We start from the raw sequence: 109897 nt of genomic DNA on the forward strand, positions 1-109897 counted from the left end.
GGCTTGACCAATGTTTCGCGTTCTTCGGGAGTCAGCAGCGTGAGCAGGGCTTCGTCGAGTTTGAGCGCAGAGCGCGAGGGCGCTTCGGGCAGCAATTTCAGGCGTGGAATGCCCAACGGCCACGGCGCGCTGTCGGCGCTGTCGGCAATGGCCAGTAGCGCGTGGTCGCCGTCGAGAAAACAGATGTGCAGCCGCGGTTGGCGCGGTTGCGGCTTGTCGGTGAGCAGGCCGGCCTTGCGCAGTGCAGGGCGCAAGGCGTTGCCGAAGCTGCGCGCCAGGCCCGCCAGTGGCTTGCCGGCGTCCGAATCCGGGTGTTCCACCCACAGATCGCCGAAACGTTGCTGTCCTTCCAACGCGGCCAGCATCGGGGTGATGCGGTCCTTGGGGTCGATACCTTTCAGTTCGGCAATCACCACCAGCTTCTGCCGCGCGAAGATCAATTCGCGCCAATGCAGTTTGGCGGCAAGTTGCGCGGCCTCGTCGCAGACGAAGAGCACATAGCCATCGTTGCGCTGGGTGCGCGCGTAGCCGGCGATGCCGATGAATGCGGCGCGTGCGCTCAGTTCTGCAGCCAGCTCAGGCTCGAAGCCCTGGCGGCAGTAACATAGCAGGCCGCTCATCGCGGCACCCGCAGCGCGCCGGCGGTGCACGCGACATCAATAATGATCACCGCCGCCCTCGCCATAGTTGCGCAGCACCGCACAGGCCTGATCGCGCTGCACATCGCGCACCACCTCGATGCCGCGGCGTGTCAGTTCGCCCACCCAGTCGGCTGGCAGCGGGCCTTCGTCGAACTGCGTCAGCGCCATCACGTCTTCGGCGCGCGCGCCGATCAGCAGGCGGTCGATGCCGGCCCACACGGTGGCGCCATAGCATTGGCAGCACGGCTGCGCGGAGGTGGCCAGCGTCACCGGCGACAGCACGTCGTTCAAGCGCGGTGTCTGCAGGCGCTGCTGCGCGAGCATGTAGGCCATGTTTTCGGCATGCGCCAGCGAGGTGGTCTGCGGCACCACGCGGTTCACTGCGGCGGCGATGATGCGGTGATCCGGGCCGAACACGACTGCCCCGAACGGGCCGCCGCTGCGTTCCTGCACGTTCATCCGCGACAGTTCGATCGCCAGCGCCACCTTATCCTCATCGCGGGGATAGGCGCGGCTGTCGTCGACATGCGCGTGGATCCAGTCGGGCAGCGTGAGGTGGACTTGCGCGTAAAGCATCAGTGAACCGTTTCTGTAGGGGGAGTGGCGGGGCGCAGTGTATCGGCCTGCGCGTCCTTTGCGGCGCATTGCCCGGCCACGCACTGGCAGGCGCTGATTTCGCGGAAGCCGCACACGCTCATCATGCCGCTGGCCTGGCACTGCGCCAGCACGCCTTTGGGGTCGGTGGCGCTGTTGACGTTGACGCAGCCAGGAAACGCGCCGCAACAGTTGCCGACGTTCTTCACCGTGCAATCGGCATCGGTGCGGCAGGTGGTGGTGACGGTGACCGGCTTGGAGGGTGCCGGGCTGCTGGCTGGCGCGGCGCTGCTGGCCGGTGGCGGGGTGGCCACATCGGTCGGTGGTGCGGCCACGCAGCCGATTGCGGCAAGACACGACAGCAACACCACGCTGCGCAGGCACCAGGAGGGAAGACGGGACATGCGGCTGCTCCGATCAGACCATATGAGCTGCCATGGTAAGCCCAGGCCGCGTGCAGCGTGGGCACGGTGGAAGGACCTGTGCCGACAAGCGGCAGGCAGCGTGCACGCAGGCCTGTGGGTGCCAGTGGCGGCGCAGTGCCCGCATGGCGCTTGTTGGCGCTCAGCGCTTGACCATCAGCGATGCGCGATCAACGCCGCCGCTGCCTCAACGATGTCTGCGCAGCGCCGAGGCGCAGCGACTGGCCAGGCTCAGTTGCTGCATGCCGTCGGCGCGAAGATCGGTGGGTGGCTCGTCCAGGGGCGGCTCTGCAACCATGGCACACAGCGCCTCGGCCGGCGTTGCCGTCTGGGATGGGAATGGGGGTTGCTGCGAGCAGGCGACCAGGCCGATGGACAGCGAAAGCACGGCGCTGCGCAGTGCGCGCCGGCGTGGCGGTGAATGGCGGCGGAAAAGGCACATGGCGGTGTTCCTGCGGGACGCAGCCTGCACGGTAGTGGCGCATGCGCATCAGCTGGCGGCGTCATTTCGCTTCCGCATGCAGTGCTGCGCACCACAGCACGCCGACCAGCAGGCAGGCGATCGCCGCCAGCTCCAACGGAGTGGGTAGGCGCATTTCCCAGGCGAAGCCGTACAACAGCGCGAACACCGTTTCGAACACGATCATCTGCCCGACAAGGGTCAGCGGCAGCACACGGCTGGCGCGATTCCACAACGCATTGCCGATCACCGAGGCCAGGATGCCCAGCAACAGCGACACGCCCCAGAAGCCGGCCCAGTCGAGCGGTGCATGCGCTGCGCTGCCGATCAGGGCTGCCGGCGCCAGCAACAACGCCAAGGCGCCGGTGACCACGCCGGTGAGCAGCGACCAGTCGCCGCCGGACAGATCCGGGCGCCGTCGCAGCCAGCGCGCATTGGCGATCGAATAGGCCGACCACGACGCCAGCGCACCCACCGCGCACAGCAGGCCGGCGATACGGGTGAGGCGGTCGCTCGCCTGCTGGCCGGAGTCGTCCTGCACGGTGTCCAGCGCCACCAAGGCCACGCCGATCACGCACAGCACGCAGGGCGCCGCCAGACGGCGCAATTGCACCGCGCCTGCGGTACGCGTGCCGATCACGGTGACCACGACCGGCAACAGCCCGATGATCAATGCGGTGGCCGCACTGCCCGCCCACTGCACGGCGCTGCCGAGCAGCACGTAATAAATCAGATTGCCCATCAGGCTCAGGCGCACCAGCGCCCACCACTCGGCGCGACCCAGCCGGGCAGCGGTCTGCCGCGCGCGTGGCGCCAGCACCAACGCCGCCACCGCGCCATACGAGAGGTAGCGCGCCACTGCCAATTGCAGCGGCGTAAATGCGGCCAGCAATTGCGGCGCCAGAAACACCAGCCCCCACAGCGCACCCGCACCGATCCCGCAGGCGATACCCACCATCAAGCGTTCACGCATCGTGCTGTTCCTCAGGGCATGCATTGCAGCCTGCCGTGCGGCAGCCGGTGGATCAAGGCGAGCGCTGCAGAAATTTGAAACGCGGCCAGGGCGTGCTGCAGCTCGCTGCACTTGCGTGACCCGCAGGCGGGGTGCTGCGGGTCGCAGGATGCGTTGAGCAGGCACCCTCTGAACACCTGCGGGGGTGCAAGCAAGCCTTGCATCTCGCTTGATCGCAGCGGTGTCCGGTGCAGGAAATCAAGCCCTTGCGCGAGATGCGACGGTGCATCGGTTGTCGATGGTCAGCGCACGAAAGCGTTGTTCAGCGCTTGCCTGATCAGGTGATCCCATCGCCGCGCACGCGTGACCAGCGCTGTCGTGCTGGCCGGTTGGATCAACTGCGTGGCGAGTCGTTGCTCTGCGTTGGCGCCGAGGCCGGGGGAGGCACTTTACGAGGCGCGGCAGCTGCATTTCCAGGCAGTCCGCTCACCACCGGCCTCAGTCGCAGCGACGCCCTTTTGCAGGGGCGTCGCTGTGTTTTGCCGCGGTTACTTGGCCCAGGTGTCGCGTAGGGTCACGCTGCGATTGAACACCGGTGTGGCCGCGTTATGGTCGCGGCGGTCGGCAACGAAGTAGCCGGTGCGCTCGAACTGAAATGCCTGCTCGGGCGCTGCCAATGCCACACTCGGCTCCACATAGCCGCGCACGCTGCGCTTGGACTCGGGGTTGAGGTAGTCGCGGTAGGTCTTGCCTTCGGATTCGTCGTCGGGCTTTTCCACCGAAAACAGGCGGTCGTACAGACGGATTTCCGCTTCCACCGCATGCACGGCGCTGACCCAATGGATGGTGCCCTTGACCTTGCGGTTGGCGCCCTCCATGCCTGGGCGCGACTCCGGGTCCAGCCAGCCGCGCAGTTCGACGATCTCGCCCGCGTCGTTCTTGATCACCTCATCCACCCGCGCAATGCCCGCGCCGCGCAGGCGGATCTCGCCGCCCGGCACCAGACGCTTCCAGCCCTTGGGCGGAACCTCGGCAAAATCCTCGCGCTCGATCCACAGCTCGCGTGCGAACGGCACTTCACGCGTGCCGAAGCTCTCGTCCTTGGGGTGATTGGAAAACTGCAGCGTCTCGGTGTGGCCTTCCGGCAGATTGGTCAGTACCAGCCTGAGCGGCTCGATCACGGCCATGCGGCGCGCCGCGGCTGCGTCCAGATCCTCGCGCAGGCACCCTTCCAGCACCGAGAAATCGATCAGCGAGTTCTGCTTGCTGATGCCCACGCGGTCCACGAACAACCGCATCGCCGCCGGCGTGTAGCCGCGACGGCGCAAGCCCTGCAGCGTGTACATGCGCGGGTCGTCCCAACCGTCCACCAGCTGTTCTTCGACCAGCGCGGTGAGCTTGCGCTTGCTCATCACCGTGTAGTTGATGTTGAGGCGCGAGAATTCGATCTGACGTGGCTTGGCGGCTTCGCGCGGCAGGCCCTTGTCCAGCAGCGGCTGCAGCAGTTCCGGGTGACCGGCCAGGCCCACCTTGTCCACGCACCAGTCGTACAGCGGGCGATGGTCTTCGAATTCCAGCGTGCACAGCGAGTGGGTGATGCCTTCCACTGCATCGCCCAGCGAATGCGCGAAGTCGTACATCGGGTAGATCGGCCACGCGTTGCCGGTGTTCTGATGCTCCACATGCTTGATGCGGTACAGCGCCGGGTCGCGCAGGTTGATGTTGCCGCTGGCCATGTCGATCTTGGCACGCAGCGTGCGCGCGCCATCGGGGAATTCGCCGGCACGCATGCGGCCGAACAGGTCCAGGTTTTCCTCGACGCTGCGCTCGCGGAATGGCGAGTTACGGCCGGGCTCGGTCAGCGTGCCGCGGTACTCGCGCACCTGTTCTGCGGAGAGATCGCAGACGAAGGCGTGGCCGTCGCGGATCAGCTTCTGTGCGGCCAGGTAATACACCTCGAAATAGTCCGAGGCGTGGCGCAACTGCGCCCATTCGTAGCCCAGCCAGCGCACATCGTCCTGGATGGCCACCACGAACTCGGGGTCTTCCTTGGCCGGGTTGGTGTCGTCCAGGCGCAGGTTGCACAGCCCGCCGAACTCGGCCGCCAGCCCGAAGTCCAGGCAGATCGCCTTGGCGTGGCCGATGTGCAGGTAGCCGTTGGGCTCGGGCGGGAAGCGGGTGCGGATGACCGTGTGCTTGCCGCTGGCCAGATCCTCGCGGACGATCTGGCGGATGAAGTCTTTCTTCTCCGCCGGGGCGGTGGCGTCGGTGGCTAGGGTCTGGGACATGCGCGCATCAGCAATAGGTAAACCGCAAGTTTAGGCGGTGGCACCGGTTAGGGGTAGGCGGCGGGGCAGCGGGGCGGCCTCTGGCCGGCAGTTTGGCTGGGGTTGGCCAGCCTGCTCGCTCCCCTGCAGGCGGTGCCGGTCATGCGTGGCGCTGCCGTGGCCGGGCTGTCACGCTGCAACCGACGGGCATGCAGGTGGTTCACATGCCTGGCAACCAGCACGCACTTCCCGCCGCCGGTGCGCAGCAAGCGTGGGGCGTGGCTGCAGCCACGCGACCCCAGGCATCGTTCGCGCCGGCCCTGTAGCAAGCGCCGCCTTGCTCGCTGCTTGCTGCTTGCGGCAGGGCAAGACTCCTCACGCGCGGCCGGACACGGCTGGCGGGCATCGGTCGCGACGCGTACGCTGCGCCGACCCCGTTGGAGCGCCCCATCCATGCCACTGCCCCGCCTGGTGATCGGCGACAAGACCCTGTCTTCCTGGTCGTTGCGGCCTTGGCTGCTGTTGCGGCACTTCCAGGTGCCGTTCGAGGAAGTCGCACTGCCGCTCAATACGCCGGAATTCCAGAGCCGCATCGCCGGGTATTCGCCGACCCGCCAGGTGCCGGTGCTGTGGGACGACGCCCTGCATGTATGGGATTCGCTGGCGATCTGCGAGTACATAAACGAGCGTTGGCTGGACGGCCGGGGCTGGCCGGCCGAACTGGCGGTACGCGCGCAGGCGCGCGCTGCCGCAGCGGAAATGCACTCCGGCTTTGCGGCGCTGCGCAGCCAGCTGCCGATGAATCTGGCCCGCCCGCCCGCCCCCGCACAGTGGGACGCGGCCGCCGAACGCGATATCACCCGCATCCAGGCGCTGTGGGCCAGCCTGCGCGCCGAACATGGCCATGCCGGGCAGTTCCTGTGCGGCGACTTCGGCATTGTCGATGCGATGTTCGCACCGGTGGCGCTGCGCTTTGCCAGCTACGGCGTGCCGCTGTTCGAAGCCGCCGGCGATTACCTGGCGGCACTGGATGCACTGCCGGCACTGCGCGAGTGGAAACAGGGCGCCGAGCGCGAACGCCTGGAGCGCGGCTGACATGCAGATCGCGTATCGCGCCAGCCACATCATGGACGCGCATCTGGCCAAGCACGCACTGGAAGATGCCGGCATCACCGCATTCGTGTTCGGCGAGTCGCTATTGGGCGGTGCCGGCGAATTGCCGGCCTTCGGCGTGCTGCAAGTCTGCGTGGCCGACATGCATCTGAGCCAGGCCCAGGCAGTGCTGGCGGAAATCGGTTTGTGCGGACACGTCACGCGCGCGGTGTGAGATTGTTGAATTGCTGCGTGGTCATGTGGCCAGCCGGTCTAGATCAAAAGTTTAGTTGGACGGCGCCGCCGCACCAGGTAGTTGGCTGGTGCGGAGTCGGCCGAGTGCGCGATGCCGTCACCGCTGGAGGGGCACGCCGTTAACCCGTCCATGGGGGCTTGTTGGCGGCACCCATGCCGCCAACGGTCGCGCTATCGGTGAGGGCACCGCGCCAGACCGTTGGCGGGTGGTTTGTTGAAGAGCGAAGCCACAGCGTCACCAGTTTGCTGATCGCTTGTTGAAACCTGTGCACACCGACTAACTCGACTGGTCCTTGCCCGCCCACCGTCGCGGGACCTTGAGCGGCATGGATGCCGCGCCAGAGCTACATGGACGTACTTGCAGCGTGTCCTGCGATGGTGGGCGGGCAAGGGCCCTGCAGCGTAGCCACACATCACCCGCTTGCGCCTTGTGTCATGAAGGTGGGCGAGTAAAAGCCTTCAGCTCGCACAGCATCCACCCTCCAACTCAACTCTGCTGACGCCACCCCGGTGGCGCTGCCTCCGGGGCAGCCAGCGCGCGCAGGCGTTTGAACAAAACGGTGGTTTCGGCCACGTTCCAGACCCGCAAGGCGACTTCGAAGGTGTCCAGCGGTTTGGTCAAAAAATCCTTTGCCCCCAGGCCCAATGCACGGTGGCGCGCGCTGCGGCTGGGGTCGGCGGTGAGCACGATCACCGGCAGAAAGTGGCCGGGATCGGACAGCCGCGCCAGCTGCTCCAGCAGCGCATAACCGTCCAGTTCCGGCATCTTCAGATCCAGCAGGATCAGGTCCGGCGCGAATGCCGACACCAGCCCCATGACCCGCAGCGGATCGGTGGTGGCGATCACTTGCTGAAAGCCTTCGCGTTGCAGCAAGTCTTCCAGCAGCCGCACATTGGCCGGCTCGTCGTCGACGATGAGGATGCGGGAGCCGAGGATTTCATCGCGTGTCATGCCAGCAACCTGTCGATCACAGAGAAAAATTCCGCCACATCGAGCGGCTTGGTCAGGTAGGCGCGCACGCCTTGATTCCCCACCCGCGCCAGCGTGGCGGTCGTGGCATCGGCACTGATCACCACCACCGGGATGGCCGCCATTGCCGGCTGCGCCTGCAGTTCGCGCAGCAGCTCTTCGCCGTTGCCATCGCTCAGATGCAGATCCAGCAGGATCAGATCCGGCGCGCCCTGCTTCAACAGCTCACGTGCCTGCGCCAGGCTGGCGGCTTCGAGCAGTTGCCATTGCGGGCGACGTTCGGTGAGCGTGCGGATCAAGGCCTGGTTGGACGGGTTGTCTTCGATGCTCAACAGCCGGCACACGCCGCTGCCCGCGTTGCTCGGCGGCAACAGGCTGCGTGCCGGTTCGCTATGCTGATGCTCGCCTTGCGGCAATGAAATCCAGAAGCGCGCGCCATCGCGGCTGCTGTCCACGCCGATGCGCCCGCCCATTGCCTCGATCAAGCGCTTGCTCAACGCCAGCCCCAGGCCGGTGCCTTCCACTGCCGAGCGCTCGGCGCCCAGTCGCTCGAACGGCGTGAACAAACGCTCGATCTGCGCCGGCGTCAGCCCCGCGCCCTGGTCGGCAACGGTGATGCGCACCTGCTCGCCATCAACCTGTGTACTCACCTGCACCTGCCCGCCGGTGCGATTGAACTTGACCGCATTCGACAACAAATTGAGCAGCACCTGACGCAGCCGCTGCGCATCGGCGCGCACCGTCCACGGCCCGTCGATGGACGAAGGTTGCAGCGCGATGCCGTGCTTGTCCGCATCCGGTGCGATCAGGCCCAGCGCCTCGTGCACGGCGGCGCGCACCGAGATCGGCTCCGGGCTCAGATCCAGCTGATCGGCTTCGATCCGCGCGATGTCCAGCAGCTCGGTGATCAACCCGAGCAAATGCCGGCCAGCACCCAGGATGTGCTGCAGATGGCGGCGATGACCGGGCTCGGGCAGGTCCATTTCCAGCACCTGCGCATAGCCCAGGATGGCATTGAGCGGGGTCCGCAGTTCGTGGCTACTGCGCGAAAGGAATTCGGTCTTTGCGCGGTTGGCGGTCTCCGCCTCGCGCCGCGCCAACTGCGCTTCGGCTGCACGTGCGGCCAGCAGCTCGCTGGCCTGTGCCAATCGCTGACCGACCTGGCCCAACTCATCGCCGGCGCGCGGCTGCGCTGCCAGCGGCAAGCCTTCGCCCAGGCGGTCGGCGTTGGCGGCCAGCGTACGCAGGCGCCCCGACAATGCAGAGGCGAACCATGCCACCGCAAATACCGCGCCCAGGCCGCCCAGCATCGCTGCACTCAAGGTGATGATGAGGTTGCGTTGACGCAGCCCTTGCGCCTTGGCGGTACGCACCTGCAGTTGCGCGGTTTCGTAATTGCGCAGCTCGCGCAGCTCCGCACGCAGGATGTCGAGCTTGTATTTACCATCCCAGAGCTGGCGGATCTCTTCCTCGCGGCTCAGATCCGGTGCCAGCAACCGACGCCAACCCTGCATTTTTTCGGCAAAAAGTGGCTTGATGCGCGCAAACCGCCGGGCCTGGCCCGGGTCGGTAATGCGTTGCGACAGACGCTCGGCCACACGCTGCAGGCGCGGCTCGGCATCGCGATACGGGGTAAGGAATTCATCGCGCCGCACCAGCCGATATCCGCGCACACCGGCTGCAGTTTCGGCCAGCAGCGCATGCGCTTCGTACAGGTCGCTCAGCACTTCCAGGGTCTGCCGCACGTCGTTTTCGGCGGCGATGTTCTGCCGCTCCACGCTGTAGATCGCCATCAATGCGACGGCCAGCAACAGCAACGGCAAAGTGACGACCGCCAGGCTTTTGCGGGTAATCGGCCAATCGTTCCAACGCACTGCCAATGCATTCATAGCGCAAGTCCGGATTGAACCGCGTACACCGCGGCCTGGGTGCGATCTTTTACCTCAAGTTTCTGCAGGATTCGCTCCACATGCACTTTCACCGTGCCGGGAGAAATCCCCAGTTCAGCTGCGAGGGTCGCGTTAGTGAGTCCGCGCGGGAGCAACGACAACACCTGCTTTTCGCGTTTGCTCAGCGCGCCGAGGCGATCGTCCTGCACCGGTTTGCGCCGCCGCGTGGTGAGCGGCTTGGCCGGTTCGGCCACCATCGCCGGCAGCAGCAGCGCGAATGCCTGCAGCGCCTGCACATCGTCGTTGCCGGGTGCCGGGCGGCCCTCGTTCCAGGCTACGCAGACCATGCCGTGGGTGGTCCCCAGCGCATGGATCGGCACCCTGGCTTCGCGGATGTCGGACGGGCGCGGCGGCATCAGCCACGCCGCTTCGTGGCCGTCACCGGCGGCGCTGGCTCCGGGCGGCAGTGCGCGGCCGCGGCTGGCCAACACCTGCGTGCGCGGGCCGCGTTGCGCCAGCACCGCGCCGTGCTCCAGGCCAAGCAGCGCCAGCACCCGCCCCAGCACGGCGTCGCAGGCCTGTTCGGGGCTGTGCGCCTGGCGCAGCACCACAGCGGCCTCCCACAGCGCCTGCCAACGCGCGCTATCTGAGGCTTCGCGGCGTAAGGTCAGGCGCCAATCGCCAGCGTTGGTGGGGTTTTCCATGATTTCGCTTTAGGCCGATCAGCATATTTGAGTATATGCCATTCGGCAGAATTTTTGGGGCTGCCTGATTTCGATACTGAGCTTGCCCGATGAGGCACCCCCATCAACCACACGGAGATTCCCAATGCGTCGCACTCTCTTCTCTCTGGTTCTGGCTCTGGCTGCCACCCCGGCGCTGGCTGGCGGCGTGATGCATTACACCGACAAGGCCAAGCTGCCGGCCGGCGGCGAGGAGCGCGAAGTCGCCGCGCTGTTCGATACCTGGAACGCCGCACTGGCCACTGGCAACCCCGACAAGGTGGCCGATCTGTATGCACCGGACGGCGTGCTGCTGCCGACGGTCTCCAACGAAGTGCGCGCCTCGCGCGAGCAGATCGAAAAGTACTTCGAGATGTTCCTGACCAAGAAGCCGCAGGGCGTGATCAATTACCGCACCGTGCGTGTGCTCGATGACGACAGTGCAGTGGATGCCGGCGTCTATACCTTCACCCTGACCGATAAAGAGGGCAAGAAGAGCAACGTGCAGGCGCGCTACACCTTCGTGTACGAAAAGCGCGACGGCAAGTGGTTGATCATCAACCACCACAGCTCGGCGATGCCGGAAGTGGATACGCGCTCGGCGGTTGCCAAGACCAAGTAAGTGATGTCCAGCGACCGTGCGCCGGCCGTGCAGGCTTGAAAGCCGCCGCGGCCGGCGCCATCCAGCAGGCAATCCTCACGATTGCGGAGTTGCACCATGCTGGGAATCGGCGCCTTCAAACAACGCATGCCACGTCCAGGCGACGCACTGCCGGGCCGCGAGCAAGCGCTGCCGTTACACAACACGCACCTGGTCAACGGCCATCCGTTGCGCGGGGAGTTCACCGGCCTGGCCCAGGTGCACTTCGGGCTTGGCTGCTTCTGGGGCGCAGAACGCAAGTTCTGGAACGTGCCAGGGGTGTACACCACGGCGGTGGGTTACGCCGGCGGTCAGACGCCGAATGCGACCTACCCGGAAGTGTGTTCCGGGCAGACCGGCCACACCGAGGCGGTGCTGGTGGTGTTCGACGAGCAGGCCGTGTCGTTGACGCAGTTGCTGCGCACCTTCTGGGAAAGCCACGACCCGACCCAGGGCATGCAGCAGGGTAACGATGTGGGCACGCAATACCGCTCGGCGATTTACTGCACCACGCAGGCGCAGTACGACGCCGCGCTTGCCAGCCGCGATGCGTACCAGCAGCAACTGGATGCCGCCGGGTATGGCGCAATCACCACGGAGATCCGTTTCCCGGCGCCCACGTTCTACTACGCCGAAGACGATCACCAGCAATATCTCGCCAAGCATCCCAATGGCTATTGCGGGCTTGGCGGCACGGGAGTGAGCTGCCCGATCGGGCTGGATGCCTGACGGAAAGGCGGGCCGGATTGAAACGCTGTCATCCACATGATCGTGGCAGCGTGCCGATGGCCAACAGTGACCGGCAGCGTTATCACGATCAGGCAGCGCATGGGAGTGCATGCCAGGCAACTTGAATGGCTGCGTCGGAGACGACGTGGCCATCTTTTTTTGGATGGTGTCCACACGACAGGTTGGCGGTGGCGCCGTGTGTGCGCACGGCGAATCGGCTTGGCGAAGCTGTGCTGCAATCAGTGTTGATGAGTGCTGCGGCGAGCGATGCAGAAAGCTGACGCACTCGCCGCAGCGACTCGGTGGCGAATCACTGCTGGCGAATCACTGCGGCCAACGGTGCGCAAACCTAGTTCAGGGCATCAGCACGGCGCGTCGGTGCCGAGCACCAGCTGTGCGCGCCTGAGTCCGTTGGATCAGACGAATTCGCCGGCAAACATGCCGCGCAACTGTGCCAACGTGTCGGTGCGATCCGGATGCAGCAGCCGCATGCAAGCCAGGGCGAAACCCACCGGGCTGGTGCCGGGGGCGGTGATGACGCCATCGGCGCTGACGACTTTTTCATGACGGTAGTGCGCAGCGCCTGCATATGGCACGACATGTTCCTGCAGAAACGCCAGCGCGTTGCTGGTGTGCGCGCGCTCATCGAGCAGGCCTGCGTACGCGAAGGCAAGGGTGGCGCCGCAGATTGCCGCGACCGGGCGCTGCTGCTGCACGCGCTCGACCAGCAGGCCGCTCAGGCCGGGAATCTCACCGGCTTGCCAGCGTTCGCTGCCGGGCAAAATCCACAGATCAGCCTCAAGTGGCGCCAGATCGCACAGCGCAAATTCCGGCGTGATGCGCAGGCCGCCGAGGGACTGTACCGGCTGCCCGTCGATGCTGGCGATGGCGACCTGGTCGCCGAACCACTCGCGCGCCGCCGGCAGCACCACGCCGATATCCCAGTCGGCTACGCCGTCGACCATCACCACTGCAATGTTTGCCATTGTCCGTTACGCCAGTTGAGCGAATCCGGATTCTAGGCAGTGCGCGCGTGGCGGGTGTAAGCGGCGTGTGGAGAGGGGTGGCGGGGCGTGCTGGTCGGCCATGTGTGGCGCATTACGCAGCGGGGCAGGGCGTGTGCGGTGCCCGAGCGCCCGAGCTTGCAGCGATCGTGGTAATGCCGATACCGGGCGTTAGGCCTGCACGAAAGATGGCAGGCGGTCGGCGATGCGGGGCGCCATGGTATCGCGTCCATCGCTGGTGCCTCGCTGGCAGGCAATGGCGCTGCCACCTCCACAAACGACAACGCCCGCAGCCATCGGGCTGCAGGCGTCGGTGTCGCAGAAGCAACCTGCCGCGATCAGCCGGCGAGCTTGTCGGCGATGGTCTTGCGCAGTGCGTGCAAGTCCTTGGCGAAGGTGTCGATGCCGCTGGCCAGTTTCTCGGTAGCCATCGCATCGGCGGCCAGGCCAGAGGCGAAGCTGTCGCTGTCGATCGGAGTGATCTGGGCGTTGTCGGCCTTGGCCGGCGAGAGCTTGCGCGGCAGTTCGCCGTACTCGGCGTCGAGTTTTTCCAGCAGATCCGGCGAGATGGTCAGGCGGTCGCAACCGGCCAATGCTTCGATCTGCGCGGTGGAGCGGAACGAGGCGCCCATCACCACCGTGGACGAGCCGCGCTGCTTGAACGCGTTGTAGACGGTGCGCACGAACACCACGCCCGGGTCTTCATCGATGCTGGCGGGGGTCTGCCCCTGGGCCACGTAGTAATCCAGGATGCGGCCCACGAACGGCGAGATCAGGAACACGCCGGCCTCGGCGCAGGCCAGCGCTTGCGAGCGGTTGAAGATCAAGGTGAGGTTGCAATCGATGCCATCCAGCTGCAGCTGACGGGCGGCTTCGATGCCTTCCCAGGTCGCTGCGATCTTGATCAGGATCTTGTCCTTGGAGACGCCGCGCTCGGCGTACATCGCAACGAACTTGCGCGCCTTGGCGATGGTGGCCTGGGTGTCGTGCGCCAGATCGGCGTCGACCTCGGTGGAGACGCGGCCGGGCACCAGTTCGGACAACTTGACGCCCACGCCGACGGTGAGGCGGTCGGCCACTTCGTTGACGGTGGTGGTGCGATCGTCGCCGCCGTGCGCGCGGCCCCAGGCCAGTTCGCGCTCGAGCAGATCGGAATAGACCGGCAGGTCCAGCGCTTTTTTGACCAGGGTGGGATTGGTGGTGCAGTCGACTGGCTGCAGGCGCTTGATGGCGTCGTAGTCGCCGGTATCGGCAACGACAACGGACAGTTCACGCAGCTGGGCGAGCTTGGAGGGGGATGCGGTCATGCGGGTTCTCTCGAATCGTGGAACGGGTCGGGGGATAAGACGCAGCGCGCTACGTTAGCGCGCTCAGCGCTGGAAGTCGCTCGCGACTGCGGGTTGGTCGTACACGGCCGTCACACGCAGGCGCAGGTCGCGCCCGTCAGGCGTGCGCCAATCGATGCTCTGACCAACCGACAGGCCGAGCAGCGCGCTGCCGACCGGCGCAAGCACCGAGATGCGGCCTTGCTGTACATCGGCCTCATGCGGATACACAAGGGTGAGCGTATGCCGTTCGCCATGCAGCTGGTCTTCGCATTCGATGCGCGCGTGCATGGTGACGACATCGCCGGGAATCTGGTCGGGCGGCAGCACGCAGGCGCGGCCCAGTTCATCGCTCAGCGCAGTGGCGGCGGGATGCTTGTTGAAGGTCGGCGAATCGAGCAATGACTCAAGCCGGGCAAGGTCGTGGCTGGATACCAGAATGGATGGCGGCAAGCCGCTGTGGTGTTGCGAAGTCATGGCAGTCTCCTGACGAATATGGCTTGCCAACGCGGCAAGCGGCACTGAGGAGATGAGGGCGCCGGCGCTCGATCGCAATGCGTGGCCGTGCCGAGATCGCAGGCCACTGCCGAGTGCGCCACGGCAGGCGTGATGGATTCCAAGTGCGGGAGTAAGCGCTGGGGATGGCACAGCCGCAGAAACAGGCCACAACAGGTACTTTTAGAGCAGCGAACAAACCATTGCGCTCAGCGGCATTGCGTTCAGCGGCGGCCTTGCTATGGCGTCGGATCTCAGCAGGTGTACTGCACGCAGCCAGACAAAAGCGGCGCTCGCGCGCCGCTCAAGGCCAAACCTACAAACGCGACTCAAAGCGACCGCAGCCGCGACATGCTCTTCCGATTCCCGATTCCCGATTCCCGATTCCCGATTCCCGATTCCCGATTCCCGATTCCCGGCCTCAGGCCGCAACCGCCTTCGGTCCTGTCGCAGGCTGATCCAGCGTAAACAAGCTGTCCGGCAATTCCTTGAACAATTGCGACAGTTGCTCCAGGAACGCCGTCATCGCCGAGCTACGACGCCAGGCCATCGCGATACGGCGGCTGGGCTGCTTGTCTTCGCGGAAGCGGATCAAGCGGATGTTCTCCGAACGCGCAACCGGCGGCTTGACCGCAAGCAGTGGCAACAAGGTGACGCCGACATTGGCGGCCACCATCTGGCGCAGCGTTTCCAGGCTGGTCGCCTGAAATTCGGATTTTTCCAGCGCACCGGCCAGATGACAGACATCCAGTGCCTGCTCGCGCAGGCAGTGGCCGTCTTCCAGCAGCAGCAAACGCTGCTCGGACAGATCGTCCAGCGTCATGCTGTCGTGGCGCGAGAGCGGGTGGCCTTCCGGTACCGCCAGCACGAAGGGCTCTTCAAACAGAAATTCGGCATGCAGTTGGTCGTCCTGCAATGGCAGCGCCAGCAGTGCGGCATCCAGGCGGCCTTCGCGCAGCTGGTGCACCAGCTGGTCGCTCTTCTCTTCGATCAGCAGCAGTTCCAGACGCGGGAAGCGTTCGCGGATGCGTGGCACCACATGCGGCAACAGATATGGTGCCAGGGTAGGGAAGATGCCTAAACGCACGGTGCCGGCTTCCGGGTCCTGGCTGCGGCGTGCAGCTTCCTTCATCTGTTCCACTTCGGCCACGATGCTGCGCGCACGCACGGCAGCTTCGCGGCCGGCCGGGGTCAGCATGACCTTGCGCGGCGCCCGTTCCACCAGCGACACGCCGAGCTCGTCTTCGAGTTTCTTGATCTGTGTGGATAGCGTTGGCTGACTGACAAAACACGCCGTCGCAGCACGGCCGAAGTGCTTGTGGTCGGCCAGGGCTACCAGATATTTCAGGTCACGCAGATTCATATGCAGCAGCCTTCATTGCGGTGACGGGGAACTTGCTGGAGCGTGGTGCGAGCTTAGCGCCCGGGCTGGCCGGGCGCTTGCAAAGCGCTGGCTTATGCGGCCTGTGCCACGGCCTCGGCACTGGCCGGTGCGCTGGAACGGATCAGGTGATCGAAGGCGCTCAGGGCTGCCTTGGAACCTTCGCCCATCGCGATCACGATCTGCTTGTACGGCACGGTGGTGGCGTCGCCTGCGGCGAACACGCCCGCTACATCGGTCTGGCCACGGTCGTCGACGATGATCTCGCCGCGCGGCGACAACGCCACCGTGCCACGCAGGAACTCGGTGTTGGGCAGCAGGCCGATCTGCACGAACACACCTTCCAGGTCGACGTGCTGGATGTCGCCGCCGGTGCGGTCCTTGTAGACCAGGCCGGTGACCTTCTGCCCGTCGCCGAGCACTTCGGTGGTCTGCGCGCTGGTGATGATGCGCACGTTGTGCAGGCTGCGCAGCTTGCGCTGCAGCACTTCGTCGGCGCGCAGCTTGTCGTCGAATTCCACCAGCGTGACATGCGCCACGATGCCGGCCAGGTCGATCGCCGCTTCCACGCCCGAGTTGCCGCCGCCGATCACCGCCACGCGCTTGCCCTTGAACAGCGGGCCGTCGCAATGCGGGCAATAGGCCACGCCCTTGTTCTTGTACTGGTCTTCGCCGGGCACGTTCATCTGCCTCCAGCGCGCACCGGTGGACAGGATCACGGTCTTGCTCTTGAGCGAGGCGCCATTGGCCAGCTTGATTTCGATCAGGCCATCGGCACCGGCCGGGATCAGCTGCTCGGCACGCTGCAGGTTCATGATGTCCACATCGTACTGGCGCACGTGCTGTTCGAGCGCCGCAGCCATCTTCGGGCCTTCGGTTTCCGGCACGGAGATGAAGTTTTCGATCGACATGGTGTCCAGCACCTGCCCACCGAAACGTTCGGCGGCCACACCGGTGCGGATGCCCTTGCGTGCGGCATAGACCGCCGCTGCCGAACCGGCCGGGCCACCGCCTACCACCAGCACGTCGAAGGCGTCTTTGGCGGCGATTTTTGCGGCATCGCGCTTGGCGGCGTTGGTGTCGAGCTTGGCGACAATCTGCTCCAGCGTCATGCGGCCCTGGTCGAACAGCTCACCATTCAAGTACACGGTGGGCACCGACATGATCTGGCGGGTTTCCACTTCGTCCTGGAACCAGGCGCCGTCGATGGCGACATGCTTGATGCGCGGGTTGAGCACGGCAGCCAGGTTCAGCGCCTGCACCACGTCCGGGCAGTTCTGGCACGACAGCGAGAAGTAGGTTTCGAACTGGTAGTCGCCATCCAGGTGCTGCACCTGCTCGATCAGCTCGGCAGTGGCCTTGGACGGGTGGCCGCCGACCTGCAGCAGTGCCAGCACCAGCGAGGTGAACTCGTGGCCCATCGGCAGGCCGGCAAAGCGCAGCGAGATGTCCTGGCCGGGCGAGGTCAGCGCGAACGAGGGCTTGCGCTGGTTGTCGTCGCGGTGGATGTCCAGGCTGATCTTGTCCGAGAGCAGCACCAGATCTTCGAGCAGGTCGAGCATTTCGCGCGAGCCGGTGCTGTCGTCGATCGAAGCATGGATCTGGATCGGGCGCGTCACCCGTTCCAGGTAGGCGGTCAGCTGGGTCTTGAGATTGGCATCCAACATGGAAAACTCCTGGGAATGGGCAAGGGGAGGGCGTGGCGTGGCTGCCTTGGGGCAGGTCGCCGGGGAGGAAGGGAGTGAACCGCAGCCGGCGCGAGGTCGGGGTGCGTGCTGGCGATGGCTGGCGGGCAGCCCGGCACCGGCTCCGGTTCACCCCCGGCCCGTGCGGGCCGGAGATGCTCCGACCTGGCGACAGGTCGGAGGTGACAGCCAGCTTAGATCTTGCCGACCAGGTCCAGCGACGGAGCCAGGGTCTTGGCGCCTTCCTTCCACTTGGCCGGGCAGACCTGGCCAGGGTTGTTGGCCACGAACTGCGCGGCAGTGAGCTTGCGCAGCGTCTCGGTGACGTCGCGGGCGATCGAGTTGTCGTGGATTTCCAGGGTCTTGATCACGCCTTCCGGATTGATGATGAAGGTGCCGCGCAGGGCCAGGCCTTCTTCTTCAATGTGCACGCCGAAGGCGCGGGTCAGCTTGTGGGTCGGGTCGCCGATCAGCGGGAATTGCGCCTTGCCCACGGCCGGCGAGGTTTCGTGCCACACCTTGTGCGAGAAGTGCGTGTCGGTGGTGACGATGTACACCTCGGCGCCAGCCTTCTGGAACGCGGCATAGTTGTCGGCGGCGTCTTCCACTTCGGTCGGGCAATTGAAGGTGAAGGCGGCCGGCATGAAGATCAGTACCGACCACTTGCCCTTCAGGCTGGCCTCGGTGACTTCGATGAAGTTGCCGTTGTGGTACGCATTCGCCTTGAACGGCTGGACCTGGGTGTTGATGAGAGACATTGAGTTTCCTCGTGCAATGAAAGGGGGGCGGGGGATGGAACAGTCGCCATGGTAGGCAGGATCGATAGATTCCTCAAATCGATTGATGGAATTGTATAGATAGGCTTAGGCTATCAATTTTGTAGACGATGTCTAGCGCAACCGCGGCAACGTCATCGCCGATAATGGTCAGCCGATGTTGCGCAGGAGTGAACAGTCCGTATGTCCGACGATCTCGCCGCCATTCCCGCCGATCAGTTGCTGCGGCGGGCCACCGAGCGGATCGAGCGCTGCGATGCGGAGCCACTGCTGCTGCATGCATTGGGGCGCGATCGCGCCTGGTTGTTCATGCACGGGCGCGATCCGCTGCCTCTATCGGTGGCGCAGGCGTTCGAGTCTCTGGTTCAGCGGCGCGAGGCGGGCGAGCCGGTGGCCTATCTGACCGGCTCGCGCGGCTTCTGGACGCTGGATCTGGCGGTTTCGCCGGCCACGCTGATCCCGCGTGCCGACACCGAGCTGCTGGTCGAGCTTGCTCTGGAACGCTTCGACAGCGTGCCGGGCCGTCGCGCCGCCGATCTGGGCACCGGCAGCGGCGCGATTGCGCTGGCCATCGCCAGCGAACGCCGGCAGGCGCAGGTGATCGCCACCGATGCCAGCGCCGCGGCGCTGGCGATGGCCCAACGCAATGCCCACAGCCATGGGTTAGGCAATGTCGACTGTCGGCTGGGTAGCTGGTTCGCGCCGTTGGCCGCCGAGGCGTTCGACCTGATCGTCAGCAACCCGCCGTATATCGCTGCGCACGACCCGCATCTGCACCAGGGCGATCTGCGCTACGAACCGGCCAGCGCACTGGCATCGGGCAGCGACGGGCTGGACGATATCCGCCTGATCGTGGCCGATGCGCCTGCGCATCTGCTGCCGGGCGGCTGGCTGCTGCTGGAGCACGGCTGGGACCAGGGCGTCGCCGTGGCCGAACTGCTGGCTGCGCGCGGTTTCGCCGCAGTGGCCACGCATCAGGATCTGGAGCAGCGCGACCGGGTGACGTTGGGTTGCTGGTCGCCAGCTGCGGGCCAGCGCGGCTGACACAACGTAGCGCGTGGTTGTCCCGGTAAACGGACCCCGGGCTCCGCGCTGGAGTACGCGCGTTCGCTCTGCCGATGACACTGACTGATCGCGCGCCCTGGCGCCAAGCGCAAAAGCTTCGTTGCTTCCAATCTTCGCCCATGCCTCTGCAGCTGCGCTTTCGATCGCAAAGGGGCGCCTGGGTGCGTGCGCCGGCTGCCGATACACTAGCGGTTTCCCGCAGGACCGACGCATGCGCACGCTCTATCCCGAGATCACGCCCTACGAGCAGGGCAGCCTGAAGGTCGACGACCGCCACACGCTGTATTTCGAGCAGTGCGGCAATCCGCAGGGTAAGCCGGTGGTGATGTTGCATGGCGGCCCGGGCGGCGGCTGCAACGACAAGATGCGGCGCTTCCACGACCCGGCCAAGTACCGCATCGTGCTGTTCGATCAGCGCGGTTCCGGCCGCTCCACGCCGCATGCCGATCTTGTCGACAACACCACCTGGGATCTGGTGGCCGATATCGAGCGTCTGCGCACGCATCTGGGCATCGACCGTTGGCAGGTGTTTGGCGGCAGCTGGGGCTCCACGCTGGCGCTGGCGTATGCGCAGACCCATCCGCAACAGGTCACCGAGCTGGTGCTGCGCGGCATTTTTTTACTGCGTCGCTTCGAGCTGGAATGGTTCTATCAGCAAGGCGCCAGCCGGTTGTTCCCGGATGCGTGGGAGCATTACGTCAACGCGATTCCGCCGGTGGAACGCGCCGATCTGATGTCCGCCTTCCATCGTCGTCTGACCAGCGATGACGAAGCCACGCGTCTGGCCGCAGCTAAGGCCTGGAGCGTGTGGGAAGGCGCCACCAGCTTTTTGCATGTGGACGACGACTTCGTCACCGGGCACGAGGACGCGCATTTCGCATTGGCGTTCGCGCGCATCGAGAACCACTATTTCGTCAACGGCGGTTTCTTCGAAGTGGAAGACCAGCTGCTGCGCGACGCGCACCGCATTGCCGATATCCCCGGGGTGATCGTGCACGGCCGCTACGACGTGGTGTGCCCGCTGCAAAGCGCCTGGGACCTGCACAAGGTGTGGCCGAAGGCGCAGTTGCAGATCAGCCCGGCCTCCGGGCATTCGGCATTCGAGCCGGAAAATGTCGATGTGCTGGTGCGTGCGACCGATGGGTTTGCCTGAGCGATCGCGTCAGGCGCAGCAGGGTCATGCGCGTGCATGACCCGGAGGAACGCGCTTGCGCGCGATGAGGCATTACCGCTAAAGCCTCGTCACCCGTAAGAGCGCGCTGGCGCGCGATGGAGCGTTACCGAGAACGCCCCATCGCGCGCCAGCGCGCTCCTTGTATCTACGGTGATTGCCGGTTTCAGTGCGGCAGCAGTGCCCGGGCCAGCGGCGGCAAAATGCGCGCCAGTCGCGCTGCCCAGGTGTGTTGTCCGGCCGCATCGGCAATCAGGTCCTGGCGGATTTCCAGTTCCACATGCAGCAGGCCGCGGCCTTCGCCATACACCGGAATCGCGTAGTCGCTGGTATCGCTGACCGCGTACGGCTGGTTGTCGCCCACCACCAGATCCGGCTCGCTGCGCAGGGCCTGCAGTAACCGGTGCGCCAGCCGCGTATCGCGGTTGTACAGCACGCCTGCATGCCAGGGACGTGCATGGCCGGCCATGGTTGGGGTGAAGCTGTGCATCGACACCAGCAAGGTCGGTTGCCTGCGCTGCGCACGTACATCCAGCTCTGCCGCGATGCGCGCGTGGTACGGCGCGAAGATCGCCTCGATGCGCTGCCGCCGCGCGTCGGCAGACAGTTGCAGGTTGCCGGGAATCGCTGTGCCGTCGCTCACCTCCGGCATCAGGGTGGCGGAATCATGCGGGCGGTTGCAGTCGACCACTAGCCGCGAATAGGTCTGCGCGATGGCAATGGCGTCCAGCGCATCGGCTAACAGCCGGGTGAGCTGCGCAATGCCGATATCCCAGCCGATATGGCGGTCCAGCTCAACCTGCGGCAGGCCCAGGTTGGCCAGCCGTGCCGGCACGCGTTGACCGGCATGGTCGGCGATCAACAGCCATGGCGAGGCCGCCTGCGCGTTGTGCACCGTGAACGGTGCCGGATCTTCGGGGCCAAGCAAGGGGGCGACGACAGCGTCAGCCACGCGGGGTGCCATCCAGTGCGTGATCGACCAGGTACAGGCCGGCCCACAGCTTGGGGTCCATCTGATAGCCCTCTGCCATCTTCTGCACCAGCCAGGCGCCGACCTGCGCGCGCGGGATCTCGTGCACGGTGATGTCTTCGCTGGCATCGCCGCCGCCTTCGCCGACCTTGCGCAGGCCGGTGGCGCGCACGAAGGCGATCTTCTCGCTGCTGGCACCGGCCGAGGTGGGGCCGATCATCAGCACTTCGGCATGCTCGGCGGTCCAGCCGGTTTCTTCTTCCAGTTCGCGGATGGCCGACAGCTCGATCGACTCGTCCGCATGCACATCGCCCACCAGCCCGGCCGGCATTTCGATGGTGCGCGCCTGCAGCGGGACGCGGAACTGTTCGACGAACAACATCGCATCGTCCGGTGTCACCGCCACGATGATCGCGGCCAGGCCGCCGGCATGCACACGCTCGGAATATTCCCAGGTGCCACGCACGACCATGCGCTGATACTTGCCTTCGTAGACCACGGTGGGCGGGGTGTCGTGTCGGTTCATGGGTAGGTGCCTTGAGACAGGGAAGCGGGAGGTGGTGGCAGCGCGGCGCCGTCGCACACGGCCAGCAGGCGCCGGCGTGTGAGTGGCCCGAAGCGCAGGCTGTCGCACAAGCCGATCAGCATGTCCGCATCTGCCTGCACGCGCGTGAAGCCGGCGTCGGTCAAGCCCAGCGGTGCATCCAGTGCGATGGTGGTGAGCTGGCGCCACAGCAGCGCATGGTCGCGTTGTTCGCGCAGCCGCACGGCCATTTGCGCGGCGCCGCGCAAGCGCAGGAACGGGATCTCGTCGATGCGTTCCAGCAGCGCATCCAGGCTGCCGAAATGCGCCAGCAGTACGGCCGCCGATTTGGCACCGATGCCGGTGATGCCGGGAATGTTGTCGATCGCATCGCCGCACAGCGCCAGGTAGTCAGCGATCTGATGCGCATGTACGCCGTGGCGGGCCTTCACGCCATCCATGCCCCAGCGCAGGTTGCGCGCGTAATCCCACTGTTCGTCGTGTTCGAGCAGCAGCTGCGACAGGTCCTTGTCGGCCGACACGATGACCCCGCGCAAGCCTTGCGCGCGCACGCTGTGCAAGGCGCTGCCTATGAGATCGTCGGCCTCGTACTCGCGGTGGGCCAGCACGCTCAGGCCCAGCGCTGCGCAGAGCGCCTTGCAATGCGCAAACTGGCGCCGCAGCGCATCCGGCGCCGGCTCGCGGTTGCCCTTGTAAGCGGGGTAGATCGCATGCCGGAAACAGCTATCCAGGGCTTCGTCGAAGGCAATGGTGATGTGCTGCGGGCGCTCGCGTTCCAGCAGGTCCAGCAGAAACCGCGCAAAGCCGTGCACCGCGTTGGTCGGCCAGCCTTGCGCGTCCTGAAACTCGTCCGGGATGGAATGCCAGGCACGGAACACGTACAGGCTGGCATCGATCAGATACAGCGGCTCCGGGCGCGGACCGCCCGGCAATGCCGCGGCAATGGCGCCCGGCAGCGTGCTCACGGAGTCCAGTCGCGCAGCAACGCACGCGGGTCCGGGCGCTCGCGTTCGGGCACCTGCATGCGCGGCGTGCCGATATGGATGAAGCCGGCGATGCGCTCGTTTTCTTCCAGGCCCAGATAGCCGGTGACGGCCGGGTCGTAGGCCATCCATGCGCTCAACCACTGCGCACCGAAGCCATGCGCCTGCGCTGCCTGCAGCAATGCAAAGCACACGCAGCCGGCGGTCAGCAGTTGCTCCTGCACGGGCACCTTGTGCTCCGGGCGTAGCGAGGCGATCACCACGATCGCCACCGGCGCGTCGCTGAAGCGTCCACGTTCCTTGGCAATGGCCGCCGGCGATGCCAGCGGGTCGGCGGCCTGGGTGCGTTCGGCGAGGAAATCTCCCAACGCCTGGCGTGCATCGCCGCTGATACGCAGAAAGCGGAACGGCACCAGCTTGCCGTGGTCGGGCACGCGCACCGCCGAGGTGAGCATGCGCAACAGGGTGTCTTCATCCGGGCCGGGCTCGCCGAGCTGTTTGGAGGGGACCGAGCGGCGCGCGTCCAGCGCCTGGAGCGAATACGGTGCGTGCATAATTTGCGGTTCTGGGCAACGAATGCGCCGATTATAGACGGGCCCTTCCCAACGCCGGCCGCATGATGGCCGGCCCCGCGATGCCTGCAGTTGTGGCCTCGCCCCTTCCTGCCCGCTCTTTCAGCGTTGTCCGATGACCCAGTTCGTTGCCACCGAAGCGCTGCCCGGCCGCAACCCGGACCTGCTCGATCAGGTCCGCGAAGTGGTGCTGGTGCCGCTGGCCGATGCCTTCATCGGTGTGCAGGACACGCTGGCCGAGGCGTTGTTCCGGCTGGCGGCCGATGCCGGCGCGGCGCAGAACGCTTTCATGGAAGCGATCCAGGCCTTGCGCCAGCAGCGCGAGCCGATCACCGCGCGCTTTCGCGGGCATCTGGCCAAGGCGTGGCAGGGGCTGGAATCCGCGCGCCCGCTGTCGGCCGAGCGCACCCTGGCACGCGGTGCGGCCGGGCTGACCCTGTTGCCCGAACAGGATCTTGAAGTGCGCCTGGCGGTGCGCAATCTGGCCGGCGCCCTGCAGCATCAATGGCGGCCGGAGCTGATGCGGCTCAACCGATATCTGGGTTTCATCGCCGGTGGGCTGCGCATCGACGGCGACAGCAATCCGTTCGGGCCGGAGCATCTGGGCGTGGCGCTGTACGAGGCGTTCCAGGGCGTGATCCTGGCCCCCAACGTGCATCTGGCGGTGATCAAGGTCTGCGAGCAGCAGCTGATGGCGCGTGCGGGGCAGCGCTATGGCGAGCTGGAACAGGCGCTGGCCCGGGTCGCACGGCTGCGCGAGCTGCCACAGGCACGCCAGCGTCAACGCGGCATTCCGTGCCAGGACGACGCCGCAAGCGACCACAGCACCGAGGCGCCGGACTGGATCGCGCGCTTCTTCGCCGACTGGTCGGGCGGGCAGGGGGCATTGGCGGGCGTGCAGGTCATCGGCCTGCATCTGCGCAGCGACCGCGAGGTGCTGCCGGCCGGCCTGCAAACGCAGCCTGCTCGGCCAGTTGCGGGTGCCGATGGCCAAGCTGGCGATGCTCGACGGCTATCTGTTCGTGCGCGACGGCCATCCGGCGCGGCGCCTGCTCAACCTGCTGGTCGACGCCTGCGACGGTAACGGCGGCGAAATCGCTGCCGAATAGGTCCTGCTGGCCCAGGTCGCGGCAGCTGTGGACACCGTGGTGCGCGAGTTCGATGAGCAACGTTCAGTATTTTTGGCGCTGGAATCCGAGTTTGGCGCCAGCTATGAGCAGTACCGGCGCCGGGTCGAGATTGCCGAGCGGCGTGCCAACGAATTGCAGCGCGCCGAAGAACGCCGCGAGCGTGCGCGCGGCATCGAGCGCAGGCGCTGTCCGAGCGCTTGGCGCGCGGGCCGTTGCCGCCGGTGGTGGAACACTTCCTGAGCCGCGTCTGGCACCCCTGCGTCCAGCAGGCCGCGTTGCGCGGACGGCGCCGGCCCGACGTTGGATGCAGTGTTGGCGCTCGGCGATGCAGTGCTGCTGCAATGCACTCCCGCGTGCAGCGATAGCGCGCATCACCGCAGATTTTTTCCGGGTCATGGCGATTGGCACCAGCCCGGATTTCATCGACCGCCAGGGCCGCGTGCAGCCGGCAAACTGTCGTGGATCAGCCCGATCTCCGGGCGTTTGATGTTCGTCAACCGGCGCGGCGGGCGGTTGTGCATTTCCTCGCCGGACGGACTCGCGATGATGGTCTGGCTGGACCGGCTGCGCCTGCATCGCGACGACGACGCTTTTTGCAGCGCGATGCAGGGTGTGGTGGCCGGTCTGGACGCGCCCGCCAAGCTGAAGGCTTAACCCCTGCAGGCCGATAATGCCGTCTGGCAAGCTCCACCGCGGCGTTGCGAGCTAGGATGGCCGCTTGAACGCAAACCCTGGGCGGTCACGAGTAAAGTGAGTATTGCGTCACACTTAACAAACGAGCGAACCGCCTACCATGCGAAGGCGGAATTTGGGGCCGCGTCTGTTTTTTCTCGTTCGAAAATTTTCACGCCTGCAGAGGCGGGGAGCCTTTGCGCATGACTTTTCAGCCCAGTCCGTCGGGACACCCGGGCCGTGACCAACGCTTGCTCGAACAGGCGTACGACGCGTTCGTGCCCGCGCTCGCGCAGGTATTCGCTGCTGCAGTTGCGCATTTCGACGATGTGCTGTTCGACCGTGCCGAATCCGCAGGCGCGTCGCAGTTGCTGTTTCTCGATGGCATGCGCGAATTGCGCCGCAAGCGCGAAGACGTCGCCAGCCAATTCCGCCAACAGCTGGACGACGGCTGGCAGGCGCTGTTGCTTGGGACACCGTTGTCGGCCGAGGTGGTGCTGGCCGGCGACATGGGCACCGGCCCGCTGAGTCTGGTGCCCGAGCACGTGCTCGAATCGCGGTTGGCGGTGCGCAACCTTGCCACCGTGCTGCTGCGCGACTTCAAGCAGGTGCTGGCGCGTGTCGACCGCCGCCTGGGCTGGGTTGCCGGCGGCCTTGAGTTGGTGGCCGACACCAACCCGATCGGCCCGGAACATCTGGGCGTGGCGATCCACGAAGCGTTCGCCACCTGCGACCTGGCGCCGGAAGTGCGCCTGGTGCTGATCAAGCTGTGCGAGCGCGACCTGGCCGAGCCGATCGGCAAGTTGTATGCGCGTCTGGACGAAACCCTGGCCAAGGCCGGCGTGATGCCGGAAATTTCGCAGCCCAAGCGCCCGCCGCCGCGCACGCAGCCTCGTGGCGACACACCCGAAGAGCGCGCGCAGGCCGACGCCCGCGGCGGCAGTGCCGAGATGGGCGGCGACGATCAGAACGATCAATACGCGCCAGCCTGGGCCAATCGCTTCCTGGACCGCTGGGCGCACAGCCGCGGGCGCATGCAGGCCGCCGCGCAACGCGGCCATGCCGATGGAGGTGGCGGCATGGAAGGCGAGGCCGATCATCCGGGCGGTAGCCAGGGCATGCTGCTGGATGCCCTGCATGAGTTGTTGCAGCAGACCCGTAGCGTGCGCGACAGCACGGCCTCGGCTGCGTCGGTGGCGGTGAGCCAGCAACGCCCGTTGAGCCAGCGCGAAATGATGTCGGTGCTGTCGCTGCTGCAGGCCACGCCCAGCGCAACGCTGCAAGCGGCAATCGGCGACGACGACGAGTCGCTCGCGCAACGGCTGAAGAACGAGGTGTTGTCCAGCGCCACGCGGCTGGGCGTGGACCCGGCCACCGCAAAACTCGACCCGATGGACGAAGATGCCATCGACCTGGTCGGCATGCTGTTCGATGTGATGCTGGACGAGCGCGACCTGGAAAATCGGTCGCGCGAAATGATCGGCCGTCTGGTGGTGCCGTTCGTCAAGGTGGCATTGCTGGATCGCAAGATGTTCGTGCAGAAGACCCACCCGGCGCGGCGTCTGCTCAACTCGCTGGCCGAAGCCTGCGAAGGCAACAACGGCGACAGCGCGGCCGAGCGTGTGCTGATGGGCAAGGTCGAAGAAATCGTCGACCGCCTGGTGGCCGAGTTCAACGAAAACCTGGCGATCTTCCTGACCCTGGAAGAAGAGTTCCGCGACTTCCTGTCGCAACATCGGCGCCGTGTGGAAATTGCCGAGCGCCGCGCCACCGAAACCCAGCGTGGGCAGGAAAAGCTTGAACTGGCACGCACCCGCGCGCTGGCCGAACTGGAGCAGCGCGTGCTGGCCAGCGCGCCATTGCCCAAGGCGGTGGAAGATTTCCTGCGCCAGCCGTGGCTGCACCACCTGACCATGGCGATCCTGCGCGACGGCGACGAAGGTCCCGGCACCCTCGAGGCGCTGGTGCTGGCCGATGGCGTGCTGGAAGAACTGAGTGAGGCGCGCCGCCATATTGTTGGCAAGCCGTGGCTGCAGGTCTGGCAGCCGGCGCTGCACCGCGTGTTCGCCAGCGTGGGGTTGTACGGCGACGCGGTGGTGGTGGCGATCACTGCGCTGCACGACACCCTGCTGGCGATTGCCGAAGCGCGCCCGGAACTGGAAAAAGCCCTGCCGGAATTGCCGCAGGTCAATCTGCCCCCACCGGCCGCCGAAAGCGTCAGCGTGGTGCTGGGTGCCGAAGCGGTCGCGCAGAGCATCGACAGCGCCGACGCCGAACGTTTCCGCGCGATGGATATCGGCACCTGGCTGGATTTCGTCGACAAGGACGGCAAGGTGCAGGCCGGCAAATTGTCGTGGGTCAGCCCGATTTCGCAGCGCTTGCTGTTCGTCAATCGGCGCGGCGTGCGTTTCTGCGTCGCCTCGCCGGAAGAGCTGGCGGTGATGGTGCGCCTGGGCCGGCTGCGCGAGCACATCAACGACGGCGCCTTCGACAGCGCGATGCAGGGCGTGATCGACCGGCTGGACCCGCTGCACAACAGCACGGTGCACTGATCGGAGGTCACTGCGCTGCAACGGCAGCGCGGTTGATCGATACACGCGCGCGCGCGTGTGCTGCATGCAGGGCAGCGCGATGCGCCTAAGCACGTCATCGGTGCACGATCAGCACGGTCATCGCGCCACCGCAGCAACTGGCTGCGGCGTCACCTGCGCGCCGTTACCGCGCTGCCGGGCCGATGAACTCCAATGCCCGCGTCATCACCGAGGCATGATCGACCAGGCGGTTATGGCCCAGGCCTTCGGTGCTGAACAGCTGCGCGCCCGGCCACAGGGCGGCAAAGCGCGCGCCCTCGTCCCATGGCGTTTCGCGGTCGCGGCGGTCGTGGATGACCAGTGCCGGGCGATCGAACTGCGGCAGATGCGGGCTTGCGTCCAGATCCGCAAAACGCAGGCCGGTGAGCTGGAAGAGCCAGTTTTCGAACGGTGCGAATGCGGCCGGTGCGATCCTGGAGGCGCGGAACTGACGATGCGCACTGGCACCGGGTTCGACCAGCGGCGCGATCAGCACGTAGCGCTCGGGCCGCCATGCCGGATCGTTGGAAAATACCGCCGCTGCCGCGCCGATCGAGTGCCCGATGAAGGCAGCAGGACGACCGAAACGGCTGCCGATCTGGCCCAGCACCTGCACGAAATGCGGCATGTTGCTGATCTTGCCGCTGCTCAAACCGTGCGCGGCCTGATCGAACGCCAGCACTGCATAGCCGAGCGCGCGCAGCTGCGGCACCCATGCGGCAAAGCGCAGCCCGTAACTGGACCAGCCATGCGACAGCAGCACGTACGGCTGCTGGTTCAGGTCGCCCCACTGGTACACCGCGATGTCGAATCGGTCGATGCGCAGCGTGTGGCGCTGCATGTCGCTCAAGGTCGCCGCGGTGGCGGCCGCCTGCCGCCGCCCTGCGCTGGCAGGCGTCACGAAACGGCGCGCCAGATAGCTGCCGGTCCGGCCGGGGGCCAGGTGGCTGGCGCCGGCCAGCACACTGCGAAGTATGCGTAGACGCAGTTTGGCAATGGATGCGCTCATGGGCAGGATCCTTGGAGGGGGAGGGTTACATCTTGTCGATGACAAGATTCAGCAAGTGTGCGATTGGATCTTGTCAGCGTCAAGATTGTCTGCTCCACTGAAATCCCGAAAAACGAAGCCGCCATGTCGCGTACCGATGCCCCTGCTGCCTATCACCACGGCGACCTGCCGGCCGCGTTGCGGCGTGCCGGCTGGGAACTGCTCGGCGAATCCGGCGTGCGTGGGCTGACCTTGCGCGCCTGTGCGCGGCGCGCCGGCGTCTCGCACGCGGCGCCGGCGCATCATTTCGGTTCGCTGGACGGCTTGCTGGCGGAACTGGCGGCCGACGGCTACGAACGCATGCTCGCCTGCATCCTTGCCGCCCAGCAGGAACTGGCCGACCCCTTGCTGGGCTGTGGCCTGGGCTATGTGCGGTTCGCACTCGACTACCCGCAGCAGTTCCGGCTGATGCTGGGGCTGGAGGTGGGTTCACGCAGCCTGCCGCGGCTGGTGCAGGCCAGCGACGCGGCGATGGCGAGCCTGCGCGAGACGGTGCGGACACAGTGGATGGCCCGTCACGGCCATGCCCCGGCCACGGAGGTGCTGCAGCAACGCACGCTGCTGGCCTGGAGCGCGGTGCATGGCTATGCCTCGTTGGCGATCGACCGTAAGCACATGGCGCTGTTGGCCCATGCGCCGGAGGTGGTGTTCGCGCCGCTGCTGCACGCCGTGCTCGAACCCTGAGGCACGCCGTCGCTGATCGGGCGCGGCGTGCTCTGGCGTGGCCTGCCTGACCGCTCGGCCGGTGCGCGGCTGGTGGCGGTATGCCGCTCTGCTAGCATCGCCGCCACTGGGCGCAAGACCGGAGCAACGCATGGCTGTGCAGGTGCTGGTGCTGAAAGAACGGGCCGATGGCGAACGCCGCGTGGCCGCAACGCCGGAAACGGTCAAGAAGCTGGTCGCGCTTGGCGCCAGCGTGTGGATCGAGCCGGATGCCGGCCGTGCCAGCAGCATGGGCGATGCGGCCTATCTGCAGGCCGGTGCGCAGCTGGCCGGCGCACGGACGCTTGCACAGGCCGATGTTGTGGTGTGCGTGCAGGCGCCGCCGGCCGCTGTGCTGCTGCAATGCAAACCGCACACGGTGCTGATCGGCATGCTGTCGCCGGACGCAGATCCGGCGCGTGCGCAGGCGTTTGCCGCGCGCGAATTGATCGCCTTTCCACTGGAGCGTTTGCCGCGCACCACGCGTGCGCAGTCGATGGATGTGTTGAGTTCGCAGGCCGGCATGGCCGGCTACAAGGCGGTGCTGACCGCCGCGCAACTGGCGCCGCGCTTTTTCCCGATGCTGACCACCGCTGCCGGCACCATGCGCCCGTGCAAGGTGCTGGTGATCGGCGCGGGTGTGGCCGGCCTGCAGGCGATCGCCACCGCCAGGCGGCTGGGCGCGCAGGTGGAAGGCTTCGATGTGCGCCCGGAAACGCGCGAGCAAATCGCCTCGCTGGGCGCGCGCTTTCTGGATCTGGGCGTGAGCGCTGCCGGCGAAGGCGGCTACGCGCGCCAGCTTACCGACGACGAGCGCGCCGAACAGCAGCGCCGTCTGGCCGAGCATCTCAAAGGCGTGGACGTGGTCGTCTGCACAGCGGCCGTACCGGGCCGTCCGGCGCCGAAGATCGTGACTGTGGACATGGCGCGCGGCATGCGCGCCGGCAGCGTGATTGTGGATCTGGCGGCGGAAACCGGCGGCAATTGCGCCGCCACCCGCCCGGGCGAAACCTATGATCTCGATGGCGTGATCATCGCCGGCCCGCTCAATCTGGCCAGCCAGGGCGCAGTGCATGCCAGCGAGATGTTCGCGCGCAACGTCTACGCATTTGCTGCGCTGTTGATCAACGACGGTGCGCTGTCGTTCGACTGGGACGATGAGTTGCTGGCCAAGACGCGTTGGTCGGCGACACCGGCGGCATAGCCCCGCCGAGTCCCAGGCACCTTGCGCACTGGCGTTCTGGGTAGGAGCGCCAGTGCGATGGAGCTTCATCGGGAAGGCTTCATCGCGCGCCAGCGCGCTCCTACAGCGGCCGCGCGCATGTGCTCGTGCGAGCGGGATGCATCAATGCGATGGCGTGTCGCACTTGCCGCGGCGGCACTGCCGTCAATCGTCGGTGGTCGGATGCTCGCGCAGCCAGGTGCTGCGTTCGGCCGGGCTCATTTTCTGCCAGCGTTGCTGCAGCTCACTGCGTTGTTGCTGGTTGAGCGTGCGCATGCGGTCGAACAAGGCCTTGGCTTCGCGGCGTTGCTCCGGACTCATGTTGCGGAAGCGGTCCATGCCGGCCTTGGCCTGCTTGCGCTGCTCGGGCGTCATGTCCAACCAGCGGCGGGCGTGCCGATACATGCGCGGGCGTTCTTCGGGCACGTCGTTCCAGCGCTCGCGCAGCGCATCGATCAGCACCTGCCGCTGCTGCTGGGTGAGCTTGTCCCACTCGGGCATCGGCGTGTCTGCCTCGCGCGGTCCGGGTCCTCGCGGGCCGGGGCCATCCGGCGGTGGCGTTCCCGGCGGTCCGGGGGAATGGGCCTGGGCCAGCAAGGACGCGCAGGGCGCGGCGCACAGCAGCAGGGTCAACAACAGACGGGGGGTGCGGGTCATCGTGCTCATTCCATGGCCAGGGCGGTGTCGGACCCGAGCCAGACGTAGAGGTCCGGGTTCTGGGTCAGCAGGTCGTCGGTATCGGTGGTCGCGTCGCTGCTGGCAAGCGCCTGGGTCGGCGCGGCACCCGATGGGGCGCGCTCGCTCGGGCGCAATTGCAGGCCGATGCCGATCGCAAGCAGGCCCGAGCACGCGGTCGCCAGCAACCAGTAGCCGCGCCGGCTGCGCGTGGTGGCGGCGCCATGGCGGGCCTGACGCAGGCGCGCCAAGGTCTGCGGTGCCAGGCTGGTGAGCGCGGTGGCGTGCAACTGGCGCAGCTGCGCATCGAGCTGGGCCGTGTCGTGGGAGCGGTTCACAGGAAATCCTCGAACTGTTTTTGCAACGCGTCGCGCGCACGCGACAGGTGGGTTTTGACCGAGCCTTCGGAGCAGCCCATCGCCTTGGCGGTGGTGGCGACGTCCAGGTCTTCGAGCACGCGCAGGGTGAAGGCTTCGCGCTGGCGCGCCGGCAGCCTGCGCAGGGCATCGACCAGCCGTTGGTAGGCCTGTTGATGCTGTTGTTCCTCGACCGGCCCGGCGCCGGGGTCGGCCCAGTCGATGGGGCCTTCGTCGTCGGCACGCTCGGCCGGCGCCCAGAACTTCAGGCGAAACGTGCGGCGACGCTGCAGGTCGATGATGCGGCTGCGCAGGATGCTCCAGAACAGCGGGGTCCATTCTTCGGCCGGCCGCTCACGGTAGCCCAGCAGTTTCACCATGGCGTCCTGCACGGCGTCCAGGGCATCTTCGCGGTGCCGCAGGCCGGCCTCGGCGAAACGGAACGCACGCGGGCCGATGCCGGCCAGAAAGGCGTCCAGCGAAGCCGGCGCGGTCGCGGCCGGTGCGGCAGGTTGCGGATCGAAAGGGGTTCCCACCAGCACAGCGTAGCTTCCGCGGAGACGATACGACGTCAACGGGCGAGCGCGGATTCGGTTGACAGGCGGCTGCACGCGCGTGGCCTGGGTATGATCGGCGGGCCGCACCGGCCAGTGGAGCGAAAGACGATGAGCGACGGATTCGTAGCGCTGTACATCTTCATGCTGGCGGCCATCGCCGGCCACGTGATCATCTCGCGGGTGCCGGTGATCCTGCACACGCCGCTGATGTCCGGTTCCAACTTCATCCACGGCATCGTGCTGATCGGCGCGATGGTGGTACTGGGCCATGCCGATACCACGCTGGAAAAGGCGCTGGGATTCGTCGCCGTGGCGCTGGGTGCGGGCAATGCGGCCGGCGGCTATGTGGTGACCGAGCGGATGCTGGAGATGTTCAAGTCCAGCCGTAAGCCACCGGGCGGTGATGCGCCATGAACGTTTCCACGCCCGACTTGCTGGATTGGCTGGTCAAGTCCAGCTATCTGATCGCCGCCACGCTGTTTCTGCTCGGCCTGCAGCGCATGGCCTCGCCCTTGACCGCGCGCAGCGGCATCCGCTGGGCCGGGCTGGGCATGCTGATCGCCACGGTGGCCACATTCTTCCTTCCCGAACTGCACAACGTGCCGCTGATCCTGGCGGCATTGGCGATCGGCACCGGGGTGGCGTGGTGGTCGGCCAGGAAGGTGGCCATCACCGACATGCCGCAGATGGTGGCGCTGTACAACGGCATGGGCGGTGGGTCGGCGGCGGCGGTCGGTGCGGTGGAGTTGCTGCGGTTTTCGTTCTTCGCCAACCGCGACACCGCAAACTGGAGCGCGCAGGCAATTGCGGAACTGGCGGCGCGGCGGCCGGACACCACCACGGTGGTGCTGGCGGTGATTGGCTCGGCGATCGGCGCGGTGTCGTTATCCGGCTCGATCATCGCCTGGGCCAAGCTCGACGGCCGGCTCGACCGGCGGGTGACCTTCCCCGGCCAACAGGTCTTCAACCTGCTGGTGGCAGTGGCGGTGCTGGTGTTCGGCATCTGGGCGGCAAGCAGTCTGCAGCCGCCGGCGATCATCGCCTTCTTCGTGGTGGCGCTGGCCCTGGGCGTGCTGATGACACTGCCGATCGGCGGTGCCGACATGCCGGTGGTGATTTCGCTCTACAACGCGTTGACCGGCCTGGCAGTGGCATTCGAAGGGTATGTGCTGGGCAACGAGGCGTTGATCATCGCCGGCATGATGGTCGGCGCGGCCGGGATCTTGCTGACGCGCTTGATGGCCAAGGCGATGAATCGGCCGATCAGCGGTGTGCTGTTTTCCAACTTTGGCGGCGGCGGGCAGGCGCAGGAGATCAGCGGTGCGCAGAAGCCGATCGAGGCCGGCGATGTGGCCGCGATGATGGCCTTCGCCGAGCGGGTGGTGATCGTGCCCGGTTACGGCATGGCGGTGGCGCAGGCGCAGCACAAGATCTGGGAGCTGGCGCAGCGGCTGATCGCGCGCGGGGTCAAGGTGAAGTTCGCGATCCACCCGGTCGCCGGGCGCATGCCCGGGCACATGAACGTGCTGCTGGCCGAAGCCGGCGTGCCCTATGACCTGATCGCCGACATGGACGATATCAATCCGGAATTCGCCAGCACCGATGTGTCGCTGGTGATCGGCGCCAACGACGTGGTCAATCCGGTCGCAAAGACCGATCCGGCCAGCCCGATCTACGGGATGCCGATCCTGGATATGGTCAATTCGAAGAACACGGTGGTGATCAAGCGCGGCAAGGGGACGGGGTTTGCCGGGATCGAGAATGCGCTGTTCTACGCCGACAGCACGCGCATGCTGTACGGCGATGGGGCAGAAGCGGCCGGCGCGCTGGTCAGCGAGTTGAAGGCGCTGGATGGCGGCGGGCATTGAGGGCGTGGGTCTTGTCAGCCGGGCCTCTCTTGACACTGGTTGGTGAGGACGGGTGTGTTCGGGCGCGATGACGAAATCACTGCGCCGCAGAGTTGGTTGTTTTTTTAAGAGCGAAGGCATCACGTCGCTGATTGCTTTTGGAAAGCTTTACGCACCGACCACCGTCGAGTGCGCGGTGCCCTCACCGCTCGCGGGACACGCCGTCAACCCGTCCATGGGGGACCGTTGGCGGCATCCATGCCGCCAACGGTCCCGCAATCGGTGAGGGCACCGCGCCAGACAGTTGGCTGGTGGTTTCATTGAAGAACGAAGGCAGCGCGTCGCTGCTTGCCGGTTGCTTTGTTGAAAACCATGCACACCGACCATCTCCACTGGTCCTTGCCCGCCCACCGTCGCGGGACCTTGAGCGGCATGGATGCCGCGCCAGAGCCTCCATGGATGGATCCACGGCGTGTCCTGCGATGGTGGGCGGGCGAGGGCCCTGCAGCAAACGCAACGACATCGAGGGCGCGGTGAAGACACCGCAACAGAGAGTTTGCTGGTGGTTTTACTGAAGAGCGAGGACAGCGCGCCAGGGCGTTGATTGCGGGCCTTGTTGAAAACTCTGCTTACCAACCATCTCTACGCCAAACGCGCCCCGATTCAGCGCGCTGCCCACCAGGCCACCCACAGTGCGGCGACGTAGCACAGCAGGTCGAAGCCGTTGTTGGCCAGCTGCAGCAGGGTCCAGGCCAGGCCGGTGCCCATCTTCTGTGCCGAGGTCCACGGGTCCAGGCCGAGCGGTCCGCCCAGTTGGGCCGAGGCGATCCCCCAGTTGGCGCCGACGATGATCAGCGCCGTCGTGACGACGGCGACGCCGATGCGCAGCCGGCCGGCGTGCAAGGTGCCAAGGCGCAGCATCCAGGCGATCTCCAGCGCTGCGACCACCGCCATCCAGCCTGCCTGATTGCCGAGCGCGAGTGCGATGAGCAGCCAGGCGATGAGGGCGGTGACGCATCCCAGCAGCAGGAGCGGGGGCCAGAGCCAATGGGCGGTTCTGGCGGACGCGGTGGTGGACGGCATTGGAGCTCCTGACAGTGCGCACATGATAGAACGCGGGCCGGCCTTTGCGATGCACGCCACGCCACCACGGTGCGGCGGATGGAATGCAGCGTCGTCGCTGACGGGTGCTGCGTGCGGCGGCGACGCCGTCGCGGTCGGCTAGAATGGCCGACTTGCGCGCGTCCGGCGCGGCCCCATATCCAGCCCATGTACTCCCGTAGCAGCGAACCCGTCCAGTTCGAACGCGATTGCGATGCCGTCATGGTGCCGCAGGGCGATTCGGTGACCCTGCCCGCAGGCAGTTACGGCTATATCACCCAGGCCCTGGGTGGCAGCTACACCGTCTTTGTCGAAGGCAATCTGTTCCGCATTGCCGGCAAGGATGGCGATGCGATCGGCAAGGAGGCCCCGCCGGGCCTGGAACTGCCCGACAACGCCAGCGACGAAGAGGTCGAAGCGCTGGTGTGGCAGCAGCTGCGCACCTGTTTCGACCCGGAAATTCCGTTCAATATCGTCGATCTGGGGCTGGTTTACGAGGCGGTGGTCAGCCATCGCGAAGAAGACAACCAGCGCCGGGTGGACGTCAAGATGACCCTCACCGCGCCCGGTTGCGGCATGGGCGAGATCCTGGTCGACGACGTGCGCAGCAAGGTCGAGATGATTCCGACCATCGCCGAGGCCGATGTCGAGCTGGTGTTCGACCCGCCGTGGGGCCGGCATATGATGTCCGAAGCGGCCCGTCTCGAGACCGGCATGCTCTGATCGTCACGCGCCATGTCCACGATGTGGCGCCGCGTCCTTTCGCCCGCCATACAGGAATCTCCCGGTGTCCGTGTCCTTCGCTTCCACCCGTTCTCCGTCGCCGCGCAGCGCCGACGAATTGTCCGTGATCCTGGCCGCGCCCGGTTTCGGGCTGCATTTCACCGACCACATGGTCGCCATTTCCTGGAATAACGAGCAGGGCTGGCATGACGCGCAAGTGCGCGCGTACGGCCCGCTGCAGCTGGATCCGGCGGCGTCGGTGCTGCATTACGGCCAGGAGATCTTCGAAGGCATCAAGGCCTACCGGCATGCCGATGGCTCGATCTGGACCTTCCGCCCGCAGGCCAACGGCGAGCGCCTGCAGCGTTCGGCGCGGCGCCTGGCGCTGCCGGAATTGCCGGTGGACCTGTTCGTCGAATCGCTGCGCCAGCTGGTGGCCGTGGATGGCGGCTGGGTGCCTTCGGCACCGGAAACCAGCCTGTATTTCCGCCCCTTCATGATCGCCAATGAGGCCTTTCTGGGCGTACGCGCGGCGCACAAGGCCTCGTACTACGTGATCGCCAGCCCGGCCGGCCCGTACTTCGCCAAGGGCGTGGCGCCGGTGTCGATCTGGTTGTCCACCGAGTACGCGCGTGCGGCCAAGGGCGGCACCGGTGCGGCCAAGTGCGGCGGCAACTACGCCGCTTCGCTGCTGCCGCAGCAAAAAGCCTACGCGCAGGGTTGCTCGCAGGTGCTGTTCCTGGACCCGGTGGAAGGCAAGTACATCGAAGAGCTGGGCGGCATGAACGTGTTCCTGGTCTACAAGGACGGCAGCCTGGTGACCCCGGAATTGTCCGGCAGCATCCTGGAAGGCATTACCCGCGACAGCATCCTGCAACTGGCCCGCGACCGCGGCATGCGCGTGATCGAGCGCAAGGTGGCCATCGACGAGTGGAAGCAGGGCGTGGCCTCCGGCGAGATCACCGAGGTGTTCGCTTGCGGCACCGCAGCGGTGGTCACGCCGATCGGCGAGCTCAAAGGCGACGGTTTCGCGGTAGGCGATCTGGCCGCACCGGCGGGCGAGGTCACCATGTCGCTGCGCCAGGAGCTGACCGACATCCAGTACGGACGTGTCCCGGACCGTCACGGATGGTTGGTGCGTTTGTCCTGAGTCGACATAAATCGTCAAACAAGGGCCTCCGTGTGTCAGCACGGGGGCTTTTTTTTGTGTGCGAAACAGCAAAAAGCGCATTTTTCGATCAGAAATGAGTGGAATTCAGCATGAATCAGGTGTGATTCTTGTCACATAAATGAAATTTGATTTCGGAAATTACTAATTACATATTGTCCAGTCCGGTTTATTTGAGATAGCTTCGCTGAACGGATCGATAACAGGGGCGATCCGGGACTCCGGGGCGTTCGCTATTGCGGCGGTTTCGGAACTACCGCTTCGGCGGTTCTCTTGACTGGAAGGGAATTCGATGTCCAATGCGTCGTTTCGTCCGCGCAACCGTGCGCTCTGCATCCTGGGTGCATCGGCACTCATCTCGCTGTTGCTGGCAACCCCGGCATTCGCAGGTGATGTCTACCTGGGAGGCCTGGCCACCGCGCAGACCCACCAGAAGTTCATCGTGACCTACAAGGACGGCAGCAGCGCCCTGAGCAGCCCGAGCGTGTTGAGCAGCTCCTTGCGCAACGCGGCGCGTGCGCTGCCGGCCAGGGCCGGTAAGCCGCTGGGCCTGAACAGCGTGCGCCGCCTGGCGGTGGGGCCGGAACTGATCCGGGCCGACCGCGCGCTGGACCGCGCCGAAGCCGAAATCCTGATGCGCCAGCTGGCCGCCGACCCCAACGTGCAGAGCGTGGAAGTGGACCAGATGCTGCACGCCACGCTGACCCCCAACGACACCCGCCTGTCCGAGCAGTGGGCTTTTGGCACCACCAATGCCGGCCTCAATATCCGCTCGGCGTGGGATAAATCCACCGGTGCTGGCGTGCGCGTGGCGGTCATTGACACCGGCATCGTCAGCCACCCCGACCTCAACGCCAACGTCCTGTCCGGCTACGATTTCATCAGCGACTCGGCAACCGCGCGCGATGGCAACGGGCGCGACAGCAATCCCGCCGACGAGGGCGATTGGTATGCCGCCAACGAGTGCGGCACCGGCATTCCGGCGGCGACCTCCAGCTGGCACGGGACCCACGTCGCCGGCACGGTTGCCGCAGTGACCAATAACGCCAACGGCGTGGCCGGTACTGCCTATGGCGCCGAGGTGATCCCGGTGCGCGTGCTCGGCAAGTGCGGCGGTTCGCTGTCGGATATCTCCGATGCCATCATCTGGGCTTCGGGCGGCACCGTTTCGGGAGTGCCGACGCTGTCGTCGGCGAACGCAGCCGAAGTCATCAACATGTCGCTGGGCGGCGGCGGCGCCTGTTCGTCCACCATGCAGAACGCGATCAACGGTGCGGTCTCGCGTGGCACCACGGTGGTGGTGGCGGCCGGCAACAGCGCGGCCAACGTGTCCGGCTCGTTGCCGGCCAACTGCGCCAACGTGATCGCGGTGGCGGCCACCACCTCGACCGGCGCCAAGGCCAGTTATTCCAACTTCGGCGCCGGTATCGATGTCTCCGCGCCCGGTTCGGCGATCCTGTCCACGCTCAACAGCGGTACCACCACGCCGGGCAACGCCAGCTACGCCTCGTACAACGGCACCTCGATGGCTTCGCCGCATGTGGCCGGCGTGGTTGCGCTGGTGCAGTCGGTCGCGCCGAGCGCCTTGACGCCGGCTGCGATGGAAACGCTGCTGAAGAACACCGCCCGCGCATTGCCGGGCGCCTGCTCGGGCGGTTGCGGTGCGGGCATCGTCAATGCCGATGCGGCGGTGACGGCGGCCATTGCGGGCAACAGCGGTGGCGGTGGTGGCGGGACCGGCAACACCCTGACCAACGGTACCCCGGTCACCGGTCTCGGCGCGGCCACCGGTGCGGAGCTGAATTACACCATCACCGTGCCGGCCGGCAGCGGCACGCTGACGGTGGCCACCAGCGGCGGTAGCGGCGATGCGGATCTGTACGTGCGGGCCGGCAGTGCGCCCACCGACACCGTTTACACCTGCCGTCCGTACCGCAGCGGTAATGCCGAAACCTGCAGCATCACCGCGCCGTCGGGAATCTATTACGTGCGGGTCAAGGCCTACAGCACGTTCTCCGGCGTGACCTTGAGCGCCAGCTACTAGTCGCTCAATCGTTGGCTGCGTTCCCTGGCCATGCCGCCAGGGAACGCCGTCTCCTCGCTGTAACCCCATCTGCGATGTCCCGCTTGGGTCTGCCGTTTCGGCAGGCGCAGGCGAGCTGTTGCCGCTCGGCCGGGATGGACACCGGTCAGTCGTTCGACGGGCCTGGCGCCCGTGCAGTTTCCGACCCTGATCCGCAGCGCGCGGCGAAGGCTCGGCCCTCTCGCCGCAGCTGCGGCACCTCTCCAATAAGGAATGATCGATGTCCAATGTCTCGCAACGTCGTGTGCCCACGCGCGCGCTGGTAGTCCTTGGTGTTACCGCACTGACCTGCCTGCTGGCCGTGCCGGCGTTCGCCGGTCAGGTCAATCTTTCCGGGCTGGATTCGCAGCCAACGCTGGACCGCTTCATCGTCAAATACAAGGACGGTAGCAGCCCGGCAGTGAGCCCGACCTCGATGCGCGCATCGCTCAACTCCGTTGCCGGCGCGGTGCCGGCACGCGCCGGCCGTGCGCTGGGCCTGAACCATGTGCGCCGCACGGCGCTGGGTTCGGAAGTGCTCAAGACCGACCGTAGCCTGGACCGTGCCGAAGCCGAAACGCTGATGCGCCGCATCGCCGCCGACCCCAGCGTGGACTACGTGGAAATCGACCAGATCATGTACCCGGTGCTGACCCCGAACGACACCCGTCTGTCCGAGCAATGGGGCTTCGGCACCACCGCGTCGAGCATCAACGTGCGCCCGGCCTGGGACACCGCCACCGGCACCGGCGTGGTGGTGGCAGTGATCGACACCGGCATCACCAGCCACCCGGACCTCAATGCAAACGTGCTGCCGGGTTACGACTTCATCAGCGATGCGGCGCGCGCGCGCGACAACAACGGGCGTGACAACAACCCGGCCGACCAGGGCGACTGGCGCGCGGCCAATCAGTGCGGTTCCGGCGTTACGGCCGCCAACTCCAGCTGGCACGGCACCCACGTGGCCGGCACCATCGCGGCGGTGACCAACAACAACAGCGGCGTGGCCGGTACGGCGTTCAATGCGCGCGTTGTACCGATCCGAGCCCTGGGCCTGTGCGGTGGCGCCACCTCCGATATTGCCGACGCCATTGTGTGGGCCTCCGGCGGCAGCGTGTCCGGCGTACCGGCCAACGCCAACCCGGCCGAAGTCATCAACATGTCGCTGGGCGGCAACGGCACCTGTTCGGCCACCTACCAGAACGCCATCAACGGTGCGGTGTCGCGCGGCACCACGGTGGTGGTGGCGGCCGGCAACAGCAATGTCAACGTGGCCAACTTCACCCCGGCCAGCTGCGCCAATGTCATCTCGGTGGCGTCGATCACCTCGTCCGGCGCGCGTTCGAGCTTCTCCAACTTCGGCAGCACCATCGATATCTCCGGCCCGGGCTCGGCGATCCTGTCGACCTTGAACAGCGGCACCACCACGCCGGGCAGCGCCAGCTACGCGTCCTACAACGGCACCTCGATGGCGGCACCGCACGTGGCCGGCGTGGTCGCGCTGGTGCAGTCGGTGGCCAGCCGTCCGCTGACCCCGGCGGCAGTGGAAACCCTGTTGAAGACCACCGCACGCCCATTGCCGGGCGCCTGCTCGGGCGGCTGCGGTGCCGGCATCGTCAACGCGGCCGGCGCGGTCAGCCAGACCCCGTAAGGCTGCGCTGACACACTGGATGCCGGCGCTCTTGCCGGCATCGACGTCGGGCCAACCCCGACGCAGCTGTCGGTGTCTTGAAACCTGCACTGCCCCGCTTCGGCGGGGCAGTGTGCGTCTGGGCAGCGGCAATTGCTGGACTGCGAGACAGCGCCGGCCGCGCCGGCTGAATGAAGCGCTCGCCAGCGAAGATTGGCCGCTTCAGCGTCGCCTGCGGCACGCCGATAGCCAGCCCACGTGAGGCACGGAGGTATGCATGCCCACGCATTAGGCAAAGCGCAGTGCGGTGGTGCTAGCGCGTTGCCATCCGGGTTGCCAGTTCCTTGGGGAGGGATGGATTCATGCCGTATCACTCAGCTGCCGTATTGCGCCGCGTCGCATTCGTCTGTGCGCTGTCATGCACGTTTCATGCCGCCGCTGGCGAGGTCAGCCTGCAAGGCTTGAACTCCAGCAGCGCCCATCAGCGCTTCATCGTCAGCTACAAGGACCGCGTCGGCAGCAGCCGGGCGACCGGCTTGTCTGCACCCTGGCGCGACATTGCGCGCGCGGTGCCGGAAGCGCGCGGACGCGCGTTGGGCCTGTCGGCCACGCGCCGGCTCAGTAGCGGCCCGATGTTGCTGGTGGCCGACCGCAAGCTGGACCGCGTGGATTCGGAAAGCCTGATGCGGCGCCTGGCCGCAGACCCGGCCGTCAAGCGTGTGGAAGTAGACATCCTGATGCGGCCATTGCTGGTGCCCAACGACCCGGGCGTGCCGCAGCAGTGGGCGATGGGGGCCACCGCCGCCACCCTCAATGTGCGTCCGGCCTGGGACCGCTCCACCGGCAAGGGCATCGTGGTGGCGGTGATCGACACCGGCATCACCAACCATCCGGATCTGGCCGCGAACGTGCTGCCCGGTTACGACTTCATCATCGACCCGGCCACCGCGCGCGACGGCAATGCGCGCGATGCCACCGCCACCGACCAGGGCGACTGGACCGCCGCCAACGGATGCGGGCCCAGTGCGTCGGCCTCCAATTCCAGCTGGCATGGCACGCATGTGGCCGGCATCGTTGCGGCGGTCGGCAATAACGCGGTGGGTGTGGTCGGCACCGCCTTCAACGCCAGGATCCTGCCGTTGCGGGTGTTGGGACGCTGTGGCGGCTACATGTCCGACATCGCCGATGCGATCGTCTGGGCGTCAGGCGGCAAGGTCAATGGCGTGCCAGCCAACCCGAATCCGGCCACGGTGATCAATCTCTCGCTCGGCGGCTACGGCAGTTGCTCGTCAACGCTGAGCAACGCCGTCACCGCTGCGGTGACGCGCGGCAGCGCGGTGGTCGTGGCGGCCGGCAACAGCAATATGGATGTCTCCACCAGCGTGCCGGCCAATTGCCCGAACGTGATCGCAGTGGCGGCCACCACCTCGGCCGGCGCCAAGGCCAGCTTCTCCAACTTCGGCAAGGGTGTGGATATCGCAGCGCCCGGGCAATCGATCGTGTCCACGCTCAATACCGGAACCACGGTACCGGGCAATGCCGCCTATGCGATCTACAGCGGCACCTCGATGGCGGCGCCGCATGTGGCCGGCGTGGTGGCGCTGATGCAGTCGGTGGCCTTGAATCCGCTCACCCCTGCAACGGTAAAGGCCTTGCTCAAGAGCAGCGCCCGGCCGCTGCCGGTTGCCTGCGCGCAGGGCTGCGGTGCGGGTCTGGTCAATGCCGATGGTGCGGTGGCGGCGGTGATCGCATCGACCATCTTGAGCAGGAATGTGGCACGCACGGGGCTGAGCGCAGCGCTCTCCGATTCGCTGTATTACCAGGTCAACGTGCCGGCCGGCACGCGCACGCTCAAGGTCACGCTTGCCGGTGGCAGCGGCAACGCCGATCTCTTGCTGCGGGCCGGTGCGTTACCGACCGATGCTGCATACAGCTGCCGCAGCATGCTGCCGGGCAATGGCGACAGCTGCACGCTGGCAGCGCCCGCGGCGGGCGTCTATTACGTCCGTTTGAAGGCCACGTTGGGCTTCTCTGCGGTCAGCGTGACTGCGGCGTATTGATGAGTACCGACGCGGCGTTGCTGCCGCGCCCGGAAGCGCTGACGAGCGTGGTGCCGTGGGCAGTCGTCAGTGGCTGCGCACAGCGTGGCGTGACATCGGTTGAAGGTTGAAGCCGACATCGATGTCGGGCTGAGATGTCCCGCGTAAGCAGGATGCTGAGCCAGGCAAACGCATACCCAACCGGTGCACGCGGCGGCGCGGTGACGCGTCTACTCGCACAGCGCACAGGCACGTGCGGCGAGCGCCTGTAGCAACTGGGCGCCGGGCAATTCCAGCAGCAAGCCGCGCTGCCCGGCGTTGATCCATAGCGCGGGTGCATCCAGTGCGGTGATTTCGACCAGCACCGGCGCCTGCCGTTGCTGACCGAGCGGGCTGATGCCGCCGACCTTGTAGCCGGTGCGCCGTTCGGCATCGGCCACCTCCATCATGCGTGCCGACTTGCCGACTTGCCGACTTGCCGCCGTGCGCGCCGGCGAGTTTCTTCAACGACACCCGGCGGTCGCACGGAATCACCACGCACACCGCCTTGTCGTCGACCAACGCCATCAGCGTCTTCAACACGGTGAGCGGCTGCAGCCCCAGCGCACGTGCGGCTTGCAATCCCTTCGCATCGGCATCGGCCTGATAGTCATAAGCGTGCAATACGTAGCCCATGCCGGCAGCGTCCAATGCCTTGGTGGCGCGGGTGGCCCTGCTCATCGTGTCAGATCGATTCGAAACGGTTGGCGGCCACGTTCTTGCGCACCTTTTCCGGATTCCAGATGCGGCCATTCATGGCGATGTAGACGCCAGCCGGCAGCGACTGCACTGCGCCGACCGCGCAACCGATATTGAATTCCGCGTCCGAGCCGCGGAAGCGCGCCGGGTTCAACGCACCGGTCATCACGATGGTCTTGTCGGCGATCGTCTGCAGCACCTTGCCGGTTTCCACCATCGAATCGGTGCCGTGGGTGATCAGCACGTGGCGGGTCGGCTGGGCGGCGATGGTGGCGCGGATCAGTTCGCGGTCGGCCTCGGTGATGTGCAGCGAATCCTTGCGGATGATCGGAATCACCGAAAAGCGGAAGGTCACGCCCAGTTCCTTGAGAATCTGGCCGATCTGCGGGTCGCCGATCTGGTAATCGGATTTATCGTCGAAGTAGATCTTGTCGATCGTGCCACCGGTGGTGACGATCAGAAGGTCTTCCATTGCTGCCAATCCTGTAGGGCCAACGCGGTGCAGGCCGCGCGCGGGGCCGCCATGATACTGCCCACCCAAGATGCTGGCAGCGCAGACCCTGCGGCAAGCAGCAGGGATGTCGAAAACGTGCGCTTACGCGTGGCGATCGGCGGAGCGCGCCGCGGCGCAGAGGGCCTGCGGCTGGACGGTGGCCGGTCAGCGTGCCTTGCGCTTGCCGCCGAAGCGCGCGGTCATGCCGGGGCCACCCACCAGGCCCACGACCGCCAGCGCAAGCAGCAGTTCCAGCCATGCCAGTGCGCGTGCCTGCGGCTGGCTCCAGGCGGCCATGACGCCGTGGCTGAACCAGCCCAGCGCAAACACGCCGGCCCAGAAGCGCGCACGCGCGCTGCGCACCGCCAGTACGCCGGTCAGCGCGGCCGGCAGTACGAACACGATGAGCGCGGCGAGCGGACGCGGGTCGTCGTGGAACCAGACCGCGAACAACGCCGCCAGCGCCAGCAGCGCCGCACTCAGCAGCCAGTGCATGGCGCGCACGCTCACGGGGTTGCCAGCCGCCGCGCAACATCGGCCACCCGGCGGCCCAACGCGCGCGCCAGCAGCGTTTCGTCCTCGCTGGGTTGCGGGTCGCCACCGGCGCCGGACACATGGCTGGCGCCATACGGCGTACCGCCGCTGGTGGTGTGGCTGAGCGCGGCTTCAGTGAACGGGATGCCCACGATCAGGCAGCCGTGATGCAGCAACGGCAGGTGCATGGACAACAGCGTGGATTCCTGCCCGCCATGCATCGAGGCGGTGGAGGTGAACACGCCTGCCGGTTTGCCGGCCAGGGTACCGCTGGCCCATTCGGCGCCCAGGCTGTCGAGAAAGTGCTTCATCGGTGCGGCCATGTTGCCGAAGCGGGTGGGGCTGCCCAGCACCAGGCCGCTGCAGTCGGCCAGATCGGCACGGTCCACGTAGGGCGCGCCTTCGTCCGGCACCGGCGGGGCACTGGTCTGGGTGACCGCGGCGACCGGCGGCACCGTGCGCAGCCGCGCGCTCATGCCGGGAACTTCGCCGATGCCGCGCGCGATCTGCCGCGCCAGCCGCGCCACCGAGCCGCCACGGCTGTAATACAGCACCAGAATCTCCGCCATCGCGCATCTACCGCCTGTGTGTGAGTTGCCGCAGTATCGGCCAAGCGGCCGGCTTGCTGCACGTCGCAGGTGCGACAAGGCCGCGATGACGGCGCATCGGGTACCCTTGCGCGATGTCGCGTGTGAACAAACTCCACCAATGGAAAGAACGTCTGCGCGACCGCGCGCGGACGGTGAGCTTCGGGCGCTTTCTGTGGCGCCGCTTCCTCGATGACCGGCTGTTTCAGGCGGCCGCCTCGCTGGCCTACACCACGGTATTTGCGCTGGTGCCGCTGGCCATCGTGGTGTTCGGTGTGTTGTCGGCGTTTCCGGCCTTCAACGAGTGGAAGGACGCGCTCACCGACTTCATCTTCAATAATTTCGTGCCCGGTGCCGCGCGCTCGGTGCAGAACTACCTCAACCGTTCGCTGGAAGACCTGGGCAAGTTCACCGTGGCCGGTATGGTCGCGCTGGTGGCTTCGCTGCTGATCACCCTGCACAGCATCGAACAGACCTTCAACAGCATCTGGCGGGTCGCCGCCGCGCGGCCCAAGGTGACACGATTCCTGATCTATTGGACGGTGCTGACGCTGGGCACGATGCTGGCTGCTGCCTCGATGGCGATGGCCGCCTACGTGTTCGCGCTGCCGCTGTTCCGCACAACCGAGGGCCAATGGCTGGCCGAATTCGCCTGGCGGCTGGCGCCGATGGCGGTGGAGTTCGTCTGCATCGTGCTGATCTACCGCGTGGTGCCGCAGCATGTGGTGCGGCTGCGGCATGCACTGCCGGGCGCGCTGCTGGCGGTGATCCTGATGGAAATCGTCAAGTGGGGGTTTGGCTTCTATCTGGGCAATTTCCAGACCTATCAGCGCATCTACGGCGCGCTGTCGGCATTGCCGATCCTGTTGTTGTGGATCTATCTGAGCTGGGTGTCGGTGCTGCTGGGCGCCTCGCTGGCCTCGTCGATGTCCGCGTTCCGTTACCAGCCCAAGGCAATGCGATTGCCGCCGGGCTTCGAAATCTACGGCCTGCTGCGCCTGCTGGGGCGTTTCCGGCAGGCGCGCATCCACGGCAACGGGCTGGACGAAGACCGCATTCTTGCGCTGGAGCCGATGCTCACCGACACCTTGATGCAGGAGCTACTGTGCGAACTCAAGCGCATTCGCCTGCTGCGGCGCGACGAGCGCGGCCAATGGCTGCTGGCACGCGATCTGGACGTGGTGACGCTGGCCGAGCTCTACGAAAACTGCCAGCTGCGCATACCGATCGAAGACCGCCCGTTGCCATGTCGCGACGATGCATTCGGTCAGGCCGCCGCCGCGGCGCTGGAACAGCTGCGCCAACCGTTGCGCAGCGTGCTGGCGCAACCGGTCGGCGACCTCTACACCCACCTTCCCGGAGATCCTCCATGACCGTGCGTCTTGTGCGCGGCGCCTGTGCGCTGCTGTTGCCGTTGTTGCTGCTGACCGCCTGCAAACCCGCCAGCGAGGGCACACCCTCCACCGGCACTGGCGCCGTGCCTGCCAGCGCCCCCCAGACGCCGACTGCGCCGGCCGCAGCTGCCGACCCGGCCGCAACGCCCAACAGCGCGGTGGTGCAGCAGACCGCCGAAATGCCCAAGCTCTCGCTGCCGACCGTGACCGGCGAGACCTACGACCTTGCGGCGCACCGCGGCAAATGGGTGGTGGTGAATTTCTGGGCCACCTGGTGCGCCCCGTGTCTGAAGGAAATGCCCGAGTTATCGGCGCTGCACACCATGCGCGACACCATCGAAGTGGTGGGGCTGGCCTATGAAGACATCACCAGCGCGGACATGCAGTCGTTCCTGAAGGACCACCCGGTCTCGTACCCGATCGCAATCCTCGACCCGTACCAGCCGCCACAGGACTTCGCCACCCCGCGCGGCCTGCCGATGACCTACCTGATCGGCCCGGACGGCAAGGTCGCCAAGCAATTTCTCGGCCCGGTGACTGCGCGCGATATCGAAACCGCGGTCGGCATCACCGGCAAGGCCGGCTGATGCAGGCGGCGCGCTTTCTCGTCAGCGGCGTGGTGCAGGGCGTGTGGTATCGCGCCTCCACCCGCGAACGCGCCGTTGCGCTCGGCCTGGTCGGGCATGCGCGCAATCAGGCGGACGGCAGCGTGGAAGTGGTCGCCGCCGGCAGCGAAGCAGCCCTGGACGCATTGCAGGCATGGCTGCAGCAAGGCCCGCCAGCGGCCATCGTCGCCTCCGTGACGCGCACGCCTTGCGCAGTTCCGGCGACTGAAGACTTTGTAACTGGTTGAGCGTGCGCCCCTGAAGCAGGGCAACAGAGTTGGATTGCCTCGCCGATAACCTTGTCAACGCGATCAGGCGTGCACGGGGAATGTAATGGCCGCTCCATCTCAAGATCGCAACGACGGGCACGACCTGCCCGCGCATCGCCGCAACCGCCATGTGGCGCAGCTGGCGCCGTGGCTGTATCTCGGTGTCCTGCTGGGTAGCGGCTGGCTGCTGTTTCTGCAACCGCATACCCGCGTGCTGCAGCCCGAACAGGCGGCCACCAGCTGGTTGCTGGCGTGGACCTTCGGCGGAATCGTGATCGGTGCGGTGGTGTGGAGCCTGCGGCTGGCGCGCCAGGGGCTGGCTCAGCCTTCGGCAAGCTACCCGCTGTCGGCGCGTCTGCCTGATTCGTGGACCGATGCCTATGCCGCACTGCTGCGCCCGGCCACCGCAGCGGCGGTTGTTACCCACAGACCGGACCCGGCCGGGGCCCAGCGCGGTGCAGCCTGGCATCGCTTTGGTGGCGGCATGCTCAGCGCCGAAACCTTCGACCCCAACGACGCCACCCGCGCGCCGTGGGACGGGCTGGACGCTCAGTCCTGCATCGTCCGCCTCGATGATGTGCGCCAGGCCTGGCAGAACGCCGCCGCCAACCGCACGCTGCAGCAGGAACGCCGTTACTGGCTGGACGTGGTGCTGTCGCTGCTCGACCACGGCGTGATGCGTCCGCTGCAGGACGGCTACCTGCCCGACACCGCCGCGCTGCGCACCGAACGTTTTCTGCTCGGCGCCGATGCCGGCCCGATCGTGCTGTCCGAAGTGCCGGCGTTGTTTGCACGGCGTCTGGCGCTGGCCATCGAAGCGATGCCGACCGCCCAGCGCGAAGCCGCCGGCGTGCAATGGCGCCTGCTGCAACAGCTGCACGCGCTGGTGGCCGAAGGCCGCGTGCTGGATGAGCGTTCGCAGGTGATCCAGGTGCTGGCATGGAACCCGGATGTGGACCTGGACCAGGTCGAAGTGGCCTACATCCTGGCTGCCGAATACCGCGAAGGCATGCGCGACTGGCTCCGCCGCGCCGCCCTGGTGCGCCTGCCCGACAGCGCGCTGCGTCTGGACGAAGTGCTGCTGTCCTCGTGCAGCCCGCTCGGCGCGCAGGCCGACGACGTGGACTACATGGAAGCGATGCGCCCGCTGCATCGCGGTTTCATGCAGTTGTTCAGTCAGCGCCTGAGCCAGTTGGTGCTGCAGGCCGAGCAGGCCGAACGTCAGGCCGGCCTGAATCCGTTGCCGCGTGCCACTGCGGCCAGCGACGAAGTCTCTCAGGACTGGCCGGCGTAATCGTCGATGGGTTCCAGCACGCTGTAGCGTTCCTTGTGCGGCTTGCCTGGCAAGGGTGGCAGCTGCACCATGTCGTCGGGCACCGCGGTGTCCGGCAGCCGGTGCAACAGATCGCGGATCAGGCTCAGGCGGCCACGTTTCTGGTCGTTGAAATCGACCAGCGTCCACGGTGCATCGGGCGTATGCGTCGCTTCCAGCATGCGTTCGCGGGCGGCGGTGTAATCGTCGTATTTGGCGCGTGACTGCAGGTCCACCGGCGACAGCTTCCAGCCCTTCAGCGGGTCCTCGCGGCGTTCGGCAAAGCGCTTTTCCTGCTCGGCCTGGTCCACGCACAACCAGTACTTGAACAACAGGATGCCGTCGTCGACCAGCATCTGTTCAAACTGCGGTGTCTGCTCCAGAAACGCGGTGTATTGCGCGTCGGTGCAATAGTCCATCACGCGCTCGACGCCGGCGCGGTTGTACCAACTACGGTCCATCAGCACCAATTCGCCGGCGGCCGGCAGATGCGTCACGTAACGCTGGAAATACCACTGCGTGCTTTCGCGGTCGTTGGGTTTGGGCAGCGCCACCACGCGGCACTGGCGCGGGTTGAGATGGCTGGCGATGGCCTGGATCACACCGCCCTTGCCGGCAGTATCGCGGCCTTCCACCAGCACCAGGGCACGCTGGTTGGTGTAACGCAGCCAGCGCGCCATGTCGACCAGCTCTAATTGCAGCGGCGCCAGCAACTTTTTGTAGGCCTTGCGTTTCAGGTGCGACATGCGCGTTCCCACAGCGATAGAAAACGCAGGCTATTCGCCCAGGCGTGGACGCAATGTCGCCAGATTGCAGGGCTTGGTGCGCGCATCCAGCTGCGCGCGCACGATCTTTTCCCACGCCGTGCGGCAGGCCGAGGTGGAGCCGGGCAGGCAGAACACGAAGCTGTGATTGGCAAGCCCGGCGAATGCGCGCGATTGCAGCGAGGAAGTGCCGATTTCTGCCACGCTGATCGCGCGGAACATCTCGCCGAAGCCAGGCATGACCTTGTCCAGCAGCGGGGTGATCGCCTCCGGTGTGCTGTCGCGGCCCGTAAAACCGGTGCCGCCGGTGATCAGGATGCCGTCGACCTGTGCATCGGCGATCCAGCCGGACACGATCGCGCGCATGCGGTAACGGTCGTCCGGGCACAGCGCACGTTCGTGCAGCACGTGGCCTTCGCGGGTGAGGGAATCGGCCAGGTAATCGCCGGAGCGGTCATCGGCCAGGGTGCGGCTGTCGGACACGGTCAGCACGCACAGGCGCAGGGGTATGAAATCGAGATTGGGAGGCATGCGCGCAGCCTAGCGAGCCTGGACGGCCGGGTACAGCGTTGTGGTGTGAAGTGGCATGTAGCGCCCAACTACCGGCGTGAGCCGACGCATCGCTCTGAGCCCCTCTCCCGCCGGGAGAGGGGTTGGGGCGAGGTACGGTGGCCGGGAATATTGCAGTAGTCGCACTCTCATCCGTCGCTAAGCGCCACCTTCTCCCCCCATGGAGGGGGACAATGTCCCGATGGGAGAAGGCAATAGAGCATCCGTACTTATACGTAGCTCTCGGCAACGCCTCCAGCGATACCATCTCACGCTCGCACACGGTAGCGAGGGCCAGCTCGCAACCTCCAACAACTAACCTCCGACACCAACCGCTAAACCCCCAGCCACCCACTGCGCTGCGTAATGCTACGCAGCAGCGCGGCCAGATCATCGGCAAACCCGTCCATATCGAAAACGCCACTGCGCAGGCGTTGTTCCGCCAATCGGGCGCGCACGCCACGCAAGGCCTCCGCGTCGCTGACCAACGCGATTGCTTTGGCGACAAACGCAGCGTCATCGGCAACATTCATCTCATCCAGCCCCAGATGCCGATTCAGGCTGCCAGCCACGCGCGCCGCAAACGTCTCCCCCGGCGTGGTCAATACCGGGCAGCCCGCCCATAACGCATCGGAGGCCGTGGTGTGCGCGTTGTAGGGATGCGTGTCCAGAAACAGATCCGCATGCAGATAGCGCGCCAGATACTGCGGATGCGGCAACTTGGGCATGAACACCAGGCGCTGCGGATCCACGCCCTGCGCCTGCGCCACCGCGCGCAATCGTGCATCGGCCTGGCCCGGGCCGGACAGTAGCCACAGCACGCTGTCCTGCACTTCGCGCAACACCGCCAGCATGCGCGCCATGCTGCGTGGATTGAGCTTGTAAGTGTTGTTGAAGCAGCACAGCACCATACCCTGCTCGGGCAAGCCGCACTCCGCACGCGGTGGCGGTTCGGCAACCGTGCGCGTGGTGTCAGACGGTTGAAACACGCGCGGCAGGCGCAGCACCTGTTCGCTGTAAAACGGCTCCAGCGACGGCGGCAAGGCAACTGCATCGCCCAGAACATAGTCCATCCAAGGCGCACCCGAGGTGCCCGGATACGCCAGCCAATTGAGCTGCACCGGTGCGGGCCGCAGCGCGAACACTTCCGGACGTCCGCCACCGCCCCAGCCGCGCAGATCGAACAACAGATCGATGCCCTGCTCGCGGATATGTTGTGCGGTCGCCAGGTGCCCCAGTGCGGTGACGTCGTGCAGGCGCGTCGCCTGCGCCAGGCGCTCACGGATCTCGCTGCCATCGTCATGACTGGTCGCGAACAGGTGCGCCTGCATGTCCGGCTGACGTCGCTGCAGCGCTTCGAACAAGGCCACGGTCAGCAAGCCGGTGGGGTGCGCGCCAAAGCCATTGGAAACGAAGCCGAGCCGTAGTGCGCCGCGGCTGCGTACCGTCGCCGCTGGTAGCGGGCGCACAGACGAGGCAATCGCCTGCGCACGGGTGCGGGCGCACGCCAGTTGCTCGGCCGCGCTGGCGTCTTCGCTCAGAAACGCGAACGGCTCCACTGCCGCCTCGCCCCGCGCCACGGCGGTACGGACCTGCGCAGCCAGCGATTCCAGTTCGCGCCAATCGCACAGGCGACGTCGCCAATTGAGCAATTGCGCGGTGATATAGGGCTCGTCGGGCAACAGCTGATGCGCACGCGTATAGGCGGCCGCCGCCTGCTCCGGTTGGCCGGCATCTTCCAATGCATGCCCAAGCCACAGCGCAATACCCGGATGCTGCGGCACCAGGTCCGAGGCCTGCCTCAGCAAGGTGGCGGCTTCTGCATGGCGTTGCTGCGCCCAGCGCACCCGGCCCAGCCGCGCCACCGCTTCGGGATGGCCCGGGTGCAGCACCAGCGCGCGCTGCACGGCTGCCTCGCCGGCAGCGGTTGCGCCCATGCCCAGCTCGGCATCGGCCAGCATCAACCAGGCGACGAAATCGCCGGGTTGGCGTCGTACCGCCTCGCGCAGCTGCAGCAGCTCGCGCGGGACCTGCGCATTCACGGGCTCTCGCTCAACCGTGCCAGTTCGTCGGCCTGATGCTCGTGCAGCAGCCGCGCGATCAACGCGTCCAGATCGCCTTCGATGATGTTGGGCAGGTCGTACAAGGTCAGCCCTTCGACGCGATGATCGGTGATGCGGCCTTGCGGAAAACTATAGGTGCGGATGCGCTGGCTACGATCGCCACTGCCAACCTGCAATTTGCGCGTCTGCGCTTCGGCAGCTGCGGCCTTGCTGCGCTCGGCTTCCACCAGTTGCGCTTTCAGCCGCTTCATCGCCTTGTCGCGATTGGCGTGCTGGCTGCGCTCGGTCTGGCATTCCACCACCACGCCGCTGGGCACATGGGTGATGCGGATTGCCGATTCGGTCTTGTTGACGTGCTGGCCGCCGGCGCCGGAGGAACGAAACGTATCCACTTTCAGATCGGCCGGATTGATGACGATCTCTTCCACATCATCGGCTTCTGGAATGATCGCCACCGTCGCGGCCGAGGTATGGATACGGCCCTGCGATTCGGTCGCCGGCACGCGTTGCACGCGATGGGTGCCGGATTCGAACTTCAGGCGCGAATACGCACCGCGCCCGACCACGCGCGCCACCACTTCCTTGTAGCCGCCGTGTTCGCCGGGGCTGTCGGATTCGATTTCCACTTTCCAGCCCTGGCGCTCGGCGTAGCGTGCGTACATGCGGAACAGGTCGCCGGCGAAGATCGCCGCTTCGTCGCCGCCGGTGCCGGCGCGCACTTCCAGGAACAGGTTGCACTCATCGCGCGGGTCGCGCGGTACCAGCAGCAAGGCCAGCTGCGCATCCAGCTCTTCCAGGCGCGCCTGCGCGGCAGCGATTTCCTCGTCGGCCAGCTCGCGCATTTCCGGGTCGTTGCGCATGGCTTCGGCCGCGCTCAGGTCTGCCTTGGCACGTGCTTCGTCTTCCAGTGCCACGGCCACCGGCTCCAGCTGCGACAGTTCGCGCGACAAGCTGCGGAACTTGTCGTTGTTGTTGACCACGTCGGGGTCCGAGAGCAGGTGCTGCAGTTCTTCGCGGCGCTCTGCCAGCGCTTCGAGCTTACGGCGCAGGGTCGGCGTCATCAGTCCTCACGATCGGGGTAGCTACAGGGGGATGTTGGTAACCCGGTTTTTCCGGAAACAGCCGGTCGGCTGCGTTGGTCAATTCCAGATCGTTGGTGAGCGCGGCATCGCGCAGCGCGGCGGTGGGCGGGTGCAGCAAGCGGTTGGTCAGCGCATGCGCCAGCTGCTCCAGCACTTCGTCGGCCGGTTTGCCGTTGTGCAACTGCTGGCGTGCCTTGGCCAACAGCTCGTCGCGGGTGGTGTCGCCGAAGGCGCGCAGCCGCTTGAGCGGTGCCTGGCGCGCGTTGGCCTGCAGGGTTTCCACATAGCGCGCCACCTGCAGGTCGATGATGGCTTCGGCCTGGTCGGCGGCTTCGCGTCGGCCGCGGCGGTTGTCTTCGACCGCGCGTTCCAGATCGTCCACCGTGTACAGGTAGGCATCGCTCAACTCGGCCACCGAGGCCTCGATATCGCGTGGCACCGCCAGGTCGAACAGCAGCATCGGTTTGCGTTTGCGCGCGCGCAAGGCCTGTTCCACCTGCACGCGGGTCACCAGCGGCTCGCGCGCAGCGGTGGCCGAGAACACCACATCGGCCTCGGCCAGGTGCCGTTCCAGATCGCTCAGCGGCAACGCGTAGCCGCCGTGCTGGCTGGCCAGCGTCTGTGCGTGGGCGAGGGTGCGGTTGGCGATCAACAGTCGCCGCACGCGACCTTCGCTCAGATGCTTGGCAGCCAGCTCGATGGTCTCGCCGGCGCCGATCAGCAAGACCGTGGATTCGTTGAGCCGTGCGAAGGATTCCTGCGCCAGCCGCACCGCGGTGGAGGCGACCGAGATCGGATTGGCGCCGACCCGGGTGTCGGTCCGCGCGCGCTTGGCCACCGAGAAGGTCTGCTGGAATAACCGGTCCAGCCCGCTGCCCAGCGCACCATGCGCGCGCGCCACCGCCCAGGCGTCCTTCACCTGGCCCAGAATCTGCGGCTCTCCCAGCACCATCGAATCCAGCCCGGTGGCGACGCGGAACAGGTGACGCACCGCGTCGGCATCCTGATGCTGGTACAGATAGCCACTCAGTCCTGGCGCATGCGCGTCCAGCCAGCCTGCCAGCGCCTTCGCGTCGTCGGCCATCGCATACAACTCGGTGCGGTTGCAGGTGGACAGCAGCGCGGCCTCGCTTACCTGCGGCAGCGCGCGCAACGATTCGAGCGCGCGCGGCAGCGCATCACCTGCGAACGCCGCGCGTTCGCGCAGGTCCACAGGTGCGGTCTGGTGATTCAGTCCGAGCACCCACAACGTCATTGTTCAGTTGCTTGCGATAAGCTGGCGGCCATTCAGGGCCCCATTTTACGGCCCGGTTGCCCCCGATGCCTGTACCGATTCGCATCCTGTGTGTTCTTTTGCTGGTAGCAGTCTCCGCCAGTGCCACCGCAGCACCCAAGAAAGCACCGCCCGCGCCGCCTGCCAAGGCTGCCGGCACGACCTCGCTGGAACCTGTGCTTGCTGGCGAGTTTGCCTTGCAGGCCGGGCAATTGGACGATGCCGCCCGCGCCTATCTGGACGCCGCCAAGGCCGAAGCCGGCGACGCCGGGCTGGCCGAGCGCGCGGCCCGCATCGCCATGCTGGCCAACGACGACCCGCGCGCGATCGAAGCGCTGGCGCTGTGGCGTGCGCGCGCGCCCTCGTCGATGTCCATGCGCAGTACCGAGGCCTCGCTGGCCTTGCGCCGCAACGACCTGCGCACCGCCCGCCGCGATTTGCTCGGCCTGCTCAAGGAGCCCGACCCGCGCGGCTGGCGCTTTGCGTTGATCGCCCTGGCCAACGGCGGCCGCGAGCCGGAAGCCTCGGCCGACGTGCTCGAAGGCCTGGTCAAGGCCGGCGCCATTCCCAATCAGATCGAAGTCTGGCAGGAATTCGGCCGCCTCGCGCTGCGCATGGAGCGCCCGGCGCTGGCCAAGCGCATCGTCGACGAAGTAGTGCGCCGCTTCCCCGAAGAACCGCGTGTGGCCTTGCTGCACGCCACCCAGCTGCAGCAGGAGGGTAAGAGCGACGAGGCGCTGGCGCTGCTGAAGAACGTCGAGCCGCAGGCTGTCAAAGACTCCGAGTTGCGTGGCGCGCTGGCCTTCGCCTATGACGCCATGGGCCAGACCGAGGCCGCCGCGCGCGTGCTCTCGACCGGGCCGCAGGACACCCCGACCTACGGCTTGCGTGCCTCGATGCTGGCCAAGGAAAAAGACCGCAGTGCGCTGGAAGCGCTGTACGCCGAGCTCAAGAGCAACGCCACCAAGCCCGACCCGGACCGCCGCCTGCTGCTGGGCAAGATCGCCGAGTTCCTCAAGCGTTACGACGAGGCGGTGGAGTGGTATCGCGGCGTGCCGGGTGGCCCGCAGCTCAGCGAGGCGCGGCTACGCGCCGCCAGCGCGCTGTATGAACTGGGCCGCAAGCCCGAAGCGCTTGCCGAGGCGCGGGCCTTGCAGGGCGATGCCAGTGCCGATGACGACGCCCGCCGCGACGCCTACGTGCTCGAAGCCGAGCTGCATCAGCGCGCCGAGGATGCGCCGGGCGAGCTGGATGCGTTCGAACGTGGTCTGGCGGCTTACCCGGACGACAGCGCGCTGCTGTACGCCCGCGGGCTGGCCTGGGAGCGGCGCGACGATGTGCCGCGTGCCGAAGCCGACCTGCGCAAGATCCTGGTGGCCGAACCGGAAAATGTCGCGGCCCTGAACGCGCTGGGCTACACCCTGGCCGACCGCACCACCCGCTACAAGGAGGCGCTGGCGCTGATCGACCGCGCCCGCACCGCCGACCCGGACAACCCGGCCATTGTCGACAGCTATGGCTGGGCGCTCTACCGCATGGGCCGCACCAAGGAAGCCCTGGTGCAGCTGCGTCGCGCCTGGGCCTTGGTCAAAGACCCGGAAATCGCCGCGCACGTTGGCGAGGTGTTGTGGGTCAGCGGCAAACAGGACGAGGCTCGGCGCTATTTCGACGAGGCGCGCCGCATCGATCCCGATAACCGCGCGCTGCAGCGCGCCGTGGAAAAGTTCGGGCTATGACCGGGTCGATCCGAACACTGGCCCTGAGCGGGCTGGTGCTGGTCGGGCTGTCGGCGTGCGTCAGCGTGCCGCGCGGGCAGGGCGGTGGCGCAGCGGTGGTCGAGCAGGTCTCCGACAGCGCCCGCCAGGCCGAAGCGGCGCGCCAAGAATGGCTGCAGGCGCACCGCGACTGGTCGTTCCAGGGCCGGGTGGCGATCAGCAAGGACCGCAATGGCGGCAGTGGCCGTATCGACTGGCAGCAGGACGGCCCGCGCTACCGCGTGCAACTCAGCGCCCCGGTCACCCGGCAGAGCTGGGTGCTTACCGGTGACACCACCAGCGGCGCTGGTCGGCTGGAAGGGCTGGAGGGCGGCCCGCGCAGTGGCCCCGATGCCGAGCAGGTGTTGCTGGAGGCCACCGGCTGGACCATCCCGGTCAACCAGATGCCGGACTGGGTGCGCGCGCTGCGCATAGCCGATGCCAATGCGGGTGCCGCACGGGTCGATCTGGACGCCGCCGGTCGCCCGCGCACCGTGCAGCAGGACGGCTGGACCATCGAATTCCTGGCCTGGACGCCAGCCAGCGGCGGCCAGCCCGAGCTGCCGCAGCGGATCGAAGCCCGTCAGGGCGAGGCCAAGGTGCGCCTGCTGGTCGACCAGTGGACGGTGTCGCCCTGATGGACACGCCGGGGAGCGATTGGTCGGCGTGGCCAGCGCCGGCCAAGCTCAACCTGTTTCTGCAGATCACCGGGCGCCGCGCCGATGGCTACCACCTGTTGCAGACCGTGTTCCGGCTGCTGGATTGGGGGGACACCATTCATCTTCGTGTGCGCAGCGACGGCCAGATCCGGCGCATCGGCGAGAGTTTGCCCGGTGTGGCCGAAGACGATGACCTGGTGATCCGCGCCGCGCGCCTGCTGCAATCGGCAGCCGGCACCCGGGTGGGCGCAGAGATCCGGGTCGACAAGCGCATCCCGGCCGGCGGCGGCTTCGGTGGCGGTTCCTCGGACGCGGCGACCGTGCTGGTGGCGCTCGATGCCTTGTGGGGCCTGGGTCTGGCGACCGATACCCTGGCCGAATTGGGTCTGCAGTTGGGTGCTGATGTGCCGGTGTTCGTGCGTGGCCGCAATGCCTGGGCCGAAGGGGTGGGCGAACAATTGACCCCGATCGCCCTGACGGAAGCGGCCTATCTGCTGGTCGATCCGGGTGTTCACGTGCCGACACCGGCGTTATTTCGATCACAGGAATTGACGCGGGATGCTGCGCCCGCGAAAATAGCGGACTTCGCTTCCGGTTCTCTGCTCGACAATGCGTTCGAGCCGGTTCTGCGGCGCCGCGAACCCGCTGTCGAGGCAGTGTTTCAGGCGCTTTCCAGGGTCGGTTCGGCGCGGCTGACCGGGTCGGGGAGTGGGTGTTTCGTCGAGTTCGCCACGTGCGCTGCTGCAGAGCAGGCGCTGGCGCGGTTGCCGGGCAACCTGCGGGCGTGGGTGGTGGAGGGTGCAGCGCACTCGCCGTTGCTCGACGCACTGGATGCGATGAAGTTTTGATGCAGGGGCGTCGCCAAGAGGCCCAAGGCACCAGGTTTTGATCCTGGCATTCGTAGGTTCGAATCCTACCGCCCCTGCCAGTTTGTCGAGAAAGGCAGGTCCACCTGCAAGAGTTTCAACTGCAGATCCTTCTGCAACATCTCGCGCATCCTTGCGCGGGAATTGAACGAAAAGCCCGGCATTGGTTCGGCTTTGTCCTGCTCCACCATCGACCCGCACGCTCTTTGCCGCCGCCCCGAGAGATCTCATGCAAGACCAACGTAATCTGCTGGTGTTCTCCGGCAATGCCAACAAGCCGCTTGCCCAGAGCATCTGCAAGGAACTGGGCGTTCGCATGGGCAAGGCGTTGGTCACGCGCTTTTCCGATGGCGAAGTGCAGGTCGAGATCGAAGAAAGCGTGCGCCGGCAGGAAGTGTTCGTCATCCAGCCGACCTGCGCGCCGAGCGCCGAAAACCTGATGGAGCTGCTGGTGCTGATCGACGCGCTCAAGCGCGCCAGCGCCCAGTCGGTCACCGCGGTGATCCCGTATTTCGGTTATTCGCGTCAGGATCGCCGCATGCGTTCTTCGCGCGTGCCGATCACTGCCAAGGTGGCCGCCAAGATGATCTGCGCGATGGAAGCTGACCGCGTGTTGACGGTCGACCTGCACGCCGACCAGATCCAGGGTTTCTTTGATGTGCCGGTCGACAACGTCTACGCCTCGCCGCTGCTGCTGGCCGACATCTGGCGCGCCTACGGCACCGATAACCTGATCGTGGTGTCGCCGGACGTGGGCGGCGTGGTGCGTGCACGCGCCGTCGCCAAGCGCCTGGACGATGCCGATCTGGCCATCATCGACAAGCGCCGTCCGCGCGCCAACGTCGCCACCGTGATGAACATCATCGGCGACGTGCAGGGCAAGACCTGCGTGCTGGTCGACGATCTGGTCGACACCGCCGGCACCTTGTGCGCCGCCGCCGCAGCGCTGAAGCAGCGCGGCGCGCTCAAGGTCGTGGCCTACATCACCCACCCGGTGCTGTCCGGCCCGGCGGTGGACAACATCAACAATTCGCAGCTCGACGAGCTGGTGGTCACCGACACGATTCCGTTGAACGAAGCCGCGCGCACCTGCGCCAAGATTCGTCAGCTGAGCGTGGCCGAACTGCTGGCCGAGACCATCCGCCGTATCGCCTTCGGCGAATCGGTCAGCTCGCTCTACGTCGACTGACGCCCCATTCGGTGCCCGGAGTCCCGGGCGCCGCCACACGTCTCACCTGGTCGCGGGTGAGACGCTTCATCGCCGCGAGGCGGTGTTCCAAACTAGGTAGTGAAATCCAATGGCAAAGACTCATGAAATCAAGGTCGAGCGCCGCGCTGACGAGGGGAAGGGTGCGAGCCGCCGCCTGCGTCACGCTGGCGTCATTCCGGCCATCGTGTACGGTGGCGAACTCGAGCCGGTCAGCATCCAGCTCAACCACGAGCAGATCTGGCTCGCCCAGCAGAACGAGTGGTTCTACTCGTCGATCCTGGACCTGAACCTCAATGGCGACGTGCAGCAGGTGCTGCTGCGTGACATGCAGCGCCATCCGTTCAAGCAGCTGATCATGCACATCGACTTCCAGCGCGTCAGCGCCAACGAGAAGCTCAGTGCTGCCGTGCCGCTGCACTTCATCAACGAAGCAGCCTCGCCGGCCGGTAAGTCCAGCGAAGTGGTCGTCACCCACGAACTCAACGAAGTTCAGGTGGTCTGCCTGCCGAAGGATCTGCCGGAGTTCATCGAAGTGGACCTCGGTGCACTGGAAGTGGGCAACGTGATCCACTTGTCCGAGATCAAGCTGCCGGCCGGTGTTGAAATTCCGGAGCTGAAGCTGGGTAAGGAGCACGACGTGGCAGTGGTTGCTGCCAAGCACGTGCGCATCGAGGAAGAAGACGCTGCCGGCGAAGAAGGCAGCGAAGGCGCAGAGACCAAGTAACCCGTTGGCCGATTCCTCGCATAGGCGGGGAATCGGCGACGGCCACTGGCATGTCTGCACCTCGACTGATTGTCGGGCTTGGGAATCCGGGCCCGGAACACGCGCAAACCCGGCACAACGCCGGGTTTCGTTTCGTCGATGCCCTCATCGAACGCAGTGGCGTCCGCTGGGCATTGGACAGCAAGTTGTTCGGCGAGACCGCCAGGGTCGATATCGCAGGACAGCCGGTCTGGCTGCTCAAGCCGGCCACCTTCATGAATCTCAGCGGCAAGTCGATCACCGCCGCGCTGCGGTTCTGGAAGATCGAGCCGGAACAGTTGCTCGTCGCCCACGACGAACTGGATCTGGCGCCCGGAACGGCGCGGCTCAAGTTCGACGGCGGTCACGGCGGACAGAACGGCTTGCGCGACACCATTCGCCTGCTCGGGCATGGCAAATTTCACCGTCTGCGCGTCGGCATCGGCCATCCCGGTCACAAGGACCGCGTGGTGCCCTGGGTGCTGGGACGGGCAGGGCGCGACGACGATGCAGCGATCGGTATGGCAATAGACGCTGCCATCGACGTGTTGCCGCTGGCGATGGAGGGTAATTTCAACGAAGCAATGAAGCGCCTGCACACCAGCAGGGATGCGTGATTGGGGATTGGGGATTCGTGGCCATGTGGCATGCCGAATCTCCAATCCCGAATCCCAAATCCCGGATGTGACCCATGGGTATCAAATGCGGCATCGTCGGCCTGCCCAACGTCGGCAAGTCGACCCTGTTCAATGCGCTGACCAAGGCCGGCATCGCTGCGGCCAATTTCCCGTTCTGCACCATCGAGCCGAATGTCGGCATCGTGCCGGTGCCGGATCCGCGCCTCAATCAGCTGGCTGACATCGTCAAGCCGCAGAAGCTGATTCCTACTGCGGTCGAGTTCGTCGACATCGCCGGCCTGGTCGCTGGTGCGGCGAGCGGCGAAGGCCTGGGCAACAAGTTCCTGGCGCACATCCGCGAGGTCGATGCGATCACCCATGTGGTGCGTTGCTTTGACAACGACGACGTGATCCACGTCAACAACAAGGTCGACCCGATCGCCGATATCGAAACCATCGATACCGAGCTGGCGCTGGCCGATCTGGATAGCGTGGAAAAGGCGCTCAACCGTGCCGAACGCAGCGCCAAGGGTGGCGACAAGGATGCGGCAGCGCGCAAGCCGGTGCTGGCCAAGTTGCAGGCCGCGCTGGCCGACGGCAAGGCAGGCCGTGCCGCCGGTCTGGACGAAGAGGAAAAGGCGCTGGTACGCGATCTGTTCCTGCTGACGCTCAAGCCGGTGATGTACATCGCCAACGTGCTTGAGGATGGTTTCGAAAACAACCCGCACCTGGATACGGTGCGCGCGCATGCGCTGGCCGAAGGTGCGGAAGTGGTGCCAGTGTCCGCAGCCATCGAAGAAGAGCTGTCTCAGCTCGACGACGAAGACCGCGACACCTTCCTGGCCGATCTCGGCCTGGCCGAGCCGGGCTTGAATCGCGTCATCCGTGCGGCCTACACGCTGCTGGGCCTGCAGACCTACTTCACCGCAGGCGTCAAGGAAGTACGTGCCTGGACGGTTCGGGCCGGTTCGACGGCGCCGCAGGCAGCCGCCGTCATCCATACCGATTTCGAGAAGGGCTTTATTCGCGCCGAGACGATCGGCTTCGACGACTTCATCAGGTATCGCGGCGAAGCGGGTGCCCGCGATGCCGGTCGTCTGCGCCTGGAAGGCAAGGAATACCGCGTCCAGGAAGGCGACGTGCTGCACTTCCGCTTCAACGTCTGATCGGTTGCGCGCGACCCCGATGGTCGCGCGTCTTCGGCACTGACGAGTTGCTAAAAATTTTTGTTGACACTGCATGCGTTCCACAACAAAATAACGGGCTGCTTCACCCCGAACCGAAACGCCTCACGGCACACCGGTCCGGTTGTAAAAGCTGGAGGGATACCCAAGCGGCCAACGGGGGCAGACTGTAAATCTGCTGGCTTACGCCTTCGGTGGTTCGAATCCACCTCCCTCCACCAGTTTCACGTTGTGGCGTGCAGTTCCCGGCGCGGGAGTAGTTCAACGGTAGAACCTCAGCCTTCCAAGCTGATGGTGCGGGTTCGATTCCCGTCTCCCGCTCCATTGAACGCAAATGCATGCCATAATGCAAAACTCGCTCACGTAGCTCAGTCGGTAGAGCACCTCCTTGGTAAGGAGGAGGTCGAAGGTTCGATTCCTTTCGTGAGCACCATTACTCAATCGTCTTCAACTCCAAACGATTACCGAGACACGCACCCATGGGAAAAGCCAAATATATTCGCGAAAAGCTGCACGTTAACGTCGGCACCATTGGTCACGTCGACCATGGCAAGACCACGTTGACCGCTGCGCTGACCAAGATCGGTGCCGAGCGTTTCGGTGGCGAGTTCAAGGCGTACGACGCGATCGACGCAGCGCCGGAAGAGAAGGCGCGTGGTATCACGATCTCGACCGCGCACGTTGAATATGAGTCCGCAGTTCGCCATTACGCGCACGTCGACTGCCCCGGCCACGCCGACTACGTCAAGAACATGATCACCGGTGCGGCGCAGATGGACGGCGCGATCCTGGTGTGTTCGGCTGCCGACGGTCCGATGCCGCAGACCCGTGAGCACATCCTGCTCTCGCGTCAGGTCGGTGTGCCGCACATCGTCGTGTTCCTGAACAAGGCCGACATGGTCGACGACGCCGAGCTGCTCGAGCTGGTCGAGATGGAAGTGCGTGAGCTGCTGAGCAAGTACGACTTCCCGGGCGACGACACTCCGATCATCCACGGTTCGGCCCGTCTGGCGCTGGACGGCGATCAGAGCGACATCGGTGTGCCGGCGATCCTGAAGCTGGTCGAAGCCCTGGATACCTTCATTCCGGATCCGACCCGCGACGTCGACCGTCCGTTCCTGATGCCGGTGGAAGACGTGTTCTCGATCTCGGGTCGTGGCACCGTGGTGACCGGTCGTATCGAGCGCGGCATCATCAAGGTCGGCGACGAAATCGAAATCGTCGGTATCCGCGACACGCAGAAGACCACCGTCACCGGTGTGGAAATGTTCCGCAAGTTGCTGGACCAGGGTCAGGCAGGCGATAACGCCGGTCTGCTGCTGCGCGGCACCAAGCGTGACGACGTCGAGCGTGGCCAGGTGCTGTGCAAGCCGGGTTCGATCAAGCCGCACACCGAGTTCGAAGCCGAGGTCTACGTGCTGTCCAAGGACGAGGGTGGCCGTCATACCCCGTTCTTCAAGGGCTACCGTCCGCAGTTCTACTTCCGTACCACCGACATCACTGGCGCCTGCCAGTTGCCGGAAGGCGTGGAAATGGTGATGCCGGGCGACAACGTGAAGATGGTCGTGACCCTGATCAACCCGGTCGCGATGGACGAAGGTCTGCGCTTCGCCATCCGTGAAGGTGGCCGTACCGTCGGCGCCGGCGTGGTTGCCAAGATCATCAAGTAAGACCTGCGTCCAGCCGCTTTATGGCGGCTGGATTCAAACGAATGGCGGGCCGGCTGAACCGCGGTCCGCCTTCGTTGTCTTAGGTTTGCGGTAAACGAGTACATACGCCAGTAGCTCAATTGGCAGAGCAGCGGTCTCCAAAACCGCAGGTTGGGGGTTCGAGTCCCTCCTGGCGTGCCACTCCTCTTTCCGGCCCAGCGATTCGGGTCAGATCGGTAACTAGAGCCGGATGAATAGCAAAATCGAGCCTTCCAAAAGCGCGTCTGCTGCCAGCGCTGATATTGTGAAATACGTCGTCTCCGCGCTCCTGGTGGTTGCGGGGCTATTTGTGTGGTTCTGGTTTTCTGCGCCTGAGCGCGCCACCCAGCTTGGAGCCTGGGCGCCACAGTTGCGCGCGCTGGCTGTGATCGTGGGGTTGGTGGCAGGCGCGTTTGTGTTTCTGGGCACCGGCAAAGGCCGTGAGACCCGCGAATTCATGTCCGAATCCAGGTTCGAGCTACGCAAGGTTGTCTGGCCAACGCGCCAGGAAGCCATCCGTACCACCTGGGTCGTGATTGTTGTTGTGATCATTCTGAGTTTGCTGTTGGGCGGCTTCGATTTCGTCATCCAGAAGCTCACGCAGTGGTTCCTGGCTCGTTGAGGAGAATCAAGCAGTGAAGCGTTGGTATGTCGTTCACGCCTATTCAGGCTTCGAAAAATCTGTTGCGCAGGCATTGCGCGACCGCATCGCGCGTACCGAAATGGAAGATCGCTTCGGCGACGTGTTGGTGCCGACCGAAGAGGTCATCGAAATGCGTGCCGGCCAGAAGCGTCGGTCCGAGCGCAAGTTCTTCCCCGGTTATGTGCTGGTGCAGATCGAAACGCACGAAGAAGCCGGTATTCCGCGTATCGACAATGAGAGCTGGCACCTGGTGAAGGAGACTTCCAAGGTGATGGGCTTCATTGGCGGCACCGCCGATCGTCCACTGCCCATTCGCGACGAAGAAGCCGATGCGATCCTGCAGCGTGTGCAGGATGGCGTCGAGAAACCGCGCCCGAAGGTGCTGTTCGAGCCGGGCCAGATGGTGCGTGTCACCGAAGGCCCGTTCAATGACTTCAATGGCGTCGTCGAGGAAGTCAATTACGAGAAGAGCAGGCTGCGTGTCGCCGTGCTCATCTTTGGCCGCTCTACGCCGGTCGAGCTCGAATTCGGTCAGGTCGAGAAGGGCTGACCTGGCCGGTGTCTTCTAGGCACCCGTAACAATTGCTGCTATAGTGCGCGGCTCGCTCACCTGGCGAACCGCCGGGAAACAATGGCTGCCGCATGGCGGCCATCTGCGTGTGGTCAGAAACGTGAAGCCGGGACACGTGAATCCCGGTCCGATGGGGAGCCTGCAGTTCAGGCGCTAGCACCCGGAGAGTATCGAAATGGCTAAGAAGATTACTGCTTTCATCAAGCTGCAGGTCAAGGCCGGGCAGGCCAATCCTGCGCCGCCGGTTGGCCCTGCACTGGGTCAGCGCGGTCTGAACATCATGGAATTCTGCAAGGCGTTCAACGCTGCGACGTCGAAGCTGGAGCCGGGTCTGCCGACGCCGGTGATCATCACTGCGTACTCCGACCGTACCTTTACCTTCGTCACCAAGAGCACCCCTGCAAGTGTGCTGCTCAAGAAGGCCGCAGGCGTGACCTCCGGCTCGAAGCGTCCCAACACCGACAAGGTGGGCAAGGTGACGCGCAAGCAGCTGGAAGAGATCGCCAAGGTCAAGGAAGCCGATTTGACGGCAGCCGAGCTGGAAGCGGCAGTTCGCACGATTGCGGGTTCTGCCCGCAGCATGGGTTTGACGGTGGAGGGCTAAGACATGGCACAGAGCAAGCGCGTTAAGGCCATTGCGGCCGCTGTCGTTCCGGGCAAGACCTATGCCTTCGAAGACGCAATCAAGATCCTGAAGAGCGCCACCAAGGCCAAGTTCGTCGAGTCGATCGACGTTGCCGTGCGCCTGGGCGTGGACGCCAAGAAGTCCGACCAGCAGGTGCGCGGTTCCACCGTGCTGCCGGCCGGTACCGGCAAGAGCGTGCGCGTGGCAGTGTTCGCACCGGCAGGCGCCAAGGCCGACGAGGCCCTGGCTGCTGGCGCCGAGGCAGTGGGTATGGACGACCTGGCCGAGAAGATGCAGGCCGGCGACCTGAGCTACGACGTGGTCATCGCCACCCCGGACGCCATGCGTGTCGTCGGTAAGCTGGGCACCCTGCTGGGCCCGCGTGGCTTGATGCCGAACCCGAAGGTCGGCACCGTGTCGGCCAATCCGGGCGAAGCGGTCAAGAACGCCAAGTCGGGCCAGGTGCGTTACCGCACCGACAAGGCCGGCATCATCCATTGCACCATCGGCAAGGCCAGCTTCGACGACGAAGCGCTGAAGTCGAATCTGCAGGCGCTGCTGCTGGATCTGGTCAAGGCCAAGCCGGCGACCTCGAAGGGCACCTACCTGCAGAAGGTCTCGGTCAGTTCGACCATGGGTCCGGGCGTGACGGTCGACCAGTCGAGCCTGTCGCTGAAGTAATCGAATGCGTCGGGCGTCATGCGCCTGACGTGTTTGGCAGTACAGCATTGTTTTTCCGGCCCGGGCAACCGTGTGCTGGGAGTCCGTTCCCTCCTTTGGGGTAACGGACATTTTGAAGGCGATCGCCGGCATGTCCGGCGGTAGCCGTCAAAGACCGCAGGCGCGGTCAGCGCAGATCGACGACGGGCAGGGATGCTCGCACTGGCAAGGAGTCGCCGTCGATGTAGCGGGATCGCTTAATTGGTTCGTTTCGAACCGGCCGGCGTAGATGGTGTCGCCCTTCTGGAGCTTTCTGGTTTACGCGCGTCTGGGACATCCCGGATCGAGTCCACTCCAGGTCTAGAACGGCCACCAAAGGAACATCGGTCGATGTTCCCGGCTTCCAGGAAGGAGGCTGCCCTGGACCGCAACCGGCAGGAGCCGCGAGCGGAGTAGTTTGAAGCGGGGATGAGCGATTCGGCATTTGGGATTGGCAACGGCGGCGTGATCGCTGTGACGAATCCCGAATCACCAATCCCGAATCCCAGCTTTAACGGAGGAGTGCAATGGCTCTCAATCTGTCCCAGAAGCAAGAAGTAGTCGCCGAGCTGGCAGACATCGCCGCCAAGGCCCACTCCCTGATCGCCGCCGAATACGCTGGCACCACGGTCTCCCAGATGACCGCGATGCGTAAGCAGGCCCGCGAAACCGGCGTGTTCTTGAAAGTTGTCAAGAACACCCTGGCTGCGCGCGCCGTTGAAGGTACTGATTTCGCTGTCGCTGCTGACAAGCTGGTCGGTCCTTTGCTGTATGCGTTTTCGATGGATGAGCCCGGCGCAGCCGGTCGCCTGATCAAGGAATTTGCCAAGAGCAACGACAAGCTGCAGGCCAAGGTCGTGTCCATCGGCGGGGAGCTGTTCCCGGCTGGTCACGTCGACGTGTTGGCATCGCTGCCGACCCGTGACCAGGCCCTGGCCATGCTGGCCCGCGTGCTGTCCGAACCGGCTGCCATGTTCGCCCGTGCCGTCAAGGCCGTTGGCGACAAGCAGGGTGGCGGCGACGAAGCCGCCGCGCCGGTCGCCGAGACTGCCGAAGCTTGATGTCCTAGCGTTCGCTAGAACCCCAATCCAGAAAATCATTTAAAGGTAATCACAATGTCCCTTACCAACGAACAGATCGTCGACGCCATCGCCGAGAAGTCCCTGATGGAAGTGATGGAGCTGGTCAAGGCCATCGAAGAGAAGTTCGGCGTCTCCGCCGCTGCCCCGGTCGCTGCTGCTGCAGCTGGCCCCGCTGCCGTGGTCGAAGAGCAGACCGAATTCAACGTGGTGCTGGTCAACTGTGGCGCCAACAAGGTCGGCGTCATTAAGGCCGTCCGCGCCGTGACCGGCCTGGGTCTGAAGGAAGCCAAGGATCTGACCGAAGCCGGTGGCATCCTGAAGGAAGGCGCGTCCAAGGACGAAGCCGAGAAGATCAAGAAGGAACTGACCGAAGTCGGCGCGACCGTCGAAGTCAAGTAAGCAACACCTTGCATCGCCAGCGTTTCATGGTGATGCACCAAAGGCTGGGAGCGTCAAGCTCCCGGCCTTTGGCCGTTGATGGAAAGCCGGGATTTGAGAGTCGGCATTCGGGATTCGAAGACAATCTTCGCTAATCCCCAATCTCGTCATCCTCAATCCCCGCGTCACCGAGTTGGTAGTTGGAAGTAGCGGGAGAAGGCGTGCTGGTGCCGGCAATACCAGCGACTTCCAACTGACAATTTTGTTATTTCAGGGCCGCCGCGACGTGGCCCCCGCAGCCTAGGGTGAAGACCTCATGACGTCTTATTCGTTCACCGAAAAAAAGCGTATCCGCAAGGATTTCGGTAAGCAGCGCTCGATTCTCGAAGTGCCGTTCCTGCTTGCCATCCAGGTGGATTCCTACCGCGAATTCCTGCAGGAAGACGTGGAGCCGAACAAGCGTAAGGACCTCGGTCTGCACGCGGCATTGAAGTCGGTGTTCCCGATCTCCAGCTACAGCGGCAACGCTGCGCTGGAGTACGTGGGCTACAAGCTGGGTCAGCCGGTGTTTGACGAGCGTGAATGTCGTCAGCGCGGCATGAGCTATGGCGCGCCGCTGCGCGTGACCGTGCGCCTGGTGATCTACGACCGCGAGTCGTCGACCAAGGCGATCAAGTACGTGAAGGAGCAGGAGGTCTATCTCGGCGAAATTCCGCTGATGACCGGCAACGGCACCTTCATCGTCAACGGCACCGAGCGCGTGATCGTCTCGCAGCTGCACCGCTCGCCGGGCGTGTTCTTCGACCACGACCGTGGCAAGACCCACAGCTCGGGCAAGCTGCTGTACAGCGCCCGCATCATTCCGTACCGCGGTTCCTGGCTGGACTTCGAGTTCGACCCGAAGGATGCGCTGTTCACCCGTATCGACCGTCGCCGCAAGCTGCCGGTGTCGATCCTGTTGCGTGCGCTCGGCTACAACAACGAAGAGATGTTGGCCGAGTTCTTCGAGATCAACACCTTCCACATCAACCCGGACGAAGGCGTACAGCTGGAGCTGGTGCCGGAGCGTCTGCGTGGTGAAACGCTGAACTTCGACTTGGCCGATGGCGACAAGGTCATCGTGGAAGCGGGCAAGCGCATCACTGCCCGTCACGTCAAGCAGCTGGAAGCCGCCGGCGTTGCCGCGCTGGCCGTGCCGGACGACTACCTGGTCGGCCGCATCCTGTCGCACGACGTGGTCGATGGCTCCACCGGCGAACTGCTGGCCAATGCCAACGACGAGATCAGCGAAGACCAGCTGGCCGCGTTCCGCAAGGCCGGCGTCGACGCGGTCGGCACCCTGTGGGTGAACGATCTGGATCGTGGCCCGTACCTGTCCAACACCTTGCGCATCGATCCGACCAAGACGCAGCTGGAAGCGCTGGTGGAAATCTACCGCATGATGCGTCCGGGCGAGCCGCCGACCAAGGAAGCTGCGCAGAACCTGTTCCACAACCTGTTCTTTACCTTCGAGCGCTACGACCTGTCGACGGTCGGCCGCATGAAGTTCAACCGTCGCGTCGGCCGCAAGGAAGTGCTGGGCGAGTCGGTGCTGTACGACAAGAAGTACTTTGCCGAGCGTAACGACGAAGAATCCAAGCGTCTGGTCGCCGAGCACACCGACACCTCCGACATCCTGGAAGTGATCAAGGTGCTCACCGAAATCCGCAACGGTCGCGGCGTGGTCGATGACATCGATCACCTGGGTAACCGTCGTGTGCGTTCGGTCGGCGAAATGGCCGAAAACGTGTTCCGCGTCGGCCTGGTCCGCGTCGAGCGCGCGGTCAAGGAGCGCTTGTCGATGGCCGAATCCGAAGGCCTGACCCCGCAGGAACTGATCAACGCCAAGCCGGTTGCAGCGGCGATCAAGGAATTCTTCGGCTCCTCTCAGCTGTCGCAGTTCATGGACCAGAACAACCCGCTGTCGGAAGTGACGCACAAGCGTCGCGTCTCCGCACTGGGCCCGGGCGGTCTGACCCGCGAACGCGCAGGCTTCGAAGTGCGCGACGTGCATCCGACCCACTACGGCCGCGTCTGCACCATCGAAACGCCGGAAGGTCCGAACATCGGCCTGATCAACTCGCTGGCCGTGTTCGCCCGCACCAACCAGTACGGCTTCCTCGAGACCCCGTACCGTAAGGTGCTGGACGGCAAGGTCTCCGACGACGTCGAATACCTGTCGGCGATCGAGGAAAACGAGTACGTGATCGCCCAGGCGAACGCACTGACCGACGCCAAGAACATGCTCACCGAGCAGTTCGTGCCGTGCCGGTTCCAGGGCGAGTCGCTGTTGAAGCCGCCGGCAGAAGTCCACTTCATGGACGTCTCGCCGATGCAGACCGTGTCGGTCGCCGCGGCGCTGGTGCCCTTCCTCGAGCACGATGACGCGAACCGCGCACTGATGGGCGCCAACATGCAGCGCCAGGCCGTGCCGACGCTGCGTTCGCAGAAGCCGCTGGTTGGTACCGGTATCGAGCGTGCGGTTGCGCGCGACTCGGGCGTGACCGTGAATGCGTTGCGTGGTGGCGTGATCGAGCAGATCGACGCGGCCCGCATCGTGGTCAAGGTCAACGAGGCAGAAATCGGCGGCGGCACCGATGCCGGCGTGGATATCTACAACCTGATCAAGTACACCCGCTCCAACCAGAACACCTGCATCAACCAGCGTCCGCTGGTGAACGTGGGCGACGTGATCGCGCGCGGCGACGTGCTGGCCGACGGCCCGTCCACCGACATCGGTGAACTGGCGCTGGGTCAGAACATGCTGATCGCCTTCATGCCGTGGAACGGCTACAACTTCGAAGACTCCATCCTGCTCTCCGAGCGCGTGGTGGAAGAGGATCGCTACACCACGATCCACATCGAAGAACTGACCTGCGTTGCACGCGACACCAAGCTGGGGCCGGAGGAAATTTCCGCCGACATCCCGAACGTGTCCGAGCAGGCCTTGAACCGTCTGGACGAGTCCGGCGTGGTGTACATCGGTGCGGAAGTGCGCGCCGGCGACATCATGGTCGGCAAGGTCACGCCGAAGGGCGAAAGCCAGCTGACCCCGGAAGAAAAGCTGCTGCGTGCGATCTTCGGTGAGAAGGCGTCCGACGTGAAGGACAGCTCGCTGCGCGTGCCCCCGGGCATGGACGGCACCGTCATCGACGTGCAGGTCTTCACCCGCGACGGTATCGAGAAGGACAAGCGTGCGCGTCAGATCGAAGAGTCTGAAATCAAGCGCGTCAAGAAGGACTTCGATGACCAGTTCCGCATCCTGGAAGCGGCCATCTACGCACGTCTGCGCTCGCAGATCGTGGGCAAGGTTGCCAATGGCGGTGCGAACCTGAAGAAGGGCGACAACGTCACCGACGCGTATCTGGACGGGCTGAAGAAGTCCGATTGGTTCCAGCTGCGCATGAAGGACGAAGACGCTGCCGACGCCATCGAACGCGCGCAGAAGCAGATCCAGGCGCACGAGAAGGAATTTGAAGCACGTTTTGCCGACAAGCGCGGCAAGATCACCCAGGGCGATGACCTCGCACCGGGCGTGCTGAAGATGGTCAAGGTGTTCCTGGCCGTGAAGCGCCGCATCCAGCCGGGCGACAAGATGGCAGGCCGCCACGGCAACAAGGGTGTGGTCTCCAATGTGGTGCCGGTCGAGGACATGCCGTACATGGCCACCGGCGAGCCGGTCGACATCGTGCTGAACCCGCTCGGCGTGCCGTCGCGTATGAACATCGGCCAGATTCTGGAAGTGCATCTGGGCTGGGCTGCCAAGGGCCTGGGTCGCAAGATCCAGCGCATGCTGGAAGCGCAGGCGGCGGTCAGCGAGCTGCGCAAGTTCCTGGACGACATCTACAACCACGACAACGCGATCAATGCACAGCGTGTGGATCTGTCGCAGTTCAGCGATGAGGAATTGCTCAACCTGGGCAAGAATCTGATCGACGGCGTGCCGATGGCCACCCCGGTGTTCGACGGTGCCAGCGAAGCGGAAATCAAGCGCATGCTGGAACTGGCCGAACTGCCGCAGAGCGGTCAGACCCAGTTGTACGACGGTCGTACCGGCGAAGCGTTCGATCGCAAGACCACGGTCGGCTACATGCACTACCTGAAGTTGAACCACTTGGTCGACGACAAGATGCATGCACGTTCGACCGGCCCGTACTCGCTCGTCACCCAGCAGCCGCTGGGCGGCAAGGCGCAGTTCGGTGGTCAGCGCTTCGGCGAAATGGAAGTCTGGGCGCTGGAAGCCTACGGCGCGGCCTACACCCTGCAGGAAATGCTGACGGTGAAGTCCGACGACGTGCAGGGCCGCAACCAGATGTACAAGAACATCGTCGATGGTGAGCACGAGATGGTCGCGGGCATGCCGGAATCCTTCAACGTGTTGGTGAAGGAAATCCGCTCGCTGGCGATCAACATGGAACTGGAAGAGTAAGAGCCGGGACCGGCGACAGGGGACCGGGGACCCCGGAGGGACAGGAGCCAAGCGCTCTTGATCTTCGGGGTCCCCGGTCCCGGATCCCCGGTCCCGAACAGATCTCTGCGCGTTCCATCTCAGATACGAAATTCCTCCGACCCGGAGATATCCAATGAAAGACCTGCTCAACCTCTTCAATCAACAGCGCCAGACGCTGGATTTCGACGCGATCAAGATCGCGCTGGCCTCGCCTGACCTGATCCGTTCGTGGTCCTACGGCGAAGTGAAGAAGCCCGAAACCATCAACTACCGCACCTTCAAGCCCGAGCGTGACGGCCTGTTCTGCGCCGCCATCTTCGGACCGATCAAGGATTACGAGTGCCTGTGCGGCAAGTACAAGCGCATGAAGCACCGTGGTGTGGTCTGCGAAAAGTGCGGCACCGAAGTCACCCTGGCCAAGGTGCGCCGCGAGCGCATGGGGCACATCGACCTGGCCTCGCCGGTCGCGCACATCTGGTTCCTCAAGTCGCTGCCCTCGCGCATCGGTTTGATGCTGGACATGACCCTGCGTGACATCGAGCGCGTGCTGTACTTCGAAGCCTACGTCGTCACCGAGCCGGGCCTGACCCCGCTTGAGCGCCGCCAGCTGCTGACCGAAGAGCAGTACCTCACCGCACGTCAGGAGTACAACGACGACTTCGACGCCGCCATGGGCGCCGAGGCCGTGTACGAACTGCTGCGCACGATCGACCTGCAGTCGGAAATGACCCGTCTGCGCGAGGAAATCGCCAGCACCGGTTCGGAAACCAAGCTCAAGCGACTGACCAAGCGCATCAAGCTGATCGAAGCCTTCCTGGAATCGGGTAACCGTCCGGAATGGATGGTCATGACGGTGCTTCCCGTGCTGCCGCCGGATCTGCGTCCGCTGGTGCCGCTGGATGGCGGCCGCTTCGCGACCTCGGATCTGAACGATCTGTATCGCCGCGTGATCAACCGCAACAACCGTCTGCGTCGTCTGCTGGAGCTCAATGCGCCGGACATCATCGTGCGCAACGAAAAGCGCATGCTGCAGGAATCGGTGGATGCGCTGCTGGACAACGGCCGTCGCGGCCGTGCCATCACCGGCACCAACAAGCGTCCGCTGAAGTCGCTGGCCGACATGATCAAGGGCAAGCAGGGCCGGTTCCGTCAGAACCTGCTCGGCAAGCGCGTGGACTACTCCGGCCGTTCGGTCATCACCGTCGGTCCGTACCTCAAGCTGCACCAGTGCGGCCTGCCGAAGAAGATGGCGCTGGAGCTGTTCAAGCCGTTCGTGTTCGCCAAGTTGCAGCGTCGTGGCCTGGCCACCACCATCAAGGCCGCCAAGAAGCTGGTCGAGCGCGAAGAAGCCGAAGTCTGGGACATCCTGGAAGAAGTGATCCGCGAGCATCCGGTGCTGTTGAACCGCGCACCGACCCTGCACCGTCTGGGCATCCAGGCGTTCGAGCCGGTGTTGATCGAAGGCAAGGCCATCCAGCTGCATCCGCTGGTGTGTACCGCGTTCAACGCCGACTTCGACGGTGACCAGATGGCCGTCCACGTGCCGCTCTCGCTGGAAGCCCAGCTGGAAGCGCGTGCGCTGATGATGTCCACCAACAACATCCTGTCGCCGGCCAACGGCGAGCCGATCATCGTGCCGTCGCAGGACGTCGTGTTGGGCCTGTATTACATGAGCCGCGCCCTGGAGAACAAGAAGGGCGAGGGCATGGTGTTCGCCAACACCAGCGAAGTGAAGCGCGCCTACGACAACCGCGTGGTGGAACTGCACGCCAAGGTCAAGGTCCGTATCACCCAGGTGGACGTGGACGCTGTCGATGGAAAGCGCACCAGCGGTACCTCGATCGTGGACACCACGGTCGGTCGTGCGCTGCTGAGCGAGATCCTGCCCGAAGGCCTGCCGTTCCAGCTGGCCAATACCGAGATGACCAAGAAGAACATCTCGCGTCTGATCAACTCCAGCTACCGTCTGCTGGGCTTGAAGGACACCGTCGTGTTCGCCGACAAGCTGATGTACACCGGCTATGCCTACGCTACCCGCGCAGGCGTGTCGATCGGCATCGACGACATGCTGATCCCGGACGAGAAGAAGGGCATCCTCACCGAGGCAGAAGCCGAAGTGCTGGAAATCCAGGAGCAGTACCAGTCGGGTCTGGTCACCGCCGGCGAGCGCTACAACAAGGTCGTGGACATCTGGTCGCGTACCAGCGAGCGCATCGCCAAGGCTATGATGGACACCATCGGTACCGAAAAGGTCGAGAACGCCAAGGGCGAGACCATCGACCAGAAGTCGATGAACTCGCTGTACATCATGGCCGACTCCGGTGCCCGTGGTAGCCAGGCGCAGATCCGTCAGCTGGCCGGTATGCGCGGCCTGATGGCGCGTCCGGACGGCTCGATCATCGAGACGCCCATCAAGGCGAACTTCCGCGAAGGCCTGAACGTGCAGGAGTACTTCAACTCCACCCACGGCGCGCGTAAGGGTCTGGCCGATACCGCGCTGAAGACCGCGAACTCGGGTTACCTGACCCGTCGTCTGGTCGACGTTGCGCAGGACGTGGTGATCACCGAAGTCGATTGCGGCACCACCGAAGGGTTGATCATGACCCCGATCGTGGAAGGCGGCGACGTGGTGGAGCCGTTGAAGGAGCGCGTGCTGGGCCGTGTGGTGGCCGAGGACGTGTACCTGCCGGGCAACGACGAAGAACCGATCGTCACCCGCAACACGCTGCTCGACGAAGCCTGGGTTGCCAAGCTGGAAGACGCCAGCGTGCAGTCGGTGAAGGTGCGTTCGACGATCAGCTGCGAATCCTCGTTCGGCGTGTGCGCACGCTGCTACGGTCGCGATCTTGCACGTGGTCACCAGGTCAACATCGGCGAAGCGGTTGGCGTCATCGCTGCACAGTCGATCGGTGAGCCGGGTACCCAGCTGACCATGCGTACGTTCCACATCGGTGGCGCGGCATCGCGTGCGGCTGCGATCGACAACATCACCGTCAAGACCACCGGTTCGGTGAAGTTCAACAACCTCAAGTCGGTGGCGCATGCCAGCGGCGCGTTGGTTGCGGTCTCGCGTTCGGGTGAACTGTCCGTGCTCGACGGCCATGGCCGCGAGCGCGAGCGCTACAAGCTGCCGTACGGCGCTACCATCACCGCCAAAGACGGCGATGCGGTCAAGGCCGGGCAGGGTGTGGCGAACTGGGATCCGCATAACCACCCGATCGTGTCGGAAGTGGCCGGTTTCATCCGCTTCATCGACTTCGTCGACGGCGTCACCGTCATCGAGAAGACCGACGAACTGACCGGTCTGGCCTCGCGAGAAATCACCGACCCGAAGCGTCGCGGTGCGCATGCCAAGGAACTGCGCCCGATCGTGCGCATCGTCGACGGCAAGGGCAACGACCTGACCATCCCGAATACGGATCTGCCGGCCCAGTACCTGCTGCCGCCGCGCTCCATCGTCAACCTGCAGGACGGTGCTGCCGTCGGCGTGGGCGACGTGGTGGCGAAGATTCCGCAGGAGGCGTCCAAGACCCGCGACATCACCGGTGGTCTGCCGCGCGTTGCCGACCTGTTCGAAGCGCGCAAGCCGAAGGATCCGGCGATCCTGGCCGAGCGCTCGGGCATCATCAGCTTCGGTAAGGACACCAAGGGCAAGCAGCGCCTGATCATCAAGGACACCGATGGTTCGGAACACGAAGAGCTGATCCCCAAGTACCGCCAGATCATCGTGTTCGAAGGCGAGCATGTGACCAAGGGCGAGACCGTGGTGGACGGCGAGCCGAGCCCGCAGGACATCCTGCGTCTGCTGGGTGTCGAGCCGCTGGCCGCGTATCTGGTCAAGGAAATCCAGGACGTATATCGCCTGCAGGGCGTGAAGATCAACGACAAGCATATCGAGGTGATCACCCGTCAGATGCTGCGTAAGGTCGAGATCGTCGATCAGGGCACCAGCAAGTTCCTCAACGGCGAGCAGGTCGAGCGTCAGCGCGTCATCGAGGAAAATGCCCGCCTGATCAAGCGCAACGAACTGCCTGCCAAGTACGATCCGGTGCTGCTGGGTATCACCAAGGCGTCGCTTGCCACCGAGTCGTTCATCTCGGCGGCATCGTTCCAGGAGACCACTCGCGTGTTGACCGAGGCTGCCGTGCGCGGTACCCGCGACAACCTGCGCGGTCTGAAGGAAAACGTGATCGTGGGTCGCCTGATCCCGGCCGGTACCGGTCTGGCGTACCACGCCGGACGTCGCAAATCTTCGGGTCTGACCGACTCGGAAATGGAAACGCTGTCGGGTAAGCCGACAGTCGCCGAACCGGTCGCAGCTGTGGCCGACGCTGGCGCGGACGAGGAGTAAGCGCTCCGACGGCGGTCGCAAGGCCGCCGTAAGCCAAGCGAAAGGGAGGGCAGGAGGCCCTCCGTTTTCCGGCCTTTGGATGGGTCAGCAGGTTCAGATTCCGTGAAGTTGACGGAGTTTCGTCCTGCCAGCTATACTTCTCTGTCTCGGTGGGCCGGTCACGGCCTGCCTTTGTTTTCGTGTAGGCCACCTCGGCCTCTCAATCAGAAGAATCAACTGATGACGACGATCAATCAGCTGGTCCGCAAGCCTCGGCAAGCGACCACCTACAAGAGTGCCTCCCCGGCACTGGACAAGTGTCCGCAGCGCCGTGGCGTCTGCACACGCGTCTATACCACCACCCCGAAGAAGCCGAACTCGGCCCTGCGTAAAGTCGCCAAGGTGCGTCTGACGAACCAGGAAGAGGTCATCAGCTACATCGGTGGTGAAGGCCACAACCTGCAGGAGCACTCCGTGGTCCTGATTCGCGGTGGCCGCGTCAAGGATCTTCCCGGTGTGCGTTATCACACCGTCCGTGGTTCGCTGGACGCCGCCGGCGTCGCAAAGCGCCGTCAAGGTCGTTCCAAGTACGGCGCCAAGCGCCCGAAGAGCTAAGGAAATACTCAAATGTCCCGTAAAGGTTCTACTCCGCAGCGCACCGTCCTGCCAGATCCAAAGCATGGCAGCGAAACCATTGCCCGCTTCATCAATATGGTGATGCAAAGTGGCAAGAAGTCGGTTGCTGAGAAAATTGTCTATGGCGCAATGGACGTCATTGGCGAAAAGAATCCGAATGCCGTCGAGCTGGTGCAGAAAGCACTGGACAACGTGGCCCCGGCTGTCGAAGTTAAATCGCGTCGCGTTGGTGGTGCTACCTATCAGGTGCCCGTCGAAGTGCGCTCATCCCGTCGCATGGCGCTGGCAATGCGCTGGTTGATCGATTCCGCGCGCAAGCGTGGTGAGAACACCATGCCGCGCAAGCTGGCTGCAGAACTGCTGGACGCCTCGGAAAGCCGCGGCGGCGCGATCAAGAAGCGCGAAGAGACCCACCGTATGGCGGAGGCGAACAAGGCGTTCGCACATTACCGCTGGTGACCTCGTGGGCCTTGGTAACGGGGCCCTTCAGCACCATATGAGTGCTGTTTGCGACGCATCTTGCGTCGCATCAAATCCGAAGGCCGCCGAAAGGCGGCGTTCGGCCATCCGAATTCCAAGAAATTGAGAGGCTCCCCGTGGCCCGCACCACCCCTATCGAGCGTTACCGCAACTTCGGCATCATGGCCCACATCGATGCCGGCAAGACCACCACTTCCGAGCGCATCCTGTTCTACACCGGTGTGAGTCACAAGATCGGCGAAGTCCATGACGGCGCTGCAGTGATGGACTGGATGGAGCAGGAGCAGGAGCGTGGTATCACCATCACCTCCGCTGCGACCACTGCGTTCTGGTCGGGCATGGACAAGTCCATGCAGCAGTATCGCTTCAACATCATCGACACCCCCGGGCATGTCGACTTCACCATCGAAGTGGAGCGCTCCTTGCGCGTGCTCGACGGTGCGGTGTTCGTGCTGTGTGCCGTCGGTGGCGTGCAGCCGCAGTCCGAGACCGTGTGGCGTCAGGCCAACAAGTATTCCGTGCCGCGCATGGCCTTCGTCAACAAGATGGACCGTACCGGTGCCAACTTCGACAAGGTCGTTGAGCAGCTGAAGGCCCGTCTGGGTGCGTATGCCGTGCCGATGCAGGTGCCGATCGGTGCCGAAGATGGCTTCGAGGGCGTCGTCGACCTGCTGAAGATGAAGGCGATCCATTGGGATGCCGCGTCGCAGGGCACCACCTTCGAATACCGCGATATCCCGGCCGATCTGGTCGAGATCGCGACCGAGGCGCGTTCGTTCATGGTGGAAGCGGCTGCTGAAGCCAGCGAAGACCTGATGGACAAGTACCTCAACGAAGGCGACCTGAGCGAAGAAGAGATCATCGCCGGTCTGCGCGAGCGCACCCTGAAGGTCGAAATCGTGCCGGTGTTCTGTGGCTCGGCGTTCAAGAACAAGGGTGTGCAGGCCATGCTTGACGGCGTCGTGCACCTGTTGCCGTCGCCGGCCGACCGTCCGCCGGTTGCAGGTATCGACGAAGACGAGAAGGAAGACACGCGCGCGGCGAGCGATACGGCGCCGTTCTCGGCGTTGGCGTTCAAGATCATGACCGACCCGTTCGTGGGCTCGCTGACGTTCTTCCGTGTCTATTCGGGCACGCTGAACTCCGGCGACCAGGTCTATAACCCGGTCAAGTCGAAGAAAGAGCGCGTGGGCCGCATCCTGCAGATGCATTCCAACAATCGCGAAGAGATCAAGGAAGTGCGCGCTGGTGACATCGCCGCTGCCGTGGGTCTGAAGGACGTCACCACCGGCGACACGCTGTGTGCGCAGGACAAGATCATCACCCTGGAACGCATGGTGTTCCCGGAGCCGGTGATCTCGATGGCGGTGGAGCCGAAGACCAAGTCGGACCAGGAAAAGATGGGCATGGCCCTGGGCCGTCTGGCGCAGGAAGATCCCTCGTTCCGCGTCAAGACCGACGAAGAATCCGGCCAGACCATCATCTCGGGTATGGGCGAGTTGCACCTGGACATCATCGTCGACCGCATGCGTCGCGAGTTCAATGTCGAGGCCAACGTCGGCAAGCCGCAGGTGGCCTACCGCGAAACGATCCGCAAGTCCGACGTCAAGTCCGACTACAAGCACGCCAAGCAGTCCGGTGGTAAGGGTCAGTACGGTCACGTGGTGATCGAGCTGTCGCCGATGACCGAGGAAGAGCGCAAGAGTGACAACGTCAAGGACGATTTCCTGTTCGTCAACGACATCACCGGCGGCATTATCCCGAAGGAATTCATCCCCTCGGTCGAAAAGGGTCTGCGCGAGACGATCACCAGTGGTCCGATCGCCGGCTTCCCGGTTGTGGGCGTCAAGGTCAAGCTGGTGTTCGGCTCGTACCATGACGTCGACTCCTCGGAAATGGCGTTCAAGCTGGCCGCATCGATGGCGTTCAAGCAGGGCTTCGCAAAAGCCAGCCCGGTGTTGCTGGAGCCGATCATGAAAGTCGAAATCGTCAGTCCAGAGGATTACCTGGGTGACGTGATGGGCGACGTGAGCCGCCGTCGTGGCGTGTTGCAGGGTCAGGACGACAGCCCGTCGGGCAAGATCATCAATGCGATGATTCCGCTGGGTGAGATGTTCGGTTACGCGACGTCGCTGCGCTCGATGAGCCAGGGTCGTGCGACGTTCTCGATGGAATTCGACCATTACGAAGAGGCGCCGGCCAACATCGCCGACGCCGTCACCAAGAAGGGCTGAGTTCGCTCAGCCGCTTCAAACAAAATTTTTCAATTAGAGGTTGTGATTCATGGGAAAAGCTAAATATATTCGCGAAAAGCTGCACGTTAACGTCGGCACCATTGGTCACGTCGACCATGGCAAGACCACGTTGACCGCTGCGCTGACCAAGATCGGTGCCGAGCGTTTCGGTGGCGAGTTCAAGGCGTACGACGCGATCGACGCAGCGCCGGAAGAGAAGGCGCGTGGTATCACGATCTCGACCGCGCACGTTGAATATGAGTCCGCAGTTCGCCATTACGCGCACGTCGACTGCCCCGGCCACGCCGACTACGTCAAGAACATGATCACCGGTGCGGCGCAGATGGACGGCGCGATCCTGGTGTGTTCGGCTGCCGACGGTCCGATGCCGCAGACCCGTGAGCACATCCTGCTCTCGCGTCAGGTCGGTGTGCCGCACATCGTCGTGTTCCTGAACAAGGCCGACATGGTCGACGACGCCGAGCTGCTCGAGCTGGTCGAGATGGAAGTGCGTGAGCTGCTGAGCAAGTACGACTTCCCGGGCGACGACACTCCGATCATCCACGGTTCGGCCCGTCTGGCGCTGGACGGCGATCAGAGCGACATCGGTGTGCCGGCGATCCTGAAGCTGGTCGAAGCCCTGGATACCTTCATTCCGGATCCGACCCGCGACGTCGACCGTCCGTTCCTGATGCCGGTGGAAGACGTGTTCTCGATCTCGGGTCGTGGCACCGTGGTGACCGGTCGTATCGAGCGCGGCATCATCAAGGTCGGCGACGAAATCGAAATCGTCGGTATCCGCGACACGCAGAAGACCACCGTCACCGGTGTGGAAATGTTCCGCAAGTTGCTGGACCAGGGTCAGGCAGGCGATAACGCCGGTCTGCTGCTGCGCGGCACCAAGCGTGACGACGTCGAGCGTGGCCAGGTGCTGTGCAAGCCGGGTTCGATCAAGCCGCACACCGAGTTCGAAGCCGAGGTCTACGTGCTGTCCAAGGACGAGGGTGGCCGTCATACCCCGTTCTTCAAGGGCTACCGTCCGCAGTTCTACTTCCGTACCACCGACATCACTGGCGCCTGCCAGTTGCCGGAAGGCGTGGAAATGGTGATGCCGGGCGACAACGTGAAGATGGTCGTGACCCTGATCAACCCGGTCGCGATGGACGAAGGTCTGCGCTTCGCCATCCGTGAAGGTGGCCGTACCGTCGGCGCCGGCGTGGTTGCCAAGATCATCAAGTAAGACCCGCCTGCAGTCCGGCAACCTAGGTTGCCGGCGCAGCCAAAAGGGTCGGCGCAAGCCGGCCCTTTTTTGTTAGCGGAAATGCTGCTGGCGCCTGCCGCCTTTTTTGTTCTGGCTGCTTGCGAGGACGGAAATCCCTCGCTATAATGTGCGGCTCGATGTCCCTGGGTAGGGCGCCGAGTTACAGCGAAAAGAACGGCAGGACGCCGCTCGTGTTCGCCAGACCGGGAAGGTCGCGTTGCGTGGGGCACTCAACAACTCACGTGTTGTTGACGGTGCTCTGGTTGCGCACTATACTTTTCCGTCTGGGCAGGCCGGTTTACCGGGCTGCCTCAGTTTTTGGGCGGAGGAAATGCCCTCGCTGACAGGATTGCGGCGAATTCATCAACGTCAGGAATATCGGGGCAGGTATCCCAGAGGCCTTGCCCGTCGCTCTTTTAACGAAGGAAGCTTCCGTCATGTCGGAACAAAAGATCCGGATTCGGTTGAAGGCGTTCGATCATCGTTTGATCGACCGTTCGGCCAGCGAGATCGTCGAAACGGCTAAGCGGACCGGCGCGCAAGTGCGTGGCCCGATCCCGTTGCCGACCAAGATCGAACGTTACACCATCCTCGTATCCCCGCATGCCGACAAGGATGCGCGTGACCAATACGAAACCCGCACGCACAAGCGTGTGCTCGATATCGTCGACCCGAACGACAAGACCGTGGACGCGCTGATGAAGCTCGAACTCGCGGCTGGCGTCGACGTCCAGATCAAGCTCACCTGAGGACTACGACCATGACGAAGAAATATTCGTTGGGCTTCGTGGGCCGCAAGGCTGGTATGAGCCGCGTCTTCACTGAAGACGGTCGCTCGGTACCGGTCACGCTGATCGAAGCAACTCCGAACCGCATCGCGCAGATCAAGACCGTCGAAGTTGACGGCTACAGCGCCGTGCAGATTACCGTTGGCGCGCGTCGCGCCGCACTGGTCAACAAGCCGGCCGCCGGTCACTTCGCCAAGGCGAAGGTCGAAGCGGGTCGTGGCTTGTGGGAATTCCGCGTTGAAGATGCGCAGCTCGGCGATTTCGCCGTCGGCGGCGAAATCAAGGCGGACATCTTCGAGGTCGGCCAGAAGGTCGACGTCCAGGGCGTCACCAAGGGTAAGGGTTTCCAGGGCACCATCAAGCGCTACAACTTCCGTATGGGCGATGCAACTCACGGTAACTCGCTGTCGCATCGCGCGCCGGGTTCGTTGGGTCAGCGCCAGACCCCGGGTCGCGTTTTCCCGGGCAAGAAGATGTCGGGCCACATGGGCGCCGTGCAGCAAAGCACGCAAAACCTGGAAGTGGTCAAGGTCGACGTCGAGCGTGGTCTGATTGCTATCCGCGGCGCCGTGCCTGGCGCAGCTGGTGGCGACGTGATCGTCCGTCCGGCGAGCAAGGCATAAGGAGAGATGACGATGGAACTCGTTATCACGGGTAGCAACAACAAGGTCTCGGTCTCCGATGCCGTGTTCGGTCGCGAATTCAGCGAAGATCTGGTTCACCAGGTCGTCGTCGCTTATCGCAACGCCGGTCGCGCTGGTACCAAGGCACAGAAGACGCGTTCGGAAGTTGCGGGCACGACCAAGAAGTCGAAGAAGCAGAAGGGCGGCGGCGCGCGTCATGGCGCGTTGACGGCTCCGATCTTCGTCGGCGGCGGCGTGACCTTCGCGGCCAAGCCGCGCAGCTTCGAGCAGAAAGTCAACCGCAAGATGTACCGTGCGGCCATCTGCGCGATCTTCTCTGAGCTTAACCGCCAGGGTCGCCTGATGATCGTCGATGCGTTCGACGTCGAAACCACCAAGACCCAGGGTCTGATCGAGAAGCTCAAGGGACTGGACGTGGGCAAGCGCCCGCTGATCGTCACCGAAGAAGCCTCCGAGCACCTGTATCTGTCCGCTCGCAATCTGCCGTATGTGCAGGTGCGTGATGTGCAGGGTCTGGATCCGGTCGCTCTGGTCGGGGCCGATACGGTCGTGATCACCGCCGATGCGGTCAAGAAGGTCGAGGAGTGGCTGGCATGAGCAGCAACGAAAAAATCTTCAGCGTGCTGCGTGCTCCGCGAGTCTCCGAAAAGACCGCGCGCCTGCAGGAAATCTCCAACCAGTATGTCTTCGAAGTTTCGAACGAAGCCACCAAAGCCGATGTAAAGGCCGCGGTCGAGCAGCTGTTCGACGTCAAGGTCAAGGCAGTCAACGTGGTCAACGTCAAGGGCAAGAGCAAGTCCTTCCGTAACCGTGCTGGCAGCCGTGGCAATTGGCGCAAGGCGTACGTCCGCCTGGTTGATGGTCAGTCCATCGACGTAACGGCCAAGGCCTGAGGTCCATCCCATGCCATTGATGAAGTTCAAACCCACCTCTCCCGGCCGTCGTTCCGCCGTGCGCGTGGTTACTCCCGATCTGCACAAGGGCGCACCGCATGCGGCGCTGCTCGATTCGCAGAGCAAGTCCGGTGGCCGTAACCACCATGGCCGCATCACCGTGCGTCACGTCGGTGGTGGCCACAAGCAGCACTACCGCATCATCGACTTCAAGCGCAACAAGGAAGGCATTCCGGCGCGTGTGGAGCGGATCGAATACGATCCGAACCGTACCGCTCATATCGCCCTGCTGTGCTATGTCGACGGCGAGCGCCGCTACATCATCGCCCCGAAGGGTCTGAAGGCTGGCGATCAGGTCATTGCCGGTGCCAACGCGCCGATCAAGACCGGTAACACGCTGCCGCTGCGTAACATCCCGGTCGGTACGACGGTTCACGGTATCGAGCTGAAGCCGGGTAAGGGCGCTCAGATCGCACGTGCTGCCGGTGCAGCCGTCCAGCTGGTCGCTCGCGAAGGCATCTATGCCACGCTGCGTCTGCGCTCGGGCGAAATGCGCAAGGTGCCGGTCGAATGCCGCGCCACCATCGGCGAAGTCGGCAACGACGAGCACAACCTCGAGAAGTTGGGCAAGGCCGGCGCCAAGCGTTGGCGCGGTGTTCGCCCGACCGTTCGCGGTGCGGCCATGAACCCGGTCGATCACCCGCACGGTGGTGGTGAAGCGAAGGCTGGTCAGGGTAATCCGCATCCGGTCACCCCGTGGGGTGTCCCGACCAAGGGTTACAAGACGCGCAAGAACAAGCGCACCCAGCAGTTCATCGTCCGCGATCGTAGGGGCTAATCGACCATGGCACGTTCACTCAAGAAGGGCCCGTTCGTCGATCACCACCTTGCAAAGAAGGTGGAGTCTGCTGCGGGTAGCAAGAAGCCGATCAAGACCTGGTCGCGCCGTTCGATGATCCTGCCCGAAATGGTAGGCATCACCATCGCCGTGCATAACGGCAAGAACCACATTCCGGTGCTCGTCAACGAGAATATGGTCGGCCACAAGCTCGGCGAATTTGCCGTCACCCGGACCTTCAAGGGTCACGGTGGCGACAAGAAGTCGAGCAGGTAAGGAGAGATGACGATGGAAGCGAAAGCAATCCTGCGCACCGCGCGCATCTCCCCGCAGAAGGCCCGCCTGGTCGCTGACCAGGTGCGTGGTTTGTCCGCCGAGCGTGCGGTCAATCTGCTGAAGTTCTCGGATAAAAAGGCTGCACACCTGATCAAAAAGGTTGTGGAGTCGGCGATTGCCAATGCCGAAAACAATCAGGGCGCGGATGTCGACGAGCTGAAGGTCAAGACCATCATGGTTGATGAAGGTCCGTCCCTGAAGCGTTTCATGGCGCGGGCGAAAGGCCGCGGTACCCGCATCCTCAAGCGCACCAGTCACATCACTGTGATTGTCGGCGCCGCCAAGTAAGCGGAAAGGAAAAGACCATGGGTCATAAAGTTCATCCGACTGGAATCCGTCTTGGTATCTCCAAAGACTGGAACTCCAAGTGGTACGCAAACAAGGGCGATTTCGCTGCCTATCTGGCAGCCGACCTGAAAGTGCGTGAAATGCTGCGCAAGAAGCTCGCGCAGGCAGGTGTCAGCAAGATCTTGATCGAGCGCCCTGCCAAAACCGCCCGCGTGACGATCCACACCGCCCGTCCGGGCGTGGTGATCGGCAAGCGTGGCGAGGACATCGAAAAGCTGCGTAAGGAAGTGAGCGAGCTGATGGGCGTTCCGGCGCACATCAACGTCACCGAAGTGCGCAAGCCGGAGCTGGATGCGCAGCTGGTCGCCGAGTCGATCGCGCAGCAGCTTGAGCGTCGCATCATGTTCCGCCGTGCAATGAAGCGCTCGGTCGGTAACGCGATGCGCCTGGGTGCCCTGGGCATCAAGGTCAATGTGGCTGGCCGCCTCAACGGTGCAGAAATCGCCCGTTCGGAGTGGTACCGCGAAGGCCGCGTGCCGCTGCACACGCTACGTGCCGACATTGATTACGGTTTTGCCGAAGCGTCCACGACGTACGGCATCATCGGGATCAAGGTCTGGATCTATAAGGGCGAGGTTTTCGACTTCTCCCAGGTTGGCCAGGAAAAGCAGGACGACAGCCCGCGCAACGATCGTAACGATCGCGGCGACCGTGGTGACCGCCCGTCGCGCCCGGCTCGTGAAGCGAGGTAACGGCAATGTTGCAACCCAAGCGAACCAAATATCGCAAGATGCACAAGGGCCGCAATGACGGCCTGGCATGGAGCGGAAACGCCGTCAGCTTCGGCGAATACGGCCTCAAGGCCACGGCGCACGGTCAGCTGACCGCACGCCAGATTGAAGCAGCACGTCGCACGATCAGCCGCCACGTCAAAAAGGGCGGCAAGATGTGGATCCGTGTGTTCCCCGACAAGCCGATCACCAAGAAGCCGATCGAGGTCCGCATGGGCTCCGGTAAGGGCAACGTGGAGTACTGGGTCGCGCAGATTCAGCCGGGCCGCATGATCTATGAAATCGAGGGTATTCCCGAAGAGACCGCACGTGAGGCGTTCCGCCTTGCCGCTGCAAAGCTCTCGGTGACCACCACTTTCGTGACCCGGACGGTGCGCTGATGGATATCAAACAACTCCGCGAGAAGTCGGCTGACGAACTGAAGGCCCACCTGACCGATCTGCGTAAGGAGCAGTTCTCGCTCCGTATGCAGCAGGTCACCGGCCAGCTGCCGAAGACCCACGAAACCCGCCGGGTGCGCCGCGAGATTGCTCGCGTCAAGCACCTGCTCGGCAGCACCAAGTAAGGACGGCCGCGATGAGCGACAACAACGAAAAGCAAGCGCTGCGCACGGTCGAAGGCCGTGTCGTCAGCAACAAGATGGACAAGACGGTCACCGTGTTGGTGGAGCGCCAGGTCAAGCATGCTCTGTACGGCAAGTACATCAAGCGCTCGACCAAGCTGCACGCACACGACGCCGACAATGCCTGCAACGAAGGCGACGTCGTGCGTGTGACCGAGATTGCTCCGATGTCCAAGACCAAGAACTGGCGGGTGGTGGAAATCGTCACCCGTTCGGCTGAATAAGGGAGATCTGAATCATGATCCAGATGCAGAGCTACCTCGACGTCGCCGACAATTCGGGCGCCAAGGAAGTGATGTGCATCAAGGTGCTGGGCGGCTCGAAGCGCCGCTACGCACACATTGGTGACATCATCAAGGTGACCGTCAAGGACGCCATTCCGCGTGGCAAGGTCAAGAAAGGCGAAGTCTACGACGCCGTCGTGGTGCGTACCCGCAAGGGTGTGCGCCGTCCCGACGGTTCGCTGATCCGCTTCGATGGCAACGCCGCTGTGCTGTTGAACAATAAGCAGGAGCCGATCGGGACCCGCATCTTCGGGCCGGTGACGCGCGAGCTGCGTTCCGAGAAGTTCATGAAGATCGTCTCGCTCGCTCCCGAAGTGCTGTGAGCGGAGGACATACACATGGCTAACCGTATCAAGAAGGGCGACCAGGTCGTCATCAACACCGGCAAGGACAAGGGTAAGCAGGGTGAAGTTGTGCGCGTGGACGGCGATCGCGTGATCGTTTCCAACGCCAACGTCATCAAGCGCCACACCAAGCCGAACCCGCAGGCAGGCGTTGCCGGCGGCGTGGTCGAGCGTGAAGCGTCGATCCATATCTCCAACGTCAATATCGTCAACCCGGCAACGGGCAAGGGCGAGCGCGTTGGCTTCAAGGTGCTGGAGGATGGACGCAAATTGCGTGTGTTCCGCTCCAGCGGTGAGGCGCTTGACGCCTGAGGAATGAGATCATGAACACTCGTCTCGAAAAGTTTTACAAGGAAAACGTGGTGCCGGCCCTGATGAAGGAATTCGGCTACACCAATCCGATGGAAGTGCCGAAGCTGGTCAAGGTCACGCTCAACATGGGCGTGGGCGAAGCCGCTACCAACAAGAAGATTCTGGAAAATGCGGTCGCCGACATGTCCAAGATCTCCGGTCAAAAGCCGGTGGTCACCAAGTCGCGCGTTTCGGTCGCATCCTTCAAGATTCGTGACGGTTGGCCGATCGGCTGCAAGACCACCTTGCGTCGCGCCAAGATGTACGAATTCCTGGATCGCCTGATCAACATCTCGTTGCCGCGCGTGCGCGACTTCCGTGGTGTGTCCGGTCGCTCCTTCGACGGTCGTGGCAATTTCAACATGGGTGTGAAGGAACAGATCATCTTCCCGGAAATCGATTTCGACGCTGTCGATGCGATTCGCGGTATGGATATCGCCATCACCACCACCGCCAAGACGGATGCGGAAGCGAAGGCGCTGCTGGCAGCGTTCAAGTTCCCGTTCCGTAACTGACCGTCGAGGAAATCCGAAATGGCAAAGACCTCCATGATCCACCGCGACATCAAGCGTGCAAAGTTGGCGAAGAAGTTTGCCGGCAAGCGTGATGCGCTGAAGAAGATCCTCTCCAGCCAGGATGCGTCCTACGAAGAGAAGATCGATGCATCGACCAAGTTGCAGAAGCTGCCGCGCGATTCGTCGCCGAGCCGCCACCGCAACCGTTGCGAGCTGTCCGGTCGTCCGCGCGGTGTCTACCGCAAGTTCGGTCTGGGTCGCAACATGCTGCGCAAGGCCACGATGAACGGCGACGTTCCGGGCCTGCGTAAGGCAAGCTGGTAACAGCATTCCGGCCGTTCGCGGCCGGTTCGAGCAGGTTGGTCCTGTTCAACAAGGGAGTCCGGCGCAAGTCGGGCTCTTTTGTCGTATACTTCCGCTTCTGTCTTGCCCGTACGGGCCTGGCATGGCGTCAAGGGTCCTGGCCCGTCCCCAGGAAAACACAAGATTTTCGCGAAAGCGGATATCGGTGCACTCAAAGGTACTCACATGAGCATGACTGATCCCATCGCCGACCTGCTGGTTCGCATCAAGAATGCGGCCGCGGTTGGTAAGCAGACGGTGAAATTGCCGTCGTCCAAGATCAAGGTTGCGATCGCCCAGGTCCTGAAGGACGAAGGTTATATCGCCGACCTGCGCGTTACGGCCACCGAAAACAACAAGTCGGAGCTGGAAATCGTGCTGAAGTATTTCGAAGGCCGTCCGGTCATTGAGACCCTGAAGCGTTTCTCGCGCTCGGGTCTGCGTCAGTACCGCGGCAAGACCGAGCTGCCCAAGGTCCTCGGTGGCCTGGGTATCGCCATCATCTCCACGTCGAAGGGCATCATGACCGATGCGCAGGCTCGCGAAGCCGGCGTTGGTGGTGAAGTCCTGTGCTTCGTGGCCTAAGGGAAGGAATCGAACATGTCCCGTGTAGCCAAGAAGCCTGTGTCCCTTCCGAAGGGTGTTGAGCTCAACGTCCAGCCTGAGCTGGTCAGCGTCAAGGGCCCGAAGGGCACGTTGACCCTGCCGAAGCCGGTGGGCGTGGAAATCGCCATCGACGGCGATGTTGCAACCCTGTCGGCGAACGATCCGTCGCAGCTGGCCATCACCGGCACCGTGCGCGCCATTCTGGCCAATATGGTCAAGGGCGTGTCCGAAGGCTTCGAGCGCAAGCTCGAGCTGGTCGGCGTCGGTTACCGTGCTGCCATGCAGGGCAAGGACCTGAGCCTGGCGCTCGGTTTCTCGCACCCGTTGGTGTTCGTGGCGCCGGAAGGCATCACGCTGTCGACCCCGACCCAGACCGAAATCGTGGTCCAGGGCGCCGACAAGCAGCGCGTCGGTGAAGTCGCCGCCAAGATTCGCGGTTTCCGTCCGCCGGAGCCCTATAAGGGCAAGGGTGTGAAGTACGCCGGTGAAGTCATCATTCGCAAGGAAGCCAAGAAGGCGTAAGGCAGGTTCCTCTGCGGGGAGCCCGGCCATCCATGGCCGGACTTCTTATTGCAAAAGCCTGTTTTCCTTCAGCTTCCGTAGGACACATATCATGAGCATCAACAAGAACATCGCCCGTCTGCGTCGCGCCAAGTCCACCCGTTCGCACATCCGTGAGCTGGGCGTCGCCCGTCTGTCGGTGCTGCGCACCGGTCAGCATCTGTACGCGCAGGTCTTCACTGCCGACGGCTCCAAGGTGATCGCTGCTGCGAACACCCTGCAGGCCGACGTCAAGGACGGCCTGAAGAATGGCAAGAACAGCGATGCGGCCGTCAAGGTCGGTAAGCTGATCGCCGAGCGCGCCAAGGCTGCGGGCATCGAGAAGGTCGCATTCGACCGCTCGGGCTATCGCTATCACGGCCGCATCAAGGCGCTCGCCGATGCAGCTCGCGAAGGCGGCCTGCAGTTCTAAGCACTGCTGCGGGTGTGGTCATCGACCACATCCGCGATACCGCCGGCAGGGAGATGCCGGACTGTCCCGTTCTTTTGCAACGGTGCCGGGAACACAGCGTGACTCCACAACCATAAGCGGCTTCGAGCCGTACATACTCAATCAATCAAGGAATCAAGATGGCAGAAGAACGTGCACCGCGGGGTCGTGATCGCGACCGTAACCGCGAAGAGAAAGTCGACGATGGCATGATCGAAAAGCTGGTCGCGGTCAATCGCGTCAGCAAGACGGTCAAGGGCGGTCGCCAATTCACCTTCACCGCGCTGACCGTGGTCGGCGATGGTCTGGGCAAGGTCGGTTTCGGTTATGGCAAGGCGCGAGAAGTGCCGGTCGCCATTCAGAAGTCGATGGAGCAGGCGCGCAAGAACTTGGCCACTGTCGATCTGAACAATGGCACCCTGTGGCATGCGGTCAAGTCCGGCCATGGCGCCGCACGCGTGTACATGCAGCCGGCTTCCGAAGGTACCGGCGTCATTGCCGGCGGTGCGATGCGCGCCGTGTTGGAAGCGGTTGGCGTCAAGAACGTGCTGGCCAAGGCGGTCGGTTCGCGTAACCCGATCAACCTGGTCCGTGCAACCCTGAAGGGTCTGTCGGAAGTGCAGTCGCCGGCGCGCGTGGCTGCCAAGCGCGGCAAGAAGGTCGAGGATCTCAACCATGGCTAATGACACCAACAAGACCGTCAAGGTGCGCCTGGTGCGCGGCTTGCGTGGAACCCAGTCGCGTCACCGCCTGTCGGTGCGTGCGTTGGGCCTGAATAAGCTCAACGATGTGCGTGAACTGAAAGACAGCCCGCAGGTGCGTGGTCTGATCAACACGGTTCACTACCTCGTCAAGGTTGAGGAGTAATCCCATGACTCTGCGTCTTAATGACCTCAAGCCGGCCGACGGCGCCCGCACCGAGCGCACCCGCGTCGGTCGTGGCATCGGTTCTGGCCTCGGCAAGACCGCTGGTCGCGGTCACAAGGGTTCGTTCGCTCGCAAGGGTGGCGGCAAGATCAAGGCCGGTTTCGAAGGCGGCCAGACCCCGATGCAGCGCCGTCTGCCGAAGATCGGTTTCCGCTCCAAGATGGCGCGCGACACCGCAGAAGTGTTGTCCTACCAGCTGGACAAGCTGGATGCCGGTGATGTCGACTTTGCAGCGCTGCGTGCGGCCAATCTGGTCCCGAGCCGCGCCAAGAAGGCGAAGATCGTGCTGAAGGGCGAGCTGAGCAAGAAGTTCGTGCTGAAGGGCGTTGCGGCAACCGCAGGCGCCAAGGCAGCAATCGAAGCTGCCGGCGGCAGCGTAGAGGAGTAATCGGCAGATGGCGCAGGCTGGCATTGGTAACCTCGGTGGCGGGCTCGGCAAGTTCACGGAACTTCGCCAGCGGTTGCTGTTCGTCCTCGGGGCATTGATCGTTTATCGCATCGGCTGCTACGTGCCGGTGCCTGGCGTGAACCCCGATGCCATGCTTTCGTTGATGCAGGCGCAGGGCGGCGGCATCGTGGACATGTTCAACATGTTCTCGGGCGGCGCCCTGCACCGTTTCAGTATTTTTGCGTTGAATGTGATGCCGTATATCTCGGCATCAATCGTGATCCAGCTGGCCACGCACATCTTTCCCGCCCTCAAGGCGATGCAGAAGGAAGGCGAGTCCGGCCGACGCAAGATCACCCAGTATTCGCGTATCGGAGCGGTGTTGCTGGCAGTGGTGCAGGGCGGCAGTATCGCGCTCGCATTGCAGAACCAGACCGCGCCTGGTGGCGCTCCGGTGGTGTATGCGCCGGGCATGGGCTTCGTGCTCACCGCAGTGATTGCGTTGACGGCTGGCACTATTTTCTTGATGTGGGTTGGCGAGCAGGTTACCGAGCGCGGTATCGGCAACGGTGTGTCGCTGATCATTTTCGCCGGCATTGTGGCTGGTTTGCCGTCGGCGGCAATCCAGACCGTTGAGGCGTTCCGCGAAGGCAATTTGAGCTTCATCTCGCTCTTGCTGATCGTCATCACCATCCTCGCCTTTACCCTGTTTGTGGTGTTCGTCGAGCGTGGGCAACGGCGTATTACGGTCAACTACGCTCGCCGCCAGGGCGGTCGCAATGCGTACATGAACCAGACCTCGTTCCTGCCGTTGAAGCTCAACATGGCCGGTGTGATTCCGCCGATCTTCGCTTCGAGCATCCTGGCTTTCCCGGCGACGCTGTCCATGTGGTCGGGTCAGGCGGCATCGGGTGGCGTGGGTTCGTGGCTGCAGAAGATTGCCAATGCGCTTGGACCTGGTGAGCCGGTGCATATGCTGGTGTTTGCTGCACTGATCATTGGCTTTGCGTTCTTCTACACCGCGCTGGTATTCAATTCGCAGGAAACCGCCGACAACCTCAAGAAGTCGGGTGCACTGATTCCGGGGATTCGTCCGGGTAAGGCCACCGCCGACTACGTGGATGGTGTGCTGACCCGTCTGACAGCCGCCGGCTCGTTGTACCTGGTGATCGTCTGCCTGCTGCCGGAAATCATGCGCACGCAGCTCGGCACTTCGTTCCACTTCGGTGGCACCTCGCTGCTGATCGCGGTGGTAGTGGTGATGGACTTCATCGCGCAGATTCAGGCGCACCTGATGTCGCATCAGTATGAGAGCTTGCTGAAGAAGGCCAACCTCAAGGGCGGCTCGCGCGGCGGTCTGGCGCGCGGTTAAGTGGTACACTAGATCTTCATTACGTGAAGACGGCCTGGTTCCCGGGCCACGATCTTCCGATCAGAAGGGCGGCTCGCGCGACGTCTCGCGCGCGGGTGTGACGGGGTGGTCCTGTGCGGGAGTAGCACAGGCGATTCGGAGAGGTTTTCTGGATCAACACCGTCCGGCGCCGGAGCGAGGGCACACTCCCCACGCCGGGTCGATGGAACCTTTGGTTCCATGGGCTTCAAAGCAATCCGAGGCCTAGCTACAATTCCGAGTTCATTTTTGATCCATCCTGCCGGGTGGCGCCTGGGCGCCGTCGGGCCATCACTCAGTTGGAGAATCGCGTCATGGCGCGTATTGCAGGCGTCAACCTGCCAGCCCAGAAGCACGTCTGGGTCGGGTTGCAAAGCATCTACGGCATCGGCCGTACCCGTTCGAAGAAGCTCTGCGAATCCGCAGGCGTTACCTCGACCACGAAGATTCGTGATCTGTCCGAACCCGAAATCGAGCGCCTGCGCGCCGAAGTCGGCAAGTATGTCGTCGAAGGCGACCTGCGCCGCGAAATCGGTATCGCGATCAAGCGACTGATGGACCTGGGCTGCTATCGCGGTCTGCGTCATCGCCGTGGTCTCCCGCTGCGTGGTCAGCGCACCCGTACCAACGCCCGCACCCGTAAGGGTCCGCGCAAGGCGATCAGGAAGTAAGGGATAGATCATGGCAAAGCCAGCAGAAAAGAAAACGAAGAAGAAGATCAAGCGCGTCATCACTGACGGCGTCGCTCATGTCCACGCTTCGTTCAACAACACCATCGTCACCATCACCGATCGCCAGGGCAATGCGCTGTCGTGGGCTACGTCCGGCGGCGCCGGTTTCCGTGGTTCGCGTAAGTCGACCCCGTTCGCTGCTCAGGTTGCCGCCGAAAAGGCTGGCCGCGCTGCGCTCGACTACGGCGTGAAGTCGCTGGAAGTACGTATCAAGGGTCCGGGTCCGGGCCGTGAGTCGGCCGTGCGTTCGTTGAACAACGTGGGCTACAAGATCACCAACATCATCGACGTGACGCCAATCCCGCACAACGGGTGCCGTCCGCCGAAGAAGCGTCGCGTCTAAAGGGAGCGATAAGAAATGGCTCGTTATATCGGTCCTACCTGTAAGCTCGCGCGCCGCGAAGGCGCCGACCTTTCCCTCAAGAGCCCGGCGCGTGCGCTGGACTCCAAGTGCAAGCTTGAGCAGAAGCCCGGCCAACACGGCGCAGCACGCAAGGGCAAGCTCTCCGACTACGCCACCCAGCTGCGTGAAAAGCAGAAGGTCAAGCGTATCTACGGTTTGCTGGAACGTCAGTTCCGCAACTACTACAAGAAGGCCTCGACCAAGAAGGGCAACACCGGCGAGAACCTGCTGCAGTTGTTGGAAACCCGTCTGGACAACGTCTGCTACCGCATGGGCTTTGCCGTCACCCGTCCGGCCGCGCGCCAGCTGGTGTCGCACCGTGGCGTGCTGGTCAATGGCAAGTCGGTGAATCTGGCCTCTTACCAGATCAAGGCTGGCGATGCGATCACGCTGTCGGAAAAGGCACAGAAGCAGCTCCGCGTGCAGGAAGCCCTGACCGTGGCTGAGCAGCACGACATGACGCCGTCGTGGGTTGAAGTCGATTCGAAGAAGTTCAGCGGCGTGTTCAAGGCCGTTCCGGATCGCGCTGACCTGCCTTCGGATATCAACGAAGCGCTGATCGTCGAGTTGTATTCGAAGTAATTCACATTGGAGAACCTCCGGCACTGCCGGAGGTTCGCAGGAGACCCCGCAACATGACGGTTACCGCCAACCAGGTTCTGCGCCCCCGTGGTCCGCAGATCGAACGTCTTACCGACAACCGTGCCAAGGTCGTGATCGAGCCCTTGGAGCGCGGTTACGGGCACACGCTGGGCAATGCCCTGCGTCGTGTGTTGTTGTCGTCGATCCCCGGTTTTGCGATCACCGAGGTCGAGATCGACGGCGTGCTGCACGAGTACACCACGGTCGAAGGTTTGCAGGAAGACGTGCTTGACGTCCTGCTGAACCTGAAAGACGTGGCAATTCGCATGCACAGTGGCGACAGCGCCACGCTGTCGCTGTCCAAGCAGGGTCCGGGTACGGTCACTGCGGCAGACATCAGGACCGATCACAACGTTGAGATCATCAACGGCGACCACGTGATCTGCCACCTGACCAAAGACACCGCACTGAACATGCGCCTGAAGATCGAGCGTGGCTTCGGCTATCAGCCGGCTGCTGCGCGCCGTCGTCCGGACGAAGAGACCCGTACCATCGGTCGTTTGATGCTGGATGCGTCGTTCTCGCCCGTGCGTCGCGTTGCCTATGCCGTGGAAGCTGCGCGTGTTGAACAGCGCACCGACCTCGACAAGCTGGTGATCGATATCGAAACCAACGGCACGATCGATGCCGAGGAAGCCGTGCGCACTGCCGCCGACATTCTCAGCGATCAGCTGTCGGTGTTCGGCGATTTCACCCACCGCGATCGCGGTGCGGCCAAGCCGGCTGCCAGCGGCGTGGATCCGGTGCTGCTGCGCCCGATCGACGACCTCGAGCTGACCGTGCGTTCGGCCAATTGCCTCAAGGCCGAGAGCATCTACTACATCGGCGATCTGATCCAGAAGACCGAAGTGGAGCTGCTCAAGACCCCGAATCTGGGCAAGAAGTCGTTGACCGAAATCAAGGAAGTGCTGGCACAGCGCGGCCTTGCACTGGGCATGAAGCTGGAGAACTGGCCGCCGGCCGGTGTCGCCCAGCACGGCATGCTTGGTTAATGCAGTAAGGCATGGGCGTCTTCGGGCGCCCATGTTCGTTTTTCTACATCGACGGGCCAAAGCCTGCGATGACATCCGGTCAAAGGACGGCCGGCTCGGACCAACCGCAGTCCATTCAACAGCGCCAGGATGGCGACAAGGTCACTGAAGCAGTCTCAATATTCCTTAGGAAACCACACTCATGCGTCACCAGAAATCCGGCCGTAAGTTCAACCGTACCAGCGCGCACCGCGAAGCCATGTTCCGCAATATGGCCGCTTCGCTGTTCAAGCACGAGCTGATCAAGACCACCTTGCCGAAGGCCAAGGAACTGCGTCGCGTCGCCGAGCCGCTGATCACCATCGGCAAGGTCGATGGCGTTGCCAATCGTCGTCTGGCGTTTGCTCGCCTGCGCGACAAGGAAGCAGTGGGCAAGCTGTTCGTCGAACTGGGCCCGCGTTACGCAACCCGTCCCGGCGGCTACCTGCGCATCCTGAAGGCCGGCTTCCGTGCCGGTGACAATGCGCCGATGGCGTATGTCGAGCTGGTCGACCGTCCGGTCGTTGCCGAAGAAGTGGCCGAGTAATCGGATCGCCTCTGCAAAGATTCTTAAAAAGCCCGGCTCACGCCGGGCTTTTTGTTGGCTGATTGAAGAGGATGTTTTTTTGACTGTTGGTGGCTTTACCTGCAAGGGTGCGTCACACAGCAAGCACAGCGACGCAGTCAACGCTTTCGGTTCGCTGCGATCATTTGTCGCTGACCTGACCGGCTGCAGCTTCCTTCCGTGTAATCGACGGCGGCTCTTGGACTTAGGTTGCCACTTGCCGGTGTTTCTCATCGTGGGCCTCGACTGTTCGGCCACCAGGTGGGTGTACTGGTTGCCAACGCAGCCCGGCCGCGTCGCAGAACAGCGCCAGGTGCTTCGCACGGTGCGACCGGTCGCTCGGGCACGCGTGGTCATGGCTGCGGTGATGGCTGATAATCGGCGTCTCGACCCTAGGCAAGCAGTGACGATGAATCCATTTCGTTGGAGTTTCCGGGCGCAGTTTCTGCTGGGTTTCCTTGCGTGCGCAGGGGTGCTGGCCTATGCGATCTATGTGCAGCTGCATCTGGGTCTGGAGCCTTGCCCGCTGTGCATTTTCCAGCGGATCGCATTTGCGGCGCTGGCAGCGTTATTCCTGCTCGGCGCGCTGCATGGGCCACGGGCTGCCGGCGCGCGCAAGGTCTATGGCGTATTGAGCTTCATCGCTGCGGGTGTGGGCATGGGCATCGCTGCGCGCCATGTGTGGGTGCAGATCCGCCCCAAGGACATGATGTCTTCGTGCGGGCCGCCGTTGAGCTTTCTGAGCGAGACGATGGGGCCGTTCGAGGTGTTCCGCACCGTGCTGACCGGTACCGGGGATTGCGGCAATATCGATTGGCGTTTCCTGGGGCTGAGCATGCCGATGTGGAGCATGGTGTGGTTCGTGGGGCTGGCGCTATGGGCGCTGTACGCGGGCTTCAAGGCGCGGCGTAGTTCGGTCCATCACTGAGCGCGGTTACGTCTTGTGGCGGACGCGGCAGAAGACGCAGGCATCGAGGGACGCGCGCATCGACTGGTTATGTGGTGTCGGTGAGGTTCCCGGACGTAGCGCGTTAGCCCGCGCTTTCAATGCAATCGCGGGCAGATGAACCGGCTGGCCAGTCCATCCGCCGTCCTGCTCGGCGATCAAAAGTCCTGCTGCAGGCTCCGGTACACGAAGCGCCTGGGCGCCCATTGCGGCGCAAACACGTCGATGCCGCCGCCGTCGCGCAACTGATAGCTGCGATCGAGCACGTTGAGCGCTGCCAGTGGTGCGTGCAGCGGGCGCGTGGTGAGTGCGAAGTCGTGCCCGGCGCTGAGGTTCAACTGGAAATACGACGGCAGCTCGCCGCCATTGGGGACGGTGTCGGTATCGGTGCGCAGGCCGCTGCCATACAGGTAGTTGGCGCCAATTCTGCTGCTGTCGTCGAGGGCGTAGTTGATGCCGCCAGAGGACGTCAGTTTCTGGTCGTGGTCCAGGTGGATCCAGTTGCTCGCGGTGTAGGCCAGTGCGTCGGGGTCGAAGTTGTACAGGCTGGTCATGACCTGCTTGCCCATCGCCTTGCTGTAGCCCAGGTTGAAATAGGCGGTGACCGGACCGTTGCTGTAGTCGGCGCTGAACTCGGCACCGCGGATGTGGCCGTAGCAATAATTGAAGGTGGAACAGACATAGGCGGCGCCGAACTGACCTTCGTCCTGCAGGAAATCGGCCTTGCGGTAGTGAAGTGTCCAGGCCCAGGGTGAGGTGGTCGCTGACGACCTGCGAGATGCCCAGGTCGACGTAGTCGCTGCGTTCGCTCAGCGGCGTGATCGGGCCGCCGCTGGTGGATTGGTGGTTGGTGGTGCCGTCGTACAGTGCGATATCGCTGGTGGAGATCAGGTCGCCGGCAACGTCGGGCGAGAAGGCGGCGCTGCTGTAACGCTAGCCGGCCGAAAGCTGATGGGCCGGCGCTAGCGTAGGCCGAAAGTCATGCTTGGGTTGCGGGCTTTGCTCGCCGTTCAGTCGCGTCCGCTGGTGTGGCGTGCCGCTTTCACGAACAGCGCCAGCGAAACGATGGGGCGTGACGCGCGCGGATGCTTTGCCTGACGCGCTGGCTCTGCCACCATCGCAGGCTGTCCAGGAGTTTTGCCATGAATCTTTTCGCCCCCACTCCCGTTTCCGATTCCGCCGCCGCTGCGTGGGCGCCGGACAGCTGGCGCGGCAAACCTGCGTTGCAGCTGCCGGTATATCCGGATGAGACCGCGCTGCAGGCTGCCATGCGCGAGCTGGGGCAGCTGCCGCCGCTGGTGACCTCGTGGGAAATCTTTGCGCTCAAGCGCCAGTTGGCAGAAGCGCAGGAAGGCAAGCGCTTTCTGCTGCAGGGCGGCGATTGCGCGGAAAATTTCAGCGATTGCGAATCGGGCACCATTTCAAACCGCTTGAAGGTGCTGCTGCAAATGAGCCTGGTGCTGGTGCACGGGCTGCATTTGCCGGTGGTGCGGGTGGGCCGCTTTGCCGGGCAATACGCCAAGCCGCGCTCGGCCGATACCGAAACCCGCGATGGCGTGACCTTGCCGAGCTATCGCGGCGATGTGATCAACGCGCCGGCCTTCACCGAGGCGGCGCGGGTGCCCGATCCGCGCCGCATGATCACCGCGCATTCGCGTTCGGCGATGACGATGAACTTCGTGCGCGCCTTGATCGACGGCGGCTTCGCCGACCTGCATCACCCGGAATACTGGAATCTGGATTGGGTGGGGTACTCGCCACTGGCAGCGGACTACCAGAAGATGGTCGCCTCGATCGGCGATGCCGTGCGCTTCATGGAGACCCTGTCCGGCGCGGAGGTGTACAACCTCAACCGCATCGATTTCTACACCTCGCACGAAGCGCTGTTGCTGCCGTACGAAGAAGGCCTGACCCGCCAGGTACCGCGGCAGTGGGGCTGGTTCAACCTCAGCACGCATTACCCATGGATCGGCATGCGTACGGCTGCGCTGGATGGCGCGCACGTGGAGTACCTGCGTGGCGTGCGCAATCCGATCGCGATCAAGGTGGGGCCGTCGGTGCAGCCGGACCAGTTGCTGCGGCTGATCGATGTGCTCAACCCGGAGGACGAACCCGGGCGTCTGAGCTTCATCCACCGCATGGGCGCGGCGCAGATTGCCGAAAAACTGCCGCCGCTACTGGATGCGGTGAAGCGCGATGGGCGCCGCGTGCTGTGGGTCTGCGATGCCATGCATGGCAATACCGAAAGCACCGGCAATGGCTATAAAACCCGGCGTTTCGACAATATCCGCAACGAGGTGGAGTTGTCGTTCGACCTGCATGCAGCGGCCGGCACACGGCTGGGTGGTGTGCATCTGGAGCTCACCGGCGAAGACGTCACCGAGTGCACCGGCGGTGCGCGCGAGCTGACCGAACGCGATCTGGAGCGGGCATATCGCTCCAGCGTGGATCCGCGCCTGAACTACGAACAGTCGCTGGAAATTGCGATGGCAATCGTGCGCAAGCAACAACAGGTGGCGTCCCAGCCGTTGGGCGCATGAACGGCGTGTGCGCATGACGTGATGCTCATGCCGCTTGCGGCATGCTCTGGTAGCCATCCCTCTCTTCCCACACAGGAGGAACGGTTTGACTGCCGATTGGAACGTCATCCGCGAATACGCAATTCCGCTCGGTGCCTCGCTGCTGGCGGGCATCGTTACCTGGTCGTTGATGCTGTGGCTGTTTCGCCGCATGCAGGGCCGCGACTATCGCCGTGCGCGCATCATTCGCGTGATTACCTTGCCAGCGGCTTTCATCTTGCCGCTGTTCTTTCTGGGCATCGCGACCGAAGCGACTCCGCTGGCCGGCAAGGCGCTCGCAGCGGTGCAGCACCTGCTGCATGTGGGCATCGTCGGTTGCGTCACCTGGCTGTTGGTGCGCGCGGTGGCCGCTGGCGAAGCGGCGATCCTGCGCAGCAACCCGATCGAAGTTTCGGACAACCTCACCGCACGGCGCATCCAGACCCAGACCCGGGTACTGAGCCGCGTACTGATGGGCACGGTGATCCTGCTCGGCATTTCGGTAGTGCTGTTGACGTTTCCGCAGGTGCGCCAGATCGGCAAGACCCTGCTGGCCTCGGCCGGCATCATCGGGCTGGTGGCCGGTATCGCGGCCAAGCCGGTGTTCGGCAATTTGATCGCCGGCTTGCAGATTGCGTTGACCCAGCCGATTCGCCTGGACGATGTAGTGATCGTGGAAGGCGAGTGGGGCCGCATCGAAGAGATCGGCAGCTCGTATGTGGTGGTGCGGATCTGGGATGAGCGGCGCATGGTGGTGCCGCTGACCTGGTGGATCGAAAACCCCTTTCAGAACTGGACGCGCAGCAGCGCCGATCTGCTCGGCACCGCGTTCCTGTGGCTGGATTACCGCACGCCCATTGCAGCGGTACGCGCGGAACTGGAGCGTATCTGCCACAGCGAGCCGCTATGGGATGGCCGTGTGTGCGTGACCCAGATCACCGACACCAGCGACAACACCATCCAGGTGCGGCTGCTGGTGAGCGCACGCAATTCCGGTGATGCCTTCGATCTGCGCTGCCTGGTGCGCGAACGCATGATCGACTTCCTGACCCGCGAGCATGCGTATGCACTGCCCAGGATCCGCGCCGAAATCGCCGCGCAGGAAAAGCCGGTGTCGCGTGCCGCAGAACCGATCTCCCCGGAGAGCGTGCGTTCGCCGGGCGCGGAAGACGGCGAGCCTGCAGCATCGATCTAGCGCTGCCCGACGCGCCTGGCCGCGTCGGCGCGCGCTAGAGGCCACCCGGTTCTCCGGTGCGGCGTATCGACACAGGGCGGTGCGCAGTTGCCTGGGCGACAAGCAGTGCGACATCCTGGTGATGCAGTCGTCGCATGTCGATGCTTGCACCGCGTACGTACTGCCTTGCGGTGCCTCAGTCAGCCATCTTCGATTGCGATGCGTCCGGTGTCGCCGGCAGTGCGCTCGGCGCGTAGCGGGGCGCAAACCGCGCATGGCTGCGTTGTTCGTACGCATACGCCAGCTCGATCAGGCGCGGCTCGCTCCAGGCCGTGCCCATGAACAGCAAGCCCAGCGGCAGGCCCTGGGTCTGGCCCATCGGCACGCTCAGGCTGGGGTAGCCGGCCACCGCGGCGGCGCCATAGCCGGCACCGGGGAAGGTGTCGCCCTTGCCGAGTGTCGTGACCCAGGCCGCGCCGGTGGTGGGAACGATCAAGGCATCCAGGCGCTCTGCCTGCAGTGCCGCATCGATGCCTTCCGGCCCGGCCAGCCGTTTGGCGTTGGCGCGTGCGCTCAGATAGCCCGCGTCGTCGAGGCCGGGCGCTGCCTGCGCCTGTTCGAACAGTTCCTGCCCGAAGTACGCCATCTCGCGCTGCGCGTGTTTGCGGTTGAAGTCAATCAGCTGCTCCAGGCTCGTTACCGGTGCGTTGTGGCTGCGCAAATACGCATTCAGGCCGGCCTTGAATTCCACCACTAAGACCGTTTGCTCGGCGGCATCCCACTTGCCATCGGTAGCCAGGTGGGTCTCGATCACGGTGGCGCCCGCCGCACGCAGCGTCTGCACCGCGCGGTCGAGCGTTGCGGCGATGGCCGGGTCCTCGCGTAGCGGGTTGCGTAGCAGGCCCAGGCGCGCGCCACGCAAGCCGTCGGGCTTGAGGTGGGCCAGATAGTCGACGCTGCTGGCAGGCGCCCTGGCGGTGGCCCGGTCCTGCGGGTCGGGCGCGGCGATGGCCTGCAGCAGCGTGGCCGCATCGGCGACGCTGCGTGTCATCGGGCCGGCGGTGTCCTGGCTGGCGGAAATCGGGATGATGCCGTCGCGGCTGACCAGGCCCACGGTGGGCTTGAGCCCGACCAGGCCGTTGACCGCAGCCGGGCAGGTGATGCTGCCATCGGTTTCGGTCCCGATGCCCACGGCGGCCAGGCTGGCCGCGATCGCCGCACCGGTGCCGGCACTGGAACCGCAGGGATTGCGATCCAGCGCATAGGGATTGCGGGTGAGCCCGCCGCGCCCGCTCCAGCCGGAGCTGGACTGGGTGGAGCGGAAATTGGCCCATTCGCTGAGGTTGGTCTTGCCCAGGATCACCGCGCCGGCGGCGCGCAGGCGCTGCACCAGAAACGCATCGCGTGTGGGCTTGAACTCGGCCAGGGCCAGCGAGCCGGCGCTGTTGACCATCGGCAGCGCATCGATGTTGTCCTTGAGCAGCACCGGGATGCCGTGCAGCGGCCCGCGTACACGGCCGGCGCTGCGTTCGGCGTCCAGGGCGCGCGCGTCGGCTTCGGCCTGCGGGTTGAGTTCGATCACCGCGTTGAGCGTGGGGCCTGAGCGATCGATGCTGGCAATGCGTTGCAGATACGCGCGCGTGAGTTGCAGGCTAGTGCTCTGGCCGCTGCTCATGCGCGCTTGCAGGCCGGCCACGTCGGCCTCGGTGAGGTCGAGAGGCTTGGCGGAGGAATCGGCAGGAGTGCCGGTCGCCGCGCGCGACGGGTCATCGGCATGCGCACAGCCGCACAGCGCAAGCAGCAGCGCGAAAGACAAGGTGGTGGATCGCATCGATGGTCGTCCCCGGGGAGAACTCGCAGGCTAACGGCGCTGCGTTGGGGTGACAACGGATGATGTGCCCGCAGACGGGCAGGGCGGCTCAGCGACGGCGACGTCGCACCAGGTCGCGCGCCAGCACGCCGACCACCAGCAGGTTGATCGCCAGCACGCCCCAGGCGGTCCAGCCGGGGTGACGCACGATGGCGTAGATATCGAAGGGCAGATAGATGGCCGCCGACAGGCAGCCCAGTACCGAGGCCCAGGCCTTGGCACGCCACAGACCCCAGGCTTCCACCACATGCAGCAGGCCGTAGGCCAGCATCGCAGCAGCGGCCAGATGCACCGCATCGGGGCTGATGGTCTTGAGCAACGACGGCAGTGCGCCGTGGTCGGGGTCCAGATTGAAACGGCGGATCAGCGTACTGACCGCATGTTGCAGCGGGAGCGGGCCCAGAATTTCCAGGCCCGTCGCCGCCAACAGCGCAAGCGCTCCCTTGACCGCCTCAAGCAAGGCGATCACGTGCAGTCCCGGATGCGCGCGCGGATCCGGGCTGTAGGGTCTGGCGCTCACGCGTGCCGGCCTGACAACTCAGCCCGAACGGCCAGCGCGCTTACGGTCGCTTTCGGTCAGGAACTTCTTGCGCAGGCGGATTTCCTTCGGGGTGACTTCCACCAGCTCGTCGTCCTCGATGAAGTCCAGCGCCTGCTCCAGCGTGTACTTGATTGCCGGGGTCAGCTTGATCGCATCGTCCTTGCCCGACGCGCGCATGTTGGTCAGCGGCTTGGTCTTGATCGCATTGACGGTCAGATCGTTGTCCTTGGAGTGGATACCGATCAGCTGGCCTTCGTACACGTTGTCGCCTTCAGCGGCGAACAGACGGCCACGCTCTTCCAGCGGCCCCAGTGCATAGGCCGGCGTTGCGCCCGGTGCATTGGCAATCATCACGCCGTTCTGGCGCTTGGCGATGGCGCCCTGTTCCTTCGGGCCGTAATGGTCGAACACGTGGAACAGCAGGCCCGAGCCCTGGGTCAGGGTGCGGAATTCGTTCTGGAACCCGATCAGGCCACGCGCCGGGATCATGTAATCCAGACGCACGCGGCCCTTGCCGTCCGGCTCCATGTTCTTCAGCTGGCCCTTACGGGTGCCCAGCTTTTCCATCACGCCGCCCTGGTGCTGTTCTTCGATGTCCACCACCAGCTGTTCGATCGGCTCCATCTGCTTGCCGTCGATTTCCTTGATGATGACTTCCGGGCGCGACACGGCCAGCTCGTAGCCTTCGCGACGCATGTTTTCGATCAGCACCGAGAGATGCAGTTCGCCACGGCCGGAGACCAGGAACTTGTCGGCGTCGGAACCTTCCTCGACCTTCAGTGCCACGTTGTGCACCTTTTCGCGGTCCAGACGGTCGCGCAGCTGGCGGCTGGTCAGGAACTTGCCGCCGGACAGGTCCTTGTTGCCGGCGAACGGCGAGTTGTTGACCTGGAAGGTCATCGAGATGGTGGGCTCGTCCACGGTCAGCGCCGGCAGCGATTCGGGGTGATCGAGCGCGCACACGGTGTCGGAAATGGTCAGCTCGGCCACGCCGGAGATGGCCACGATGTCGCCGGCTTCGGCGGTGTCCTGCTCGATGCGTTCCAGGCCAAGGAAGCCCAGCACCTGCAGCACCTTGCCCTGACGCTTCTTGCCTTCGCGGTCGATCACGCTGACCGGCATGTTCTTCTTCAGCACGCCGCGCTGGATGCGGCCGATGCCGATCACGCCGACGAAGTTGTTGTAGTCCAGCTGGCTGATGCGCATCTGGAACGGGCCGTCCGGGTCAACGTCCGGGGCCGATACGTGCTGCATGATCGCTTCGTACAGCGGGGTCATGTCGCCGTCGCGCACGTCCGAATCCAGGCTGGCGTAGCCGTTCAACGCGGAGGTGTAGACGATCGGGAAGTCCAGCTGCTCGTCGGTTGCGCCGAGCTTGTCGAACAGGTCGAACACCTGGTCGATCACCCAGTCCGGGCGTGCGCCGGGGCGGTCGATCTTGTTGACCACCACGATCGGCTTGAAGCCCATCGCGAAGGCCTTCTGGGTCACGAAGCGGGTCTGCGGCATCGGGCCGTCCATCGCGTCGACCAGGATCAGCACCGAGTCCACCATCGACAGCACGCGCTCGACTTCGCCACCGAAGTCGGCGTGTCCCGGGGTGTCGACGATGTTGATGCGGTTGCCGTTCCAGGTGATGGCCGTGTTCTTGGCCAGGATCGTGATGCCACGTTCCTTTTCCTGATCGTTGCTGTCCATCACGCGCTCAGCCAACACGGTGCGTTCGGACAGGGTGCCGGACTGCTTCAGCAGGCAGTCGACGAGGGTGGTTTTGCCATGGTCAACGTGCGCGACGATGGCGATATTGCGGAGTTTTTCGATAGACATGCGGAAAGGGCCCCTGTCTGGCGCCAGTCTTGAGATGAGGTAAGCCCAACATTATAGCGGTTTCGTTGCGCTGCCGTTGCGGATTGCCTGAAGTCGATTCAGATCGCCCATTCAGGCAGCGTGACGGCACCACGATCCGGCGGCCGGCAACGGCCTTGGACCATGGTCGTAACTGCACGGCCGCCTACGCGCCCGGGTGTATCCTAACGGGCTGTTGATCACCCCAGAACCTGCAAGGATTTCCATGTCCCTGATCGCCAATTTCGACACGTCCCGCGGCCCGATCGTCGTCGAGCTGTACCCGGAGAAGGCGCCGCTGACCGTTGCCAACTTCGTTAACCTGGCCAAGCGCGGCTTCTACAACGGGCTGAGCTTCCACCGTGTCATCGCCGATTTCATGATCCAGGGCGGCTGCCCGGAAGGTTCCGGCCGCGGCGGCCCCGGCTACCGCTTCGAGGACGAAGCCAATAACGGCGTCGGCCACGACCGCGGCGTGCTGTCCATGGCCAATGCCGGCCCGAATACCAACGGCAGCCAGTTCTTCATCACCCACACCGCCACTCCGTGGCTGGACGGCAAGCACACCGTGTTCGGCAAGGTCACCCAGGGCCTGGACGTGGTGGACAGCGTTGCCCAGGGCGACACCATCAACACGCTCACCATCGAAGGCGATACCGACGCTGTGCTGGCCGCCAAGGCCGACCGCGTTGCGGAGTGGAACAAGATCCTCGCCGCCTGATCGCACCCCATCGAACGGCCGCCATGTGCGGCCGTTCGCTTGTCAAAACGCGCCGCCAGGCCGTGTGCCACGCCAGCGCGCCACCCCCACCAACGCTTTATTAGCAGAGGAAACACCCCATGAAAGCACCTGTTCGTGTTGCTGTGACCGGCGCTGCCGGCCAGATCGGCTATGCCCTGCTGTTCCGCATCGCCTCCGGCGAAATGCTGGGCAAGGACCAGCCGGTCATTCTGCAGTTGCTTGAACTGCCGATCGAGAAGGCCCAGGCCGCCCTCAAGGGCGTGATGATGGAACTGGAAGACTGCGCATTCCCGCTGCTGGCCGGCATGGTCGGTACCGACGACGCCGAAGTGGCGTTCAAGGACGTCGATGTCGCCCTGCTGGTCGGTTCGCGTCCGCGCGGCCCGGGCATGGAGCGCAAGGACCTGCTGCTGGCCAATGCGGAGATCTTCACCGCGCAGGGCGCGGCGTTGAACAAGGTCGCCAAGCGTGACGTGAAGGTGCTGGTGGTCGGCAACCCGGCCAACACCAACGCCTATATCGCGATGAAGTCGGCGCCGGACCTGGACCCGAAGAATTTCACCGCGATGCTGCGCCTGGACCACAACCGCGCGTTGAGCCAGCTCTCGGCCAAGCTCGGCAAGCCGGTCGGCGGCATCGAGAAGCTGGTGGTGTGGGGCAACCACAGCCCGACCATGTACCCGGACTACCGTTTCGCCACCGCTGACGGCGCCTCCATCGGCGATACGATCAATGATCAGGAATGGAACGCCGGCACCTTCATCCCGACCGTCGGCAAGCGCGGCGCGGCGATCATCGAAGCGCGCGGCCTGTCTTCGGCTGCGTCGGCTGCCAATGCGGCCATCGATCACGTGCGTGACTGGGTGCTGGGCAGCAACGGCAAGTGGGTCACCATGGGCGTGCCCTCGGATGGTTCCTACGGCATTCCGGAAGGCGTGATGTTCGGCTTCCCGGTCACCACCGCAAACGGCAAGTACACCATCGTCAAGGATCTGCCGATCGACGACTTCAGCCAGAAGTACATCGACAAGACCCTGGCCGAGCTGGAAGAAGAGCGCAGCGGCGTGTCGCACCTGCTGGGCTGAGTGACGCAGTCACTGCTGTCATGAAAACGCCGGGCATTGCCCGGCGTTTTTTATTGCGCGTCCTCTGGCGCATGCCTGCGCTGTCAGGCCAGGCCTTCCGCCTTCAGTGCGGCCTGCACATCGGCATCGGCCAGCATGCGTTGCATGAACGCCTGCAGCGCGTCCAAGCCATCCAGATTCACAGCGACCTTCTGCGCCCACAGCAAGGTGACGAATAGATATGCATCTGCACCGGTGTGACTGTCGCCGGCAATCCAGGTGCGACTTTGCAGGTGCGCATCAGCGCGCTCGTACAGCGTACGCAATTTGCTGCGTGCATCGTCCTGGCTACGCGCGATCAGTGCGGGGTCTTGCAGATAGGCGGTGCTGCCGAAGATCGGCTTGAACGCGGGGTGCACATCCGCATTGACGAAGGCGATCCAGCGATTGATTTCGGCGCGGCTGCGTGCGGTGCCGTCGCCGGACAGGCCGGTCAGCGGAGCGATATCGGCAATGTAATTCAGGATGGCGGCATTCTGGGTCAGCGCCCAATCATCGACCAACAACAACGGCACGGCGCCGGCTGGATTCAGGCGCAGATACTCGGGAGATTTCATCGTCGCCGCATCGACCACACTCAACTCGAACGGCAGGCCCGACCAGCGCAACACGATGTGATCTGCCAGCGAACAGGCGCCGGGCTTGGTATACAGCTTCATGGACGATCCACACGGGAATGAAGCCGTTAGTTTAGCCGGCGGATGAGGCTCTGTGGAGCACGGCGCCGGGTGTCCACGGGTGCTTCACTGCGATGCCGCCGGGTGGGGCCGTCGCCACTGGTGTGGTCGTGGCAGTCTCAGTGACATCGCCAATACCAGCGCGGTCGGGCGCGTTGCCCCGGGTCGGCTACGAGAAAGGCAGCTTGACCCATGCAACGCTGCTGGCGCCGCGTACGGGCGGCGGAGGCGATATGCGATCCGGATGGTGCCGTGCTTGATCGATCGTTACGTGAGGCCGTCTTCGCCATGCTGCTGCGATGTCGGCGCCTCAGCGCGGGTCAGGCGCGTCATCAGCGTAGCTTGGTGCTAACGCGTGTCAGCAGCGGCATCTGTTCTGATGGTGCCGCGCCGCAGTGCGCTCACGACGCGTTGCGCGGGCGCAGCGATTGCACGCGGTAGAACGTGTGGTCGCCGATGGTGGCTACCTGGTAGGCATTGCGCCAGCTCGGGCTAGCAATTGCGCTGGCGGCAAAGTGACTGGCGCCCGGCACGATCTCTTTGCGTTGGCCCACCGGAAGTGCCCAGTTGCGCTGCGCAGCCAGTGCCACGTCCAACGCCTTGTTCCAGGCATCGTCGTTCTTCAGCTGCGTGCCCGGCGCCACGATCGTCGGCGCGAACTGCTTGCGCGCGGTGACCACCTGGCACATCGAATCGCCCCACAAACCACTGTCCAGGCGACGCAATGCAACTTCTGCAACGGCCTGCTGACCACGCAAGGTCTGGTCGCGCGCTTCCAGATAGACGGTGGTACTCAAACACAACGAATCTGCTGCTGGCTGCGGCAATACGTGCGACAGCCAAAGTATCCAAACAAGTTTCATAGAACTCCTTGCTCCGTATGGGCCGGTCCGCAGAGCATCCAACGTGGATGCGCCAGTGCAGAGGGCTTGGCGTCATGGGGAGGCGGCCTGCAATGGGTCGCCAAAGTTTCCGGCGAAAGAACATCTGCCGAAGGTGCCCACCAAATGCGGCAGGTCAAAAAGTTGGCGCAAGGTAGGCGCCGGTCACACAATCGTGGCTGAATGAGTGGGTTCGATGAATGCGATTGCCCGCGGCGCTTGGCACTACGCGACATTGCGCCGCGCAACGCAGCATGAATCTGCGTCGCATCGTTACGGCGACTGCTGTGTTTCGCTGTTTTTTTAAAATCGCACGAGATCTATCGCATTGTGGTGTTGGCTCGATCATCTGTGTACAGCGCGAAATCGGCTTGATTGCAGGGTCTTTCGTGTGGCTCCACATGCTCGTCACGTTGCGCGTGTTTGCGCAACGTGTATTGCAGGCTGCCATAGCGCCTCGCTTCGCCTCGATGCGCGAGCGATACACAAGCTAGCGGAGCCAGAGAAAAATGGTAGAACTGCAAGGTGCAAAAATGCTTGCGCGGTGTCTGTTGCACGACTGGCGCAGTGCGCATCAAAGCGCTGTCTGCCGAGGATGGCGTGATTACCATCGCGGCATGATGTTCTAAAAGCGATGTCGATCTTGCGGCGTAGTGGTGATGCATCGCATCGCGATGATTCTTCCTGGCAGTGTGTTTGCGCGTGCAGTAGTGCAAAGGTGTAGAAAAAGTGCAGGGGCGAGAAAGCGCACACTGCACACAAGCGCAGAGAAGCTGCACTGCATGTCGTTGTTGCAGAAAACGCGACATATCCTGCAGCCAGGACTCTGCGGGCACGCTGAAAACCATCGGTGGTTAAACGCTAATTCGTATAGCGTTGCTAGATCCCATCGCAGAACGCCGCCGATGCGACGCAGAGGTGGTAATCAAACCTTACCAATGCGCGTTTCCACGTATAACCCGTAAGTGTCAACTGACTTCTCTGAAGCGCGAACAAGCAAGGGTTGCGTTTTTCAGTTCTCCAAGGCAATTCGAATCGCAACACTTCAGGTTCGCAACGCAACCAAGAAGACTGCGTCAACCGCGAGCCGGTAGCACCGTTTGGCCTGTAAAACAGCGCAACGATGTGCGCGGTGCAAGCGATCAACCGGCATGTAGCACCGCGCACAATCGGGCCCAGCGCCATTGCCCAGGTCAGATAGTGGTGCGCGCCGGCGCGGTGGCCGCAAACGCTCAGCAGCAGTCCGACAGCCCGACATGTTCGGTGAATGCAAAAATCAGCAACAATTCGCCGGTGTACCAGAGCAGGCTCTTGCCGAAATGCGCTGCCGCGTAGGCCAGCAAGGCAGCCGGCGGCAGGACAGAGGGCAGTGCGGTCGGTGGCGAAGACATGCGGGGTTGTAGCCGAGCCGCGCGACAGGAAAAGAACGCCGCCCGTGCCGCCGCCCGACGGCATCAGCGGGCGTGTTTGCTGCGACCTGCCGCGTAGAAGTGAGCAGTGCGGCAAATCCGAATCGCAGCGACGGATTCGCAGACGCCGCTATCGCTGCGCACGCGTTACAGCGTTGCTGCCAGCCGGCACGCCTGGTTGATTGCGCGTTTGGCATCCAGTTCGGCAGCCACGTCGGCACCGCCGATCAGGTGCGGCTGCTGGCCGTTTGCCTGCAGCGCGGCCAGCAACTCGCGGCGCGGCTCCTGCCCGGCGCACACCACCACCGTGCCGACATCGAGCAGTTGCTCGCTGCCCTCCACGCGAATGCGCAGGCCGGCATCGTCCACGCCCAGATACTCCACGCCACCGAGCATCTTCACGCCCTTGGCCTTGAGCGTGGCACGGTGGATCCAGCCGGTGGTCTTGCCCAGGCGCGTACCGGGCTTGCCGGGGCTGCGCTGCAACAACCAGACCTGGCGGGCAGGGCGCTCGGGCTGCGGTT

Annotated in this window: 112 protein-coding genes, 5 tRNA genes and 5 pseudogenes (2 of these 122 cut by a window edge); 81 read left to right on the forward strand and 41 right to left on the reverse strand. The window is 64.4% G+C overall.

Features of this window, described 5'->3' with window-relative positions; all coding sequences use genetic code 11:
- The 5 genes from rlmM to M3O59_RS04405 form a co-directional block, all read right to left on the reverse strand.
- Window positions 1-620: the 5' portion of a 23S rRNA (cytidine(2498)-2'-O)-methyltransferase RlmM gene (gene rlmM, locus M3O59_RS04385; RefSeq protein ID WP_064633798.1), read on the reverse strand. It extends 424 nt beyond the left edge of the window; the window shows 620 of its 1044 coding nt (coding positions 1-620); it begins with the start codon at window positions 618-620; its stop codon lies off the left edge, out of view.
- A 36-nt stretch (window positions 621-656) separates the two neighbouring features.
- A complete protein-coding gene (locus M3O59_RS04390; protein WP_064633800.1) occupies window positions 657-1217 on the reverse strand; it encodes a nucleoside deaminase in 561 nt (186 codons plus the stop codon).
- Entirely contained in the window at window positions 1217-1639 is a 423-nt protein-coding gene (locus tag M3O59_RS04395) for a hypothetical protein (protein WP_116906464.1), read from the reverse strand. The genes M3O59_RS04390 and M3O59_RS04395 overlap by 1 nt, the downstream gene beginning before the upstream one ends.
- A 521-nt stretch (window positions 1640-2160) precedes the next feature.
- Window positions 2161-3090: a DMT family transporter gene (locus M3O59_RS04400; protein WP_116906466.1), complete on the reverse strand. Its 930-nt coding sequence runs from the start codon at window positions 3088-3090 to the stop codon at window positions 2161-2163.
- Window positions 3091-3617: 527 nt separating this feature from the next.
- Complete coding sequence (locus M3O59_RS04405; protein WP_249046812.1) at window positions 3618-5357, reverse strand: glutamine--tRNA ligase/YqeY domain fusion protein; 1740 nt, start codon at window positions 5355-5357, stop codon at window positions 3618-3620.
- 432 nt (window positions 5358-5789) lie between these two features.
- On the opposite strand from M3O59_RS04405, the gene M3O59_RS04410 reads away from it, so the two are divergent.
- Window positions 5790-6431, forward strand: coding sequence for a glutathione S-transferase family protein (locus tag M3O59_RS04410; protein WP_249046811.1), 642 nt, complete (start codon window positions 5790-5792; stop codon window positions 6429-6431).
- Window position 6432: 1 nt separating this feature from the next.
- On the forward strand, window positions 6433-6663 hold the full coding sequence (locus M3O59_RS04415) for a putative signal transducing protein (protein WP_116905522.1): 231 nt from the start codon (window positions 6433-6435) through the stop codon (window positions 6661-6663).
- Window positions 6664-7170: 507 nt separating this feature from the next.
- Here M3O59_RS04415 and M3O59_RS04420 read toward each other — a convergent pair.
- From M3O59_RS04420 to M3O59_RS04430, 3 genes are read right to left on the reverse strand one after another with little or no spacing between them, the layout of a single operon-like run.
- Window positions 7171-7635 (reverse strand): response regulator, encoded by a 465-nt coding sequence (locus M3O59_RS04420; protein WP_064634147.1) that lies wholly within the window; start codon window positions 7633-7635, stop codon window positions 7171-7173.
- Entirely contained in the window at window positions 7632-9542 is a 1911-nt protein-coding gene (locus M3O59_RS04425; RefSeq protein WP_064634148.1) for an ATP-binding protein, read from the reverse strand. Before M3O59_RS04425 ends, M3O59_RS04420 begins: the two co-directional genes overlap by 4 nt.
- Window positions 9539-10246, reverse strand: coding sequence for a helix-turn-helix transcriptional regulator (locus tag M3O59_RS04430; RefSeq protein ID WP_064634149.1), 708 nt, complete (start codon window positions 10244-10246; stop codon window positions 9539-9541). Before M3O59_RS04430 ends, M3O59_RS04425 begins: the two co-directional genes overlap by 4 nt.
- Window positions 10247-10370: 124 nt before the next feature.
- On the opposite strand from M3O59_RS04430, the gene M3O59_RS04435 reads away from it, so the two are divergent.
- The gene (locus M3O59_RS04435; RefSeq protein ID WP_064634150.1) at window positions 10371-10886 is read left to right on the forward strand and encodes an SgcJ/EcaC family oxidoreductase; all 516 of its coding nucleotides are present in this window, start codon (window positions 10371-10373) and stop codon (window positions 10884-10886) included.
- A gap of 96 nt (window positions 10887-10982) precedes the next feature.
- The gene (msrA, locus tag M3O59_RS04440; RefSeq protein WP_116905523.1) at window positions 10983-11633 is read left to right on the forward strand and encodes a peptide-methionine (S)-S-oxide reductase MsrA; all 651 of its coding nucleotides are present in this window, start codon (window positions 10983-10985) and stop codon (window positions 11631-11633) included.
- Window positions 11634-12049: 416 nt separating this feature from the next.
- Here msrA and M3O59_RS04445 read toward each other — a convergent pair whose 3' ends face one another.
- The 6 genes from M3O59_RS04445 to ahpC all read right to left on the reverse strand — a co-directional run bounded on the left by M3O59_RS04445 (window position 12050) and on the right by ahpC (window position 18281).
- Window positions 12050-12619, reverse strand: a complete 570-nt coding sequence (locus tag M3O59_RS04445; protein WP_116905524.1) for a type 1 glutamine amidotransferase family protein — start codon at window positions 12617-12619, stop codon at window positions 12050-12052.
- A 356-nt stretch (window positions 12620-12975) separates the two neighbouring features.
- Window positions 12976-13944, reverse strand: coding sequence for a transaldolase (locus M3O59_RS04450; protein WP_064634153.1), 969 nt, complete (start codon window positions 13942-13944; stop codon window positions 12976-12978).
- Between the two features lie 63 nt (window positions 13945-14007).
- A complete protein-coding gene (rnk, locus tag M3O59_RS04455; RefSeq protein WP_116905525.1) occupies window positions 14008-14439 on the reverse strand; it encodes a nucleoside diphosphate kinase regulator in 432 nt (143 codons plus the stop codon).
- A 439-nt stretch (window positions 14440-14878) separates the two neighbouring features.
- Entirely contained in the window at window positions 14879-15820 is a 942-nt protein-coding gene (locus M3O59_RS04460; protein ID WP_064634155.1) for a LysR substrate-binding domain-containing protein, read from the reverse strand.
- Between the two features lie 92 nt (window positions 15821-15912).
- Window positions 15913-17505 (reverse strand): alkyl hydroperoxide reductase subunit F, encoded by a 1593-nt coding sequence (ahpF, locus tag M3O59_RS04465; RefSeq protein WP_064634156.1) that lies wholly within the window; start codon window positions 17503-17505, stop codon window positions 15913-15915.
- Between the two features lie 212 nt (window positions 17506-17717).
- Window positions 17718-18281, reverse strand: coding sequence for an alkyl hydroperoxide reductase subunit C (gene ahpC, locus M3O59_RS04470; RefSeq protein ID WP_003488826.1), 564 nt, complete (start codon window positions 18279-18281; stop codon window positions 17718-17720).
- Between the two features lie 201 nt (window positions 18282-18482).
- Between ahpC and prmC the strand changes: the two genes are divergently transcribed.
- Entirely contained in the window at window positions 18483-19343 is an 861-nt protein-coding gene (gene prmC / locus M3O59_RS04475; protein WP_064634157.1) for a peptide chain release factor N(5)-glutamine methyltransferase, read from the forward strand.
- Between the two features lie 232 nt (window positions 19344-19575).
- On the forward strand, window positions 19576-20517 hold the full coding sequence (pip, locus tag M3O59_RS04480; protein ID WP_116905526.1) for a prolyl aminopeptidase: 942 nt from the start codon (window positions 19576-19578) through the stop codon (window positions 20515-20517).
- Window positions 20518-20701: 184 nt separating this feature from the next.
- Here the strand turns inward: pip and M3O59_RS04485 are convergent, their stop codons facing one another.
- Genes M3O59_RS04485 through M3O59_RS04500 form a run of 4 tightly spaced genes read right to left on the reverse strand, consistent with a single transcriptional unit; the run spans window position 20702 to window position 23586 of the window.
- Window positions 20702-21499 (reverse strand): N-formylglutamate amidohydrolase, encoded by a 798-nt coding sequence (locus tag M3O59_RS04485; protein WP_116905527.1) that lies wholly within the window; start codon window positions 21497-21499, stop codon window positions 20702-20704.
- On the reverse strand, window positions 21480-22031 hold the full coding sequence (locus M3O59_RS04490; RefSeq protein ID WP_006451767.1) for an NUDIX hydrolase: 552 nt from the start codon (window positions 22029-22031) through the stop codon (window positions 21480-21482). Before M3O59_RS04490 ends, M3O59_RS04485 begins: the two co-directional genes overlap by 20 nt.
- A complete protein-coding gene (locus M3O59_RS04495) occupies window positions 22028-23014 on the reverse strand; it encodes a 5'-3' exonuclease (RefSeq protein ID WP_064634160.1) in 987 nt (328 codons plus the stop codon). The genes M3O59_RS04490 and M3O59_RS04495 overlap by 4 nt, the downstream gene beginning before the upstream one ends.
- Window positions 23011-23586 carry a nitroreductase family protein gene (locus tag M3O59_RS04500; protein ID WP_064634161.1) on the reverse strand — a complete coding sequence of 192 codons (576 nt, stop codon included), beginning with the start codon at window positions 23584-23586 and terminating at the stop codon, window positions 23011-23013. Before M3O59_RS04500 ends, M3O59_RS04495 begins: the two co-directional genes overlap by 4 nt.
- A gap of 133 nt (window positions 23587-23719) precedes the next feature.
- Here M3O59_RS04500 and M3O59_RS04505 point away from each other — a divergent pair, with 133 nt between their 5' ends.
- The 4 genes and pseudogenes from M3O59_RS04505 to M3O59_RS04520 all read left to right on the forward strand — a co-directional run bounded on the left by M3O59_RS04505 (window position 23720) and on the right by M3O59_RS04520 (window position 27958).
- Window positions 23720-24688 (forward strand): DUF1631 family protein, encoded by a 969-nt coding sequence (locus M3O59_RS04505; protein WP_181920508.1) that lies wholly within the window; start codon window positions 23720-23722, stop codon window positions 24686-24688.
- Window positions 24606-24974: pseudogene (locus M3O59_RS04510) on the forward strand (DUF1631 family protein). Before M3O59_RS04505 ends, M3O59_RS04510 begins: the two are co-directional and overlap by 83 nt.
- A gap of 136 nt (window positions 24975-25110) precedes the next feature.
- A pseudogene (locus tag M3O59_RS04515) lies at window positions 25111-25388 on the forward strand (DUF1631 family protein); the annotation flags it as partial.
- 221 nt (window positions 25389-25609) lie between these two features.
- Complete coding sequence (locus M3O59_RS04520) at window positions 25610-27958, forward strand: DUF1631 domain-containing protein (protein ID WP_116905528.1); 2349 nt, start codon at window positions 25610-25612, stop codon at window positions 27956-27958.
- 163 nt (window positions 27959-28121) lie between these two features.
- Here M3O59_RS04520 and M3O59_RS04525 read toward each other — a convergent pair whose 3' ends face one another.
- Window positions 28122-28985 (reverse strand): alpha/beta hydrolase, encoded by an 864-nt coding sequence (locus M3O59_RS04525; RefSeq protein ID WP_116905529.1) that lies wholly within the window; start codon window positions 28983-28985, stop codon window positions 28122-28124.
- Between the two features lie 123 nt (window positions 28986-29108).
- On the opposite strand from M3O59_RS04525, the gene M3O59_RS04530 reads away from it, so the two are divergent.
- Window positions 29109-29708, forward strand: a complete 600-nt coding sequence (locus M3O59_RS04530) for a TetR/AcrR family transcriptional regulator (protein WP_116905561.1) — start codon at window positions 29109-29111, stop codon at window positions 29706-29708.
- 130 nt (window positions 29709-29838) lie between these two features.
- Window positions 29839-30930, forward strand: a complete 1092-nt coding sequence (locus M3O59_RS04535; protein WP_064634166.1) for an NAD(P) transhydrogenase subunit alpha — start codon at window positions 29839-29841, stop codon at window positions 30928-30930.
- 183 nt (window positions 30931-31113) lie between these two features.
- Here M3O59_RS04535 and M3O59_RS04540 read toward each other — a convergent pair whose 3' ends face one another.
- Genes M3O59_RS04540 through M3O59_RS04550 form a run of 3 tightly spaced genes read right to left on the reverse strand, consistent with a single transcriptional unit; the run spans window position 31114 to window position 32521 of the window.
- Window positions 31114-31605 carry a DUF3106 domain-containing protein gene (locus M3O59_RS04540; RefSeq protein ID WP_116905562.1) on the reverse strand — a complete coding sequence of 164 codons (492 nt, stop codon included), beginning with the start codon at window positions 31603-31605 and terminating at the stop codon, window positions 31114-31116.
- Window positions 31606-31610: 5 nt separating this feature from the next.
- Window positions 31611-31961: a hypothetical protein gene (locus tag M3O59_RS04545; RefSeq protein ID WP_064634167.1), complete on the reverse strand. Its 351-nt coding sequence runs from the start codon at window positions 31959-31961 to the stop codon at window positions 31611-31613.
- Window positions 31958-32521, reverse strand: a complete 564-nt coding sequence (locus M3O59_RS04550; protein WP_064634168.1) for an RNA polymerase sigma factor — start codon at window positions 32519-32521, stop codon at window positions 31958-31960. Before M3O59_RS04550 ends, M3O59_RS04545 begins: the two co-directional genes overlap by 4 nt.
- Window positions 32522-32644: 123 nt before the next feature.
- Between M3O59_RS04550 and M3O59_RS04555 the strand changes: the two genes are divergently transcribed.
- Together M3O59_RS04555 and M3O59_RS04560 are read left to right on the forward strand one after the other, a co-directional pair.
- Window positions 32645-32950, forward strand: a complete 306-nt coding sequence (locus tag M3O59_RS04555; protein WP_064634272.1) for an NAD(P) transhydrogenase subunit alpha part 2 — start codon at window positions 32645-32647, stop codon at window positions 32948-32950.
- The gene (locus tag M3O59_RS04560; RefSeq protein ID WP_249054542.1) at window positions 32947-34404 is read left to right on the forward strand and encodes an NAD(P)(+) transhydrogenase (Re/Si-specific) subunit beta; all 1458 of its coding nucleotides are present in this window, start codon (window positions 32947-32949) and stop codon (window positions 34402-34404) included. Before M3O59_RS04555 ends, M3O59_RS04560 begins: the two co-directional genes overlap by 4 nt.
- Before the next feature lie 642 nt (window positions 34405-35046).
- On the opposite strand, the gene M3O59_RS04565 is transcribed toward M3O59_RS04560, so the two are convergent.
- Window positions 35047-35466 carry a hypothetical protein gene (locus tag M3O59_RS04565; RefSeq protein WP_116905532.1) on the reverse strand — a complete coding sequence of 140 codons (420 nt, stop codon included), beginning with the start codon at window positions 35464-35466 and terminating at the stop codon, window positions 35047-35049.
- Between the two features lie 186 nt (window positions 35467-35652).
- Between M3O59_RS04565 and sufT the strand changes: the two genes are divergently transcribed.
- From sufT to M3O59_RS04590, 5 genes are all read left to right on the forward strand, one after another.
- On the forward strand, window positions 35653-36207 hold the full coding sequence (gene sufT / locus M3O59_RS04570) for a putative Fe-S cluster assembly protein SufT (RefSeq protein WP_064508622.1): 555 nt from the start codon (window positions 35653-35655) through the stop codon (window positions 36205-36207).
- 64 nt (window positions 36208-36271) lie between these two features.
- Window positions 36272-37357, forward strand: coding sequence for a branched-chain amino acid aminotransferase (locus M3O59_RS04575; RefSeq protein ID WP_116905533.1), 1086 nt, complete (start codon window positions 36272-36274; stop codon window positions 37355-37357).
- 310 nt (window positions 37358-37667) lie between these two features.
- On the forward strand, window positions 37668-39419 hold the full coding sequence (locus M3O59_RS04580) for a S8 family peptidase (protein ID WP_064634172.1): 1752 nt from the start codon (window positions 37668-37670) through the stop codon (window positions 39417-39419).
- A 259-nt stretch (window positions 39420-39678) separates the two neighbouring features.
- The gene (locus M3O59_RS04585; RefSeq protein ID WP_181920510.1) at window positions 39679-41088 is read left to right on the forward strand and encodes a S8 family peptidase; all 1410 of its coding nucleotides are present in this window, start codon (window positions 39679-39681) and stop codon (window positions 41086-41088) included.
- A 341-nt stretch (window positions 41089-41429) separates the two neighbouring features.
- Window positions 41430-43127, forward strand: a complete 1698-nt coding sequence (locus M3O59_RS04590; protein WP_116905534.1) for a S8 family peptidase — start codon at window positions 41430-41432, stop codon at window positions 43125-43127.
- A 209-nt stretch (window positions 43128-43336) separates the two neighbouring features.
- Here the strand turns inward: M3O59_RS04590 and M3O59_RS04595 are convergent.
- The 4 genes and pseudogenes from M3O59_RS04595 to wrbA form a co-directional block, all read right to left on the reverse strand.
- A pseudogene (locus M3O59_RS04595) lies at window positions 43337-43826 on the reverse strand (YbaK/EbsC family protein).
- Between the two features lie 4 nt (window positions 43827-43830).
- Entirely contained in the window at window positions 43831-44316 is a 486-nt protein-coding gene (locus tag M3O59_RS04600) for an asparaginase domain-containing protein (protein WP_039411242.1), read from the reverse strand.
- A gap of 186 nt (window positions 44317-44502) precedes the next feature.
- A complete protein-coding gene (locus M3O59_RS04605; RefSeq protein WP_116905535.1) occupies window positions 44503-44847 on the reverse strand; it encodes a DUF2069 domain-containing protein in 345 nt (114 codons plus the stop codon).
- Window positions 44844-45440, reverse strand: coding sequence for an NAD(P)H:quinone oxidoreductase (gene wrbA, locus M3O59_RS04610; protein WP_064634176.1), 597 nt, complete (start codon window positions 45438-45440; stop codon window positions 44844-44846). The genes M3O59_RS04605 and wrbA overlap by 4 nt, the downstream gene beginning before the upstream one ends.
- A 113-nt stretch (window positions 45441-45553) precedes the next feature.
- On the opposite strand from wrbA, the gene M3O59_RS04615 reads away from it, so the two are divergent.
- The 4 genes from M3O59_RS04615 (at window position 45554) to M3O59_RS04630 (ending at window position 49020) form a co-directional block, all read left to right on the forward strand.
- On the forward strand, window positions 45554-46831 hold the full coding sequence (locus tag M3O59_RS04615; protein WP_064634177.1) for a YihY family inner membrane protein: 1278 nt from the start codon (window positions 45554-45556) through the stop codon (window positions 46829-46831).
- Window positions 46828-47439, forward strand: coding sequence for a TlpA family protein disulfide reductase (locus M3O59_RS04620; RefSeq protein ID WP_064634178.1), 612 nt, complete (start codon window positions 46828-46830; stop codon window positions 47437-47439). The genes M3O59_RS04615 and M3O59_RS04620 overlap by 4 nt, the downstream gene beginning before the upstream one ends.
- Complete coding sequence (locus M3O59_RS04625) at window positions 47439-47705, forward strand: acylphosphatase (protein ID WP_064634179.1); 267 nt, start codon at window positions 47439-47441, stop codon at window positions 47703-47705. Before M3O59_RS04620 ends, M3O59_RS04625 begins: the two co-directional genes overlap by 1 nt.
- Before the next feature lie 85 nt (window positions 47706-47790).
- Window positions 47791-49020, forward strand: a complete 1230-nt coding sequence (locus M3O59_RS04630; protein WP_064634180.1) for a hypothetical protein — start codon at window positions 47791-47793, stop codon at window positions 49018-49020.
- On the opposite strand, the gene ppk2 is transcribed toward M3O59_RS04630, so the two are convergent.
- The 5 genes from ppk2 to hemA all read right to left on the reverse strand — a co-directional run bounded on the left by ppk2 (window position 49002) and on the right by hemA (window position 54751).
- Window positions 49002-49784, reverse strand: coding sequence for a polyphosphate kinase 2 (gene ppk2, locus M3O59_RS04635; RefSeq protein ID WP_116905536.1), 783 nt, complete (start codon window positions 49782-49784; stop codon window positions 49002-49004). The genes M3O59_RS04630 and ppk2 overlap by 19 nt on opposite strands.
- Before the next feature lie 30 nt (window positions 49785-49814).
- The gene (gene moaB / locus M3O59_RS04640; RefSeq protein WP_116905537.1) at window positions 49815-50333 is read right to left on the reverse strand and encodes a molybdenum cofactor biosynthesis protein B; all 519 of its coding nucleotides are present in this window, start codon (window positions 50331-50333) and stop codon (window positions 49815-49817) included.
- Window positions 50334-50686: 353 nt separating this feature from the next.
- Entirely contained in the window at window positions 50687-52393 is a 1707-nt protein-coding gene (locus tag M3O59_RS04645; protein WP_116905538.1) for an O-linked N-acetylglucosamine transferase, SPINDLY family protein, read from the reverse strand.
- Window positions 52390-53475 carry a peptide chain release factor 1 gene (prfA, locus tag M3O59_RS04650; RefSeq protein WP_064634184.1) on the reverse strand — a complete coding sequence of 362 codons (1086 nt, stop codon included), beginning with the start codon at window positions 53473-53475 and terminating at the stop codon, window positions 52390-52392. Before prfA ends, M3O59_RS04645 begins: the two co-directional genes overlap by 4 nt.
- Entirely contained in the window at window positions 53453-54751 is a 1299-nt protein-coding gene (gene hemA, locus M3O59_RS04655; RefSeq protein ID WP_064634185.1) for a glutamyl-tRNA reductase, read from the reverse strand. The genes prfA and hemA overlap by 23 nt, the downstream gene beginning before the upstream one ends.
- 65 nt (window positions 54752-54816) lie before the next feature.
- Here hemA and M3O59_RS04660 point away from each other — a divergent pair, with 65 nt between their 5' ends.
- The 4 genes from M3O59_RS04660 to M3O59_RS04675 all read left to right on the forward strand — a co-directional run bounded on the left by M3O59_RS04660 (window position 54817) and on the right by M3O59_RS04675 (window position 58110).
- Window positions 54817-56505, forward strand: coding sequence for a tetratricopeptide repeat protein (locus tag M3O59_RS04660; RefSeq protein ID WP_116905539.1), 1689 nt, complete (start codon window positions 54817-54819; stop codon window positions 56503-56505).
- Window positions 56502-57161, forward strand: a complete 660-nt coding sequence (lolB, locus tag M3O59_RS04665) for a lipoprotein insertase outer membrane protein LolB (RefSeq protein WP_116905540.1) — start codon at window positions 56502-56504, stop codon at window positions 57159-57161. The genes M3O59_RS04660 and lolB overlap by 4 nt, the downstream gene beginning before the upstream one ends.
- Window positions 57143-58030, forward strand: a complete 888-nt coding sequence (gene ispE, locus M3O59_RS04670) for a 4-(cytidine 5'-diphospho)-2-C-methyl-D-erythritol kinase (protein ID WP_147308472.1) — start codon at window positions 57143-57145, stop codon at window positions 58028-58030. Before lolB ends, ispE begins: the two co-directional genes overlap by 19 nt.
- 3 nt (window positions 58031-58033) lie before the next feature.
- A tRNA-Gln gene (locus tag M3O59_RS04675) sits at window positions 58034-58110 on the forward strand.
- Here M3O59_RS04675 and M3O59_RS04680 read toward each other — a convergent pair.
- The gene (locus M3O59_RS04680) at window positions 58096-58239 is read right to left on the reverse strand and encodes a hypothetical protein (protein ID WP_373418997.1); all 144 of its coding nucleotides are present in this window, start codon (window positions 58237-58239) and stop codon (window positions 58096-58098) included. The genes M3O59_RS04675 and M3O59_RS04680 overlap by 15 nt on opposite strands.
- 38 nt (window positions 58240-58277) lie before the next feature.
- Here M3O59_RS04680 and M3O59_RS04685 point away from each other — a divergent pair, with 38 nt between their 5' ends.
- The 49 genes from M3O59_RS04685 (at window position 58278) to M3O59_RS04925 (ending at window position 96534) form a co-directional block, all read left to right on the forward strand.
- Complete coding sequence (locus M3O59_RS04685; RefSeq protein WP_010367308.1) at window positions 58278-59237, forward strand: ribose-phosphate diphosphokinase; 960 nt, start codon at window positions 58278-58280, stop codon at window positions 59235-59237.
- 109 nt (window positions 59238-59346) lie between these two features.
- Entirely contained in the window at window positions 59347-59982 is a 636-nt protein-coding gene (locus M3O59_RS04690) for a 50S ribosomal protein L25/general stress protein Ctc (RefSeq protein WP_116905542.1), read from the forward strand.
- Window positions 59983-60032: 50 nt separating this feature from the next.
- Window positions 60033-60617 carry an aminoacyl-tRNA hydrolase gene (pth, locus tag M3O59_RS04695; protein WP_116905543.1) on the forward strand — a complete coding sequence of 195 codons (585 nt, stop codon included), beginning with the start codon at window positions 60033-60035 and terminating at the stop codon, window positions 60615-60617.
- A gap of 74 nt (window positions 60618-60691) precedes the next feature.
- Window positions 60692-61783, forward strand: a complete 1092-nt coding sequence (ychF, locus tag M3O59_RS04700; protein WP_116905544.1) for a redox-regulated ATPase YchF — start codon at window positions 60692-60694, stop codon at window positions 61781-61783.
- A 153-nt stretch (window positions 61784-61936) separates the two neighbouring features.
- Window positions 61937-62022 (forward strand) — tRNA-Tyr (locus M3O59_RS04705).
- Window positions 62023-62051: 29 nt separating this feature from the next.
- A tRNA-Gly gene (locus M3O59_RS04710) sits at window positions 62052-62125 on the forward strand.
- 33 nt (window positions 62126-62158) lie between these two features.
- Window positions 62159-62234: transfer RNA gene (locus M3O59_RS04715), tRNA-Thr, on the forward strand.
- 46 nt (window positions 62235-62280) lie between these two features.
- Entirely contained in the window at window positions 62281-63471 is a 1191-nt protein-coding gene (gene tuf / locus M3O59_RS04720; RefSeq protein ID WP_064634192.1) for an elongation factor Tu, read from the forward strand.
- A gap of 104 nt (window positions 63472-63575) precedes the next feature.
- Window positions 63576-63651 (forward strand) — tRNA-Trp (locus tag M3O59_RS04725).
- Window positions 63652-63700: 49 nt separating this feature from the next.
- On the forward strand, window positions 63701-64111 hold the full coding sequence (secE, locus tag M3O59_RS04730) for a preprotein translocase subunit SecE (RefSeq protein ID WP_116905546.1): 411 nt from the start codon (window positions 63701-63703) through the stop codon (window positions 64109-64111).
- 13 nt (window positions 64112-64124) lie between these two features.
- Window positions 64125-64682: a transcription termination/antitermination protein NusG gene (gene nusG, locus M3O59_RS04735; RefSeq protein WP_014502148.1), complete on the forward strand. Its 558-nt coding sequence runs from the start codon at window positions 64125-64127 to the stop codon at window positions 64680-64682.
- 196 nt (window positions 64683-64878) lie between these two features.
- On the forward strand, window positions 64879-65307 hold the full coding sequence (rplK, locus tag M3O59_RS04740) for a 50S ribosomal protein L11 (protein WP_008574191.1): 429 nt from the start codon (window positions 64879-64881) through the stop codon (window positions 65305-65307).
- Window positions 65308-65310: 3 nt separating this feature from the next.
- Complete coding sequence (gene rplA / locus M3O59_RS04745; RefSeq protein WP_064634194.1) at window positions 65311-66009, forward strand: 50S ribosomal protein L1; 699 nt, start codon at window positions 65311-65313, stop codon at window positions 66007-66009.
- 545 nt (window positions 66010-66554) lie between these two features.
- Complete coding sequence (gene rplJ, locus M3O59_RS04750; protein WP_116905547.1) at window positions 66555-67088, forward strand: 50S ribosomal protein L10; 534 nt, start codon at window positions 66555-66557, stop codon at window positions 67086-67088.
- Window positions 67089-67142: 54 nt separating this feature from the next.
- Window positions 67143-67508 carry a 50S ribosomal protein L7/L12 gene (gene rplL / locus M3O59_RS04755; protein WP_064634195.1) on the forward strand — a complete coding sequence of 122 codons (366 nt, stop codon included), beginning with the start codon at window positions 67143-67145 and terminating at the stop codon, window positions 67506-67508.
- Window positions 67509-67803: 295 nt separating this feature from the next.
- A complete protein-coding gene (gene rpoB / locus M3O59_RS04760) occupies window positions 67804-71955 on the forward strand; it encodes a DNA-directed RNA polymerase subunit beta (RefSeq protein WP_064634196.1) in 4152 nt (1383 codons plus the stop codon).
- 154 nt (window positions 71956-72109) lie between these two features.
- A complete protein-coding gene (gene rpoC, locus M3O59_RS04765; protein WP_064634197.1) occupies window positions 72110-76327 on the forward strand; it encodes a DNA-directed RNA polymerase subunit beta' in 4218 nt (1405 codons plus the stop codon).
- Between the two features lie 219 nt (window positions 76328-76546).
- On the forward strand, window positions 76547-76921 hold the full coding sequence (gene rpsL / locus M3O59_RS04770; RefSeq protein WP_002811712.1) for a 30S ribosomal protein S12: 375 nt from the start codon (window positions 76547-76549) through the stop codon (window positions 76919-76921).
- 12 nt (window positions 76922-76933) lie between these two features.
- Window positions 76934-77401, forward strand: a complete 468-nt coding sequence (gene rpsG / locus M3O59_RS04775) for a 30S ribosomal protein S7 (protein WP_005993356.1) — start codon at window positions 76934-76936, stop codon at window positions 77399-77401.
- A 137-nt stretch (window positions 77402-77538) separates the two neighbouring features.
- A complete protein-coding gene (gene fusA / locus M3O59_RS04780) occupies window positions 77539-79656 on the forward strand; it encodes an elongation factor G (protein WP_116905548.1) in 2118 nt (705 codons plus the stop codon).
- 49 nt (window positions 79657-79705) lie between these two features.
- Entirely contained in the window at window positions 79706-80896 is a 1191-nt protein-coding gene (gene tuf / locus M3O59_RS04785) for an elongation factor Tu (protein WP_064634192.1), read from the forward strand.
- Window positions 80897-81354: 458 nt separating this feature from the next.
- Window positions 81355-81666 carry a 30S ribosomal protein S10 gene (gene rpsJ / locus M3O59_RS04790; RefSeq protein WP_003486723.1) on the forward strand — a complete coding sequence of 104 codons (312 nt, stop codon included), beginning with the start codon at window positions 81355-81357 and terminating at the stop codon, window positions 81664-81666.
- An 11-nt stretch (window positions 81667-81677) separates the two neighbouring features.
- Window positions 81678-82328: a 50S ribosomal protein L3 gene (gene rplC, locus M3O59_RS04795; RefSeq protein ID WP_011036123.1), complete on the forward strand. Its 651-nt coding sequence runs from the start codon at window positions 81678-81680 to the stop codon at window positions 82326-82328.
- 12 nt (window positions 82329-82340) lie between these two features.
- Complete coding sequence (gene rplD / locus M3O59_RS04800; RefSeq protein ID WP_016900669.1) at window positions 82341-82946, forward strand: 50S ribosomal protein L4; 606 nt, start codon at window positions 82341-82343, stop codon at window positions 82944-82946.
- On the forward strand, window positions 82943-83242 hold the full coding sequence (gene rplW, locus M3O59_RS04805; RefSeq protein ID WP_002811694.1) for a 50S ribosomal protein L23: 300 nt from the start codon (window positions 82943-82945) through the stop codon (window positions 83240-83242). Before rplD ends, rplW begins: the two co-directional genes overlap by 4 nt.
- A gap of 10 nt (window positions 83243-83252) precedes the next feature.
- On the forward strand, window positions 83253-84080 hold the full coding sequence (rplB, locus tag M3O59_RS04810) for a 50S ribosomal protein L2 (protein ID WP_003486715.1): 828 nt from the start codon (window positions 83253-83255) through the stop codon (window positions 84078-84080).
- A gap of 6 nt (window positions 84081-84086) precedes the next feature.
- The gene (rpsS, locus tag M3O59_RS04815; protein WP_005993369.1) at window positions 84087-84356 is read left to right on the forward strand and encodes a 30S ribosomal protein S19; all 270 of its coding nucleotides are present in this window, start codon (window positions 84087-84089) and stop codon (window positions 84354-84356) included.
- A 12-nt stretch (window positions 84357-84368) separates the two neighbouring features.
- The gene (gene rplV / locus M3O59_RS04820) at window positions 84369-84704 is read left to right on the forward strand and encodes a 50S ribosomal protein L22 (protein ID WP_002811686.1); all 336 of its coding nucleotides are present in this window, start codon (window positions 84369-84371) and stop codon (window positions 84702-84704) included.
- Between the two features lie 17 nt (window positions 84705-84721).
- Window positions 84722-85456: a 30S ribosomal protein S3 gene (gene rpsC, locus M3O59_RS04825; protein ID WP_005993372.1), complete on the forward strand. Its 735-nt coding sequence runs from the start codon at window positions 84722-84724 to the stop codon at window positions 85454-85456.
- A 5-nt stretch (window positions 85457-85461) separates the two neighbouring features.
- Complete coding sequence (gene rplP / locus M3O59_RS04830; RefSeq protein ID WP_003486706.1) at window positions 85462-85875, forward strand: 50S ribosomal protein L16; 414 nt, start codon at window positions 85462-85464, stop codon at window positions 85873-85875.
- The gene (rpmC, locus tag M3O59_RS04835; protein WP_003486703.1) at window positions 85875-86060 is read left to right on the forward strand and encodes a 50S ribosomal protein L29; all 186 of its coding nucleotides are present in this window, start codon (window positions 85875-85877) and stop codon (window positions 86058-86060) included. Before rplP ends, rpmC begins: the two co-directional genes overlap by 1 nt.
- 11 nt (window positions 86061-86071) lie before the next feature.
- On the forward strand, window positions 86072-86341 hold the full coding sequence (rpsQ, locus tag M3O59_RS04840; RefSeq protein WP_010371082.1) for a 30S ribosomal protein S17: 270 nt from the start codon (window positions 86072-86074) through the stop codon (window positions 86339-86341).
- Between the two features lie 14 nt (window positions 86342-86355).
- Window positions 86356-86724 carry a 50S ribosomal protein L14 gene (rplN, locus tag M3O59_RS04845; RefSeq protein ID WP_003486699.1) on the forward strand — a complete coding sequence of 123 codons (369 nt, stop codon included), beginning with the start codon at window positions 86356-86358 and terminating at the stop codon, window positions 86722-86724.
- Between the two features lie 15 nt (window positions 86725-86739).
- Complete coding sequence (gene rplX, locus M3O59_RS04850; protein ID WP_003486696.1) at window positions 86740-87057, forward strand: 50S ribosomal protein L24; 318 nt, start codon at window positions 86740-86742, stop codon at window positions 87055-87057.
- A gap of 11 nt (window positions 87058-87068) precedes the next feature.
- On the forward strand, window positions 87069-87611 hold the full coding sequence (gene rplE, locus M3O59_RS04855) for a 50S ribosomal protein L5 (RefSeq protein WP_010371090.1): 543 nt from the start codon (window positions 87069-87071) through the stop codon (window positions 87609-87611).
- An 18-nt stretch (window positions 87612-87629) separates the two neighbouring features.
- On the forward strand, window positions 87630-87935 hold the full coding sequence (gene rpsN, locus M3O59_RS04860; RefSeq protein WP_005917137.1) for a 30S ribosomal protein S14: 306 nt from the start codon (window positions 87630-87632) through the stop codon (window positions 87933-87935).
- A gap of 204 nt (window positions 87936-88139) precedes the next feature.
- Window positions 88140-88538 (forward strand): 30S ribosomal protein S8, encoded by a 399-nt coding sequence (rpsH, locus tag M3O59_RS04865; protein ID WP_064634200.1) that lies wholly within the window; start codon window positions 88140-88142, stop codon window positions 88536-88538.
- Window positions 88539-88553: 15 nt separating this feature from the next.
- The gene (rplF, locus tag M3O59_RS04870) at window positions 88554-89081 is read left to right on the forward strand and encodes a 50S ribosomal protein L6 (protein WP_064634201.1); all 528 of its coding nucleotides are present in this window, start codon (window positions 88554-88556) and stop codon (window positions 89079-89081) included.
- A gap of 91 nt (window positions 89082-89172) precedes the next feature.
- Window positions 89173-89532 carry a 50S ribosomal protein L18 gene (rplR, locus tag M3O59_RS04875; RefSeq protein WP_010371104.1) on the forward strand — a complete coding sequence of 120 codons (360 nt, stop codon included), beginning with the start codon at window positions 89173-89175 and terminating at the stop codon, window positions 89530-89532.
- A gap of 158 nt (window positions 89533-89690) precedes the next feature.
- Entirely contained in the window at window positions 89691-90233 is a 543-nt protein-coding gene (rpsE, locus tag M3O59_RS04880; protein WP_064634202.1) for a 30S ribosomal protein S5, read from the forward strand.
- Window positions 90226-90417 (forward strand): 50S ribosomal protein L30, encoded by a 192-nt coding sequence (gene rpmD, locus M3O59_RS04885; RefSeq protein ID WP_064634203.1) that lies wholly within the window; start codon window positions 90226-90228, stop codon window positions 90415-90417. The genes rpsE and rpmD overlap by 8 nt, the downstream gene beginning before the upstream one ends.
- Window positions 90418-90421: 4 nt before the next feature.
- Complete coding sequence (rplO, locus tag M3O59_RS04890) at window positions 90422-90865, forward strand: 50S ribosomal protein L15 (RefSeq protein ID WP_003486676.1); 444 nt, start codon at window positions 90422-90424, stop codon at window positions 90863-90865.
- A gap of 7 nt (window positions 90866-90872) precedes the next feature.
- On the forward strand, window positions 90873-92237 hold the full coding sequence (gene secY, locus M3O59_RS04895) for a preprotein translocase subunit SecY (protein WP_008571664.1): 1365 nt from the start codon (window positions 90873-90875) through the stop codon (window positions 92235-92237).
- Window positions 92238-92569: 332 nt separating this feature from the next.
- Entirely contained in the window at window positions 92570-92926 is a 357-nt protein-coding gene (rpsM, locus tag M3O59_RS04900; protein WP_003486672.1) for a 30S ribosomal protein S13, read from the forward strand.
- 10 nt (window positions 92927-92936) lie between these two features.
- On the forward strand, window positions 92937-93329 hold the full coding sequence (rpsK, locus tag M3O59_RS04905; protein WP_003486671.1) for a 30S ribosomal protein S11: 393 nt from the start codon (window positions 92937-92939) through the stop codon (window positions 93327-93329).
- 15 nt (window positions 93330-93344) lie between these two features.
- A complete protein-coding gene (gene rpsD / locus M3O59_RS04910; protein ID WP_002811641.1) occupies window positions 93345-93971 on the forward strand; it encodes a 30S ribosomal protein S4 in 627 nt (208 codons plus the stop codon).
- 53 nt (window positions 93972-94024) lie between these two features.
- A complete protein-coding gene (locus M3O59_RS04915; RefSeq protein WP_002811635.1) occupies window positions 94025-95023 on the forward strand; it encodes a DNA-directed RNA polymerase subunit alpha in 999 nt (332 codons plus the stop codon).
- A 181-nt stretch (window positions 95024-95204) separates the two neighbouring features.
- Window positions 95205-95588 (forward strand): 50S ribosomal protein L17, encoded by a 384-nt coding sequence (rplQ, locus tag M3O59_RS04920; protein WP_003486665.1) that lies wholly within the window; start codon window positions 95205-95207, stop codon window positions 95586-95588.
- A gap of 427 nt (window positions 95589-96015) precedes the next feature.
- Window positions 96016-96534 carry a disulfide bond formation protein B gene (locus tag M3O59_RS04925; protein ID WP_116905549.1) on the forward strand — a complete coding sequence of 173 codons (519 nt, stop codon included), beginning with the start codon at window positions 96016-96018 and terminating at the stop codon, window positions 96532-96534.
- 176 nt (window positions 96535-96710) lie between these two features.
- Here the strand turns inward: M3O59_RS04925 and M3O59_RS04930 are convergent.
- Window positions 96711-97452 (reverse strand): annotated as a pseudogene (locus M3O59_RS04930) (TonB-dependent receptor domain-containing protein); the annotation flags it as partial.
- A 242-nt stretch (window positions 97453-97694) separates the two neighbouring features.
- Here M3O59_RS04930 and M3O59_RS04935 point away from each other — a divergent pair.
- Together M3O59_RS04935 and M3O59_RS04940 are read left to right on the forward strand one after the other, a co-directional pair.
- A complete protein-coding gene (locus tag M3O59_RS04935; protein WP_116905550.1) occupies window positions 97695-99092 on the forward strand; it encodes a class II 3-deoxy-7-phosphoheptulonate synthase in 1398 nt (465 codons plus the stop codon).
- An 85-nt stretch (window positions 99093-99177) separates the two neighbouring features.
- Entirely contained in the window at window positions 99178-100305 is a 1128-nt protein-coding gene (locus tag M3O59_RS04940; RefSeq protein ID WP_064634206.1) for a mechanosensitive ion channel family protein, read from the forward strand.
- 175 nt (window positions 100306-100480) lie between these two features.
- Here the strand turns inward: M3O59_RS04940 and M3O59_RS04945 are convergent, their stop codons facing one another.
- The 3 genes from M3O59_RS04945 to typA all read right to left on the reverse strand — a co-directional run bounded on the left by M3O59_RS04945 (window position 100481) and on the right by typA (window position 104522).
- The gene (locus M3O59_RS04945; RefSeq protein WP_181920511.1) at window positions 100481-102100 is read right to left on the reverse strand and encodes an amidase; all 1620 of its coding nucleotides are present in this window, start codon (window positions 102098-102100) and stop codon (window positions 100481-100483) included.
- Between the two features lie 103 nt (window positions 102101-102203).
- Window positions 102204-102674 carry a DUF2127 domain-containing protein gene (locus tag M3O59_RS04950; RefSeq protein WP_064634208.1) on the reverse strand — a complete coding sequence of 157 codons (471 nt, stop codon included), beginning with the start codon at window positions 102672-102674 and terminating at the stop codon, window positions 102204-102206.
- 18 nt (window positions 102675-102692) lie between these two features.
- Window positions 102693-104522 carry a translational GTPase TypA gene (gene typA / locus M3O59_RS04955; protein WP_064634209.1) on the reverse strand — a complete coding sequence of 610 codons (1830 nt, stop codon included), beginning with the start codon at window positions 104520-104522 and terminating at the stop codon, window positions 102693-102695.
- Window positions 104523-104766: 244 nt separating this feature from the next.
- Between typA and M3O59_RS04960 the strand changes: the two genes are divergently transcribed.
- Window positions 104767-105261, forward strand: a complete 495-nt coding sequence (locus M3O59_RS04960) for a peptidylprolyl isomerase (RefSeq protein WP_064634210.1) — start codon at window positions 104767-104769, stop codon at window positions 105259-105261.
- Between the two features lie 119 nt (window positions 105262-105380).
- Window positions 105381-106367, forward strand: a complete 987-nt coding sequence (locus M3O59_RS04965; protein ID WP_116905552.1) for a malate dehydrogenase — start codon at window positions 105381-105383, stop codon at window positions 106365-106367.
- A gap of 83 nt (window positions 106368-106450) precedes the next feature.
- Here the strand turns inward: M3O59_RS04965 and M3O59_RS04970 are convergent, their stop codons facing one another.
- Complete coding sequence (locus tag M3O59_RS04970; RefSeq protein ID WP_116905553.1) at window positions 106451-107065, reverse strand: glutathione binding-like protein; 615 nt, start codon at window positions 107063-107065, stop codon at window positions 106451-106453.
- Between the two features lie 419 nt (window positions 107066-107484).
- Window positions 107485-107946, reverse strand: coding sequence for a cell wall hydrolase (locus M3O59_RS04975; RefSeq protein ID WP_064634213.1), 462 nt, complete (start codon window positions 107944-107946; stop codon window positions 107485-107487).
- 272 nt (window positions 107947-108218) lie between these two features.
- Between M3O59_RS04975 and M3O59_RS04980 the strand changes: the two genes are divergently transcribed.
- Window positions 108219-108458, forward strand: coding sequence for a hypothetical protein (locus tag M3O59_RS04980; protein ID WP_147308473.1), 240 nt, complete (start codon window positions 108219-108221; stop codon window positions 108456-108458).
- A 750-nt stretch (window positions 108459-109208) separates the two neighbouring features.
- Here the strand turns inward: M3O59_RS04980 and M3O59_RS04985 are convergent.
- Together M3O59_RS04985 and M3O59_RS04990 are read right to left on the reverse strand one after the other, a co-directional pair.
- Window positions 109209-109355: pseudogene (locus tag M3O59_RS04985) on the reverse strand (MFS transporter); the annotation flags it as partial.
- Between the two features lie 165 nt (window positions 109356-109520).
- Window positions 109521-109897, reverse strand: partial view of an NADPH-dependent 2,4-dienoyl-CoA reductase gene (locus M3O59_RS04990; protein ID WP_116905554.1) — the 3' end only. Its footprint extends 1663 nt past the window's final position; only the last 377 of its 2040 coding nucleotides appear in the window; its start codon lies beyond the right edge, outside the window — the gene reads right to left on this strand; the stop codon is at window positions 109521-109523.

It is taken from the genome of Xanthomonas nasturtii (assembly GCF_023337365.3).
Lineage (GTDB): Bacteria > Pseudomonadota > Gammaproteobacteria > Xanthomonadales > Xanthomonadaceae > Xanthomonas > Xanthomonas nasturtii.

What these genes read in the sequence shown, in the direction of transcription:
- M3O59_RS04390 (WP_064633800.1), bottom strand. Translation starts at nt 1,217, where the DNA reads ATGCTTTACGCGCAAGTCCACCTCACGCTGCCCGACTGGATCCACGCG.
- M3O59_RS04395 (WP_116906464.1), bottom strand. Translation starts at nt 1,639, where the DNA reads ATGTCCCGTCTTCCCTCCTGGTGCCTGCGCAGCGTGGTGTTGCTGTCG.
- M3O59_RS04400 (WP_116906466.1), bottom strand. Translation starts at nt 3,090, where the DNA reads ATGCGTGAACGCTTGATGGTGGGTATCGCCTGCGGGATCGGTGCGGGT.
- M3O59_RS04405 (WP_249046812.1), bottom strand. Translation starts at nt 5,357, where the DNA reads ATGTCCCAGACCCTAGCCACCGACGCCACCGCCCCGGCGGAGAAGAAA.
- M3O59_RS04410 (WP_249046811.1), top strand. Translation starts at nt 5,790, where the DNA reads ATGCCACTGCCCCGCCTGGTGATCGGCGACAAGACCCTGTCTTCCTGG.
- M3O59_RS04415 (WP_116905522.1), top strand. Translation starts at nt 6,433, where the DNA reads ATGCAGATCGCGTATCGCGCCAGCCACATCATGGACGCGCATCTGGCC.
- M3O59_RS04420 (WP_064634147.1), bottom strand. Translation starts at nt 7,635, where the DNA reads ATGACACGCGATGAAATCCTCGGCTCCCGCATCCTCATCGTCGACGAC.
- M3O59_RS04425 (WP_064634148.1), bottom strand. Translation starts at nt 9,542, where the DNA reads ATGAATGCATTGGCAGTGCGTTGGAACGATTGGCCGATTACCCGCAAA.
- M3O59_RS04430 (WP_064634149.1), bottom strand. Translation starts at nt 10,246, where the DNA reads ATGGAAAACCCCACCAACGCTGGCGATTGGCGCCTGACCTTACGCCGC.
- M3O59_RS04435 (WP_064634150.1), top strand. Translation starts at nt 10,371, where the DNA reads ATGCGTCGCACTCTCTTCTCTCTGGTTCTGGCTCTGGCTGCCACCCCG.
- msrA (WP_116905523.1), top strand. Translation starts at nt 10,983, where the DNA reads ATGCTGGGAATCGGCGCCTTCAAACAACGCATGCCACGTCCAGGCGAC.
- M3O59_RS04445 (WP_116905524.1), bottom strand. Translation starts at nt 12,619, where the DNA reads ATGGCAAACATTGCAGTGGTGATGGTCGACGGCGTAGCCGACTGGGAT.
- M3O59_RS04450 (WP_064634153.1), bottom strand. Translation starts at nt 13,944, where the DNA reads ATGACCGCATCCCCCTCCAAGCTCGCCCAGCTGCGTGAACTGTCCGTT.
- rnk (WP_116905525.1), bottom strand. Translation starts at nt 14,439, where the DNA reads ATGACTTCGCAACACCACAGCGGCTTGCCGCCATCCATTCTGGTATCC.
- M3O59_RS04460 (WP_064634155.1), bottom strand. Translation starts at nt 15,820, where the DNA reads ATGAATCTGCGTGACCTGAAATATCTGGTAGCCCTGGCCGACCACAAG.
- ahpF (WP_064634156.1), bottom strand. Translation starts at nt 17,505, where the DNA reads ATGTTGGATGCCAATCTCAAGACCCAGCTGACCGCCTACCTGGAACGG.
- ahpC (WP_003488826.1), bottom strand. Translation starts at nt 18,281, where the DNA reads ATGTCTCTCATCAACACCCAGGTCCAGCCGTTCAAGGCGAATGCGTAC.
- prmC (WP_064634157.1), top strand. Translation starts at nt 18,483, where the DNA reads ATGTCCGACGATCTCGCCGCCATTCCCGCCGATCAGTTGCTGCGGCGG.
- pip (WP_116905526.1), top strand. Translation starts at nt 19,576, where the DNA reads ATGCGCACGCTCTATCCCGAGATCACGCCCTACGAGCAGGGCAGCCTG.
- M3O59_RS04485 (WP_116905527.1), bottom strand. Translation starts at nt 21,499, where the DNA reads ATGGCACCCCGCGTGGCTGACGCTGTCGTCGCCCCCTTGCTTGGCCCC.
- M3O59_RS04490 (WP_006451767.1), bottom strand. Translation starts at nt 22,031, where the DNA reads ATGAACCGACACGACACCCCGCCCACCGTGGTCTACGAAGGCAAGTAT.
- M3O59_RS04500 (WP_064634161.1), bottom strand. Translation starts at nt 23,586, where the DNA reads ATGCACGCACCGTATTCGCTCCAGGCGCTGGACGCGCGCCGCTCGGTC.
- M3O59_RS04505 (WP_181920508.1), top strand. Translation starts at nt 23,720, where the DNA reads ATGACCCAGTTCGTTGCCACCGAAGCGCTGCCCGGCCGCAACCCGGAC.
- M3O59_RS04520 (WP_116905528.1), top strand. Translation starts at nt 25,610, where the DNA reads ATGACTTTTCAGCCCAGTCCGTCGGGACACCCGGGCCGTGACCAACGC.
- M3O59_RS04525 (WP_116905529.1), bottom strand. Translation starts at nt 28,985, where the DNA reads ATGAGCGCATCCATTGCCAAACTGCGTCTACGCATACTTCGCAGTGTG.
- M3O59_RS04530 (WP_116905561.1), top strand. Translation starts at nt 29,109, where the DNA reads ATGTCGCGTACCGATGCCCCTGCTGCCTATCACCACGGCGACCTGCCG.
- M3O59_RS04535 (WP_064634166.1), top strand. Translation starts at nt 29,839, where the DNA reads ATGGCTGTGCAGGTGCTGGTGCTGAAAGAACGGGCCGATGGCGAACGC.
- M3O59_RS04540 (WP_116905562.1), bottom strand. Translation starts at nt 31,605, where the DNA reads ATGACCCGCACCCCCCGTCTGTTGTTGACCCTGCTGCTGTGCGCCGCG.
- M3O59_RS04555 (WP_064634272.1), top strand. Translation starts at nt 32,645, where the DNA reads ATGAGCGACGGATTCGTAGCGCTGTACATCTTCATGCTGGCGGCCATC.
- M3O59_RS04560 (WP_249054542.1), top strand. Translation starts at nt 32,947, where the DNA reads ATGAACGTTTCCACGCCCGACTTGCTGGATTGGCTGGTCAAGTCCAGC.
- M3O59_RS04565 (WP_116905532.1), bottom strand. Translation starts at nt 35,466, where the DNA reads ATGCCGTCCACCACCGCGTCCGCCAGAACCGCCCATTGGCTCTGGCCC.
- sufT (WP_064508622.1), top strand. Translation starts at nt 35,653, where the DNA reads ATGTACTCCCGTAGCAGCGAACCCGTCCAGTTCGAACGCGATTGCGAT.
- M3O59_RS04580 (WP_064634172.1), top strand. Translation starts at nt 37,668, where the DNA reads ATGTCCAATGCGTCGTTTCGTCCGCGCAACCGTGCGCTCTGCATCCTG.
- M3O59_RS04585 (WP_181920510.1), top strand. Translation starts at nt 39,679, where the DNA reads ATGTCCAATGTCTCGCAACGTCGTGTGCCCACGCGCGCGCTGGTAGTC.
- M3O59_RS04590 (WP_116905534.1), top strand. Translation starts at nt 41,430, where the DNA reads ATGCCGTATCACTCAGCTGCCGTATTGCGCCGCGTCGCATTCGTCTGT.
- M3O59_RS04600 (WP_039411242.1), bottom strand. Translation starts at nt 44,316, where the DNA reads ATGGAAGACCTTCTGATCGTCACCACCGGTGGCACGATCGACAAGATC.
- wrbA (WP_064634176.1), bottom strand. Translation starts at nt 45,440, where the DNA reads ATGGCGGAGATTCTGGTGCTGTATTACAGCCGTGGCGGCTCGGTGGCG.
- M3O59_RS04615 (WP_064634177.1), top strand. Translation starts at nt 45,554, where the DNA reads ATGTCGCGTGTGAACAAACTCCACCAATGGAAAGAACGTCTGCGCGAC.
- M3O59_RS04620 (WP_064634178.1), top strand. Translation starts at nt 46,828, where the DNA reads ATGACCGTGCGTCTTGTGCGCGGCGCCTGTGCGCTGCTGTTGCCGTTG.
- M3O59_RS04625 (WP_064634179.1), top strand. Translation starts at nt 47,439, where the DNA reads ATGCAGGCGGCGCGCTTTCTCGTCAGCGGCGTGGTGCAGGGCGTGTGG.
- M3O59_RS04630 (WP_064634180.1), top strand. Translation starts at nt 47,791, where the DNA reads ATGGCCGCTCCATCTCAAGATCGCAACGACGGGCACGACCTGCCCGCG.
- ppk2 (WP_116905536.1), bottom strand. Translation starts at nt 49,784, where the DNA reads ATGTCGCACCTGAAACGCAAGGCCTACAAAAAGTTGCTGGCGCCGCTG.
- moaB (WP_116905537.1), bottom strand. Translation starts at nt 50,333, where the DNA reads ATGCCTCCCAATCTCGATTTCATACCCCTGCGCCTGTGCGTGCTGACC.
- prfA (WP_064634184.1), bottom strand. Translation starts at nt 53,475, where the DNA reads ATGACGCCGACCCTGCGCCGTAAGCTCGAAGCGCTGGCAGAGCGCCGC.
- hemA (WP_064634185.1), bottom strand. Translation starts at nt 54,751, where the DNA reads ATGACGTTGTGGGTGCTCGGACTGAATCACCAGACCGCACCTGTGGAC.
- M3O59_RS04660 (WP_116905539.1), top strand. Translation starts at nt 54,817, where the DNA reads ATGCCTGTACCGATTCGCATCCTGTGTGTTCTTTTGCTGGTAGCAGTC.
- lolB (WP_116905540.1), top strand. Translation starts at nt 56,502, where the DNA reads ATGACCGGGTCGATCCGAACACTGGCCCTGAGCGGGCTGGTGCTGGTC.
- M3O59_RS04680 (WP_373418997.1), bottom strand. Translation starts at nt 58,239, where the DNA reads ATGGTGGAGCAGGACAAAGCCGAACCAATGCCGGGCTTTTCGTTCAAT.
- M3O59_RS04685 (WP_010367308.1), top strand. Translation starts at nt 58,278, where the DNA reads ATGCAAGACCAACGTAATCTGCTGGTGTTCTCCGGCAATGCCAACAAG.
- M3O59_RS04690 (WP_116905542.1), top strand. Translation starts at nt 59,347, where the DNA reads ATGGCAAAGACTCATGAAATCAAGGTCGAGCGCCGCGCTGACGAGGGG.
- pth (WP_116905543.1), top strand. Translation starts at nt 60,033, where the DNA reads ATGTCTGCACCTCGACTGATTGTCGGGCTTGGGAATCCGGGCCCGGAA.
- ychF (WP_116905544.1), top strand. Translation starts at nt 60,692, where the DNA reads ATGGGTATCAAATGCGGCATCGTCGGCCTGCCCAACGTCGGCAAGTCG.
- tuf (WP_064634192.1), top strand. Translation starts at nt 62,281, where the DNA reads ATGGGAAAAGCCAAATATATTCGCGAAAAGCTGCACGTTAACGTCGGC.
- secE (WP_116905546.1), top strand. Translation starts at nt 63,701, where the DNA reads ATGAATAGCAAAATCGAGCCTTCCAAAAGCGCGTCTGCTGCCAGCGCT.
- rplK (WP_008574191.1), top strand. Translation starts at nt 64,879, where the DNA reads ATGGCTAAGAAGATTACTGCTTTCATCAAGCTGCAGGTCAAGGCCGGG.
- rplA (WP_064634194.1), top strand. Translation starts at nt 65,311, where the DNA reads ATGGCACAGAGCAAGCGCGTTAAGGCCATTGCGGCCGCTGTCGTTCCG.
- rplJ (WP_116905547.1), top strand. Translation starts at nt 66,555, where the DNA reads ATGGCTCTCAATCTGTCCCAGAAGCAAGAAGTAGTCGCCGAGCTGGCA.
- rplL (WP_064634195.1), top strand. Translation starts at nt 67,143, where the DNA reads ATGTCCCTTACCAACGAACAGATCGTCGACGCCATCGCCGAGAAGTCC.
- rpoB (WP_064634196.1), top strand. Translation starts at nt 67,804, where the DNA reads ATGACGTCTTATTCGTTCACCGAAAAAAAGCGTATCCGCAAGGATTTC.
- rpoC (WP_064634197.1), top strand. Translation starts at nt 72,110, where the DNA reads ATGAAAGACCTGCTCAACCTCTTCAATCAACAGCGCCAGACGCTGGAT.
- rpsL (WP_002811712.1), top strand. Translation starts at nt 76,547, where the DNA reads ATGACGACGATCAATCAGCTGGTCCGCAAGCCTCGGCAAGCGACCACC.
- rpsG (WP_005993356.1), top strand. Translation starts at nt 76,934, where the DNA reads ATGTCCCGTAAAGGTTCTACTCCGCAGCGCACCGTCCTGCCAGATCCA.
- tuf (WP_064634192.1), top strand. Translation starts at nt 79,706, where the DNA reads ATGGGAAAAGCTAAATATATTCGCGAAAAGCTGCACGTTAACGTCGGC.
- rpsJ (WP_003486723.1), top strand. Translation starts at nt 81,355, where the DNA reads ATGTCGGAACAAAAGATCCGGATTCGGTTGAAGGCGTTCGATCATCGT.
- rplC (WP_011036123.1), top strand. Translation starts at nt 81,678, where the DNA reads ATGACGAAGAAATATTCGTTGGGCTTCGTGGGCCGCAAGGCTGGTATG.
- rplD (WP_016900669.1), top strand. Translation starts at nt 82,341, where the DNA reads ATGGAACTCGTTATCACGGGTAGCAACAACAAGGTCTCGGTCTCCGAT.
- rplW (WP_002811694.1), top strand. Translation starts at nt 82,943, where the DNA reads ATGAGCAGCAACGAAAAAATCTTCAGCGTGCTGCGTGCTCCGCGAGTC.
- rplB (WP_003486715.1), top strand. Translation starts at nt 83,253, where the DNA reads ATGCCATTGATGAAGTTCAAACCCACCTCTCCCGGCCGTCGTTCCGCC.
- rpsS (WP_005993369.1), top strand. Translation starts at nt 84,087, where the DNA reads ATGGCACGTTCACTCAAGAAGGGCCCGTTCGTCGATCACCACCTTGCA.
- rplV (WP_002811686.1), top strand. Translation starts at nt 84,369, where the DNA reads ATGGAAGCGAAAGCAATCCTGCGCACCGCGCGCATCTCCCCGCAGAAG.
- rpsC (WP_005993372.1), top strand. Translation starts at nt 84,722, where the DNA reads ATGGGTCATAAAGTTCATCCGACTGGAATCCGTCTTGGTATCTCCAAA.
- rplP (WP_003486706.1), top strand. Translation starts at nt 85,462, where the DNA reads ATGTTGCAACCCAAGCGAACCAAATATCGCAAGATGCACAAGGGCCGC.
- rpmC (WP_003486703.1), top strand. Translation starts at nt 85,875, where the DNA reads ATGGATATCAAACAACTCCGCGAGAAGTCGGCTGACGAACTGAAGGCC.
- rpsQ (WP_010371082.1), top strand. Translation starts at nt 86,072, where the DNA reads ATGAGCGACAACAACGAAAAGCAAGCGCTGCGCACGGTCGAAGGCCGT.
- rplN (WP_003486699.1), top strand. Translation starts at nt 86,356, where the DNA reads ATGATCCAGATGCAGAGCTACCTCGACGTCGCCGACAATTCGGGCGCC.
- rplX (WP_003486696.1), top strand. Translation starts at nt 86,740, where the DNA reads ATGGCTAACCGTATCAAGAAGGGCGACCAGGTCGTCATCAACACCGGC.
- rplE (WP_010371090.1), top strand. Translation starts at nt 87,069, where the DNA reads ATGAACACTCGTCTCGAAAAGTTTTACAAGGAAAACGTGGTGCCGGCC.
- rpsN (WP_005917137.1), top strand. Translation starts at nt 87,630, where the DNA reads ATGGCAAAGACCTCCATGATCCACCGCGACATCAAGCGTGCAAAGTTG.
- rpsH (WP_064634200.1), top strand. Translation starts at nt 88,140, where the DNA reads ATGAGCATGACTGATCCCATCGCCGACCTGCTGGTTCGCATCAAGAAT.
- rplF (WP_064634201.1), top strand. Translation starts at nt 88,554, where the DNA reads ATGTCCCGTGTAGCCAAGAAGCCTGTGTCCCTTCCGAAGGGTGTTGAG.
- rplR (WP_010371104.1), top strand. Translation starts at nt 89,173, where the DNA reads ATGAGCATCAACAAGAACATCGCCCGTCTGCGTCGCGCCAAGTCCACC.
- rpsE (WP_064634202.1), top strand. Translation starts at nt 89,691, where the DNA reads ATGGCAGAAGAACGTGCACCGCGGGGTCGTGATCGCGACCGTAACCGC.
- rpmD (WP_064634203.1), top strand. Translation starts at nt 90,226, where the DNA reads ATGGCTAATGACACCAACAAGACCGTCAAGGTGCGCCTGGTGCGCGGC.
- rplO (WP_003486676.1), top strand. Translation starts at nt 90,422, where the DNA reads ATGACTCTGCGTCTTAATGACCTCAAGCCGGCCGACGGCGCCCGCACC.
- secY (WP_008571664.1), top strand. Translation starts at nt 90,873, where the DNA reads ATGGCGCAGGCTGGCATTGGTAACCTCGGTGGCGGGCTCGGCAAGTTC.
- rpsM (WP_003486672.1), top strand. Translation starts at nt 92,570, where the DNA reads ATGGCGCGTATTGCAGGCGTCAACCTGCCAGCCCAGAAGCACGTCTGG.
- rpsK (WP_003486671.1), top strand. Translation starts at nt 92,937, where the DNA reads ATGGCAAAGCCAGCAGAAAAGAAAACGAAGAAGAAGATCAAGCGCGTC.
- rpsD (WP_002811641.1), top strand. Translation starts at nt 93,345, where the DNA reads ATGGCTCGTTATATCGGTCCTACCTGTAAGCTCGCGCGCCGCGAAGGC.
- M3O59_RS04915 (WP_002811635.1), top strand. Translation starts at nt 94,025, where the DNA reads ATGACGGTTACCGCCAACCAGGTTCTGCGCCCCCGTGGTCCGCAGATC.
- rplQ (WP_003486665.1), top strand. Translation starts at nt 95,205, where the DNA reads ATGCGTCACCAGAAATCCGGCCGTAAGTTCAACCGTACCAGCGCGCAC.
- M3O59_RS04925 (WP_116905549.1), top strand. Translation starts at nt 96,016, where the DNA reads ATGAATCCATTTCGTTGGAGTTTCCGGGCGCAGTTTCTGCTGGGTTTC.
- M3O59_RS04935 (WP_116905550.1), top strand. Translation starts at nt 97,695, where the DNA reads ATGAATCTTTTCGCCCCCACTCCCGTTTCCGATTCCGCCGCCGCTGCG.
- typA (WP_064634209.1), bottom strand. Translation starts at nt 104,522, where the DNA reads ATGTCTATCGAAAAACTCCGCAATATCGCCATCGTCGCGCACGTTGAC.
- M3O59_RS04960 (WP_064634210.1), top strand. Translation starts at nt 104,767, where the DNA reads ATGTCCCTGATCGCCAATTTCGACACGTCCCGCGGCCCGATCGTCGTC.
- M3O59_RS04965 (WP_116905552.1), top strand. Translation starts at nt 105,381, where the DNA reads ATGAAAGCACCTGTTCGTGTTGCTGTGACCGGCGCTGCCGGCCAGATC.
- M3O59_RS04970 (WP_116905553.1), bottom strand. Translation starts at nt 107,065, where the DNA reads ATGAAGCTGTATACCAAGCCCGGCGCCTGTTCGCTGGCAGATCACATC.
- M3O59_RS04975 (WP_064634213.1), bottom strand. Translation starts at nt 107,946, where the DNA reads ATGAAACTTGTTTGGATACTTTGGCTGTCGCACGTATTGCCGCAGCCA.
- M3O59_RS04980 (WP_147308473.1), top strand. Translation starts at nt 108,219, where the DNA reads ATGAATCTGCGTCGCATCGTTACGGCGACTGCTGTGTTTCGCTGTTTT.